At 48.0% G+C, this 115,343-nt stretch carries 110 protein-coding genes and 1 riboswitch (2 of these 111 running past the window's edge); of the genes, 76 read left to right on the plus strand and 34 right to left on the minus strand.

Features of this window, described 5'->3' with window-relative positions; genetic code table 11:
* The 19 genes from MHM89_RS11430 to MHM89_RS11520 form a co-directional block, all read left to right on the plus strand.
* A protein-coding gene (locus MHM89_RS11430) for a phage tail protein (RefSeq protein WP_239408828.1) crosses the window boundary here: on the plus strand, positions 1–372 show its 3' portion. Its footprint begins 72 nt before the window's first position; only the last 372 of its 444 coding nucleotides appear in the window; its start codon lies beyond the left edge, outside the window; it ends in the stop codon at positions 370–372.
* Positions 353–991, plus strand: a complete 639-nt coding sequence (locus MHM89_RS11435) for a phage virion morphogenesis protein (RefSeq protein WP_239408830.1) — start codon at positions 353–355, stop codon at positions 989–991. Before MHM89_RS11430 ends, MHM89_RS11435 begins: the two co-directional genes overlap by 20 nt.
* Before the next feature lie 12 nt (positions 992–1,003).
* Positions 1,004–2,122 (plus strand): DUF2586 domain-containing protein, encoded by a 1,119-nt coding sequence (locus MHM89_RS11440; RefSeq protein WP_239408831.1) that lies wholly within the window; start codon positions 1,004–1,006, stop codon positions 2,120–2,122.
* An 8-nt stretch (positions 2,123–2,130) separates the two neighbouring features.
* Positions 2,131–2,586, plus strand: a complete 456-nt coding sequence (locus tag MHM89_RS11445; RefSeq protein ID WP_138508003.1) for a phage protein — start codon at positions 2,131–2,133, stop codon at positions 2,584–2,586.
* Entirely contained in the window at positions 2,583–3,173 is a 591-nt protein-coding gene (locus MHM89_RS11450) for a hypothetical protein (protein ID WP_239408832.1), read from the plus strand. Before MHM89_RS11445 ends, MHM89_RS11450 begins: the two co-directional genes overlap by 4 nt.
* Positions 3,170–3,466, plus strand: a complete 297-nt coding sequence (locus MHM89_RS11455; RefSeq protein WP_239408834.1) for a putative phage tail assembly chaperone — start codon at positions 3,170–3,172, stop codon at positions 3,464–3,466. Before MHM89_RS11450 ends, MHM89_RS11455 begins: the two co-directional genes overlap by 4 nt.
* 175 nt (positions 3,467–3,641) lie before the next feature.
* Positions 3,642–5,954, plus strand: coding sequence for a phage tail tape measure protein (locus tag MHM89_RS11460; protein WP_239408836.1), 2,313 nt, complete (start codon positions 3,642–3,644; stop codon positions 5,952–5,954).
* The gene (locus tag MHM89_RS11465; RefSeq protein WP_239408837.1) at positions 5,951–6,283 is read left to right on the plus strand and encodes a DUF2590 family protein; all 333 of its coding nucleotides are present in this window, start codon (positions 5,951–5,953) and stop codon (positions 6,281–6,283) included. The genes MHM89_RS11460 and MHM89_RS11465 overlap by 4 nt, the downstream gene beginning before the upstream one ends.
* Complete coding sequence (locus MHM89_RS11470; protein ID WP_239408838.1) at positions 6,273–7,421, plus strand: baseplate J/gp47 family protein; 1,149 nt, start codon at positions 6,273–6,275, stop codon at positions 7,419–7,421. The genes MHM89_RS11465 and MHM89_RS11470 overlap by 11 nt, the downstream gene beginning before the upstream one ends.
* Positions 7,418–7,933 (plus strand): phage tail protein, encoded by a 516-nt coding sequence (locus MHM89_RS11475; protein WP_138547385.1) that lies wholly within the window; start codon positions 7,418–7,420, stop codon positions 7,931–7,933. The genes MHM89_RS11470 and MHM89_RS11475 overlap by 4 nt, the downstream gene beginning before the upstream one ends.
* Entirely contained in the window at positions 7,930–8,742 is an 813-nt protein-coding gene (locus MHM89_RS11480) for a phage tail protein (RefSeq protein WP_239408840.1), read from the plus strand. The genes MHM89_RS11475 and MHM89_RS11480 overlap by 4 nt, the downstream gene beginning before the upstream one ends.
* Positions 8,743–9,603, plus strand: coding sequence for a hypothetical protein (locus MHM89_RS11485; protein ID WP_239408841.1), 861 nt, complete (start codon positions 8,743–8,745; stop codon positions 9,601–9,603).
* Positions 9,600–10,145: a hypothetical protein gene (locus MHM89_RS11490; protein ID WP_239408842.1), complete on the plus strand. Its 546-nt coding sequence runs from the start codon at positions 9,600–9,602 to the stop codon at positions 10,143–10,145. The genes MHM89_RS11485 and MHM89_RS11490 overlap by 4 nt, the downstream gene beginning before the upstream one ends.
* Positions 10,135–10,479, plus strand: a complete 345-nt coding sequence (locus MHM89_RS11495; RefSeq protein ID WP_239408843.1) for a DUF1353 domain-containing protein — start codon at positions 10,135–10,137, stop codon at positions 10,477–10,479. The genes MHM89_RS11490 and MHM89_RS11495 overlap by 11 nt, the downstream gene beginning before the upstream one ends.
* A 37-nt stretch (positions 10,480–10,516) precedes the next feature.
* Positions 10,517–11,164, plus strand: a complete 648-nt coding sequence (locus tag MHM89_RS11500; protein ID WP_239408844.1) for a hypothetical protein — start codon at positions 10,517–10,519, stop codon at positions 11,162–11,164.
* The gene (locus MHM89_RS11505; protein ID WP_239408845.1) at positions 11,161–11,643 is read left to right on the plus strand and encodes a hypothetical protein; all 483 of its coding nucleotides are present in this window, start codon (positions 11,161–11,163) and stop codon (positions 11,641–11,643) included. Before MHM89_RS11500 ends, MHM89_RS11505 begins: the two co-directional genes overlap by 4 nt.
* A 1-nt stretch (position 11,644) precedes the next feature.
* Entirely contained in the window at positions 11,645–12,337 is a 693-nt protein-coding gene (locus tag MHM89_RS11510) for a hypothetical protein (protein WP_239408846.1), read from the plus strand.
* Complete coding sequence (locus MHM89_RS11515; RefSeq protein ID WP_239408847.1) at positions 12,310–13,257, plus strand: hypothetical protein; 948 nt, start codon at positions 12,310–12,312, stop codon at positions 13,255–13,257. Before MHM89_RS11510 ends, MHM89_RS11515 begins: the two co-directional genes overlap by 28 nt.
* Positions 13,258–14,092: 835 nt before the next feature.
* Positions 14,093–14,899, plus strand: coding sequence for a DUF2971 domain-containing protein (locus tag MHM89_RS11520; protein WP_239408849.1), 807 nt, complete (start codon positions 14,093–14,095; stop codon positions 14,897–14,899).
* 442 nt (positions 14,900–15,341) lie between these two features.
* On the opposite strand, the gene MHM89_RS11525 is transcribed toward MHM89_RS11520, so the two are convergent.
* The gene (locus tag MHM89_RS11525) at positions 15,342–16,409 is read right to left on the minus strand and encodes a site-specific integrase (RefSeq protein WP_239408850.1); all 1,068 of its coding nucleotides are present in this window, start codon (positions 16,407–16,409) and stop codon (positions 15,342–15,344) included.
* 107 nt (positions 16,410–16,516) lie between these two features.
* On the opposite strand from MHM89_RS11525, the gene dusA reads away from it, so the two are divergent.
* The 5 genes from dusA (at position 16,517) to MHM89_RS11550 (ending at position 20,260) form a co-directional block, all read left to right on the plus strand.
* Entirely contained in the window at positions 16,517–17,524 is a 1,008-nt protein-coding gene (gene dusA / locus MHM89_RS11530; protein WP_239408851.1) for a tRNA dihydrouridine(20/20a) synthase DusA, read from the plus strand.
* 145 nt (positions 17,525–17,669) lie between these two features.
* Positions 17,670–17,876: a PspC domain-containing protein gene (locus MHM89_RS11535; protein ID WP_239408852.1), complete on the plus strand. Its 207-nt coding sequence runs from the start codon at positions 17,670–17,672 to the stop codon at positions 17,874–17,876.
* A 132-nt stretch (positions 17,877–18,008) separates the two neighbouring features.
* Complete coding sequence (locus tag MHM89_RS11540) at positions 18,009–18,494, plus strand: copper chaperone PCu(A)C (RefSeq protein WP_022945388.1); 486 nt, start codon at positions 18,009–18,011, stop codon at positions 18,492–18,494.
* 8 nt (positions 18,495–18,502) lie between these two features.
* The gene (locus tag MHM89_RS11545; protein ID WP_045979210.1) at positions 18,503–19,489 is read left to right on the plus strand and encodes a DUF2333 family protein; all 987 of its coding nucleotides are present in this window, start codon (positions 18,503–18,505) and stop codon (positions 19,487–19,489) included.
* A 12-nt stretch (positions 19,490–19,501) separates the two neighbouring features.
* Complete coding sequence (locus tag MHM89_RS11550) at positions 19,502–20,260, plus strand: TIGR04219 family outer membrane beta-barrel protein (RefSeq protein ID WP_235419627.1); 759 nt, start codon at positions 19,502–19,504, stop codon at positions 20,258–20,260.
* A 43-nt stretch (positions 20,261–20,303) separates the two neighbouring features.
* Here the strand turns inward: MHM89_RS11550 and MHM89_RS11555 are convergent, their stop codons facing one another.
* Together MHM89_RS11555 and MHM89_RS11560 are read right to left on the minus strand one after the other, a co-directional pair.
* On the minus strand, positions 20,304–21,182 hold the full coding sequence (locus tag MHM89_RS11555; protein WP_045979212.1) for a TIGR03899 family protein: 879 nt from the start codon (positions 21,180–21,182) through the stop codon (positions 20,304–20,306).
* On the minus strand, positions 21,172–21,711 hold the full coding sequence (locus MHM89_RS11560; RefSeq protein WP_162197073.1) for an SRPBCC family protein: 540 nt from the start codon (positions 21,709–21,711) through the stop codon (positions 21,172–21,174). Before MHM89_RS11560 ends, MHM89_RS11555 begins: the two co-directional genes overlap by 11 nt.
* Before the next feature lie 142 nt (positions 21,712–21,853).
* Here MHM89_RS11560 and MHM89_RS11565 point away from each other — a divergent pair, with 142 nt between their 5' ends.
* Positions 21,854–24,046: an EAL domain-containing protein gene (locus MHM89_RS11565; protein WP_239408853.1), complete on the plus strand. Its 2,193-nt coding sequence runs from the start codon at positions 21,854–21,856 to the stop codon at positions 24,044–24,046.
* Between the two features lie 70 nt (positions 24,047–24,116).
* On the opposite strand, the gene MHM89_RS11570 is transcribed toward MHM89_RS11565, so the two are convergent.
* The 3 genes from MHM89_RS11570 to MHM89_RS11580 form a co-directional block, all read right to left on the minus strand.
* Positions 24,117–24,905: an META domain-containing protein gene (locus MHM89_RS11570; protein ID WP_022945394.1), complete on the minus strand. Its 789-nt coding sequence runs from the start codon at positions 24,903–24,905 to the stop codon at positions 24,117–24,119.
* Between the two features lie 90 nt (positions 24,906–24,995).
* Positions 24,996–25,562, minus strand: a complete 567-nt coding sequence (locus MHM89_RS11575) for an alkylphosphonate utilization protein (RefSeq protein ID WP_022945395.1) — start codon at positions 25,560–25,562, stop codon at positions 24,996–24,998.
* Between the two features lie 63 nt (positions 25,563–25,625).
* Positions 25,626–26,324: a transporter substrate-binding domain-containing protein gene (locus tag MHM89_RS11580; protein WP_045979215.1), complete on the minus strand. Its 699-nt coding sequence runs from the start codon at positions 26,322–26,324 to the stop codon at positions 25,626–25,628.
* A 183-nt stretch (positions 26,325–26,507) separates the two neighbouring features.
* Between MHM89_RS11580 and MHM89_RS11585 the strand changes: the two genes are divergently transcribed.
* From MHM89_RS11585 to MHM89_RS11615, 7 genes are all read left to right on the plus strand, one after another.
* The gene (locus MHM89_RS11585) at positions 26,508–27,770 is read left to right on the plus strand and encodes an HDOD domain-containing protein (protein WP_045979216.1); all 1,263 of its coding nucleotides are present in this window, start codon (positions 26,508–26,510) and stop codon (positions 27,768–27,770) included.
* 44 nt (positions 27,771–27,814) lie between these two features.
* Positions 27,815–28,441: a paraquat-inducible protein A gene (locus MHM89_RS11590; RefSeq protein WP_045979217.1), complete on the plus strand. Its 627-nt coding sequence runs from the start codon at positions 27,815–27,817 to the stop codon at positions 28,439–28,441.
* A 23-nt stretch (positions 28,442–28,464) separates the two neighbouring features.
* Complete coding sequence (locus tag MHM89_RS11595; RefSeq protein ID WP_151173436.1) at positions 28,465–28,815, plus strand: hypothetical protein; 351 nt, start codon at positions 28,465–28,467, stop codon at positions 28,813–28,815.
* A 65-nt stretch (positions 28,816–28,880) separates the two neighbouring features.
* The gene (locus tag MHM89_RS11600; RefSeq protein WP_239408854.1) at positions 28,881–30,338 is read left to right on the plus strand and encodes an efflux RND transporter periplasmic adaptor subunit; all 1,458 of its coding nucleotides are present in this window, start codon (positions 28,881–28,883) and stop codon (positions 30,336–30,338) included.
* Entirely contained in the window at positions 30,335–33,454 is a 3,120-nt protein-coding gene (locus MHM89_RS11605; protein WP_151173434.1) for an efflux RND transporter permease subunit, read from the plus strand. The genes MHM89_RS11600 and MHM89_RS11605 overlap by 4 nt, the downstream gene beginning before the upstream one ends.
* Positions 33,451–34,173, plus strand: coding sequence for a glutaredoxin (locus tag MHM89_RS11610; RefSeq protein WP_239408855.1), 723 nt, complete (start codon positions 33,451–33,453; stop codon positions 34,171–34,173). The genes MHM89_RS11605 and MHM89_RS11610 overlap by 4 nt, the downstream gene beginning before the upstream one ends.
* A gap of 108 nt (positions 34,174–34,281) precedes the next feature.
* The gene (locus MHM89_RS11615; RefSeq protein WP_026111172.1) at positions 34,282–34,737 is read left to right on the plus strand and encodes a hypothetical protein; all 456 of its coding nucleotides are present in this window, start codon (positions 34,282–34,284) and stop codon (positions 34,735–34,737) included.
* On the opposite strand, the gene MHM89_RS11620 is transcribed toward MHM89_RS11615, so the two are convergent.
* The 3 genes from MHM89_RS11620 to MHM89_RS11630 form a co-directional block, all read right to left on the minus strand.
* Complete coding sequence (locus MHM89_RS11620) at positions 34,723–36,213, minus strand: exopolyphosphatase (RefSeq protein ID WP_239408856.1); 1,491 nt, start codon at positions 36,211–36,213, stop codon at positions 34,723–34,725. The two genes, MHM89_RS11615 and MHM89_RS11620, sit on opposite strands and share 15 nt — an antisense overlap.
* On the minus strand, positions 36,200–38,275 hold the full coding sequence (ppk1, locus tag MHM89_RS11625; protein WP_138507976.1) for a polyphosphate kinase 1: 2,076 nt from the start codon (positions 38,273–38,275) through the stop codon (positions 36,200–36,202). The genes MHM89_RS11620 and ppk1 overlap by 14 nt, the downstream gene beginning before the upstream one ends.
* A gap of 111 nt (positions 38,276–38,386) precedes the next feature.
* Positions 38,387–38,887: an ACT domain-containing protein gene (locus MHM89_RS11630; protein ID WP_022945406.1), complete on the minus strand. Its 501-nt coding sequence runs from the start codon at positions 38,885–38,887 to the stop codon at positions 38,387–38,389.
* Positions 38,888–39,218: 331 nt separating this feature from the next.
* Between MHM89_RS11630 and MHM89_RS11635 the strand changes: the two genes are divergently transcribed.
* From MHM89_RS11635 to MHM89_RS11665, 7 genes are all read left to right on the plus strand, one after another.
* On the plus strand, positions 39,219–41,450 hold the full coding sequence (locus MHM89_RS11635) for an ABC transporter permease subunit (RefSeq protein WP_239408858.1): 2,232 nt from the start codon (positions 39,219–39,221) through the stop codon (positions 41,448–41,450).
* 16 nt (positions 41,451–41,466) lie between these two features.
* On the plus strand, positions 41,467–43,116 hold the full coding sequence (gene pstA, locus MHM89_RS11640) for a phosphate ABC transporter permease PstA (RefSeq protein ID WP_026111175.1): 1,650 nt from the start codon (positions 41,467–41,469) through the stop codon (positions 43,114–43,116).
* Positions 43,117–43,145: 29 nt separating this feature from the next.
* Positions 43,146–43,970, plus strand: a complete 825-nt coding sequence (pstB, locus tag MHM89_RS11645; protein WP_022945409.1) for a phosphate ABC transporter ATP-binding protein PstB — start codon at positions 43,146–43,148, stop codon at positions 43,968–43,970.
* A gap of 63 nt (positions 43,971–44,033) precedes the next feature.
* A complete protein-coding gene (gene phoU / locus MHM89_RS11650; RefSeq protein ID WP_022945410.1) occupies positions 44,034–44,735 on the plus strand; it encodes a phosphate signaling complex protein PhoU in 702 nt (233 codons plus the stop codon).
* 270 nt (positions 44,736–45,005) lie between these two features.
* Positions 45,006–45,683, plus strand: a complete 678-nt coding sequence (locus MHM89_RS11655) for a TIGR00153 family protein (protein ID WP_239408860.1) — start codon at positions 45,006–45,008, stop codon at positions 45,681–45,683.
* 75 nt (positions 45,684–45,758) lie between these two features.
* Entirely contained in the window at positions 45,759–47,027 is a 1,269-nt protein-coding gene (locus tag MHM89_RS11660; protein ID WP_022945412.1) for an inorganic phosphate transporter, read from the plus strand.
* A gap of 107 nt (positions 47,028–47,134) precedes the next feature.
* Entirely contained in the window at positions 47,135–48,055 is a 921-nt protein-coding gene (locus MHM89_RS11665; RefSeq protein ID WP_022945413.1) for a hydrogen peroxide-inducible genes activator, read from the plus strand.
* 13 nt (positions 48,056–48,068) lie between these two features.
* On the opposite strand, the gene MHM89_RS11670 is transcribed toward MHM89_RS11665, so the two are convergent.
* Both MHM89_RS11670 and MHM89_RS11675 read right to left on the minus strand, forming a co-directional pair.
* Entirely contained in the window at positions 48,069–48,272 is a 204-nt protein-coding gene (locus MHM89_RS11670; protein ID WP_022945414.1) for a hypothetical protein, read from the minus strand.
* Positions 48,273–48,515: 243 nt separating this feature from the next.
* The gene (locus tag MHM89_RS11675; protein ID WP_239408861.1) at positions 48,516–51,017 is read right to left on the minus strand and encodes an EAL domain-containing protein; all 2,502 of its coding nucleotides are present in this window, start codon (positions 51,015–51,017) and stop codon (positions 48,516–48,518) included.
* A 143-nt stretch (positions 51,018–51,160) separates the two neighbouring features.
* Here MHM89_RS11675 and queA point away from each other — a divergent pair, with 143 nt between their 5' ends.
* The 9 genes from queA (at position 51,161) to MHM89_RS11720 (ending at position 61,046) form a co-directional block, all read left to right on the plus strand.
* The gene (gene queA / locus MHM89_RS11680; RefSeq protein ID WP_239408862.1) at positions 51,161–52,201 is read left to right on the plus strand and encodes a tRNA preQ1(34) S-adenosylmethionine ribosyltransferase-isomerase QueA; all 1,041 of its coding nucleotides are present in this window, start codon (positions 51,161–51,163) and stop codon (positions 52,199–52,201) included.
* Positions 52,202–52,359: 158 nt separating this feature from the next.
* Complete coding sequence (gene tgt / locus MHM89_RS11685) at positions 52,360–53,484, plus strand: tRNA guanosine(34) transglycosylase Tgt (protein ID WP_022945417.1); 1,125 nt, start codon at positions 52,360–52,362, stop codon at positions 53,482–53,484.
* A gap of 78 nt (positions 53,485–53,562) precedes the next feature.
* Complete coding sequence (gene yajC, locus MHM89_RS11690; RefSeq protein ID WP_045979227.1) at positions 53,563–53,901, plus strand: preprotein translocase subunit YajC; 339 nt, start codon at positions 53,563–53,565, stop codon at positions 53,899–53,901.
* Between the two features lie 18 nt (positions 53,902–53,919).
* Positions 53,920–55,779 carry a protein translocase subunit SecD gene (secD, locus tag MHM89_RS11695; RefSeq protein ID WP_045979228.1) on the plus strand — a complete coding sequence of 620 codons (1,860 nt, stop codon included), beginning with the start codon at positions 53,920–53,922 and terminating at the stop codon, positions 55,777–55,779.
* Positions 55,780–55,788: 9 nt separating this feature from the next.
* Positions 55,789–56,733 (plus strand): protein translocase subunit SecF, encoded by a 945-nt coding sequence (secF, locus tag MHM89_RS11700; protein ID WP_239408864.1) that lies wholly within the window; start codon positions 55,789–55,791, stop codon positions 56,731–56,733.
* A 119-nt stretch (positions 56,734–56,852) separates the two neighbouring features.
* Positions 56,853–57,371 (plus strand): hypothetical protein, encoded by a 519-nt coding sequence (locus MHM89_RS11705; RefSeq protein ID WP_239408865.1) that lies wholly within the window; start codon positions 56,853–56,855, stop codon positions 57,369–57,371.
* Positions 57,372–57,440: 69 nt separating this feature from the next.
* Positions 57,441–59,255 (plus strand): bifunctional diguanylate cyclase/phosphodiesterase, encoded by a 1,815-nt coding sequence (locus MHM89_RS11710; RefSeq protein WP_239408866.1) that lies wholly within the window; start codon positions 57,441–57,443, stop codon positions 59,253–59,255.
* A gap of 69 nt (positions 59,256–59,324) precedes the next feature.
* On the plus strand, positions 59,325–60,143 hold the full coding sequence (locus MHM89_RS11715) for a transporter substrate-binding domain-containing protein (RefSeq protein ID WP_239408867.1): 819 nt from the start codon (positions 59,325–59,327) through the stop codon (positions 60,141–60,143).
* A 129-nt stretch (positions 60,144–60,272) separates the two neighbouring features.
* Complete coding sequence (locus tag MHM89_RS11720; protein ID WP_239408958.1) at positions 60,273–61,046, plus strand: YggN family protein; 774 nt, start codon at positions 60,273–60,275, stop codon at positions 61,044–61,046.
* Between the two features lie 8 nt (positions 61,047–61,054).
* Here the strand turns inward: MHM89_RS11720 and yacG are convergent, their stop codons facing one another.
* From yacG to trmL, 9 genes are all read right to left on the minus strand, one after another.
* Complete coding sequence (gene yacG, locus MHM89_RS11725; RefSeq protein WP_022945425.1) at positions 61,055–61,294, minus strand: DNA gyrase inhibitor YacG; 240 nt, start codon at positions 61,292–61,294, stop codon at positions 61,055–61,057.
* A 77-nt stretch (positions 61,295–61,371) separates the two neighbouring features.
* The gene (gene pilB / locus MHM89_RS11730) at positions 61,372–63,051 is read right to left on the minus strand and encodes a type IV-A pilus assembly ATPase PilB (RefSeq protein WP_239408868.1); all 1,680 of its coding nucleotides are present in this window, start codon (positions 63,049–63,051) and stop codon (positions 61,372–61,374) included.
* Positions 63,052–63,139: 88 nt separating this feature from the next.
* The gene (gene coaE / locus MHM89_RS11735) at positions 63,140–63,745 is read right to left on the minus strand and encodes a dephospho-CoA kinase (protein WP_239408869.1); all 606 of its coding nucleotides are present in this window, start codon (positions 63,743–63,745) and stop codon (positions 63,140–63,142) included.
* A gap of 7 nt (positions 63,746–63,752) precedes the next feature.
* The gene (locus MHM89_RS11740) at positions 63,753–64,649 is read right to left on the minus strand and encodes an A24 family peptidase (protein ID WP_239408870.1); all 897 of its coding nucleotides are present in this window, start codon (positions 64,647–64,649) and stop codon (positions 63,753–63,755) included.
* Entirely contained in the window at positions 64,650–65,879 is a 1,230-nt protein-coding gene (locus tag MHM89_RS11745) for a type II secretion system F family protein (RefSeq protein WP_152441222.1), read from the minus strand.
* Between the two features lie 79 nt (positions 65,880–65,958).
* Entirely contained in the window at positions 65,959–67,650 is a 1,692-nt protein-coding gene (gene pilB / locus MHM89_RS11750) for a type IV-A pilus assembly ATPase PilB (RefSeq protein WP_239408871.1), read from the minus strand.
* Between the two features lie 62 nt (positions 67,651–67,712).
* Positions 67,713–68,126 carry a pilin gene (locus MHM89_RS11755; protein ID WP_275441819.1) on the minus strand — a complete coding sequence of 138 codons (414 nt, stop codon included), beginning with the start codon at positions 68,124–68,126 and terminating at the stop codon, positions 67,713–67,715.
* A gap of 377 nt (positions 68,127–68,503) precedes the next feature.
* Complete coding sequence (gene nadC, locus MHM89_RS11760) at positions 68,504–69,355, minus strand: carboxylating nicotinate-nucleotide diphosphorylase (RefSeq protein ID WP_239408873.1); 852 nt, start codon at positions 69,353–69,355, stop codon at positions 68,504–68,506.
* Between the two features lie 48 nt (positions 69,356–69,403).
* Complete coding sequence (gene trmL, locus MHM89_RS11765) at positions 69,404–69,868, minus strand: tRNA (uridine(34)/cytosine(34)/5-carboxymethylaminomethyluridine(34)-2'-O)-methyltransferase TrmL (RefSeq protein ID WP_022945433.1); 465 nt, start codon at positions 69,866–69,868, stop codon at positions 69,404–69,406.
* A 90-nt stretch (positions 69,869–69,958) separates the two neighbouring features.
* On the opposite strand from trmL, the gene MHM89_RS11770 reads away from it, so the two are divergent.
* Positions 69,959–70,897, plus strand: coding sequence for a cation diffusion facilitator family transporter (locus MHM89_RS11770; protein ID WP_179954346.1), 939 nt, complete (start codon positions 69,959–69,961; stop codon positions 70,895–70,897).
* A gap of 12 nt (positions 70,898–70,909) precedes the next feature.
* Here the strand turns inward: MHM89_RS11770 and rlmJ are convergent, their stop codons facing one another.
* Positions 70,910–71,749 (minus strand): 23S rRNA (adenine(2030)-N(6))-methyltransferase RlmJ, encoded by an 840-nt coding sequence (gene rlmJ / locus MHM89_RS11775; RefSeq protein ID WP_239408874.1) that lies wholly within the window; start codon positions 71,747–71,749, stop codon positions 70,910–70,912.
* Positions 71,750–71,996: 247 nt separating this feature from the next.
* On the opposite strand from rlmJ, the gene zapB reads away from it, so the two are divergent.
* From zapB to MHM89_RS11790, 3 genes are read left to right on the plus strand one after another with little or no spacing between them, the layout of a single operon-like run.
* On the plus strand, positions 71,997–72,227 hold the full coding sequence (gene zapB / locus MHM89_RS11780) for a cell division protein ZapB (protein WP_045979239.1): 231 nt from the start codon (positions 71,997–71,999) through the stop codon (positions 72,225–72,227).
* Complete coding sequence (locus MHM89_RS11785) at positions 72,227–72,517, plus strand: cell division protein ZapA (protein WP_022945437.1); 291 nt, start codon at positions 72,227–72,229, stop codon at positions 72,515–72,517. Before zapB ends, MHM89_RS11785 begins: the two co-directional genes overlap by 1 nt.
* A 28-nt stretch (positions 72,518–72,545) precedes the next feature.
* On the plus strand, positions 72,546–73,526 hold the full coding sequence (locus MHM89_RS11790; protein WP_239408875.1) for an MBL fold metallo-hydrolase: 981 nt from the start codon (positions 72,546–72,548) through the stop codon (positions 73,524–73,526).
* Between the two features lie 70 nt (positions 73,527–73,596).
* On the opposite strand, the gene MHM89_RS11795 is transcribed toward MHM89_RS11790, so the two are convergent.
* Together MHM89_RS11795 and MHM89_RS11800 are read right to left on the minus strand one after the other, a co-directional pair.
* Positions 73,597–76,359, minus strand: a complete 2,763-nt coding sequence (locus tag MHM89_RS11795) for a prolyl oligopeptidase family serine peptidase (RefSeq protein WP_239408876.1) — start codon at positions 76,357–76,359, stop codon at positions 73,597–73,599.
* 117 nt (positions 76,360–76,476) lie between these two features.
* Positions 76,477–77,619 carry a DUF3103 family protein gene (locus MHM89_RS11800; RefSeq protein WP_239408877.1) on the minus strand — a complete coding sequence of 381 codons (1,143 nt, stop codon included), beginning with the start codon at positions 77,617–77,619 and terminating at the stop codon, positions 76,477–76,479.
* 247 nt (positions 77,620–77,866) lie between these two features.
* Between MHM89_RS11800 and MHM89_RS11805 the strand changes: the two genes are divergently transcribed.
* The 7 genes from MHM89_RS11805 to MHM89_RS11835 all read left to right on the plus strand — a co-directional run bounded on the left by MHM89_RS11805 (position 77,867) and on the right by MHM89_RS11835 (position 84,806).
* Positions 77,867–78,310, plus strand: a complete 444-nt coding sequence (locus MHM89_RS11805) for a YaiI/YqxD family protein (RefSeq protein ID WP_239408878.1) — start codon at positions 77,867–77,869, stop codon at positions 78,308–78,310.
* A gap of 22 nt (positions 78,311–78,332) precedes the next feature.
* Positions 78,333–78,436, plus strand: a riboswitch (TPP riboswitch).
* Positions 78,437–78,552: 116 nt separating this feature from the next.
* Entirely contained in the window at positions 78,553–80,502 is a 1,950-nt protein-coding gene (thiC, locus tag MHM89_RS11810) for a phosphomethylpyrimidine synthase ThiC (protein ID WP_138547053.1), read from the plus strand.
* On the plus strand, positions 80,502–81,509 hold the full coding sequence (locus MHM89_RS11815; RefSeq protein WP_239408879.1) for an FAD-dependent oxidoreductase: 1,008 nt from the start codon (positions 80,502–80,504) through the stop codon (positions 81,507–81,509). Before thiC ends, MHM89_RS11815 begins: the two co-directional genes overlap by 1 nt.
* 15 nt (positions 81,510–81,524) lie before the next feature.
* Complete coding sequence (thiS, locus tag MHM89_RS11820; protein ID WP_239408880.1) at positions 81,525–81,722, plus strand: sulfur carrier protein ThiS; 198 nt, start codon at positions 81,525–81,527, stop codon at positions 81,720–81,722.
* Entirely contained in the window at positions 81,723–82,520 is a 798-nt protein-coding gene (locus MHM89_RS11825) for a thiazole synthase (protein ID WP_138547054.1), read from the plus strand. It begins immediately after the preceding gene.
* Positions 82,517–84,061, plus strand: a complete 1,545-nt coding sequence (gene thiE / locus MHM89_RS11830) for a thiamine phosphate synthase (RefSeq protein WP_239408881.1) — start codon at positions 82,517–82,519, stop codon at positions 84,059–84,061. Before MHM89_RS11825 ends, thiE begins: the two co-directional genes overlap by 4 nt.
* Entirely contained in the window at positions 84,051–84,806 is a 756-nt protein-coding gene (locus MHM89_RS11835) for a HesA/MoeB/ThiF family protein (protein WP_045979249.1), read from the plus strand. The genes thiE and MHM89_RS11835 overlap by 11 nt, the downstream gene beginning before the upstream one ends.
* 44 nt (positions 84,807–84,850) lie before the next feature.
* On the opposite strand, the gene MHM89_RS11840 is transcribed toward MHM89_RS11835, so the two are convergent.
* The gene (locus MHM89_RS11840; RefSeq protein WP_045979250.1) at positions 84,851–85,774 is read right to left on the minus strand and encodes a manganese-dependent inorganic pyrophosphatase; all 924 of its coding nucleotides are present in this window, start codon (positions 85,772–85,774) and stop codon (positions 84,851–84,853) included.
* 128 nt (positions 85,775–85,902) lie between these two features.
* Between MHM89_RS11840 and MHM89_RS11845 the strand changes: the two genes are divergently transcribed.
* Positions 85,903–86,394 carry a hypothetical protein gene (locus tag MHM89_RS11845; RefSeq protein ID WP_022943342.1) on the plus strand — a complete coding sequence of 164 codons (492 nt, stop codon included), beginning with the start codon at positions 85,903–85,905 and terminating at the stop codon, positions 86,392–86,394.
* A gap of 3 nt (positions 86,395–86,397) precedes the next feature.
* Complete coding sequence (mutM, locus tag MHM89_RS11850) at positions 86,398–87,207, plus strand: bifunctional DNA-formamidopyrimidine glycosylase/DNA-(apurinic or apyrimidinic site) lyase (protein ID WP_239408883.1); 810 nt, start codon at positions 86,398–86,400, stop codon at positions 87,205–87,207.
* A 38-nt stretch (positions 87,208–87,245) separates the two neighbouring features.
* Here mutM and MHM89_RS11855 read toward each other — a convergent pair whose 3' ends face one another.
* The 4 genes from MHM89_RS11855 to MHM89_RS11870 form a co-directional block, all read right to left on the minus strand.
* Complete coding sequence (locus MHM89_RS11855) at positions 87,246–87,737, minus strand: DUF3299 domain-containing protein (protein WP_045979252.1); 492 nt, start codon at positions 87,735–87,737, stop codon at positions 87,246–87,248.
* A 7-nt stretch (positions 87,738–87,744) separates the two neighbouring features.
* Positions 87,745–89,040: an ABC transporter permease gene (locus tag MHM89_RS11860; RefSeq protein ID WP_239408884.1), complete on the minus strand. Its 1,296-nt coding sequence runs from the start codon at positions 89,038–89,040 to the stop codon at positions 87,745–87,747.
* Positions 89,037–89,735 (minus strand): ABC transporter ATP-binding protein, encoded by a 699-nt coding sequence (locus MHM89_RS11865; RefSeq protein ID WP_239408885.1) that lies wholly within the window; start codon positions 89,733–89,735, stop codon positions 89,037–89,039. The genes MHM89_RS11860 and MHM89_RS11865 overlap by 4 nt, the downstream gene beginning before the upstream one ends.
* An 83-nt stretch (positions 89,736–89,818) precedes the next feature.
* Positions 89,819–90,853 (minus strand): CDP-glycerol glycerophosphotransferase family protein, encoded by a 1,035-nt coding sequence (locus MHM89_RS11870; RefSeq protein WP_239408886.1) that lies wholly within the window; start codon positions 90,851–90,853, stop codon positions 89,819–89,821.
* A gap of 255 nt (positions 90,854–91,108) precedes the next feature.
* Between MHM89_RS11870 and MHM89_RS11875 the strand changes: the two genes are divergently transcribed.
* The 4 genes from MHM89_RS11875 to MHM89_RS11890 all read left to right on the plus strand — a co-directional run bounded on the left by MHM89_RS11875 (position 91,109) and on the right by MHM89_RS11890 (position 94,680).
* Positions 91,109–92,209: a phosphoribosylaminoimidazolesuccinocarboxamide synthase gene (locus tag MHM89_RS11875; protein WP_022943348.1), complete on the plus strand. Its 1,101-nt coding sequence runs from the start codon at positions 91,109–91,111 to the stop codon at positions 92,207–92,209.
* A gap of 133 nt (positions 92,210–92,342) precedes the next feature.
* Positions 92,343–93,419 (plus strand): CDP-glycerol glycerophosphotransferase family protein, encoded by a 1,077-nt coding sequence (locus tag MHM89_RS11880; RefSeq protein WP_239408887.1) that lies wholly within the window; start codon positions 92,343–92,345, stop codon positions 93,417–93,419.
* Complete coding sequence (locus MHM89_RS11885; protein WP_045979256.1) at positions 93,409–93,813, plus strand: adenylyltransferase/cytidyltransferase family protein; 405 nt, start codon at positions 93,409–93,411, stop codon at positions 93,811–93,813. The genes MHM89_RS11880 and MHM89_RS11885 overlap by 11 nt, the downstream gene beginning before the upstream one ends.
* A 39-nt stretch (positions 93,814–93,852) precedes the next feature.
* Positions 93,853–94,680 carry a rhodanese-like domain-containing protein gene (locus MHM89_RS11890; protein WP_239408889.1) on the plus strand — a complete coding sequence of 276 codons (828 nt, stop codon included), beginning with the start codon at positions 93,853–93,855 and terminating at the stop codon, positions 94,678–94,680.
* 26 nt (positions 94,681–94,706) lie between these two features.
* On the opposite strand, the gene MHM89_RS11895 is transcribed toward MHM89_RS11890, so the two are convergent.
* On the minus strand, positions 94,707–95,675 hold the full coding sequence (locus tag MHM89_RS11895; protein WP_138509352.1) for a class 1 fructose-bisphosphatase: 969 nt from the start codon (positions 95,673–95,675) through the stop codon (positions 94,707–94,709).
* Positions 95,676–95,847: 172 nt separating this feature from the next.
* Here MHM89_RS11895 and MHM89_RS11900 point away from each other — a divergent pair, with 172 nt between their 5' ends.
* The 6 genes from MHM89_RS11900 to MHM89_RS11925 all read left to right on the plus strand — a co-directional run bounded on the left by MHM89_RS11900 (position 95,848) and on the right by MHM89_RS11925 (position 102,686).
* Positions 95,848–98,277, plus strand: coding sequence for a zinc-dependent metalloprotease (locus MHM89_RS11900; protein WP_239408890.1), 2,430 nt, complete (start codon positions 95,848–95,850; stop codon positions 98,275–98,277).
* 77 nt (positions 98,278–98,354) lie between these two features.
* On the plus strand, positions 98,355–99,710 hold the full coding sequence (mpl, locus tag MHM89_RS11905) for a UDP-N-acetylmuramate:L-alanyl-gamma-D-glutamyl-meso-diaminopimelate ligase (RefSeq protein ID WP_239408892.1): 1,356 nt from the start codon (positions 98,355–98,357) through the stop codon (positions 99,708–99,710).
* Positions 99,707–100,330, plus strand: coding sequence for a flavin prenyltransferase UbiX (locus MHM89_RS11910; protein WP_045979261.1), 624 nt, complete (start codon positions 99,707–99,709; stop codon positions 100,328–100,330). The genes mpl and MHM89_RS11910 overlap by 4 nt, the downstream gene beginning before the upstream one ends.
* Positions 100,331–101,254 carry an ABC transporter ATP-binding protein gene (locus tag MHM89_RS11915; RefSeq protein ID WP_022943356.1) on the plus strand — a complete coding sequence of 308 codons (924 nt, stop codon included), beginning with the start codon at positions 100,331–100,333 and terminating at the stop codon, positions 101,252–101,254. It begins immediately after the preceding gene.
* Positions 101,254–102,021, plus strand: a complete 768-nt coding sequence (locus MHM89_RS11920; protein ID WP_022943357.1) for an ABC transporter permease — start codon at positions 101,254–101,256, stop codon at positions 102,019–102,021. Before MHM89_RS11915 ends, MHM89_RS11920 begins: the two co-directional genes overlap by 1 nt.
* Positions 102,021–102,686, plus strand: coding sequence for an SAM-dependent methyltransferase (locus MHM89_RS11925; RefSeq protein WP_045979262.1), 666 nt, complete (start codon positions 102,021–102,023; stop codon positions 102,684–102,686). The genes MHM89_RS11920 and MHM89_RS11925 overlap by 1 nt, the downstream gene beginning before the upstream one ends.
* Positions 102,687–102,700: 14 nt before the next feature.
* On the opposite strand, the gene plsY is transcribed toward MHM89_RS11925, so the two are convergent.
* The gene (gene plsY / locus MHM89_RS11930; protein ID WP_022943359.1) at positions 102,701–103,294 is read right to left on the minus strand and encodes a glycerol-3-phosphate 1-O-acyltransferase PlsY; all 594 of its coding nucleotides are present in this window, start codon (positions 103,292–103,294) and stop codon (positions 102,701–102,703) included.
* Between the two features lie 135 nt (positions 103,295–103,429).
* On the opposite strand from plsY, the gene folB reads away from it, so the two are divergent.
* The 3 genes from folB to MHM89_RS11945 are packed head-to-tail and all read left to right on the plus strand — an operon-like array spanning position 103,430 to position 105,068.
* Positions 103,430–103,783 (plus strand): dihydroneopterin aldolase, encoded by a 354-nt coding sequence (folB, locus tag MHM89_RS11935; RefSeq protein WP_022943360.1) that lies wholly within the window; start codon positions 103,430–103,432, stop codon positions 103,781–103,783.
* A gap of 2 nt (positions 103,784–103,785) precedes the next feature.
* Entirely contained in the window at positions 103,786–104,268 is a 483-nt protein-coding gene (folK, locus tag MHM89_RS11940) for a 2-amino-4-hydroxy-6-hydroxymethyldihydropteridine diphosphokinase (RefSeq protein ID WP_045979263.1), read from the plus strand.
* Positions 104,265–105,068, plus strand: a complete 804-nt coding sequence (locus MHM89_RS11945) for an undecaprenyl-diphosphate phosphatase (RefSeq protein WP_239408893.1) — start codon at positions 104,265–104,267, stop codon at positions 105,066–105,068. Before folK ends, MHM89_RS11945 begins: the two co-directional genes overlap by 4 nt.
* A gap of 19 nt (positions 105,069–105,087) precedes the next feature.
* Here the strand turns inward: MHM89_RS11945 and MHM89_RS11950 are convergent, their stop codons facing one another.
* Complete coding sequence (locus MHM89_RS11950; RefSeq protein WP_239408894.1) at positions 105,088–106,188, minus strand: tRNA nucleotidyltransferase; 1,101 nt, start codon at positions 106,186–106,188, stop codon at positions 105,088–105,090.
* A 158-nt stretch (positions 106,189–106,346) separates the two neighbouring features.
* On the opposite strand from MHM89_RS11950, the gene MHM89_RS11955 reads away from it, so the two are divergent.
* Both MHM89_RS11955 and MHM89_RS11960 read left to right on the plus strand, forming a co-directional pair.
* Positions 106,347–107,264, plus strand: a complete 918-nt coding sequence (locus MHM89_RS11955) for an AAA family ATPase (RefSeq protein WP_138547066.1) — start codon at positions 106,347–106,349, stop codon at positions 107,262–107,264.
* A gap of 11 nt (positions 107,265–107,275) precedes the next feature.
* Positions 107,276–108,289: a general secretion pathway protein GspB gene (locus MHM89_RS11960; protein WP_239408896.1), complete on the plus strand. Its 1,014-nt coding sequence runs from the start codon at positions 107,276–107,278 to the stop codon at positions 108,287–108,289.
* A 46-nt stretch (positions 108,290–108,335) separates the two neighbouring features.
* Here MHM89_RS11960 and MHM89_RS11965 read toward each other — a convergent pair whose 3' ends face one another.
* From MHM89_RS11965 to putA, 3 genes are all read right to left on the minus strand, one after another.
* Positions 108,336–110,402: a catalase gene (locus MHM89_RS11965; protein WP_239408897.1), complete on the minus strand. Its 2,067-nt coding sequence runs from the start codon at positions 110,400–110,402 to the stop codon at positions 108,336–108,338.
* Between the two features lie 196 nt (positions 110,403–110,598).
* On the minus strand, positions 110,599–111,810 hold the full coding sequence (locus tag MHM89_RS11970) for an HD-GYP domain-containing protein (protein ID WP_239408898.1): 1,212 nt from the start codon (positions 111,808–111,810) through the stop codon (positions 110,599–110,601).
* Positions 111,811–111,939: 129 nt separating this feature from the next.
* On the minus strand, positions 111,940–115,343 hold the 3' portion of the coding sequence (putA, locus tag MHM89_RS11975) for a bifunctional proline dehydrogenase/L-glutamate gamma-semialdehyde dehydrogenase PutA (protein WP_151173399.1). 400 nt of this gene lie beyond the right edge of the window; the window shows 3,404 of its 3,804 coding nt (coding positions 401–3,804); its start codon lies beyond the right edge, outside the window; the stop codon is at positions 111,940–111,942.

Consider the following 115,343-nt stretch of genomic DNA (forward strand, 5'->3'; position numbering starts at 1 on the left):
TGGATAGAAGAGGGCACATTCGAGCCTCGCGCGAAAAACGAAGGCACCGGCTATACGATTTTAACCATGGCTTACAAAGCCATCGTGAGCATAGAGCGTTATGCCCACTCGGCGCATTTACTCGCCGCGATGGTCGCGATTTGGATGCAAGAGCAAGGCGAGGAGTTTGACGATTCGATGGTTGGGTTTAGCGCGGATAAAACAGACGACGAGCTCTTTGATATTGAGCTTGAGTTTATGCTCAGTGAAGACGTTCAGATAGTGAGAGACCCTAACGGCCCGCTGACATTTATGGGTGAACAATACCGCATTGAAAGCGCTCCTGTGTGGGTCGCCGAGGACTTTACGTTAGATGCTGACATCGCGAATTAGCCACGACAACCGCGACCAACTGGCGCTTCTTAAGCTGGATGATCGCACTCGTCGGCGTGTTTTTCGAAGCGCCGGGCGAAAAGTGCGCCGCGATTCGAAAGCTCGGCTAAAAGGGCAAAAAGATTTAGAGAATAAGCGGTGGCCAGGGCGCGCTGACGGCACCAAAAAACGCATGTTACGGCGCATTGGCCGCAAGATGATTGTTAAGACAAGCCCGGCGGGGGCGCGGGTGCAGTTTGATTCGCCGCGCACCGCGCGAATTGCCAGCGCTCACCAATATGGAGCTGAGCAGGAACGCACCGCTAGCGAGCAACAACGCATCTATGGCACCCCCGATTATGATGCACCCGCTTCGCGAAAGTTGGCAAAGAAGCTCATAGCTGCGGGCTACAAGATACGGCGTGCTAAAGGCAAGGGATATAAACGGCCGTCGGTGAAGTGGATCACCGAGAACCTGAGCACAGCGAAAGCAGGTTTTATTTTAAAACTGCTGAGCGATGAACCAAGCAAAGAGCGCTGGACATTGAAAACACCCAAGCGCTCGTTCTTAGGGCAATCACGAGACGAGCTCAAAGAACTCAAGAACTTTATGTTAGACGAGGCCATGCGCCTTAGATAAGCGAGGAAAACAATGTCACAAGGTCAGGTATTAGTTACAGCCGATAACTTAGGCCAGGGCGCGACTAACAGCATCGAGCGCAAGCTCTTGTTTATTGGTAAAGCCCCTGAGAATCAACTCAAGGTCGTGAGTATTAATGGGCAAAGCGATTTAGACGCGTTATTGGGTGAGGCAGAGTCTGCACTGAAAACCCAACTGCGTGCCGCGATGCTAAACGCCGATGGTCTGTTTGAGGCCTATACATTGCCATTGGATGATATCACCACGCAATTGATGGCGGTGGACACCGCCATGGTGCAGGGCATTCAAGTTGAAGGCATCGTGTTGTGTGAGCCTCTCGCCGATAAAGCCGCTGTTGAGGCGGTGTTCACCAAACAGCAAGAGGTCGAAAATGCCTATCACCGCTTTCATTTCTTCTTGGGCTGCGTGGCAGGCATTCAAGCGGACACACAAACATGGTCCGACTACACCGCCGCCACAGCGGCCATCACCGATGGTGTGGCTGCTTATACTGTTGGGGTTGTGCCACTACTGCACGGCAATGACCTAGGCGCACTCGCCGGTCGTTTGTGTAAACACGCCGTCACCGTGGCCGATAGCCCAATGCGCACCGCCACCGGCACGATGGTCGGCCTTGGGGCAGCGCCTGTTGATATGGACTCGGTGCCACTGCCCAGTGCAGTAACGGCTGCGCTTGATGATGCGCGCGTGAGCTGCACACAAACTTATCCCGATTATGATGGCGTTTACTTTGGCGATTTGAATTTACTTGATGCTGAGGGCGGCGACTACCAGGTGATAGAGAACCTGCGCGTAGTGAATAAAGCCCGTCGCGCTGTGCGCATCAAAGCCATTAAATTAATTGCCGATCGCAAGCTTAACTCCACGCCTTCATCCATGGCCTGGGCCAAGCGCTACTTAGGTGAGCCGCTGCGCCAGATGGCGAAGCGCACGGTGGTGGCGGGAGTCCCATTCCCGGGCGAAATTAAGCCGCCTCAAGATGATGCCATCACCATCGTATGGCAAAGCAAAACACAAGTGCGCATTTACATGCGGTTGACGCCGTACAACGCGCCAAAACAAATTGTGATCAGTATTGGCCTTGATTTGGCCGATGGCACCGTAGAGTAGGAGCGACCATGAGCCAACATAAACTTTCAGGTAAAGACTTTGATGTGAACGTGGGGGATGCCCTCGTTCATGTGATCAACTGCTCACTCACCATTGATGATGGACGCCAAGTGCGTATGACCAATGGCGTGCCCGACGGCTTTTTAGATGGGCCTTGCACTGCCAAAGGCGAGCTGACAGTCAACCATGAAAACTTCTTGATTATTCAACAAGAGGCGCAAAAGGCAGGCAGCTGGAAAGGCATTGACCCGATTGATATCAGCATGATGGGCGCCGTGGTCAGTGGTGAGAAAAATATTGAATCGTATGGCTGTCTCTTAAAGCTCAGCGATGTGCTCAGTATTGATCCCGAAGGCGCCAAGGCCGATGAAACTAAAATCCCTTTTGAGGTGACTTCATCAGATTTTGTCAAAATCAACGGTATCCCCTATCTGACCGCGAAAGAAGTGGAGAACATCGTATGAAGCCGCTCAGCGCTCAACAGCTCTTAGCAGCGATGCGGGCAAATGGACACCGTGTATTTGAAGGGGAGTTAAACCTAAACATCATTGGCGTGCGCGCCAGTGATGCACAGGCCAATACCTTTAATGACATGATTTATGTGCTTTACCAACGCGGTGGCGCATGGCAGTGCAAAGCCTACCCGGCCACCACTGATCCGGGCACCTATTACCGCGAGCATCCCGCGAATGTGAAAGGCACCGCCGTCCTTGTGCCTGGTCGCTACGGTGGCTGCTGGCAACTTGGACAGCACCAGGGTAAGTACGATGCGTTGGTGCAGCGCGGCGAAATGACGGTGTACCGCGATAACAATTCGGATGCACACATCGATACAGATACCCCGACGGAGTCCGGCTACTTCGGTATCAACTGCCACCGCGCCAACAAGCACACAACGAGCAAACACGTTGGCAAGTGGTCTGCCGGTTGCCAGGTATTAGCGAGCCCCGAGCACTTTAGCCAATTTATGAACCTATGCCGTGACAGTGCTTCACTGTATGGCCCGAGTTTTTCTTACACCCTTTTAACTGAGAGCGAGACGCGCCTGTGAAAAAAGTCATTGTGCTAGAAATTAACGATAAAGAGATCACCTTTAATATCACGTTGACGGCATACAACCAGTACATCAACAGCACCACGCCAAATAACAAAATACAGCCTGCGCATAACTTCTGCATGAATACTGTGGATGACAGCAGCAAATCGGCGCTGCGAGAGCTGATAAAACAGCCAGGCATGCCCTTACACGTGGCCGGTGCGATTGTTGAAGAGTACCAGCCAGATATAGCGATCACGGTAAAAAAATCGAAAGGCGAGCAAGAGACATCAGCGAAAACAGCTTAGATCAGCTGCTCGCCTATCACCAACGGCACTTGCCGGGCAGTGCCGTTGGTGAAGAGAACCTTGCCCGGGCATTGTTCTTAGAGAACGACTATTGGAAAAAAATGGCAGTGGCCGTCAATAACGGCATTGCTTCTGCATTGAGTGAGTAGCGCGTGTGAATAAGTTGGAAAAACTCATGTTTACGATAGGCGTGGTGGATGCGGTCACCGGCCCTGTGAACAAGATGATAGCCAAAGTAGACCAGCTGACACACAAAGTGAAGTCGGGCATGGGTGATATGGCAGCGGGTGCAGCGGGCATGATTGCTGCCGGTGCTATGCTCAGTGCATCACTGGCGCCCTCAATTGACAGTATTGCCGCGCTCGGTGAAGTCCAGTCCTTGGGGGTGGCTGAGCACGCCCTCGAACAACTCAATAGCACGGCACACCGCTTTACGACGCGCTTTGGCGGTGACAGTGCGACCGTGATCCGCTCGGCCTATGACATTCAATCAGCCATTGCAGGGTTAACCGGCGATGAGCTTTCTAGTTTTACCGAGGCATCTGGAGTGCTCGCGGTGGCGACGAAAGCAAACGTGGGCAACATCACCAGTTACCTGGGCACCATGTACGGTATCTTTGAGAACACCGCCAACAAGATGGGCAAGTCCAACTGGGTGAAACAGGTGGCCGGGCAAACCGCTGCGGCGGTGCAAATGTTTAAAACCACCGGCCCCCAAATGGAGCAAGCATTTAGCCGCCTTGGCTCTGCGGCGACGGCCCATGGCGTTGCCATGAACGAACAAATGGCTATCTTAGGTGAGTTGCAAGCCACCATGAGTGGCAGCGAAGCGGCCACCAAATACCAGGCATTCTTAACCGGTATTGGGAAAGCGCAAACAAAGTTAGGGCTGACATTCACAGACAGCCAAGGCCAGTTATTGCCTGTAGTCGATATCATGCAGCGCATTACCGATAAATACGGCGCCCTTGATACGGTCGCTAAAAAAGATCTGATGATGGAGGCGTTCGGCTCAAAGCAAGCCGTGGCCTTTATCGATAACCTCATCCCCAAAACCGCGAAGCTTGCGAATAACATCGATGCGCTGGGCGAGCAAAAGGGCATGGATAAAGCGCTCGAAATGGCAAACACCATTGCCAGCCCCTGGGATAGGTTGGGCGGCTCGATTAACGCGGCGGCTTCGGCTTTGGGGCAGCGCTTGGCGCCGGTCATTGATCCCCTCGTTGATATGCTTGCGAGTGCATTTGCCTACGTGGTGGATTTTTCAGAGCAATTCCCTGTGCTCACCACGGTACTGACAGCAAGTGCCGCTGCCATGCTGGGTCTAGTTGCCATTGGCAGTGCATACACCCTCGTCATGGGATTAAACAAAGTGGCGACGGCTGGGTGGGGTATGACGATGATCACTGTCACCAGTGCCACACGCATGTTCACAGGAGCGCAGTGGCTATTAAATGCCGCACTACTCGCGAACCCGATTGGCATTGTGATTGGCTTAGTCGGCCTGTTGGCGGCGGTCATTTACAAGTATTGGGAGCCTATCAAGGCATTCCTTGGCGGCTTTTGGGAAGGCTTCACCGATGGCTTAGCGCCCGTGTTTTCATCACTGGGTACGCTGCGCACAGCGCTATCACCGCTCTTTAGTATGCTCGGTGCGTTGTTTGATTGGTTTGTGAATTTGTTTGAGCCTGTGAGTAGTACATCTCAGCAATTAGAGGGGGCGGCAACAGCGGGGCAGCTCTTTGGCACGGTTGTCGGCAGTGTGATGAACTTCTTACTCGCGCCCGTTCGTGCGCTCGCATGGGGCGTCACTCGCTTAGGTGAGTTGTTTGGTTGGTTAGCGACGCCTGCAAGCCAGGCATGGGAATCGATGCGTGGTCCACTGAGCGCCATTTGGCAGTTTCTTGGAAAGGTCTTTAGTTATTCGCCGATGGGCTTAGTGCAAAAAGGGTATGGCAAAGCACTTGAGTGGTTAGAGCAAAAACTGGGTGGCCTAAAGGGGGCACTGGCGAAACTGCGTGATTTACTGGGTATCGACAGTGATGTGAGTGTCGCTACCGAGCATACCCAAAAAGACACCACATTTAGCCGCCATTATGGCAGTGATATTGTCACGCGAGCCAATAATGTGGTGCCTTTGCCCGTGCCTGCTAATAACTATGCTGCAGGTCGTGCTAAGCCATTAACCCGGGTCGATGCACTGAGCGCAAACGTAATTGATGCAAACCACCATTTTACCCACTCAGCAAATGACACATCGTTTGATGTCATTGATAAAGCCAAACAGGCGCACACGCAGCCACTGAGTTCGGTGCGCGCGGCAACAACCTTGAACCAAAGCAAGCTCATTCAGCAGTTTGCGACTCAGACTCAACACAGCAGCCAGCAGAGTGAGGATAAACGTGTGTATATCGACCACCTAGAGCTGCGTACAGATCAGCAAATTACCAAGGAAAGCTTGGCCGACCTATGGGAGTTAACCGGGTGAGTACGACGCCAATCTATATCGATTTACTGATAAGCGATGATGACTTACAAACCAATCGCGCGTTAGCAGTTGAGAGTGCCACCGACCGTGTGGTGATAGCGCAGGATATTCGCCATGCGATACGTGAATCAGGCATTGTGCTGCCGCTGGTTGGTATGCGCGACCCTATCATCATTCAGCGTATTTTGACGGACTTAGAGCTTTTAGTTGAGCAAGACACACGCTTGGTTCCTGGCACGATTAATATGGCGATGCCTCACCATGAGCGCATCATTATGTGGGCCAAGACCCGTGATTTCGGTGATTTAGAGGTGCAGTATGGATTATAGAGCGCAGTTCCTAAATGTGCTTAAAGCGCGTGGTGTGCCAGTAAGCGAGCAAGAGCAAAAGGCGCTATGGGAGCAAAGCCTAGTTGGCCAAGGCTTAGCTGTAAAAAACCAGTCGCCACAAAGCCCGTTTTGGCGCGCACAAAAAGCCATTGTTGGGGAGGCGACAAGCAAGCTCACTAATACCTTGGTAGATGTGATCATGCCCAACTCATTCATCCTACTTGCAGAAGATGAGTGGCTCGATCAGCATGGCCGTAGCCGCAATGTGCCGCGTTTACCGGAGCTCAAAGCACAGGGAAACCTCGTGCTTTCACGCGCAGATATCCAAGGCGCCTTAACCATCCCCAAGGGCACACAGGTACAAAGTGAACCCGTAGACGGTCGTGTGTATGTGCTTGAGCTGCTCAATGATATTCAGTTTGAGGATGGGCAGGGCGAGCGCATTGCACTGGCAGAAGCACTGGAAAGTGGCAGCGCTTATAACTTGGTTGCTGGATACTACACACAACTTGTCACACCGATTGAAGGCGTCAGTGTGATTAATCTCGATGACTGGTTAGTGCGGCCCGGGCAAGACATTGAGAGCAATGCAAACTATCGGCTGCGTTGTCGAGATAAGTTCGCCACGCTTGGCAACTACCATGTTGATGCCGTCTATCGCTCAATGATCGCAGAGTTCCCCGGCATGCTGGCTGAGAATATTGTGTTTGAGCACAATGCGCCGCGTGGGCCGGGTACAGCCAATGCCTACGTGTTTTTAGAAATAGGCACGGTGAGCCAAGCACTGCTGGATGAGATTAACAACCATATCAGTGCCGGTAATCATGGCAATGGCGATGACTTGGTGGTCATGGCGCTGCCTGAGCAGCCCCAAGACATACACGTTAAGTACTGGCTACACCCCAACACCGACTCAATTAAATTGAAGTTAGTACGCGCCATTCGTGCGGCCTTTCGTGAAAACGCCATGTTTACTGTGACCAAAGCCATGCCGAACCAACAGTTCAGCTTTAGCTTGTTGGCGAGTGAGCTGCATGCCCTGTTCCCAGAGCTCAAAAGTATCCAGTTTATCAATGATGATATTCAATGCGGCATGTGGCTGCCCAAGATAAATAGTTTGGTGTTGGAGCAGCAATGAGTATGAGCAAACTTCCTGTATGGCTGCGTGGTGAGAATGCCAAAGCGCTTGAGCGCGCAGCGGATGCTTACTGGCAGAGCATTGAAGCTGCGCTGTTTAGTTGGCTTGAGCAAATAGACGAGGAAAAAGCAGCGCTCGAAATACTCGATTTACTTGCCTGGGAGCGTGATATTAACCGCTTGGATGGTGAGCCGGTGACGCTTTACGCACAACGCATTAAGCATGCAGTCGTCAATGCTGAGGATGCAGGTTCAAATACCGGCATGATGCGGATTTTTGAGCGGTTAGGATTTGGGTTTGTGCAAGTCAATGATCGGGTGCCTGGGTTCGACTGGGATATGGTCGAAATTGCCATGTCGGAGACGCAATCAGCAGGCAAGCAGGCACTTATTAAAGAGATCATACGTAGCTACGGACGAACGTGTCGCCGCTACATTCTCAGTGCCTTGAGCGAAACCTACAACATTGAGGCCATCGGCCATATTGAATACGACAAAGAGGTAATGGGATGAGTAAGTTACAAATCACTAATGCGGGTTTGAGCTACAAAGACGCGGTATTCGCCGCAGAGCAGACACAAAATATCAGTCACTTTGTGTTTGCCCATGTACCTGGTTTGGACGAAAACGCCGATATCGATCCGAATACGACGGTGCCTGAGCAGTACGTTGTGCACACACAGCCTGTGCAAGCGGTGACACGTATCGACTCAAATGCTGTGGCATTAAGCACGGTGCTTGGGCATGAAGTGGGGGACTTTGATTACAACTGGTATGGCGCATTAGCCACACTGCAAGACAATAGCCAAGTGCTTGTGGCTGTGGCACAGACCGCGTTGCAAAGTAAACATAAATCCGTGCCTGGGCGAAATGGGAATTACAGCGCAAAGAGTATTATTTGGCGCTCGCAAGGGATCGCAGATGAATTGAATATCACAGTCGCAGCCCTGCCTTGGCAAGTGCAAGAGGGTGAGTTTGTCAGTCAAAATGAGTTTGACGGTCATCGGCATGATAATCGCTACGTGCGCCATAGTTCACTGCCATTTATTAACGCGGATGCGTTGGCGCTTTACCGGCGACACAAACTCACCGATGGGATAGCTAAAACGGCCCCAGCGGTGGCTACATTGGCCGACGGCGATTGGTTTTCAGTGAAGAACTTCGGCGGACTTGAGCCTGTGCTTCATCCCGAAGGTTCAGCAGGAGAGCAATTTAAGCGCGTGTCGGATAACCAGGTGGCGCCCTTTGTTAATGTGCTGAGCTATGACCTGCGTGAGCTGGTGTTCGTGTACAACAAGACAACTAACTTATGGGAGTTTTAAATGGACAGTATAGCGCGTAGCTCCAATTCATACCCTTTTGCTGATCCTATTCCGCTTCACTTTGGTCATTCGAAAGCCGGGATAATGAAGCCGCTGAATGCGTCAACGGGGTACGAGTATATGAATAACCCACTGGCCCCCGGTCGCTATGTCCAATTTAGCGAGCAGTTCGTCAATTACATTGATGATGAAAGCGGTGTTGTGTGGTCCAGTGATGACATAAGTGCAGCGCATGGGTCGCTGATGTTTCATGCCATCTTTTTCTATGAAGAAGGGGGCAATCAGTACGCAATTTTCATGTGTCAGTACTCTTTGAATAGTGATTATCATTTGCTGCGCATCAACTTAGCTGATGGCTCTCAGACACTTGGCCCAACGATGGGCCAATTCCGTCCGCGCAAGTTCTTTTTAAAAAACGGGCAGCTGCACATCAATGGCGCAGGCGGGGGGCCGGGTGGATATACCCATGTGGCTGTTGATTTACCGTCGCTATCTATCAGCACGCCTGCCAGCACCCCTGATGAATTGCAATATGCGACCCTATTTCGAGACGGGCGCGTTGAATTGGAATACATCAAAGCAGGCCAAAGCAGTAACTCGACGCATGCTCTGCGGGTGATAGCGCTGCTAGACGGTGTCACCACCGTCCGTCGAGGGTTCGGAATCCCTCAACCCAGTGCGTACATTCCTTATTGCATGGATAACTTGCATGTGATCAGTCACAACGTGTTGGCTATTTCCGGTGCCTCGCAAACAACCAGTACAGGGTATGCCATCGAATCGCAGAAATATTGGGACTATGCGTCAGTCGATACATGGCTGGCTAATGTCATCGCGTTTTATACAGGGTATCAACTATGAGATTACTCATTCGCCTCGCGCCAGGGAGCGTACAGCCACAACTGCCAGACGAACCTCATTATTTTAGTGAGCAAAGCGTTGTCACGATTGACGGGCACCAATATCTCTATGCCTATTATCACGGCGGCAAATACGTGCATAGTGATTATGATGTGGACGCCTATTTGGCAAGTATGTCACCCAAAGCCATTCCCTACGTATCCATTAAAGAGATTGCCGTAACGGGCGACACGGTAGAGCGTGGGAAAGGCGGTATATGGTGGTTAGCACAGGACTCAACGTTTGAACTTCGTGGTGTCGCCGCGCTTCCTGACTCTGAAATGATCGTCATCATTGAGCGCATCATCGACGGTGAGCAGGTGATTGATGACATTCGTGCACGAGCTGTGATTGCTGATAACACCATTACAGTGAGCGGCCAGTTTTCACAGTCGGGGAACTACATTATATCAGCGTCGCGCTTAAACAAGGGACTGGAAAGTATTGAAGCGCCTTTTCGACTAGCGTTCGAAACAGTGGAGTTTGATGCCTATGTCGCCTAAACACATTCAATTAGCGTTTATCGGCGTGGGCGTGGCTCAGCTACTGCACCCATTACGCACACAGTTTGGCGTTGTGCATCGCGGCTTTGTTACCGATGGCTTTACCTTACCTTGGTATCTACGTTGGTTCCATAATCCTTTTGGGTGCGGATTGGATGCGGCTATTTGGCATGACTTTGCGCTTAAAACAGGGCGTAAGCAGCCTCACAAAGAGTTTTATGTGCTCCTTAGCCAAGCGGGTGTGCCTGCTTATAAGGCTTTTATGATGCGTGTAGCGGTGACTGTTTATCAGAAATTAAGTGATGGTGTGCATGCAATACCCAAACTCTTTTAATAGCGCCAGCACGCGAGCTGTTTTGCAAGGGGCATGCATGAAAGTGCACGCACTTGCGTTGCACAGCTATGAAGTGGCAAAGCAGGACACCAGCGCCAGCGGCGCGATGCAGCTAGCCAAAGCCGTGCGAGATTTGAGCCGCCGCGAGCGGCCAATACAGTGGCATGCATTGGTGCTTTATATCACAGCGCCATCTCCTGCAAGTTTGAACCAAGCCCTTGAAAGTGTGAATACTGCTTGTCCTCTGCCTGTGTTTATCACCGCAGCGCGTTATGCTCGCTCATTGTCAGATTTAACGCGTCATAAAATGACTTTACCCACGGGCCATGAGCAAAGCATCGAGTGGCAAACACTCAGTGATGCGTGCCAGGTTCCTGCGCTAAGTCGCGCGTATCAAGTTGCTTCAACCAAGCTGATAAAAGGTGAGGGCCAAAACAGTGTTGGCAGCATCGATGAGGAATTAGCGGCGCTTGGCGAGCAAAAAGCTGCGCGGGATGCGCGGATAGATTCATGCTCGTTTAACGCGGCCCAACTTGGGCTTCGCACGAAAGCGATCACCGCGACCAGTGCACGCAGTCTGGCCGATACACTTGAGCGTTTGGGAGACAATCACATGCACTGGGCTTTTCAGGTTTATGTGGGGCGCCAACAGGCCATCGCACCACTTGTGGAGTTATTCAATTGATTGCATTAAATGGCGTTAAAGTGCCCGGTAGCAATACTCGGGTGCATGCCAATTTTGATTTGGCGGGAACAAACCAATCAGGGGTCGGCTCCTTTGCTATTACCAGTGAAGAGGGCACCAAACCCAAGGGACTCACGATTAGTACTGTGCTAAGAATGGATGAGCTCGACGCGCTTGAGCAAATCACCCGCTGGGCCGAGGCTGAAAATGATTACGGTGAGCGCCAAGTGTATACAATCACAAATGGGTTAGCGCAGAGCATGAAAATACGCCGTGCTAAGTTTGCGGGCAAGGTCAATGTCAAAGAAGATCAGACGCTCAAAGCGTGGAATATCACTTTTAAACTCGTCGAAGTTAAAAGTGTGGCCGAGAAAAAACAGCAGCAGTTAGACGAAACCAACAAAGGGATCAGCCAAAGCCCAGCTAAAGACGGACATGCACAAACCCTTGTGTTGTTCGAAGCGGCTGAGGGCCAATAGCATGAAGTTACAAACCTTACTCACTATCGGCGGCGAGGTGGTGACGCCTGCACACCATAATGTGGTGCTTTCTTTGCGCTCACCCGGGCGCGCGGTGTTTGTGGTCGCAGAAGACACATTACCAAGCGGCCTTGTAGAATTTCACATTGGTTATCAGGATAAATTAGTGCCGTACTTCTATGGTGTGATCGAGTCGAAGCAACAGCGAGCAGGGCGGTGGTTCATTACCTGCCGAGAGCTTGTCGGTGCCTTGTCTTTTGCGCTGCCTATCGCCAAACGTCACCCGACACTTCGCGATGTGTGCGACGAGATCGAGCGTGCAGGTATCACCATTGAGCTGCCCGATGCGGATTATGCCAATCGGAAGATCCCATGCTTCTATCACAGTGATGACGGTGTGAATGCACTGCGTAAGCTTGGGGCTGCGTTTGGTATCACTGATTATATGTTTCAGCAGCGCACCAATGGCAATGTGTATGTGGGGAGCTGGCATGACAGTGGTTGGCAAGCCGAAGATAAACTCATTACCACCGCCGAGCATATTTTTAAATCCAGCAATGCCAGCAGCGCGACACTGTTTGCGGTGCCTTATCTGCGCCCAGGCATGAAACTCAACCAGCGCTATGTTGGGCAAGTAGAACTTAAAGAAACGGAGCAAAGTATTTTATGGTCCCCGCAGCTGTCCGCCGTTTAATAGAGCGTTTTCATCCTGAGCTGAAGCAGCGTCAACACGTACCGCAATTGGCGCGCATCGAAGCTGTGTATGACTTACCCAACCAAGATGCGCAGATAAGCACGCCGTTTCGTGCTCATCTCGCCGTGGATATCCAGCTGCTAGCCCCCAGTGGCGAGCCAAAAAATACACCTGTTTACGAGCAGGTGCCCCTAGCCGTCAGTGTTGCGGCCAGTGATGCGGGGGTGGAATTGTCTCCGCATGTGGGCATGCAATGCTTGATTCAATTTATTGATGGTAATAACGCCATGCCGGTGATCACTCATCTTCTGCCATTTGGGCAACTTGTGAATGAGCGTAAACGTACTGACGTGTCACTCAAACAAAGTGCCCGTAGCCAGGTTCGTGGCACCAATGGTGATTGGCATATTCATACCGACGGTGAACTAGCACAAAGCGCCGATACCATGAGTATTCAGTCGCGTACGCGTTCGGAGCATTACCACCAAAAGAGTACGAGCATTGATTCGCATGATTCCACGCGCGTTGAAGGTAATCAACTAAATACCATCCTGGGCGCATTAAAAACCACAGTGGGTGAGAAGGCCTTGCTTATTGCATTAGATAACATGCAATTGGGCAGTCAAAAGCAGGTAGATATCAAAGCCCAAGGTAACATGATCCTTGAAACACTAAAGACGCTCCACGCCAAAGCCGCGAACTTAGCAAAGCTAGAAGGACAAACGGTTTGGGTGGGCAATGAATCGGTGAATGTGTTGCAAATATTGCTCGATTTGATTGCCGTGGTAAAAGACACCAATCAAACACTTGCGATGCATACACACGAGGGGGCAGGGAAGTCACAACAATCAGGTCAGTTTACAGGGTACATGAGCCAAGCAACGAATCTAGATAGCCAGCTTAAGCCCATTACTGAGTAGGTCGACTATAGATATCAATGTCTATTATCGAGCAAAGACGTCGGTGTCTATGTGGTACCAGAAGTGATTTGCCAGGTGGCATAGTTACGTTTAACTGTGTTGGCCAAGATAGATATATGTATCTATACATGCCGGTATATTTCCACTCAATTTGCTTCAATAAATGCGACAACTTCACGGCAACTTTTTGTCAGTGAAATAATACTTACGGCAACTTTACGACAACTTTTTAGTCTAGGAATAGGTCTGGAATGTTTCTATATATAGGCTGTATAGCGCGTGTTTAAAGGAAGGAAGTGTTCCCCGGCGTTGCGGCTGCGAATATCAGCCCTTGAACCCTAAGGTCAAAGGCTTAATTACTACCTTTTAAAAAGATAGTGGGTCTCACCCAAACGCCGTACAAACTTACTTTGCAGCTTCTTCTCGATAAACTTTATGTCTGAGGGGGTAATTAAATCTCGAGTCATCACGTCGATAGCACTTTCGCAGTGCGTATGTACGCAGGAAAGGCGACGTTTACCTGTTGGAACTTTTGTATATGTAAATTGCATGAAGGCCTCCTTGCCATACTTTACTCACTAAGTATTGAATAAGAATGGGTAAAAGCAAGGGTCGTGTTCCAACAGGGCGTCTTATAGAGGCTGTTTTGGTGGCTAGCAAACTTTTTATAGCCAATTATTTAAAGCGAAGATCTTACGAAGCGCCTCGTACAAGATTCTTATGAAGCTATGGTTTTCTTTTTTATTGAGCTAATTAATGGTTAGATGCCTCCATTTAAGTTACCTTGCTTAGTACTAAACGATGGTCTTAAGAAGCACAAATTAAGGATGAGCAGATGACACAAAATAAATTGATATACCACTATTGTGGTTCTGAGGCTTTTATGGGAATCGTTAAAAGTCGGCAACTCTGGGCTTCTGACATAACAAAACTAAATGATCCGAGTGAGAAAATGCAAGGTTACGATACTATCCAAAGTTTGGTAAAAAAGTACAGCGATCCTGGTAGTTTTACGTTTTTTAATCAAGCGATTAGTGGGGTTTATGTATGCAGTTTCTCAAAGGTTGACGACCTGTTAAGTCAGTGGAGAGGCTATGCAGATGACGGAGAAGGGTTCAGCCTTGGCTTTGATCGTGACGCTTTAAAGTCGATTGATGCGGAGGCATCTTCACCGAGTTCATCAAGCAATCCCAAAAGAAGGAGTAAAATTGAGCTTAGAGAAGTTTTTTATGATGAAAATGAATTTAGTAACTATTATGACCAATATTTCAACGGAAATTTGAGTGAAAAGCCTATACTGGGTAGATTTGGGGCCGCATCGGACTTAAATGAAGCACAAGGGTTACTAAAGATTCCTTTTTATTCTGAAGAAGAAGAAGTCAGAGCTTATATTACTTACCCCTCAATACATGACATTACAGTGTTAGAAAAAGAATTAGGAAGACAAGTCAGTATACGTAACACCAAGTATGGGCTTTGCTCTTACACTTTCATAACAATTCTAGCTAATTCTAATACTTCTCTGAAGAGGGTTGTCTTGGGCCCAAAAAACAAAAGTACAGAGGTCGATGTAGAAAGACTTCTTCGTATTAATGGGTATAACGACGTGGAGGTCAGTCGTTCAGAAGGTCAATACCGCTGACTGATTCCGTATTATCATTAGGAGCGCTACAGGGCTTCTATTCATGCCAATTGTTAGCACAACCAGTGAGATGGGAATAAAAAGCCGTGGCAAGCGTCCACGGCTTTTTCTATTGGACTTGATTAAGTGTGTTGTAATTAAACCAAGCGAATGAGTTATTGAATTGAAAAATGCGCGATTTAAGAAGCCGCTTAGGCTTGAGTTTTTAAAGGAGAAGTCAATGATAGAAAAATACATTACACTTGCTGATTACGTACGAAGCTCACTGTTCGAAATAGACACATGTCTAACTCTAATTTTGGACGAGTCACGCGGATATGATCTAGAGAAGAAGCAGCTAGACGCTTTGCTGATGCGTATTCATAGAGATATAAAATCCCTATACCAATTACCCGCTTGAAAAATAACTTTATAGTATATTGAGCCCTCATCACAAGAGGGCTTATTTGTCTTTAGCGTGAAGTTTGTGGGGGAACAGTTGAGTATAAACTTGCCAAAGAATGTTCAAGTTTCTATGCCCTGTCACTTGAGCAACTTCTTCTATGCTATACCCATTTTCAAACAGGCGACTGGCGCCTTCTCTGCGTAAATCATGGTAACGCAAATCATCTATACCTAAAGAGTTCCGAACTCGTTGAAACCCTGCGGTCACAGACTTTGAATTGTAGGGGAATATAAAGTCACTATCTCGAGGTTGGCGTAAAACAATATCAAAAGAACCAGCAAGCAATGGCACCACCATATGATTCCCCGCCTTTTTACGAGGATCTTTGCGGTCGCGAACTAGTATGGTCTTATGCTTTTCGTTTAAATCTTCCCAGCGAAGCTTGCACACTTCACCTATTCGCATACATGTTAAAATTGAAAAATCGAGAATATCCACAAAAGGTATGCGCACCTTACCATTAGGCCGGTAAGCCATGCGCTCCTGGAGCCCTTTACGTAATTTTTCTAACTCGTTGTTTGTTGGTCGGCGAGTGCGCTTTTGGCTTTTGCCCACAAGACCCATTTCAATTAATACAGGCACAGCATCTTCAAAAATAGAAACATTGGCATCGATATCCCAAACTGGCCCAGCTTTTTTCATGACGCTACGTAGATATGCAATATCATGATAAATGGTCGCAGGGCCAGCTCCTGCGCTTCTGCGGTTTTGGCAATGTTGAATCAAGTCACTGGTTTTAAGTTGGTTAGACATGACATTTGCCACATCACAATCCATGAGCATTTTAATTACAAACTGCTTAGTGCGGCCGGTGTTATTCCACAGATCATGGTTTTCATAATACATATTTAGCAAGGTACCGAGGGTGACGACTTTCTTTAGGTCGTTCACCAGACTCTCTTCAATAGAGTTGACCTTGTTTTTCCCCCATGTTTCAGCCAGTGCTCGTTTACTGAAAGTTTTATTTTCATTGTGTATAATCCGCCCGCGCTCTTTGTGCCGCACATTACACTTGTAGCTGAATCCAGATTTGAGTTTTCGTTTTTCTATTGTATATGATGCCATGAGGGTGCCTTTTTTAGTCTCCAGTCCTACCGTAATAGGGTGACATGAGGGTGACTGTATATAGAAATTCGAGGTAATTCAAGGTAATTTGGGGCAGTTGAGAGTATATGAAAAACACCACTGAACAAGGTCTTAGGCCAGTAAAATCAAGCGATTCAAGCTTTAGGCGTTTTAGCGTTGCTCCGATGCTGGATTGGACTGATCGCCACTGCCGTAGTTTTCATCGTATTATGAGCAAAGAGGCGGTGCTGTATACCGAGATGATCACCACCGGCGCTATTATCCATGGCAAGGGTGACTATTTGCACTTTAACCAGCATGAGCAGCCAGTGGCGCTGCAATTGGGTGGCTCAAACCCTGACGAGTTGGCTCATTGCGCGAAGTTAGCGGCACAACGAGGCTATGCGGAAATCAACTTAAATGTAGGCTGTCCATCGGACCGCGTGCAAAATGGTCGCTTTGGCGCCTGCTTAATGGCTGAGCCTGAGCTAGTCGCACAGGGGGTGGATGCAATGAAGGCGGTCACTGACGTCCCCGTGACGGTAAAAACCCGTATCGGCATTGATGAGCAAGACAGTTACGAGTTCTTGCTGGCGTTGATAGAGGCGAGTCACAAGGTCGGCTGCGATGATTTTATCATTCATGCCCGCAAGGCGTGGCTGCAAGGTTTGAGCCCGAAGCAAAACCGTGAGGTTCCCCCCCTTGACTACCCGCGTGTGTATCAGCTTAAAAAAGATTTTCCCCACCTTCATATCAGCATCAATGGGGGGATTAAAACCATCGCTGAATGTGAACATCACTTGGCGCATGTTGACGGTGTAATGATTGGCCGAGAAGCATACAGTAACCCTTACTTACTGGCCGAAGTAGATGCCGCATTATATGGCTTAGAGGGTTGCACACTGAGCCGCCACCAAGTGGCAGAAAAAATGCTTAGCTATATTGATGACGAGATGCGCCAAGGCGCGCGCTTTTGGCATATCGCTCGGCATATGTTGGGGTTATTTCAGGGCATGCCAGGTGCCCGTGGTTATCGTCGTCATTTATCTGAAAATGGCCACAAGCAAGATGCCACGGCCGATACTTTAGTCACAGCACTGAGCTTTGTCAGCTAACTTTATTGCTAAATACACTAAAAAATAGCTATTTTGCTAATTACATAAAGATGATTCAAATCAGAACCCTTTATTTTTCAATGTGATGAGTTTTGGCATGTAACTTGATGCTCACTTAGTGAATTAAACTAATAGGAGTATTCCCATGCGAGACTCTAGCTATCAACGCTTTTATCGCGATGCCTTGGATAAGAAGTTGTCGGGTGTGTGTGCCGGGTTTGCGAAACGTCATAACCTACCTGTTTGGCTCACCCGTATAGCGATGGTGATTTTGTTCTTAAATGCCCCAGTGCTGGTGGCAGCTATCTACCTTATTTGTCATTTCGTGTTTGACGAGCACATCGTGGTTTAGCCATATGAACACGTACAACCATGGCTGCAAATAACGCTCTATTTGCGGCTAGTACACTGATTTTATTACAGACACTCAGGCGTCATTAAGCTATATTAGGGTACAGTTAAAGTAACATAACAAGGAAGCGCTATGCTGCGTACAACCCTAGGTACCCTCATCTGTGCAGTGTCGTTACTGCTCAGTTTTCACAGTGCTGCTCATGGCGAACTTATGGTGAGTGAAGCCAAGGTGCGGACCTTCTTACCTGCTAGCGAGAGCTCGGTGGGATACCTTACGTTAATGAACCACAGCGATCATGACCGCGTACTGAAAAAGGTCGAGATCGAGACCCTCGGGCGTGTGGAGATTCATACTCATGAACATAAAAATGGCATGATGCAAATGCGTAAGCTTGAAGAGTTACAGGTTCCTGCGCACCAAACCCTGGTATTTCAACCCGGTGGACTACACTTAATGCTATTTGCGCCAAGTCAGAAACTGGTGGCCGGTGAGCAACTGAAAATGACCCTGTATTTTGCCGATGGCGACCGTGTGTTCACACAGGCACGCATCTATAACTTGCTTGAACAGTCGCAAGACAATAACAGCGATGAACATCAGCACCATCATCACTAGGAGTTATTATGTCTCAGCATAAAGGAAAGATTGCCGCAGCCATTGCTGCATTGTTTTTATTATTTTATCTCATTGCCGTTTATTGGAGCATTGAGCCCGATCGCTTCGATGTCGTAGAACAGGCAAAACAGCAAGCTAGCGAACGAAATGAGCGCTTAGTAACAGGTTATGTGACCACGTCGACGTTGATTAACGTCGCGCAAACATTACTCGACAAACCGGGCGGCTACCTTAGTAACGATATGGCTCCACCCAGCGTATTGATGGACAACATGCCGGCCTGGGAATACGGAGCGCTGGAGATGACCCGTGATTTAGCGTTGTCGATGCGTAAAGACTTTAGCCGTTCACAGTCGCAATCCACGGAGCACCCGTCACTGAAAAAAGCGCAGCCGCAGTTTAATATCAGTAGCACTGCTTGGATGTGGCCCAGTGCCGAAGGTGAGTATCAAAAAGGCATTGATTACCTGATTGCCTACCGCAGTCAAATCGCGGACAGTAACGACAGACAAAGTCAGTTTTATGCCCGTGCGGATAATTTACGTACTTGGGTAAAAGAGGCTGAAAAGCGTTTGGGTAGCCTCAGCCAACGCCTCAGCGCCAGCGTGGGACAAGAGCGTGTTAATACCGATTTGGCTGGCGATCGCGAAGCACATCAAGCGACATATGCACCCATGCAGCAAGAGGTGCGCACCTCTTGGTGGGAAATTGACGATGTATTTTATGAATCTCGGGGAGCTACCTGGGCGTTGCTGCATTTCTTGCACGCTATTGAGCACGATTTTGCCGATGTTTTGGAAAAGAAAAATGCTAAGGTAAGCGTCCAGCAAATTATTCGCGAACTGGAAGCAACACAAGAGCCTGTGTGGAGCCCTATGGTGCTTAACGGCAGTGGCTTTGGCCTTGTAGCTAACCATTCGTTAGTGATGGCAAATTATATTTCTCGTGCTAATGCGGCACTAATTGAGTTAAGCGAGTTACTCGCACAAGGATAAAAAGGGTAGATGATGAAACAATACTTTGTGGCTGCAGGTTTATCGCTTGCAGCGATGGCGCCAATGGCCCATGCCGATACCGTGTTAGGCCTTTATGTGGGGGCCGAAGGTTGGCAGGCTGAGCCAGAAGGTAGCTTTGGCAGCAAAGGCTATGCGCAGCAAGATTTCAACTTCGATGATGAAACCTTCACCAGCTACTACGCAGCATTGGAGCATCCAGTTCCTTTGGTTCCTAACGTCAAGCTACGTTACACCGAGATGGACATCAGTGGCGGAGCACTGCTTAACCAAACCTTTGAATTTGAGGGAGTCGATTTTGCTGTAGGCAGCAACATCATGACCAATGCAGAGCTCAGTCACACCGATTATGTGCTTTACTATGAGATTTTTGATAACGATGCGGTGTCGATTGATTTAGGTTTGAGCGCGAAACAGTTTGACGGCGATATTTATGTTGCCCAGACCGACAACAGTTCGTCTGTGCGCGTTGATTACTCAGGGTTTGTGCCACTAGTGTATGGTCGCGGTGAAGTGGGCTTACCTTTTACTGGCTTGAGCGCATTTGCTGAGGGCAGCTTTTTCGCATTAGATGACAGTACCGTGCATGACTACCAAGTCGGCGTGCAGTGGGAGTTTATAGATAATCTAGCGGTGGATGTGGCTGTACGTGCAGGCTACCGAGCGATGATGATTGAACTTGATGATGTTGATGATATCAATACTGATATTGATGTTTCAGGCCCCTTTGCAGGGCTACAAGTTCACTTTTAAATAGTAAACTTTGAAAAAGCGGCGCAGGCCGCTTTTTTTGTATTTATGACCACTCTAAATCGAAGTCACGCTGCAGTGCTTGCTCTATTGCTTGCTTAAACGTAGGGCTCAATGTGGCACGCAGCAACCGCCTTAATTCATCACCCGTTTGGGTGAATTTGTAGTAGCTCAGAACTAAGTCACTGTTTTTGGCTGTGAGCGTTAATGAGGTATCGTAAAAGCGCAGTTTTAGCTGCTGTTTGGCGCGAAAGTTCGCTGACTCAATTTCTTTGCGATACAGCACAGCGCAATCCATCAAGGTTAATATTTGAGGGTAACTGAGTCCCGCCTTGGCCAAGTTGAGTTGCTCCTTATTGCCTTTGCGCAGTAAGTCGAATAACGACGGGCGTTTGTAATAACCCAATAAAATAATATGAGAATGATCAAAGTCGAGCTGAGCACACAGTGCAGCGGCTTTTTGTATAGCCAGTGCCTCGCGCTGGGTCATTTGCTTTAGGGTTTGCAAGCTCTTGATACTAAAGGTCCCCGGAGCCAGCGTTTCTCCAGCAAGAATTTTTGCCCATAACTGCTGCATGGACGCTGTTGCGGAGTCTTCGGCAAGCGACATAAAGCGCTCAAACCAATCAGGGTCAACATAGCCATCGGTTTTAGTGTCTGGGCAGTATTGCATGGCCTGGGCGAGTATTGACTCTATATTGTGTTGCTGTCTTAGGCGCTTGAGCTCTTCACGTTTGAGGGCTCGCTCTGCAAGAGGCACTCGTTGATCGAATACAAACCCACTGGGGCGAGCCCCTTGGCGGGAATAGCCTCCTTCTTGGGCCGGTACAGGTAAAGAGTTGCGCTGTTTTTTTATTTTAAAACCAACTCGTTGGGCAATAAGTTGCGCCAGTTTGGTTTGCGCAGTGAAGGTTTTACTGCTCATCCTTGTGCTCCAATTCCACCACTGTTTTTAAATTATTTAGGCTATGAGTCATGGTATTAGCGAGGGTATGTTCGGTAAACCAGACCAAATAGGGGCCAATGACGGGTAGAGTGATTTCACCTTGTTGCTGCCATAAGATACGGGTCTGCTCCCCTGAACTGATTAATTGAAACTGGCCATGCGAGAGGTATTCGTTATTGACCAGTAATTGATAGTTGAGAGTAGATGCACTGTCACTGACAATACTTAGCTCCCCTTGGGAGCGTTGCCCTTGCCAGCCTAAATGAGCGCCAACTCCTTGGGCTTGCGCACGAACTTCTAAACGAGCTTGTTGGTCGAATTGGCGTAGCGCTAGCCATTGTTGCCACTGAGTTAAATCCCACAGCCAAGGCTTTATCGCTGCGCTCGGCACATCCAGAGTAATACTGCGCTCAACGCGATAATGTTGCTTGGCGACAAGGCCAATCAGCACCAGTATGAGCGCGAGTAAAACTAGAGTTTTTATTACATTGCGTGCTAGGGTTATCACAGTACCTCTGCGCAGAAACACAAAAAGCATAGTCGAAAGATTAGACTATACTGTTAGAACTTAATTTTCTATCTCCGTAGTTGTGAATATTGCTCATCTAAGTAAGTGAATATTCGATTGTTTACGGTTTCGAAGGAAGGCTATGTCTTCGCCAAGTAGTGATTTTATTTTTCTTAATGAAGAATTTGACGAGGAGCCGGCTAAACCCCAAGAGTTTTGGGATGTGCTCATTGTTGATGACGACTCTGAAATACACTCAGTGACGGAGTTAGCCTTGTCTAACTTTGAGCTCAACGGTAAGGGGTTGCGCTTTCATCACGCTTTTAATGGTACGCAAGCGGTTGATATTTTGCGTGACAATCCGCTTATTTCGGTGGTGTTACTTGATGTTGTTATGGAAAGCGACGATGCCGGGCTAATTGTTGCCAAACGGGTGCGTGAAGAGTTAAAAAATCACGTGGTACGCATTGTGTTGCGTACAGGGCAGCCAGGTTATGCCCCTGAAGAGCAGATCATCCGTCAATATGATATTAATGACTACCGCACTAAAACTGAACTGACCCGCTCGAAGCTTGCCACCACCATGGTAACGGCTTTGCGCTCGCACCAGCAGGTAACGCAATTATCTATGCAAAGTCATGCCCTTTCCCAAGTGCTGCTGGCAAGTGAGCAAATACTGAATTTCAGCCAGTTACTGCCTTTGAGTCGCGCAGCAATTAAACACCTTGCTCATTTTACAGCGGGTCCGCAACAAGGGGTGGTGTGTGGCTTAGATGATGACGGTGTGGAGATTGTCTATGGGGGCACTGGTGAGTATCAAAATGTGCATCACCAACATCTCGAAGAAAGCGCTTTAACGGCCTCTGTAAAAGAGCAGATCAAAGCCAGTTTTAAATTAGCTCAGCACCAGCATAACGAACACTCGGTGAGCTTTTTCTTTCGTGCCAAACAACAGCAGTATGTCATTTGCCTTGAGGGTGAACACATTATTGAGCATGCGCTGATGCAATACATTGACCTACTTTTAACCAATGTGGGGGTAGGCCTCGACAATGTGCTGTTGGTAGATAGGTTACGTAATGTTGCGTTTAAAGACTCACTTACGGGGTTATGTTCACGTAACGGCTTTATCGCCGCTTTGGAGCGCTTACAAAAAAACACAAACGCCCACGATTATTTAGTACTGATTGATATTGCCCGGTTTGCCGACATCAATGAAGGGCTCAGCCACGATATTGGTAATTTACTGTTAGTTGCTGTGGCGCAGCGTTTGCAAGCGCAGCATCAACAGACGCAAGTCGTAGCGCGGCTTGGCGCAGATCTCTTCGCTGTAGTAAGTAATGAGGAGCAACTCCCCTTTGCGCAATTACACCAGTTGTTGCGTGCACCCTTTATCGCGGCTGAGCATCAGCTGCATTTAAATTTTACCTTCGGATTGTGCACTCAGCCTCATTTTGACAGCACTGCGCTGGGCACCTTAAAGCGAGCGTCGATCGCGTTAAGCCATGCTAAAGCCGATATTAGCCATAGTTACTGCTACTTTGATAAACAAATGGAAGAGCAGGTGAGCCATCGCTTGGCGATGATAAGACGCCTACGGGAAGACTTTGCAGATGGCAAACTAGAGGTGTGGTACCAACCGCAAGTAGATTTGGCAACGGCGCAGCCTTATGGTTGTGAGGCACTATTGCGTTGGCCGATAGGGCAAGGTCAGTTTATTTCTCCGGCCGTATTTGTGCCTTTGGCTGAAGACGCGGGGATGATTATAGAGATTGGCCAGTGGGTGCTTGAACAGGCCTGTGCCAAACAGCGAGAGCTAGCCCAGCATGGCGTTGATATGCAAATATCGGTGAATGTCTCGGTGCCACAGTTTAAAGCGTCTGATTATGCTCAGAGCGTTGCGCAAACCTTGGCACGCTTTGCCGTACCCAGTGATAAAATAGAGTTGGAAATCACCGAAAGCGTTGTTATGGACGAGGTTGAGCAGGTTACGCGCACGCTTAATGAGCTCAAAAGTTACGGTATTGACGTGGCGATTGATGATTTTGGCACTGGATTTTGCTCGTTAAGTTACTTACACAAGTTACCCTTTGATCGGCTCAAGATAGACCGAGCTTTTGTTAAAGGGATCCCCGAGCAGGACAACGGTGAAATCGCCGAGCTAGTGGTCTCGTTAGCTAACAGAATGAATTTACGGGTTATTGCAGAGGGCATTGAGACCGAACAACAGCTGCAATTTTTAAAATCCATTGGTTGTCACGAAGGGCAGGGTTATTACTATGCGCAGCCCCTAGATGGCAAAAAACTTGATACTTACTTAAAGTTGAGCAACTAACCTTCACTAGGCTGGCCGCGATTTAGGGCTAACGCTGTGCTAAAACATAAGCGTTAACCCAGTAGCTTCTTTAGTTGAAATAGACAGCTTGAAAGGTGGCTAAGTTGCTCCCTTGCTCGTCACGCAAAACCAGTTTTTCACCCATGATGTCGTAGCTGAACGTGTTCATTAACGCTTCACTCATTGCACTTTCTTGCGCCATCGAGTCCATACACATTTTCTTGGTGCTAGCGACTGCTTTAAAACGCAAGCCGAAATGTTGTCCCTTAACATATTGGCCAGTAAAGTTGTTGCAGCCTAAGTAACCACTTACTTTACCATCATCGTGAAACTGCATATGCGGCTCACGTTCAGTTACTTGTACCTTGTTACCTTTCAAGGTGATGGCTTTCCAATAGGTATTAGTCAGAGACACATCGGGCTTCGCAACTTTTTCCATCATGACTTTGATTGGGCTTTGTGACTGCACGGTGCCAAAGGGATCGTTGTGCTCAGTGGTAATGTAGAGTAGTTCGCCATTACGAGTGACTTTGGCACTCACACTGTAACGCATATTGGCGATTACTTCAGACGAGTCAAAGGTGAGCTCAACGTTATACGGGGGCGCTCCCTCCAAGGGCAGGGTTTTACTTGCCAGTTCTTTTGCGGGTGCGTCCATCAAGGAAACATCGGCTAAGGTAACCTTTAGCTCAGCCCCAGGCGGAAGCAAACTGCGGTCGCGGTACATAACCTGAACCTGCATGGTTTTGCTCTGCACCGCAGGAGCTATATTTTGCTGTTGCGGCTCAACTGAGCTGCTACAAGCGCCAAGTAGAAGTGTGGTCAGAGCCACGGCGGGTAAAGTGACATTCATACTCATTACATAAACTCCTTAAATGCTAACGAAAGTGTAAGAAAATATGCATTAATAGGTACTTAATGTAGTACATCGCCATGACACTGAGGGTTTTTATTTTTTTACATATTGCGTGACAATGACTATGCGCTGTCCGTCTACACGTCCTTCGATGTGTTCAGGGTTAGAGGTCAAGCTGATATTGCGCACGGCGGTGCCACGTTTCGCCACCAAGCTTGAGCCTTTTACATCTAGATCTTTAATAAGTGTCACGGTATCACCTGCATTTAAGCGCACGCCATTGGCGTCGAGGTGAATAACATCTTCTTCTTCAGCAATGGCAGCCTGAGCCCATTGCTGTGTTGGTTCATCCAAATACAGCATATCAAGCATGTCCATGGCCCAGCCGTGCTCGGTACTTAATTGGTTCAACAACCGCCAAGCTACAACTTGTACTGCTGGGATTGGGCTCCACATACTGTCATTTAAACAATGCCAGTGGGTTGCGCTGAGTTGCTCATCACCATTAAGCTGCGCTGCACAGGTGGCACAGACTAAAATAGCTTTATCTGAATGGGCTTCGCCTTCAGGTGGTACCGCATAGACGCTGAGATTATCTTGACTGGCGCATAGTTCGCAGGTGTTATTACTACGCTGCTTGAGGGTCTGTTCAATACTCATAGTTAACTTTTGGTAGGGAGAAATGGCAATTATAACCAAAATAACCTTACAAAAGGTAATGTTTTACAGGTAAAGCGCGATATATCGCTGCTTCAGCTTCTCATAGAAACCTTGGCTTTTTAGCTCCTCAATTGCTTGATTCACTCGAGGCAATAGCGGCTGATGTTCGCGCAGCAAGCGGATATGCATCTGTCCGCTTGAGTGGCGAGCCCCTAAAACGATATCAACACCCAAACGATGAGCCCAATATTTAGCCGGTAAATCGCCGATGATCGCCACATCAATGCGACCTCGATGTAGAGCTAGGATCAACTCTCGTTCGCTATTAAAATCCATACGTTCGAACCTATTATCATCATGATAGTAATACCCTCTTACCGTGCCCACTGTTTGGCGAAAAATGCTGTCGCGTGTTTGGTATTGATGTACTTTAGATGTTAGGGCCACTAGATACTCATCGACAGGAAACAGCGGTGCAGAGAATACAAACTTTTCGTCGTGGCGCTGCGCTTGGGAAAGCCAACTAGGACTGATGACTTCAAAATCCAGTTGCTTTGCTTGAATGGACTGAACGGTGCGTTTAGGAGGCAAGCTCACATGTTGGCTAGCAATCTCTGCTTCGCTCATTACTGCCGCGATGTATTCGCGAACAATGCCTGGGTGCTTTGCGCTTTGCGTAGCATAGGGGTACCAACTTCCACTGGCGTTGACATTATATTTTAACGGCTGGGCACTGACCGATGAAGAAATCAGCAAGGTCATGACACATAAGCAAACTACGTAGAACCGCATTCGTTTTAAGAAATTAAGCTATTTACTAACTAGCATAGTGGTAATTCAACTATTGCGCAGGTGTGAAAAGAAGAAAGTGAAACTTTACAGTGACAACTCACCGATTAAGCGTTATATCAGTAATAGAGCGAAGAGTTTAGCGACAGGTGGTAAATGCAACAATCAGACTCCCAGACCCCTTCACAGCTGGAGGCGCAATATGTCGCCCGGCAAGCGCTTTTCTCAAGCACCGGCGAATTAGTTGCTTATGAACTTCTCTATCGGGATTCGCCACAAAATTGCTTTCCTCAAGGAATGGGAGACTCAAAAGCCACGGGTCGCATGTTTTTCGACCTTATTTTGTTGCAAGGGCTTGAAAAAGTCAGTGCCGGCTTACCTGCTTTTTTAAACTTGGCCACAGACGCATTACTTGAGCAAATCCCCCAGCTACTTCCTAAAGATAACACGGTAATTGAGATTGTTGAGCGCAGCCGAGGTGTCTCTGAACTTGTTCATGTCGTCAGTGCCTTAAAGAAAAAAGGATACCGATTTGCACTGGATGATTATGATCAAGATCCCAAGTGGCAGCCACTGTTAGAGCTGGTGGATTACATTAAAATTGAAATGGAGCCAAAACTTATCAGTACAGTGATGCTGATAAAAAAATTGCGCATGGTGTATCCACAAGCACAAATTATTGTTGAGCGCATTGAGACCCCTGAGCAGGCAAAAGCAGTGGTGGGGGCCGGAGCCGATCTGTTACAGGGGTATTTTTTTGCCAAACCCGCGATGCTGGAATTTAAAAATATTAGCCCTGCCAAGCGTGTGATTATTGAATTACTGCAGTTAACCATGAGTGCTGAAATTGATTTCAAAGAAATCGCCAAACGCATTAGTGTCGATGTTTCGTTGACCGCGCGGATATTAAGAATGGCTAATGGCCTCAGTGGTACGCGCGCCAATATCAGCTCCCTACAACAGGCAGTGACTTACCTTGGTGAGCAAAGTATTCGTCGCTTTATTCGTGTTCTCGCACTGGGAGAACTAGGCGCCCAAAAACCCGCAGAGCTGACTAAGCTGGGGTTAATGCGTGCCCAGCTTATTGCCGAATTAGTGTCGCCGGCAGGCAAGGCGATGGTAGAGCAGGGTTATCTTCTTGGGCTGTTATCTGTACTTGATGCCGTGTTGGATGTGTCGCTGGAAAACTTGGCCAAGGAATTCTCCCTTGATGGGGCGCTCAGCGGTGCCTTACTTAATGCCCAAGGAATGCTGGGCCAAGCTCTTAACTTGGCGTACGCATGCGAACAATGTCAGTGGCCACTCGCCGAGGAAATTTTGCAAACCATTCGCCCAGCCAGTGAACCGCAGGTATTGTATGCAGCGCTGTCACAATCGCGAATTTACTGCGATAAAACCATGGAATTGCTTAGCGACTAGCGACACAGTATGCTGACCTTGAGTTATAAATTTGGAGCGCGTTTGTGGGTCGCATTGTTATCGTATTGTTTTTGCTTGGGTCCTTGGCGCTTCTTGCGGTGGCGGTTACTCAGCCGGCGTTGACTATCGAGGCAAAAATTGAAAAGTCACAACTAGCCAATACCGCAGTGGATGCCTTGGTAGCTGAATCCGACTCGCAGAGTCGGCGTATGCTCAGTATGCTGTCACAAATGTTGGGACTAGATAAGCTCGAGGGGCAAATAGACGCCTACGGCAAAACGCGCAGTATTTGGGGGACGGTGAGTGAACTCTATCACCATGACAACGTGCTGGTCGCAGTATTAGTGGGAGCATTTTCACTGCTTATACCGCTGTTTAAAACCTGCTTACAATTATTAGCAATGCTGATAAACACACGGCAATGGCGTTTAAAGCTACATTGGCTAAGTGCTCTGCTAAGTAAGTGGAGTATGGCCGATGTCTTTGTTTTAGCGCTAATTATTACCTATCTAGGAGGTAATGCTGATGACCACTTTGGGCAGCTTGTGGATATGAACGCGCAACTGCACATTGGTTTTTGGTTGTTTTTCGCGTATTGCCTGATGTCGATTATATCAAGTATACTGATTAACCAAGAGATGCGGCGCGAGCTGCAAACACATAGCAAATAACCTAACCAAGGCTTTCATTCACTATGGCGAAAGTGACGCATTACATCATCACCTTATTGCTGCTAGTTTTAACTAGCACGCCGGTGAGTGCGTCGGTGCAAAGCCAGTGTACTCATATGCAACAGCAAAATGATGCTATGAGTTCGATGATGGCACATCACGCGGTTATGGCCGATAGCCAGCCCAGTCAACATGACTGTTGCGAGCAGGATATGCAGTGCACCTGCCCAGATAGTTTGTGTCATGCCCAAGCTTTTATAGCCAACAGCATGGTTGTTGCAAGTACCGTTGTTGCGACGAAGTCACATCTACAACCGAGTCGTGCCCCCACGCGACTCGCCACCAGCCTATTTAGACCCCCTATTATCGCTTGACCTAGCACCAGTGCGTCCGGCGCACAGCAACATACTGTTGATATCTCTATTTCTAGGTAAGCAAAATGAAACAATTAGTGAAGTATGCACTCGCGATGGGTATTGCGGCTGCAGTTACTTGGGGTGTGACCCAAGTAAGTCACGATGATGCACCCGCATCATCAACCGAAGAACAACAAAGCGCTGAGAAACAGCCGCTCTACTGGGTCGCGCCAATGGACTCCAGCTATCGCCGCGATGGTCCGGGAAAATCTCCTATGGGGATGGATTTGGTGCCGGTCTATGACGAGCCTGAAGATGAGCCGGGCGTCATTGCCATTAGCGCCAGTGTTGAGAACAACCTCGGTGTTCGCAGTGCGCAAGTGTCCAAGCGGCAACTGGTTAACTCGATTACATCGTTTGGCAATATTCGCTACGATGAAGAAGCCATGGTTCATGTGCACCCGCGAGTGGCGGGTTGGGTTGAACAGCTTTATGTTAAATCTGCAGGCGCGAAAGTCAGTCAGGGCCAGCCTTTATATACTTTGTATAGCCCTGATTTAGTCAACGCTCAAAAGGAATTTATTCTTGCCCTTAATAGCCAAGACGAGGTGCTGCGCAGCGCCGCAGTCGCTCGCCTGAAAGCGTTTAAAATTGCCCCCAGCTTTATCGAGGAGCTCACCGAAACACGCAAGGTGCAGCAGAACATCACCTATTATGCGCGACAAGATGGTGTGATTGAGCAGCTTAATGTGCGCGAAGGCTTTTACGTTAAGCCCGAAAATTCATTAATGGATATCGCTGCAACCGACCAAGTATGGGTGATTGTCGATGTCCATGAGCGTCAATTGCCGTATTTAAACGAAGGCGCAGACGCGGTGATGACGCTGGATTACTTACCACAAATGCGCTGGCGTGGCAGCGTTGAATACGTCTACCCTAGCCTTGATACGACGACGCGCACAGCCCAAGTGAGATTGCGCTTTGCCAATCCAAATGGTGCGCTCAAGGCGAATATGTTTGCCAAAGTTGTCATTGATGCCAGCAATAACGCCCCGACCTTGAGTGTGCCCCAGCAAGCGGTAATTAATACCGCGCAAGGACAGCGTGTGGTGCTGGCTCTCGGCGATGGACGCTTTAAATCGGTAGCGGTGCACACCGGTCGCGTGGCCGATTCATGGGTTGAGATTCTCGCCGGCTTAGAGCCAGGCCAAGAAATAGTGACCTCGGGTCAGTTCTTACTGGATTCCGAGTCGAATAAACAAGCTGAGCTGGCGCGCTTAGATAAACGCGATTATGCCCATGCTAGGGTGAACGGTGAAGTAAAAGCCATTAATCACGCTGAGCGTACCCTACGTATCGCGCGAGGTCCGATTGCAAAATGGAATCGCGAAGCGACGACTATGGACTTCAAATTAGATGCCGGGCTGGCCACTGATTTTCTCAGTGAAGGTATGCAAATCCGCTTTCGTTTTGAGATACGCGCAGGGCAATTTGTGATCACCGATATTGAGATCCTAAGCGAGCAGGAAGGTGCATCATGATCGCGGCAATTATTCATTGGTCGATAAAAAACCGAGCCCTAGTGGTTTTAATGACCTTGATGCTCACTGGGGCTGGTTTATATACCTTAAAGAACACCCCGGTTGATGCAATTCCAGATCTGTCCGATGTGCAGGTGATTGTCAAAACCAGCTACCCTGGTCAAGCCCCTCAGGTGGTACAAGATCAGGTCACCTTTCCACTCACCAGCGCCATGATGTCAGTGCCGGGGGCAAAAACCGTGCGCGGTTTTTCGTTCTTTGGCGATTCTTACGTCTACATCATTTTTGATGATGACACCGATATGTACTGGGCCCGCTCACGCGTACAAGAGTATTTGTCACAAGTAGAGGGAGACCTACCGAGCAGCGCTCAGCCGCGTCTGGGTCCCGATGCCACCGGGGTCGGGTGGGTGTACATTTATGCCCTCACTGACACCACAGGCAGCCATGATTTAAGTGAACTGCGCAGTATTCAGGACTGGTTGCTAAAGTACGAACTGCAAGCGGTGCACGGGGTGTCCGAAGTGGCCACGGTCGGTGGCATGGTAAAGCAGTATCAAATTGAGCTCGACCCGCAAAAATTACGCGCCTACGACATTCCTGTGGCGATGGTGGCACGGGCGGTAAAAGATAACAACCAGGCGATTGGCGCCTCTGTGATAGAACAAGCCGAAGCCGAGTATATGGTCACTGCGACCGGTTATATTCAATCTACTGACGCATTAGCGCAAACGCCGTTGGGGATTCAAAACAATGGTGTGCCCTTGCTGCTGCGCGATGTGGCGCGAGTGACGCTGGGGCCGCAAATGCGCCGGGGTATAGCTGAACTTAACGGTCAAGGTGAGGTTGTTGGCGGTATTGTGGTGATGCGCTTTGGTGAGAATGCTCAGCGTACGATTGATGGTGTTAAGGCGCGCCTAGATGAACTGCGTGGCAGCCTGCCCGACGGCGTGGAAATTGTCCCGGTGTACGACCGCTCAAATCTCATCGGCAACGCTATTGATAACTTAGCTGATAAGTTGCTTGAAGAGCTCATCATTGTGGCATTGGTGTGCGCGGCCTTCCTTTTTCACCTGCGCTCTTCGCTGGTGGCGGTGATCACCTTACCGCTGGGTATCTTAGTGGCATTCATCGTCATGTATATGCAGGGAATTAACGCCAATATCATGTCGTTGGGCGGGATTGCTATCGCCATTGGGGCAATGACCGATGGCGCTATTGTGATGATAGAAAACATGCATAAACACATGGAGCGAGAGCCGCTAAACAAGGATAACCGCTGGCGTATTGTTGCGCAGTCGGCGGCCGAAGTGGGGCCGGCGCTATTTTTTAGCTTGCTTATTATCACAGTGAGCTTTTTGCCGGTGTTTATTCTTGAAGCCCAAGAGGGGCGCTTGTTTGCGCCGCTGGCGTTCACCAAAACCTATGCAATGGCGGCCGCTGCCGGCCTTGCTATTACCGTGGTCCCTGTACTTATGGGCTACTTTATTCGTGGCAAGGTAGTCAGTGAGAATAAAAACCCATTAAACCGGCTATTGGTTGCGCTTTATCGGCCGCTGCTCGGTGGCGTATTGCGTTTCCCTAAGATTGCTTTGTTATTAGTGCTGGCAGTGGGTGGGGCAACCTACTACCCACTGAGTAAGCTGGGGAGCGAATTTATGCCGCCTTTGGATGAAGGTGACTTAATGTACATGCCCACCACTTATCCAGGGTTATCAATCGGTAAAGCGCGAGAACTACTGCAACAAACCGATAAATTGATCAGCACCGTGCCAGAGGTGGCATCGGTATTCGGTAAAATAGGCCGCGCTGATACCGCCACAGATCCTGCACCATTGACCATGATTGAAACCTTTATTCAGTTTAAGCCAAAGAGCCAGTGGCGTGAGGGCATGACCATCGATAAGCTTAAGGACGAGTTAGATGCCCTCGTTAAATTTCCTGGGTTAACCAATGCTTGGGTGATGCCGATAAAAACCCGGATCGATATGCTCGCCACCGGTATTAAAACCCCGGTGGGGATCAAAGTGGCGGGGCCAGATTTAAATAAAATTCAAGAAATTGGTCAGGATATTGAGCGTTTATTGAAAGACTTTCCCGGCACCGCCTCGGTATACTCTGAGCGGGTGGCAGGAGGACGCTATTTAGATATTCGTTTTGACCGCGCGCTGCTTGGCCGCTATGGGCTGTCTATGGCGCAAGTGCAAAGCATGATTGCCACTGCGGTAGGGGGGCAAACCCTAACGCAAACTATCGAAGGGCAACAGCGTTACCCCATTAACCTGCGCTTTCCGCAAAGCTACCGTGATTCGCCACAAAGTTTAGGGAGGTTGCCCATTATTACCCCTACTGGCGTGCAATTACAGCTCGATGATGTTGCCGACATTCGCGTCACTTCGGGGCCTGCGGGGATCAAGAGCGAAAACTCGCGCATTAACGGCTGGACGTTTGTCGATATCAATAACGTCGATATGGGCAGCTATGTTAGTGAAGCTAAAGCCTATCTGCAGCAGTCTTTGGAGTTACCTCCTGGCTACTCACTGCGTTTTGCGGGTCAGTATGAATATATGGAGCGGGCGAAAGCCAAGCTCAGTTATGTGGTGCCCTTGACCCTCGCTATTATCGCTATTTTGTTGTTTTTAAACTTTCGCCGTTTTGCTGAGGTCGCCATTATCATGGGCACGGTGCCATTGGCGCTTATCGGTGGGGTGTGGTTGCTTTACCTGATGCAATTCAACCTGTCGGTGGCTGTGGGTGTGGGCTTTATCGCTCTTGCCGGTGTCGCCGTAGAAATTGGCGTGATTATGCTGGTGTATTTAAATCAAGCTTATGATGAGGCCAAGCTCCAGCATGGGCCATTAACACCGGCTCAGTTACGCCAAGCGATTAAAACCGGTGCTGGATTGCGAGTGCGCCCTGTAATGATGACGGTTGCGACCATTATTATTGGGCTGTTACCCGTACTCTATGGCAGCGGTACCGGCAGTGAGGTTATGAGCCGCATTGCCGCACCTATGGTCGGTGGCATGGCAAGTGCATTGTTGCTGACACTGATCGTTATCCCAGCTGTGTATTTCTTATGGCGGGTAAAACACACAAACAAGGAGTCGAGATGAGTAATAATCATATTTATCGCAAACCGAGTTGTCCATTTGGTGAAAAGGCCATTGCGCTCCTTGATAGCCAGAATGTTGACTATGAAGATCATGTTTTTGCCGATAAGGAAGAGGAGCAAGCACTTAAATCTCGCTTCGATGTTGGCACTACACCGCAAATCATCTTGGATGGTGAGCGTATTGGCGGCTTCGATGATTTACAGCAGCACTTTGGTGTACAGAGCGATGAACAAGACGATGAGCAAAGCTATACGCCCGTTATAGCAGTATTTAGCACCGCTTTTACTATCGCTCTTGCGCTAAGCGCCGGGCATATGGGATGGCAATTATCGACCTTAGTGATGAGTTTTATGGGCGCATCACTGTGTTTATTGGCGCTGTTAAAATTGATGGATATAGGCAGTTTTGTTAATGGCTTTAAACAGTATGACCTACTGACCATGAAGCTCCCTGCTTATGGGTACATTTATCCGTTTTTAGAGCTTGCCGCCGGACTGGGGATGCTCAGCGGCTTATGGCCATGGGCGACGGCTGTGATTGCGACTTTTGCTGGTCTTATTGGCGGGATATCGGTATTTAAAGCCGTATATATCGATAAGCGTGACCTCAACTGTGCGTGTGTTGGTGGTAATCAATCCGTCCCTTTAGGGGCCGTCAGCTTTTCTGAAAACGCCATCATGTTGGTAATGGGTCTTTGGATCTTTTACACCCTAGGGTGAAATAATTACCTAACAGTGGATGCCCATTGCATTAAGAAGCCCGTGTGACAACGGGCTTTTTTGTGCATGAAACTTGCTGTGTATAAAACACTATTTAAAGGAGGCTATATGCAAGTTAAAAAGATTAATCATGTACTGGATTGGACAGTGGAATTTCACAACCGACTTGCTGCCAATTTTGAACAGCTCGGCTTAAGCAGCGATAAGCGCTGTGCCATGCTGTTAGATTATCTAAGTGGGTATGAGGGGAAGCTTGCTGCTGACGTTGCCAGTTTTAAAATATTAACCAGCTCTAATGCGTTAAATACTTGGTGCTATGAGTATTTTGCCGAAAATCCAGAGCTGATTGACTTCGAATCATTAAGTGCCGATATGGCCCATGATGAGCAGCAAGTACAAAACTACCTAGCCAAAAAACATCAACAGGTTATCGATCTGTATCAGTACCTTACCGAGCGTGCAGAGATTGAAGATTGTAAAGACGTGCTTTCGCAAATACTGCTCACTGAACAAAATGCGCTACAACAAATGATGCAAAGCGCTAATCGCCTAAAAGACGTGTAAATCTAGCCCTAGCTTTTTCCATTGTTGCTGCTCGGCCTCGAGGTCGGCAGCGAGCAAGGTGTTATCAGACAGCCACTGCTTGCCAAGTTGCAACGTGAGCGCACGACTTTCTGCGCTGATTTTATAGTCAGGCTTTTGCTTGGCTTGGCGCTTTTGATTCATTAAGACAGCAAGGCGAAATAGGGCAATCATGCGCTTCAACGTTAGTGAAGGAAGCGCAATAAACTCAGGCAACGCTTTGAGCTTAATTTTTTTTCTGTAAAAGCGAATAAGACATGCAAGTAACTGCTGTTGCTCTTGGGTAAACCCCGGAAGTTGGCTATTAGCAATAATGTAGGCACTGTGTTTATGTAATCCAGATGAGTTTATGCTTAAGCCGACTTCATGCAGCTGAGCTGCCCATAAAAGCACGGGCAGATCATCCTCATGGTTTAACTGCCAAGGCTGCTCAATATGAGGAAAGAGCCATTGCAAGGTGGCACTGACATTGGCCGCATGTTCACTGTCAACCACATATCGAGTGGAAATATTGGCTATCGTGGCAACACGTATATCTTTGTGCGCGTGCAGCTCTGTGAGCTCGTAAAGAATGCCCTCGCGCAGTGAAAAGTCACAGTAGGTGAGTGCATCAATATCAAAAAACGTCATCACGGCGTAAAGAATCGCTAGGCCACCACAAAAAGTGGGTCGCCGCTCTTCGCTGAGCTCGGCAAATTCCAATCGCTCTATATGGCCTGAGTCGCAGCTCGCTTCAATCAAGGTTGCCAATGCTGATTGGGTAAGTGGCTGGGTTAAGTCACCTTGATGGCACAGGGCGCTGAGCATTTTGGCTGTGCCTGAGGTGGCCAGTACATGTTGCCAACCTAATTGGGTGAAGCTATTCGCGATAGACTCTAACTCTTGCTCGGCTTTAACAATTGCGCGTTTAAAGCGCTTTTTTGAGATACGCCCGTCAGCAAAAAACTGTTGCGAATAGCTCACGCAACCCATGTTTCTGCTGCTCAAACGCAGGTGTTGGTGATGCTCTCCGATGGCCAGCTCGGTACTACCACCACCGATATCAATCACCAAACGCAGCCCCTCGTGGTGTACATGTTGGGCGACGCCTTGATAAATGAGGCGTGCTTCCTCTTGACCAGAAATAACATCGATATGAAATGGAAACACCGAACGAGCACGGCGCATGAAGCTTTTGATATTGCGCGCCCGGCGTAAGGTATAGGTCGCAACCACCTTAACGTTGGCGGCAGGAAAATCGATGAGAGTGCGAGCAAATTGCCGTAAAACGCTGACCGCTCTTTCTATGGCCTCATCACTCAGGCAGTCGTTGTTATCAAGGCCAGCGGCAAGATATACGCGCTGCTTTTCTTTGTGTAACACCTCTAAACGACCATCAACCTCTCTTGCTAGCAACAAGTGAAAGCTGTTGGAGCCTAAATCGACAGCAGCGAAAGTAGTGACATCATTGGTGTGCACGATTGCTTTCCCATTTCTTTAAGTAATCATGAATGGCAATTTGCGAGCGGATTTTTTTCTTGTTCCCTCGACGAACGTAATGATTTCTTTGCTCGGCGTCAATCACACGGGCTTTACTGCGATCGCGCCACTGTAACTCGAGAATATCGATGATTACCTGCTGTAAGCTGCGATTATAAACAGGGACGCCTACTTCTACCCGGTGATCAAGGTTACGTGTCATCAAGTCTGCGGATGAAATAAATACCTGGGTATGCTCAGCGCTGCCAAAGACCATCACCCGAGGATGCTCTAGGAAACGATCTACGATACTAATGATTTTAATATTGTCACTGAACCCCTTGATGCCGGGTACCAAAGAGCACATGCCACGAATGATCAGCCTTATTTTAACCCCTGCCTGGGCCGCGATATACAGCTTATCAATTAACTCTTTATCAACTAAGTTATTGACCTTGATAAAAATGTGACCTTTCTTTCCTAGCGTTACTTGCTCATCAATCAACTCATCGATACGCTCACGCGCATTCACAGGTGAGACCATCAGATGCTTAAACTTAAAGTGTTTGTAGCTGTGCTCGATAAACTTAAATACGTTATCGCACTCTTCACATATCTCGGGATCGCGAGTGAATAAGCTAAAGTCCGTGTATATTTTTGCTGTTTTTTCATGGAAGTTGCCGGTGCCAATATGTGCATATTGCACAATTTGCCCGTGTTCTTTACGATGAATCACGCACAGTTTGGAGTGCACTTTGAGAGAAGGGATGCCAAAGATCACCTTGATCCCAGCTTCGTCCAAGTTCTTTGCCCATTGGATATTATTTTGTTCATCGAAGCGCGCTTTTAATTCCACCATAACGGTTACTTTCTTGCCATTCTTTGCCGCATTCACCAGCGCACCAATTAACCGCGACTGACTGGCAACGCGATAAATATTGACTTTTATATGTAATACGTCGGGGTCGAAAGATGCTTGGCGCACATAGTTCAAAAAGTGATTGAAGGTATGGTAGGGGTAATACAGCAGAATGTCTTGATGGCTAATGGCATCAAATACGCTTGTGAAATGATCAAAAGTGTGTGAGCGAATGGTTGCCAGTGGGCGGTTCTCAAGGTAGCGCCGGCCGACATTGGGAAAGGCTAAAAAGTCGCGAAAGTTGCGATAGCGGCCGCCAGGGATCAGGGCATCATAGCGAGTGATCCCCAAGCGTCGTCTTAGTGCTTTGAGCATCTCTCCGGGCAAGGCACTGTCGTACACTAAACGCACAGGCTCTGAGCGCAACCGCTGTTTTAGACCTTTTGACATTTTATCCAACAGGCCTTCTTCGATTTCATCGTCGAGGTTATATTCAGCATCACGAGTGAGCTTAATGGCGAAACCACGAATGGCGTCAAAGCTAAAAAAGCTGGCAAATACCTGTTCAAGATAATAGAGAATGATGTCATCAAGCAGGACGATAGTTTTGTGGCGGCGGGTTTTTTCCGCAGGTAATTGCACAAAACGTGGTAGTCGGTTGGTCGGCACTTCCAACAATGCATAATGGCTTTTCTCATGACGCATTTCGACAAATAAATAGGTCATGGTGTCGTTGATATGCTCGGAATAGTTTTTGTTTTGATCAAGCAGAATGGGCGACAGGTGCTCTAATACCTCAGATTTAAAATATGCTAACAGCCATTGCTGGTGAAACTCACTGAGCTGCTCGGGTCGGTCAACATGAATATTGTGCTCGTTGAGGGCCACTAAGATATCATCATAGATAACGTTAAAGTCTTGCCCTAGCTTAAGTACTTTGTCCTGAATTTGCTGCATCAGGGCTTCATCTTCATCGAAATTTGCATCTGGAAGTTTGTTCAGCAGGATACGACGCTTTACGTCAGCAACGCGCACTTGAAAAAATTCATCAAGATTGTTGGAAAATATGCCCAGAAAGCGAATGCGTTCAATGATAGGGTTGTTTTTATCTTTTGCCTCTTGCAGTACGCGCTCGTTAAAAGAAAGCCAACTGAGCTCTTTGGGGTAGTAGCTCGCCTGCATAACAATATGTTCCGGTTTCATAATACACTCAGTGTAGAAGAGAGTCTGCGTGAGTGTATTAATTTATTACCGCAGTATGACCAGAAGATGACATAACAGCGCTGTCATCTTCTTAGTAGATACAAGTTGTTTTTAGCTTTCTATATCAACGATAACATCTGGGGTGATTGATTCCAGAGCGTCGATCACGACATCGCGCTGCATTCCCGCTGGCAAGGTAACCGTAGCAACCGCACTGAATAAGGGCGAACCCCAGTTAGGAGCACTTTGTTGCTTCGACGTCAGGTGCGTGATGTTGGCGCCTTTGTGACGGATCACCGCGGCTAATTCTTGCACTATACCAGGTCTATCATTTCCTGTGATCGCAAGGTTTAAACATTCAGGCGTGTCATTGGCGAGTTTATCTCCTGATTCAATACGGATCTCTAAGTGAGGGGATTGTTGTAGTGCGTCTTGAAGCTCTTTCAGGTGCTCTTCAGCGACCTCGACCTGAACAATACCAGCAAACTTACCAGCGAGATGTGAGAGGTTGCTGGCTAGCCAATTGCCGTGATGATCTAAGATGACGGAGGAAAGTTCTTCAACGAGGCCGGGACGATCTTGGCCTAATACGGTCAGTACTAACTGCTGCATAAATAACGGTCTCTTTATTATTGTGGAAATTTAGTCAGCTCATGCGGCTGCCTTTTTCGAGCACAGCCTTAAAATAAGATAGATAAACGTATAATTATTAAAAAGTTAAGGTGGTCTTCACGTGCTCGCTATGAGCAAGTATTGACCCCTTTTCGGGGTTTGTCCAATTCTTCGCAATGGCAATTTGCTATAGGTCATAACCAGATGTAAAAACAGTCTTGGTAGTGTTGGTTGTTTTTTACTCATTTCGTACTAGTTTTTCCGTTATGTAACAAAACTGTCATTTTGATGAAATATAATCCGCGCATCGTAAAGATATAAGGGTGTATTGATGACTTCCAATCCGCAAAACTTAACATTTAGCACGGATAGAAGCCGTCTATTTAAAGACAAGATAGCCCAGTTTGGCATTACCTCTGGCGGGGTAATGGTGCTCGTGGCGCTGTTGCTGATATTTTTCTATCTCCTCTATGTGGTGCAACCTATTTTTGAGTCTGCGCACATCGAAGAGCGTGCAAGCTTTGATGTTGCACAACAGGATGTTGTCGGCTTAGGGCTTGAAGAACAAACCGAAATTGCCTATCTCCTTAAGCGCGACGGGGCGGTGGACTTTTACAACATTCAAGAGCAAGGCTTTGGTCAACAAATGACCGAGCTGAAAACGGCTCTTCCTGCAGACGTGACCAGCTTTGCGTCTAGCGCACCGCACCAAGGTTTATATGCCTATGGGTTAAGCAATGGTGAGGCGGTTATCGTCAAGCCAAGCTTTATGGTGAGCTTCCCTAATAATCAGCGCAAGTTAACTCCACGTTTGACTTACCCATTAGGCGAAAAGCCGCTAGAGGTTGACCCACAAGGTCAGGCCATTACACGTTTTGCGTTCTCGCAAAGTGAAGAAAAAGTGGTGATGGTGGCCCTAACCGCAGACAAGCGAGTGGTATTTAGCGCCTATGTCGGTGAAGAAAACTTCATGACCGGCGAGGTTGAGTGGGTGGCTGAACAAACCGAGCTTAACATCGATGGCCGCATTGATGAGCTGTTGATCTCGCCCGACGGCAGTCGCGTTTTCGTGCGTTCAGCCAACCAAATCTATATCTATAACAGCCGTTATGCCAGCGACGTAGAGCTGACTCAAGTACTTGCTGCCAACGAAGAAAATGCCAACATTATTTCCGCGCAGCTGCTTGCTGGCGCCAATTCACTGATGCTGGCAAACGACAATGGCGAAGTATCGCAGTGGTTTGAGGTGAATACCGATGACGGCAAAGCCTTTAAGAAAATCCGCGCCTTTGAAACTTCAAAGCAAAAAGCCATAGATATTTACACCGAATTTTATCGCCGCACTTTCTTTACTGCCGGTGACAATGGTGAGCTAGGGGTGTATTACACCACCAGTGAAGCGAAACTATGGCAAGGCAAAGTGGCCGATGGCATGATCAAAAACTTTGCCATTGCTCCGCGTTCAAATGCGGCGCTGATCTTGGCTGATAACCAAGTGAAGGTGATAGAAATTGAGAATGAGCACCCGGAGGTAACTTGGTCTGGGTTGTGGCAGGAAGTCTGGTATGAAGGCTACCCTGAGCCTGATTATATTTGGCAATCAACGTCGGCCAGTGATGACTTTGAATCTAAGTTTTCACTGATCCCAATTTCTTTCGGTACTCTTAAAGCGGCGATGTACGCCATGCTATTTGCTGTGCCCATTGCACTTTCTGCTGCTGTGTATACCGCTTACTTTATGTCTAGCGAACTACGCAAAGTGGTGAAGCCCACCGTTGAAATTATGGAAGCCTTACCAACCGTTATTCTCGGTTTCCTTGCTGGTCTTTGGTTAGCGCCTTTGATTGAGGAAAACTTGCCTGCCATAGTCGCGTTGTTGATATTGCTGCCCGTTGCCATTATAAGCACCGCCTTTGCTTGGACAAAACTGCCTGAGCAGATCCGTCATCGCATCCCTGATGGAGCGCACTCAATTATTTTGGTGCCGGTTGTGCTACTGGTTGGCTGGGTCTCCTTTGCTATGAGCGGCAGCGTCGAGAACTGGTTATTTGATGGTAATGCACGTCAGTTTATTACCAATGAATTGGGTATGACTTTCGATCAGCGCAACTCGTTGGTGGTAGGTATTGCCATGGGCTTTGCCGTTATTCCGACCATATTTTCGATTGCCGAAGACGCAGTATTCAGTGTTCCTCGTCACCTTACGCAAGGCTCTCTAGCTCTAGGTGCCACCCAGTGGCAAACCCTAGTACGGGTGGTCTTGCTGACAGCGAGTCCGGGTATTTTCTCGGCGGTTATGATGGGCTTAGGGCGCGCCGTGGGTGAAACCATGATCGTACTCATGGCCACCGGTAATACCCCGATTATGGATTGGAGTATCTTCCAAGGTATGCGTACGTTAGCAGCAAACATTGCCGTAGAGATGCCGGAATCTGAAGTGGGTAGTTCACACTATCGCATTCTATTCTTGGCAGCCTTTGTGCTCTTTATTTTCACCTTCGTGTTTAACACGCTTGCTGAGTTTGTTCGTCAGCGTCTGCGTGAAAAATACAGCTCACTGTAATTAGAGGAGACACGACATGGTAAGACAGTGGTTTAAGTCTGGTTCTCCTTGGATTTGGATGACCGGTGGTGCTGTAAGCATCAGTTTGATTTCTGTAATTGGCTTGTTAGCGCTAATTGCATGGCGTGGCCTAAGCTTTTTCTGGCCATCAGAAGTACACCAGTTTGAAGTGCAAGGCTCTGTACCTCAGCAAACGGTCATTGGTGAAATCTATGATCGCGAGGCGGTGCCTGCTAGTCGAGTACGAGCTTCCGGGGTTGAGTTAAAAAACTATGGCGCCGAAGAGATTACCCGTTACCTAATTAAAACCGGTAACCGTGAGTATGTTGATTTGGATTTCCGTTGGTTATTAGAAACCGACATCCAAAAACAGTCGACGCCGAAAGAGCTCGCAGTGTTTGAACGCTCTAAAAATGGTAACTTCTATGGTTATATTGAGCAGGTCTATGAGCAAGGTGAGCTGGTTCAAGGCGACAAGGTCGCCAAATTAGAAGAGCTGGTCGAGCGCGCGGTTGAGCTTAATGAGCAGGCGCTTGATTTACAAAACGGTGAAATCGGTCACATTAACTATGAACTTGAGCAATTACGTCTACAAGAGCGTGCGTATGAGCTTGATAATGACCTAACACCCGAGCACATGGCTGAGCTTGAAGCCGAGCGTAAACGTTTGCGTGAAGCTTATAAAGGCTATGAGAAAGAGCTCTTTGCGTTGCGTGACGCCGCCAAGCGAGACAAAGTGATCGTGCGAGACATGCGCGGTGAAATGGTGACCTTACCGCTTTATCAAGTGCTTGATTTTTGGCAGCCAAATAACATGGGCTTCTTTGCCAAGCTTGGTCATTACTTTGGTCAGTTGGGCAAGTTCATCGCCGATGACCCGCGTGAAGCGAACACCGAAGGTGGCGTTTTCCCAGCAATATTCGGTACCGTGTTTATGGTGATGCTAATGGCCGTGATCGTGACACCCTTTGGGGTGGTGGCCGCTATCTACTTACACGAATACGCAGCGAAAAATGCGGTGACGAAGATGATCCGTATCGCGGTGATTAACCTCGCAGGTGTACCGTCGATTGTGTACGGGGTATTCGGTCTTGGTTTCTTTGTCTATATGTTAGGTGGCAGTTTAGATCAGCTATTTTACCCTGAAGCGGCGCCTAGCCCCGTGTTTGGTACGCCTGGGGTAATGTGGTCGGCCTTGACCCTGGCGATTTTGACCTTGCCGGTAGTGATTGTGTCCACCGAAGAAGGACTTTCTCGAATCCCGGGTTCAGTGCGTCAAGGCTCACTCGCCCTAGGTGCCACTAAAGCGGAAACATTGTGGCGCATCGTGGTGCCAATGGCGAGCCCAGCGATTATGACCGGCCTTATTCTGGCGGTAGCGCGCGCGGCGGGCGAAGTGGCGCCGTTGATGCTAGTTGGGGTGGTAAAAATGGCTCCGACCTTACCGTTAGATGGTAACTTCCCTTATGTGCACTTAGACCGTAAATTTATGCACTTAGGCTTCCATATTTATGACGTCGGCTTCCAAAGCCCGAACGTAGAGGCTGCGCGACCCTTGGTTTATGCAACCGCGTTTTTACTGGTGACGGTGATTATCACCTTGAACATCACCGCAATTGGTATTCGTAACCACTTGCGTGAAAAGTTCCGCGCCCTAGATAAGTAATGTAAAGAATTGAGATAGGTAACAAAGTTATGATTACAGTTGCACCCCAGGTAAATGCATCAAGCAGCGATAAGCTAGATTTGAATAACCTAACGCCAGAGCAAACAGCATTGCAGATTAAAAATCTCGACCTTTACTATGGCGAGAAGCAAGCGCTGAGTGATGTCAGTATGGATATTCCTAAAGGTCAGGTAACTGCGTTTATCGGCCCATCGGGTTGTGGTAAATCAACATTACTACGTTGTATCAATCGTATGAACGACCTGGTAGATAGCTGCCGTATCGACGGTGAAATTCTGCTTCACGGCGAGAATATCTACAACAAGCGTGTGGATGTGGCAGCGTTGCGCCGTAACGTTGGCATGGTGTTTCAAAGCCCGAATCCATTCCCTAAGTCTATTTATGAGAATGTGGTTTATGGCTTGCGCCTACAAGGCATTAAAGACAAGCGTAAACTCGATGAAGTGGTGGAAAAGTCATTACGTGGCGCGGCATTGTGGGACGAAGTCAAAGATCGTCTACACGACAGTGCATTTGGTCTCTCTGGAGGTCAGCAGCAGCGTTTAGTGATTGCTCGCTCTATCGCCATCGAACCAGAAGTGTTATTGCTGGATGAGCCAACCTCGGCGCTGGATCCCATTTCAACGCTGGTTATTGAAGAGTTGATCAGTGAGCTCAAAAACAAGTTCACCGTAGTGATCGTAACGCACAACATGCAACAGGCGGCGCGGGTATCTGATCAAACGGCATTTATGTATATGGGTGAGCTTATTGAGTATGCCGATACTAATACTCTGTTCACCACCCCTAGTAAGAAGAAAACCGAAGACTACATTACCGGTCGTTACGGTTAATCTCGCGGCATGTTGCAACGCTTGTTGCTATGATTACTAGAGTAGAATTTTGAGAAGGCGATTATGGAACACAATATAAACAAACACATTTCCGGCAAGTTTAATGAAGAGCTAGAGAGTGTGCGTAACCATGTACTGAGCATGGGTGGGTTAGTTGAGCAACAACTAAACAGTGCCCTTGATGCAGTCAGTAAAAACGATGCTGAGTTGGCAAAAAAGGTTAAAGCTAATGACTACCGCGTGAATGCCATGGAAGTGAACATTGACGAGGAGTGCACGCGCATCATCGCTAAACGCCAACCAGCGGCCAGTGATTTACGTTTAGTTGTTGCCATTGCCAAAACTATTGCTGATTTAGAGCGTATTGGTGATGAGGCTGAGCGCATTGCCAAAGTAGCATTAGACTCTTTCACTAAAGATCAGCAAGGGTTGCTCAATAACATTGAAAATATGGGTCGCTTAGTGTCAATCATGTTACATGACGTATTGGATGCGTTTGCCCGTATGGACGCGCAGAAGGCCTTTGAAGTGCACAAAGCGGATGAAAAAGTGGACCGTGAGTATGAAGCACTCACCCGCCAAATCATGACTTATATGATGGAGGATCCGCGTTCAATTCCCAAGGTAATGGACTTAATTTGGTCGGTACGTTCTTTGGAGCGCATTGGCGACCGTTGTCAGAATATTTCCGAATATGTGATTTATTTCGTCAACGGCAAGGATATTCGCCATATCTCCCAAGAAGATATCGCTAAGACACTGTAATTATTTTAGAAAATAAAGATGGGCAAATACGGACATTTGCCCTTTTTTTATGATGTTAAATAATCATTGCCAGTTGAGTGTAAAAGCTTACTGAATAAGGCATGAAATTCGATGCGTTTGAGCTGCACATAGGGTAAAATTGCGCTCGAAAGCATAGTTAAACTAAGTCGTGGAAAATAGCAAAGAAACGAGCCTACAAAACCAATGTAGTCTATGTTTATGACCTATTTATGACGGTTTTATTGCAAACTTAGATTCAAAGGGTCAGTTATGCCTAGTAATGCGTTTTTAGGGGTTTTTGCAAAATCACCTATTAAACCAATTGAAGATCATATTAAAAAAGTGCACAAAGCAAGTGCGCTACTCATTCCCTTTTTTGAGCATGTATTTGAGTCTCAATGGCAAGAAGCGGAAGGGTTACGTCTTAAAATACGCTCCATAGAGCGTGAGGCCGATGATCTTAAACGTGAGATTAGACTTAATCTTCCACGTGGACTGTTCCTTCCAGTTGAGCGCACCGATTTGCTCGAACTGATCACCCACCAAGACAAGATAGCCAATAAAGCTAAAGACATCGCTGGACGCGTTATTGGCCGTGAGATGGCAATCCCAAAAACCATCCAAAGCGACTTCTTACAGTATCTATCACGCTGTGTGGACGCCACCAAGCAAGCATCAAAAGCTATTAATGAGCTAGATGAATTACTTGAAACAGGCTTCCGTGGTCGTGAAGTAACCCTGGTTGAGAAAATGCTCGCCGAACTTGATGCGATTGAGCAAGACACAGACGATATGCAAATTAAGCTACGTCAAGAATTGCGTCGCATTGAAGATACACTAAACCCTGTTGATGTCATGTTCTTGTACAAGATCATCGAGTGGGTGGGCGATTTAGCCGATATTGCTGAGCGCGTTGGTTCGCGTTTAGAAGTATTGCTAGCTCGTTAACATTGCCAAGATCCAGCAAAGACAATATGAACACACTGCTGGCTCAAACAAAGTTAAGACAATAAGGTTATTCTGATGGATATTATTTCGTCCTACGGTACCGTGCTGGTGTTGGTTGCCGCTGCGGTAGGTTTCTTCATGGCTTATGGCATCGGTGCCAATGACGTAGCCAATGCAATGGGTACGTCAGTGGGCTCTAAAGCACTGACCATTAAACAAGCGATTATCATTGCGATGATCTTCGAATTCGCTGGCGCATATTTAGCCGGTGGTGAGGTTACATCGACCATACGTAAAGGCATTATTGACGCCGCTCCGTTTGCTGATATCCCCGAACTGATGGTGTTGGGCATGATTTCAGCATTATTCGCGGCCGGTAGCTGGTTATTAATTGCGTCCTTTTTAGGCTGGCCTGTTTCCACAACACACTCTATTATCGGCGCTATTATTGGTTTTGCTCTCGTTGCTGTAGGTAGCGAAGCGATTCAATGGACCAAGGTTGCGGGGATTGTGGGTAGCTGGGTGGTGACGCCTGCGCTATCAGGCTTCATTGCTTACCTTATCTTTATGAGCGCGCAAAAGCTTATTTTTGATACCAATAACCCACTGGATAATGCTAAACGCTACGTACCTATCTATATGGGTTTGGCTGGTTTTGTCATGTCCTTGGTGACTATCAAAAAAGGCTTAAAGCACATTGGTATCAACCTAGGAACCGTTGAAGGTTATGCCTTGTCGGTAGCTATTGCTGTGCTTATCGGCATTATTGGTATGCTTGCCATTAAACGCCTAAAAATGGACCCTAAAGCCGATAAGGCAATGCAGTTTAACAACGTTGAGAAAGTGTTTGCCGTACTGATGGTACTGACCGCTTGTTGTATGGCTTTTGCACACGGTTCGAACGATGTTGCCAACGCCATAGGCCCACTTGCTGCCGTTGTAAATATCGTTGAAAATAACGGTGAGCTTGCGAAAAAAGCAGCACTTGCATGGTGGATTCTTCCTTTAGGTGGCCTAGGTATCGTCATGGGCCTTGCTATCTTAGGTAAGAAAGTGATTAAAACCATTGGTGAAGGAATTACGCACTTAACGCCAAGCCGAGGCTTTGCAGCCGAGCTTGCAGCCGCATCAACTGTAGTTATTGCCTCTGGTACTGGCTTGCCAATTTCGACCACGCAAACACTAGTCGGTGCCGTTTTGGGTGTGGGTATGGCACGGGGCATTGCCGCACTGAATATGAGTGTGATTAGAAACATTGTGGTTTCTTGGGTAATAACATTGCCTGTTGGTGCTGCTCTTGCTATTGTAATCTTCTACATATTAAGAACAGTATTCGGCGTATAACGTCGTTGTGGGAGTTATCTCCCACAACACATGACAGAACCGTCTTTTAGCTTGAAAAGATCTCAACGCCCTCGGTGTTGGGGTCTTTTTATTTGTGAGCAATAAACATGACCAACCTGCCTAGTATCAAGCAACTACAATATTTAATCGCAGTTCATCAACATCAACATTTTGGTCGCGCAGCTAGCGCCTGTTATATCGGCCAGTCGACTTTGAGTAGCGCGATTCAAAACCTTGAAGAAAATCTCGGCGTGCAACTTATTGAGCGTGAAAATCGCAGTTTAATGTTCACCAGCATTGGCGAAGAAGTGGTAGCGAAGGCCAAGCAAATAATTAACGACACCATGAGTGTGAAAGAGCTGACCCGCAGCCATCTGCACCCGCTTAGCGGTACGCTAACGCTTGGCGTTATTCCGACTATTGCTAGCTTTGTCGCTGCGCCACTTTATTGCTACTGCAAAGAAACGTTTAAAGACTTAGATTTAGTGCTGGTAGAAGACACCAGTGATAACCTACTCGATAAGTTAGAGCATGGCCATATCGATATCGCGCTGCTAGCACTGCCTTATGAAACTGGGCGCTTTCACACGCAGATATTGGCAAAAGACAAGTTCTACCTCGTGAAACACAAAGACTACCCCATTGATGAGTCGGTGGATTACAACGCGCTTCCAGAGCATAGCGTATTCCTCCTTGAACGTGAGCACTGTATGACTGGGCATGCGCTCAGTGCGTGTAATTTGGAGCGAGCGAGTTGCATCAACCCATTCGAAGCCGCGAATTTACACACCTTGCTGTCGATGGTGGAATATAAGTTGGGCGTTACATTTTTACCACAAATGGCGATTAACGCGGGCATACTTGATGCCAAGCCGCTGGTGGCTACCAGCTCTGGCGCTGATGCGCATCGCGATGTTGGTTTAATTTGGCGCAAGACCACAGGAAGAATCGGTGACTTCCGGCTATTCAGCGATAAAGTCGGCGAGTTCCTACGTACTTGTAGCACCGTGGGCAGTGAAGAGCCTTAATGAACCTAGCTGTCTAAGGTGTTGATTTTGGTTTAAACAGGGGCTTTTCTAGTGCCGGTAAAAACAACAAATAGACCCAGACCACAAGGTTAAAATACGGAATAACACCCAGTACTAAAAACAGCCGTACCGGATACCCTTTGCGCTTGGCGTGAAGGTAGCACTGGCTGGCGATGAGCATGTTTATACTCAGCAGTAATGTTACTAAAGCAGTCATGTTGATTTTCCTTAACGAGCCTTGTTGATGTCATTGATAGACAATGTCTTCTAAGCCGATATAACCTCTCCGGCTATGCCACATTCCATTGTTGGGCTTTATGATTTATTTAGTATTTTCAGCAGGTTAATAATTAACTGTACGTGCTTAACCTGCTTCTCTCACAGCGCACTGAATAATTTGAGTATAGCTAAATGAGCGCTCAGAAAAAGCGCTAAATTGTTAAATTTCGTTCGTTATTACTTAGCTAGATGTTTTTGCAGAGATTATTTTTTGATTGTTTTGCAATGACGCTATCGGGGCGGGTTTGGCGATAAAATAGCCTTGGGCGTAATCGACACCAATTTCTTTAAGTAGGTTATAAATTTCTTTATTTTCAACGTATTCCGCTACTGAATGCTTTTTCAGCGAGCGTGAAATATCGTTGATGGCCTTAACCAACGCATAGTCTATGGGGTCATGTTGCATATCGCGCACGAATGAGCCGTCAATTTTGACATGCTGCGCTGGCAAGCGCTTGAGATAGTCAAAGGTACTAAATCCAGTGCCAAAATCATCAATGGAAAAGTCACAGCCAAGCTCGTTAAGCGCGCAGATCATGTCTCGGGTTGCACTCAGGTTATCAATGCTGGCACTTTCGGTAATTTCAAAAATAACGCGCTTGGGATCGACGTGATAATCATTGAGCATGGCGCGAATATGCGGCAACAAACGTTCATCTAAAAACGATTGCGCCGAGAGGTTGATGGCAACACGCTGTAACTGCGGGTTTTCACTGAGATCGCTAATCGCTCGGCGAACTACACATTGGTCCATCAAGTAGCTGTCATTGAGCATTTCAAGGGCTGGGATAAATTGGTTTGGGTAGATAAGCTCGTCGTCAACAACCAGCCTTAATAGGGCTTCATAATAAGCAATACGCGAGCGCTTAATGTCCCACACGGCCTGATAGTGTAACTCGATGTTGTTTTGCTGCAGTGCCGAGCGCACATTGTGACCCCATTCCAAGCCGCTTTGCATCGCATTACTTTGCGAGTCACGAGCATCATAGCAATGCACTAAATTACGGCCCTGGCTTTTGGCAATATACAGTGCGATATCAGCCTGCTTAAGGCATTCGTTAGCATCGTTGTTCTGTGCCGATATTTGTGTAATGCCGATTGAGCAACTAATAGAGTAGAGCTGTTCTTGGCAATGGAACTGGTAGCTATCAATGGCCATACATACCCCTTCAGCCACCATATGAGCGTCTAAAAATGGGGTGTCTTTAAGTAAAATGGCGAACTCATCGCCGCCGATGCGAAAGACTAAATGGCTATCGCCGATATGCTCTTGGAATAAGTTGGCGACCTCTTTAAGAACAACGTCACCTTCTTGGTGTCCCTTACTGTCGTTAATAATTTTGAAGTGGTCAAGGTCGATATAAATCAGTGCGTGCTCATCATTAGCACGGGTTTGGCGACACAACTGAGAGAGTTGTTGGTCAAAATAATAGCGGTTGTGAAGCCCTGTAAGGGTATCGTGTAAAGCTAAGTGTTGTAACTGTAACTCCGCCTGCTTGCGCTCTTCAATATTGTCGATGGAAGCGGTGATCACCGCGCCAGCATTGGCTTCATTAACATGCTGGAAACGGCATTCAAACCAAGCGCTATTGCCTTGTTGTGTAACCAGTTGCACTTCTATCTTGCGCCGCTGCTGCTCACCCTGAGCAACAGCGCTCAATACTTGCTGAAGCCTTGCTTGGTCATGCGCTAACGCGTAGTTGGTAAGCGGCTTGCCAATACTTTGCTTTAAACCATACCCGGTATTTGCTTCCCAGGCTGGGTTAATAAAGCGGATGCAGCCTTGCTCGTCGAGCTCCATAACGATGGTATTAAGATGCATAAGAATGCGTTGGTGCGCTGAATAGAGCTCTTTATAGCGTGATTGACTTTGGCTTAGCTGCGCCACTTTCTTCTCAAACTCGCTGTAGCTGGCTATAAAGTCTTCACGACGCGCGGCGTGGTCACACACTTTCATTAGTAGTGCGTCATTGTAAGGGCGACGAATAAAGTCGGTGACGCCGCTCAGCAATAAACGCTCGGCATAGTCAGCGTCGTGGCTATCTATAATAGTGACAATCGCTTGGCTGGCATTATGAGTGAGAATACTTTGTACCAACTCGTTAGCAGTCTCGGCATTGGCAATACTGGCATCTAGCAATACGATGGCGTAGCGCCCTTGCAAATACGTGCTTAAGGCTTGGCGCACAGAGCTGCATACTTCAACGGCAAAGTTTAACGCTAAGGCCTCACTCATCACTTTTGCTTTGGTGCTATCGGCCTCGAGTAACAGCAGGCCTAAACGACTGCTTTTATCGAGTTGCGTGGACAGAACATTGGCCAGTGTTTGCGGTAGTAAATCTTGGCGCTCAATGGGCACAACCGCATCAATACCATAGCTGCGAGCTGTGGTTTCGGCGATACGTTCACAATAAAAAGGGGGAGTCAGTACAATCGGGGTGTGTTTAGGGGTTTTCAGCAATCCGGAGCGAATCATTCGTGAAAAGCGCCAGCCATCGATGGTGCCTACATCCAGTCCGGTAATTACTAAGCTTACCGCGCGTTCTTTCAGCACCTGCAATGCTTCTTGGGAGTCTGCGAACTCAAGCACAGAGAAAATATCGAGACGCCCCAAAGTACGTTTAATGATGCTGCGCTCAACTGCACTGGCATTGACTATCATGAGGCTCAACGGCGTAGCCATGGTATCGCAACCCAACTGTTTAAGACCTAAATTGAATCCGCTAGATTATAGGTAATTGTCACCCGAGACAAGCGCTATGCGCTTGATTTCAGTCAAGGGGGGAACTAGAATTGGCGCGATTTTCAGCACCCCGGAGAAAACCCATGCGCGTGGCCGATTTTAGTTTTGAGCTACCTGAAGAATTGATTGCTCGATTTCCGCAAAAGGAACGTAGCCAAAGTCGCCTGTTAAAAGTAGAGGGTAACAGCGGTAATACCACCCACCATATTTTCAAGGACATCATTGACTTCATCGAACCTGGTGATCTGTTGGTGTTTAATAACACCAAAGTGATCCCTGCCCGTATGCATGGACAAAAGCGCTCTGGTGGCAAGGTGGAAGTGCTTATAGAAAGAGTGCTTGATGATAAGCGTGTGCTTGCTCACGTGAGAGCCAATAAGTCACCTAAACCGGGAACGGTGATGGTTCTTGAAGGGCAAGCGCAGATGGAAATGATTGGCCGTCAAGGCGAGCTGTTCGAGCTTGAGCTCAAAGGTGATATGTCAGTGTTAGACACCCTTGAGCAGATTGGCCATATGCCTTTGCCTCCGTATATCGACCGCCCTGATACTGATGAAGATAAGCAGCGTTATCAAACCGTGTATGGTGAAAAACCCGGTGCAGTTGCCGCACCAACAGCCGGATTACATTTTGATGAGCCGCTAATGGCAGCGTTAAAGGACAAAGGCGTGGCCATGGCGTTTGTGACCCTACACGTTGGTGCAGGGACGTTTCAGCCGGTGCGGGTAGACAGCGTTCAAGAGCATCATATGCACTCAGAATACATTGATGTACCACAAGATGTTGTTGATGCCATTGCGAAAACTAAAGCCCAAGGTGGGCGCGTTATTGCCGTGGGCACAACCTCGGTGCGCTCTTTGGAATCGGCAGCAAAAATCGGTGGCGGTGAGCTCATTAGTTATGTTGGCGATACCGATATCTTTATCTACCCTGGGTATCAGTTCAATGTCGTCGATGCCATGATCACAAACTTTCACTTACCGGAGTCCACATTAATTATGCTGGTCAGCGCATTCTCTGGGCAGGAGCATATTATGTCGGCCTATCAAGAGGCTATCAAGGAGCGTTATCGTTTCTTTAGTTATGGCGATGCGATGTTTTTAACCCGCCAAGATAAAGACTAAGAAAAAGCCGCAAGAAGCGGCTTTTTTTATTTGTTGCTTTTATTTCTTCGATTCGCCCCAATTCATAGTATTGCTGCGACAAAACAGGTAAAATCGGGCGGTTAATCTGCGCATTTTGCGCTCGAGTTGGACTGTTTTTCCGACCTATTGAGGACCACATGAAATTTGAACTAGATACAACCGACGGCAAAGCCCGCCGTGGGCGCTTAATTTTCGAACGCGGTGTCGTTGAAACCCCCGCATTTATGCCGGTAGGTACCTATGGCACAGTAAAGGGGATGACCCCAGACGAGCTTAAAGATACGGGGGCGCACATTTGCTTGGGAAATACTTTCCACCTCATGCTACGCCCGGGCACCGAGATTATTAAACAACACGGTGACCTCCATGACTTCATGGCATGGGACAAGCCGATTTTGACAGACTCCGGTGGTTTTCAGGTATTCAGTCTCGGCGCTATGCGTAAAATAACGGAAGAAGGCGTCATGTTCCGCTCTCCCGTTAACGGTGAGAAAATAATGCTGAGCCCTGAAAAAGCGATGCAAGTTCAGTGTGATCTAGGCTCTGACATTGTCATGATTTTTGACGAATGTACGCCTTACCCAGCAACGGAGAAGCAAGCAAAAGACTCCATGGAATTATCACTGCGCTGGGCAAAACGTTCAAAACAAGCGCACGGTGATAACCCGTCAGCGCTGTTTGGTATTATCCAAGGTGGTATGTACCCAGAGCTGCGAGCACAATCGCAAGCAGGGCTGGAGGAAATTGATTTTGATGGCTATGCCCTCGGTGGACTCTCTGTAGGTGAGCCTAAAGAAGACATGATCAATATTCTCGACCATTGCGCTTACAAAATGCCAGAGCAAAAGCCGCGTTATTTAATGGGCGTCGGCAAGCCTGAAGATATCGTTGAAGCGGTACGTCGTGGTATTGATATGTTTGACTGCGTGATGCCGACACGAAACGCACGTAATGGTCATTTATTTGTTACCGGTGGGGTGGTTAAAATCCGTAACGCCGTGCACAAGACCGACACCGCGCCGCTGGACAGTGAATGTGATTGCCACACCTGTAAAAACTACTCACGCGCTTATTTGCATCACTTGGATAAGTGTAATGAGATTCTCGGTGCGCGTTTGAACACTATTCATAACTTGCGCTACTACCAACGTTTAATGGAAGGGTTGCGTGAGGCAATTGCCAGCGGCAAGCTTGACGCTTTTGTAGCAGACTTTTATGCTCGCCGTAATACTGCGGTTCCAGAGCTCGCAGAAACAGAATGATTGCGGCCCGCCTTGTGCGGGCTTGCCTGTAATTTACAACACTAAAATTAATAGTTAAGTACTTAAGGGGACTACCTGATGAGTTTATTTATTGCAAACGCACATGCAAGCACAGCGGGCGCCGCACCAGCTGGTGGTGGCTATGAAATGCTAATTATGCTGGCCATTTTCGGTTTGGTTTTTTACTTTCTTATCTATCGCCCGCAAGCTAAGCGAGTAAAAGAGCACAAAAACCTAATGAGCGCTTTAGCCAAAGGTGATGAAGTGCTTACTCAAGGCGGCATGGTTGGTAAGATCACTAAGGTGTCTGAAGATAAAGACTTTGTGCTTATCTCGCTGAACGACCAAACCGAAGTAACAGTGCAGAAGTCTGCGATTAGCGCAGTACTACCCAAAGGCACAATGAAGTCGCTATAAACCAAAAAGGAAAGATACGTGTTAAATAAGTTTCCCTTATGGAAATATTTACTCGTGCTTGTTGTATTGGCAGTCGGGGTGCTTTATGCCACCCCGAACATCTATGGCCGCGATCCGGCCATTCAGGTTACCGGAACAAAGGGAACCGACGCCGATCTCAGTGCGCTAGATACAGTAAATAAAATCCTGACTGATAATAAAATTGAAACCAAGTCGAGCAAACTCGCCGATGGCCAGATCCTGGTCCGCTTCAAAAATGTCGAACAACAACTTAAAGCTCAGGACATTTTGCGCGACAACTTAAGTGAAGATTACATCTCAGCCATCAACATGGCGCCAGCTCAACCACAATGGTTAAAAGCCATTGGTGGTAACCCAATGAAGCTCGGTCTTGACTTAAGTGGTGGTGTGCATTTCACCATGGAAGTTGACATGGTGACGGCGATGGATAATGCCCTAAACCAGATGGAGCAGGATTTCCGCTCAGACTTACGCGAAGAAAAACTGCGTTATCGCACTATCCGCCGCGTAGCGGGGAGCGATGGCGTGCAAGTGGTGATGCGCAGTGAGCAAGACAAAGACGCTGCAGAGCGCTTCTTACAAGACCGCTACCCGGGTTACTTATTTGTTGATGACAGCAACAACGACAATGGCTTTATTGCCTCTATGAGCGAGCAGCGTATTAAAGAGCTGCGTGATTATGCGATCAAGCAAAACGAAACCATTATTCGTAACCGGATTAACCAAATCGGTGTTGCTGAACCTAATGTTCAACGTCAAGGCGCAGAGCGCATTATCGTGCAATTACCCGGTGTACAAGATACCGCGCGTGCAAAAGAAATCTTAGGTGCTACGGCAACCCTAGAGTTTCGTGAGGTTGACCAAGATGCTGACCCTGGGTTGGCGATGCAAGGGCGGACACCGCCTGGTACTGAAATGATCATGAGCCGCGAAGGCCGTCCTGTGGTACTGAAAAAGCGGGTCATTCTGGAAGGTAGCCATATTACCGGTGCACAATCTGGCATGGATGAATATCAGCGTCCACAGGTTAATATTAAGCTGGATTCTAAAGGCGGTGCCAAGATGGATGCCTTTACCAAACGCGCCATAGGTAAGCCAATGGCGACCGTGTTTATTGAATACAAGCCTTCCGGCGAAGTAGACGAAAACGGAAAGCCGCTTCCGCCTATCAAAGTGGAAGAAGTAATTAACGTGGCGACGATTCAAGCACGATTAGGGCGCAGTTTCCGCATTACCGGTTTAGATAACCCAGCTGAAGCACATAACTTGAGCTTGCTGCTGCGTGCAGGTGCCCTTGTTGCACCGATCCAAATCGTAGAAGAGCGCACCGTGGGTCCAAGCTTAGGCCAAGAAAATATTGAAGCGGGTATGACCGCCGTGGTGCTTGGTTTCGCGTTTGTTTTAGCCTTTATGCTGCTTTATTACAAAGGTTTCGGCTTGGTTGCTAACCTAGCCTTGGGGGCTAACTTGGTGATGATTGTCGGAGTGATGTCGATGATCCCAGGTGCTGCGCTGACCTTACCTGGTATTGCTGGTATCGTCTTAACGGTTGGTATGGCGGTGGACGCAAACGTACTTATTTTCGAGCGTATCCGCGAAGAATTGGCTGATGGACGCAGTCCACAGCAGGCCATCCATTTCGGTTACGACAGTGCTTTCAGTACCATTTTTGATGCCAATATTACCACCTTAATCGCAGCGATTATTCTGTTTGCAGTGGGAACCGGACCAATCGCTGGCTTCGCGGTAACCCTGGCAATAGGTATCTTAACTTCAATGTTTACCGCCATTGTTGGTACCCGTGCGGTTATCAACTTAGTTGTTGGTGGTAAGCGCATTGAAAAGCTATCGATATAGGAGCGAAGCATGCAATTATTAAAAGTGAAAGGTACTTTACCATTCATGAAAGCACGCAAAGTAGCGATGGGCTTTTCAATTTTATTGATTATTGCCGCGCTGGTGTCTTTCGTGGTTAAAGGCCTTAATTTTGGGTTAGATTTTACCGGTGGTACAGCTGTAGAAGTGGGCTTTTCACAGCCTGCTGAGCTCTCCCAAGTACGAAAAGTACTCGCAGAGAATGGCTTCGCTGATGCCTCTGTACAGCTGTTTGGCTCCAGTAAAGACGTACTTGTGCGTCTTCCTCCACAAGGAGAGGGAGTGAAAGCTGAGGTCATTGGTAACCAGGTTATGGCAGCCTTAAAACAGGCCGATGCACAGGCGCAGATGCGCCGTATCGAGTTTGTTGGTCCCAGCGTAGGTGAAGATTTGAAAGAGCAGGGTGGCTTAGCGATGCTGACTGCTTTGATCTGTATTTTGCTCTATGTTGCCTTACGTTTTGAGTGGCGTTTTGCCCTAGGTGCGGTATTTGCCTTGTTCCACGATGTTATTTTGACTATGGGCCTGTTTTCACTATTAGGCTTGGAGTTTGATTTAACTATTTTGGCGGCGATTCTTGCGGTCATCGGTTATTCACTTAACGATACTATCGTTGTTTCAGACCGTATCCGTGAGAACTTCCGTAAAGTGCGTATTGACGACACCTTGGAAATTATCGATCTTTCCCTTACACAGACATTGAATCGAACCTTGGTTACTTCAATTACCACTATTTTGGTATTGATAGCCTTGTTCGTGTGGGGTGGCCAAACTATCCATGGTTTCGCTACGGCATTACTCTTTGGTGTATTCATCGGTACTTACTCGTCGGTCTATGTTGCCAGCTCTGTGGCGGTATTCCTTGGAGTTAGTAAAGAGGACTTGATCCCCGTAGAAGTAGAGAAAGAGGGCGCTGATCTCGATCCTATGCCTTAGAGAATAAAGGTCAAAACGTTGAAAATGCCGCTTTAATGCGGCATTTTTTATATATCCAGTTCCCTGGTTGTGACAATGAATGTAGCTCGCTGTCACAGCTGTTATACAGGCCCAGTCTTATGAAGTTGTTTTTACTGGTCTTAGCTTTGCTAACAATAAGTGCTTGCGGTGACAGCGTCGGCAAGCCACAGCCAACTGCTGATTCGAACTCAGCAGCCCGAGTGTACCTAGGCATGAGTGAGCAACTCCTCAGTGAGTTACGCTTGCAAGGACGAGCACCAGAGCTCGAGCATATAAGTACAGCCCTAGCCGTTGCTATGTATGCGCAAATCCCAGAGCTAAGACTGCGCTTTCCCGAGTGTGACGCGTACCTACAAAGCTTATATCAAGGCTTTGATAGCTCCGTGCAATTAACGTATGCAGAGCTGAGTGAGCAATACCGCAATGGCGATGCTTTACCCAACTTTGAGGCACCGATTTGCTATCATATTAAGGAGGCGACAGTTCTTCCGCTGCTAATTAGAGCTATAGTGAGAGAGTCGCAAACTGGCGCAGTTAATACTGTGTCGGCGCGTCGACATGCACTCAAAGCGCAAGCCCATTTCAATATCGTTCAGCAGCAATTGCAGAGAAAGTAGTCAATTCATGACGCTGTCATAATCCCTTGCTAGGCTTTGCCACCATTTTAATATTGGGTGTACAAAGCTGTGAGTGCCGAATTAATAGCAGAATTAGCCGGAATTATTGAAAAGCGTCAAGTTACCTGCGTTTTTCAACCTATTTTTGACTTCTATCAGGAAGCGATAATTGGCTATGAAGCACTCAGTAGGGGGCCTGAAGATAGCTTTTTGCACAGACCCGACGCACTATTTAGCTGTGCTGTAGCCCACCATCGCCTTTCTGAATTAGAGCTACTGTGTCGAGAAACGGCCATAGCTTCATTCGCCGAGCAGCAATTAGCTGGCAAGTTGTTTCTTAATGTCAGCCCCAACACGTTATCGGATCCGGCTCACCCTAAAGGGCAAACCCTGCAGCTACTGCGTGAATACGGCCTCGGTGCGCAGCAAGTAGTCATCGAGCTCACCGAGCAAGATAAAGTGGATAATACCGAGCAGTTACGCAAAGCGGTTGCACATTACCGTCAGCTTGGTTTTCTCATCGCTATTGATGATTTAGGGGCGGGGTATTCAGGGCTTAAACAATGGTCAGAAATACAGCCCGATATTGTCAAAATAGACCGCTACTTTATAGATCATTGCGATCAAAGTCCGGTGAAAAAAGAGTTTTTAAAGTCTATAACGGAGCTAGCAAAAGCCACACATACTCGGGTAGTCGCCGAGGGAATAGAGCGAGAAGAAGAGTTTCAGTTGTTACGAACACTCGAACTACATACGGTACAGGGATATTTATTCGAACGCCCGAGTGCAGAGCCTAGCCAGCAATTTGAGGCGCAACGCTTTCAAAATTTAGGGCACACTCACCATCAGCACTTTGTTGAGCCATCGCTGGCGGTGGGATGGTTAGCGATAGAGCAACAAGCTATCTGCCAATACACTTTGTGTCGAGAGGCGCAGCGTATTTTTGATAACGATAAGGCGCTGTTTTCACTGGTTGTTATTGATCAGTATCACCAGCCCGTTGGCTTGCTATACAAAGAGCAGTTAACAGAAGTGTTTGCTTCACCCTATGGTCATGCTTTATATGACAAAAAGCCGATAGCGTCGTTGATGGACGCCGAGCCACTCGTGGTTGATGAAAATGAACAGCTTGATAGAGTGAGCCGGCAAATTACCGACAATGATTTTGATATCCGTCGCTATATCATCGTTACTCGAGGCGGTAAGTATTTAGGTGTTGTGCATCTGCGGCAAATTCTCAAGCACATGACCGAAGAAAAAGTACGTCATGCTCAGCACGCTAACCCACTGACCATGTTACCCGGCAATATCGCCATTAATGATGCGATTGAGCACCGTTTGCGCAGCAACCGTGCCTTTTCCATTGCTTACTTTGATTTGAACCATTTCAAACAATTCAATGATTTATATGGCTATGCCAGCGGCGATAGCGTGATTAAATTATTGGCCGATATTATCCGCAGTCATTGCCAAGCCGTTCCCTGCTTTATTGGCCATATTGGCGGTGATGACTTTATGGTTGTATTTGATGGTGAGGATGCCAGTGCTACCTGCCAGGCTGTGATTGCTGATTTTGATACTCAGGTTCGGCGCTTTTTTAGCCCTGAGCATATCGCAGCGCAAGGTTATTGGAGCTGTAATCGTGAAGGGCAGCGTCAGTTCGTGCCATTATTGGCTTTGGCCGTGGGGTTAGTCACACCAGATACACGTAGCTGCGATAATAGTCACCAAGTTGCGACATTAGCGACCGATGCAAAAAAAGAGGCTAAACGTCACAAGGGGAGCCACCTCTTTTGCTGCCAGCGACGCGGGCCCGCCGCACCGTTGTTTCGTATACACCCTGAGCCACTGGACTCGCTTTCACCGCTGTCATTACATGAATAAAATCACATTAGTTCTGTGTTGTACTGTGTCAATATGGACGGTAGTTTGAGCGCAGAGCTGAGGAGGTGAATGATGGTTGAGGGGTTATTAACAAGGGCACTGTTGTTTTCTCTTATGCTCTGTGTCCCTGTTTACGCTCAGCAAACAGTTCGTGTTGCCCAAGAGATGCGGCCTCTGTATCCCCGTGATTATTACTTACAAGCGCTATTACAAAGCGCATTAGCAATCAGTGATAAGCCATATACTATCAGTTACGTTGATGTGCATCCGCATCAACAGCGTATTTTGTATATGCTTGATGGTGAGCGCGTCGATGTGCACTGGAGTATGACTAGCCCAGCACGAGAAAAGTTAGCTATTGCGGTTAAGGTACCGCTATTTAAAGGGCTCATTGGTCAGCGAGTACTGCTTGCGCACCCGAAACTGGCAAGGGCACTCAGCGCCGTAGAGTCAGTATCGCAGCTACGCCAGTTCAGCGCTGTGCAAGGTCATGATTGGCCAGATACCAACATACTCGCCGCTAACAATTTACCGGTAAAACCGGTAGCAAATTATCAAACGATGTTTCGCTTAACAGCGCAGCAGCGGGTCGATTATTTTCCTCGCTCCGTGATTGAAGTGGTTGATGAACTAAAAGCCCATCAGCAGATGCAGCTACAAATTGTTGATGATGTTGTGCTTAATTACCCGAGTGCATTTTACTTCTTTGTCTCTAAGAATCGGCCTGAGTTAGCGGCACACCTTCGACAGGGGTTGGATGTGCTTATCCAGCGCGGTGAGTTTGATGCGCTATTTACACGCTACTTCTCAGCCAACCTAGAGACGCTGTCGTTAGCGTCACGCCGACATATTATGCTGGCCAACCCTTTTTACATTGAGTCACCTTAACATGTTGAACAAGCGGTAGTTCCTCGCTGTTTTACTTATGAAGCGCAGGGCTAACAAAAAATTTGCCTATTTGCTTCATGGTCACTCTTTGATAATCTTAGCGCAGCTTATTTGGGAGTTGCTATGTCACTGCGTTGGTTGGGTCTGTCTGTCATGTTATCCATAGTGGGTGTACACAACGTACATGCCCAGACTCATTGTGACGTGGAGCTAACCCATGGGCTTATCATCACTGACGACATTATTCGCATCGTTGATAACAACCAAACCCGTGTGCAAATAAACCAAGACCAGCAGTTGGTTGTTCGCGGGCAGTGGATTGAACTGAACGAGCAAGAGACAGCGGTGCTGCGTCAATATAGCATGATGATCCGCGATACTGTTCCAGAGTTAGTAGACCTCGCCACCGATGGCGTTAACATTGGGCTGAGTGCTATTGAGGATGTGGTCACGGGCCTATCTGACAAAGAGCCGGAAATTCTTAAAACACAGTTACAGTATGTAGAACGAGCGTTACGCGACAAGTTTAAGCGTGGAGACGACTTTTTCTTTATTGCGCCGCAATCGTTATCCAAACTAGATGACTTTTTTGCCCAAGAAGTATCGAAGAAAATTCACACCGCAATCCAAGGCTCTTTGGGAGCCATACTGGTGTCACTGGGCGACGCATTCCAATCTCGAGAGGGAAATATCGAAGAGCGCATTAACGATATGGGTCAGCGCATGGAGATCATCACAGCGGAAATCGATAAGTCGTTACAGAAAAAAGCGCAGCAGCTTGAACAAAAATCTGTTGAATATTGCAGATGTCTGAATGCGCTTGATAAAACAGAATCAAAACTCCAACAGATTGTACCTGAATTGGCTGATTTTGACTTGGTGAATATTAAAACCTCGAGCTAACCCAGCCGTTAGTCTTTAAAAAACGAATCATCATTTTGCGCTAGCATGGCTTCAATTTCTTCTATGAATTCAGCCTTATCGACGCCTTCGCTGTCACCATTCATTGCAGTAGAAATTTTATTGTTTTCACTAGACCACTCGCCCAGATCAATCAGCTGACAACGTTTACTACAAAACGGGCGATAGGGGCTTTGTGCAGACCAGGTCACCTGCTTTTCGCAAGTTGGGCATTTTACAATGGTAGGCATAGTATTAGGGGCTGTGAAACTTTCATGGCGGCAGTGTAACTGAGAGCAGGATGCTTTAAAAGGCCTATAAGTACAACCTACAGCCGCGTAACACGGTTAATCTCAGATAGTGAGGTAATGCCCTCTGCAGCTTTACGTAGCCCCGATTGACGCAATGTCGCACAGCCTGCTTCCTTGGCTGTTTCGGTTATATCTATCGAGCTACCACCGGAAACAATCACTTTGGCAATATCCGCTGAAACTTCTAATACCTCATAAATGCCCACCCGGCCTTTGTACCCGTCAGTACACTGGTCGCAACCTTTTGCTTGATACAATTTTACTTGTGCCACAGAGTTAGCATCAAATCCTTGCTTAATAAGCTCTTCCGTTGGGAGCTGCTCTGGCTCTTTACAGTATTTGCAAAGGCGGCGTGCTAAGCGTTGAGCGATGATCAGCGACACCGAGCTAGCCACGTTGTACGCCGGTACGCCCATGTTTAAAAGTCGTGTGATAGTCTCCGGTGCGGAGTTGGTGTGCAGGGTGGAAAGCACCAAATGTCCGGTCTGTGCGGCTTTGATGGCGACTTCAGCCGTTTCTAAGTCCCTTATTTCGCCTACCATTACTACATCAGGGTCTTGACGTAAGAAGGCGCGAAGAGCGTTAGCGAACGTAAGCTCAGCTTTAGGGTTTATTTGTACTTGATTTATGCCCTTAACGTTAATTTCGACCGGATCTTCGGCTGTAGAGATATTCCGCTCAGGTGTATTTAAAATGCTTAAGCCTGAGTAAAGAGAGACTGTCTTTCCGGAGCCAGTGGGGCCGGTGACAAGAATCATGCCTTGAGGTTGTTGCAGTGCGTGCAGATAAAGTTGCTTTTGCTCTTCCTCATAACCGAGCGCGTCAATTCCTAAAGTGGCATTGGAGGAATCTAGCACCCGCATAACAATTTTTTCCCCCCACATAGTTGGCAACGTACTGACCCGAAAATCAATGCTATTACGCGGCGAAATCGTAAGCTTAATGCGGCCATCTTGGGGTTTGCGCTTTTCCGAAATATCTAGTTTAGACATTACTTTGATGCGGGCTGCAAGGCGAGTGGACAGCGCATAAGGTGGATTGGCCATCTCATGTAACACACCATCAATTCGAAAGCGTATGCGGTAGTCGCCATCATAGGGCTCAAAGTGTAAATCAGAAGCACCTCGGCGTATGGCATCACGGAGAATCTTATTGATGTAGACAATAATTGGGGCGTCGTCATCCTCATTGCCCTGTTCCGGATGATGATTATCATAGTCTTGTTTGGCGAGGTGGCTGAGTTCGTCGCTATCCTCTTGCGATAGCTTCAGTGTGTGGGTGGCATCGAACAGCTGCTCGATGAGGTTATCTATTTGCCGATAATCAGCCAGCACCACTTCACATTGAAGCCCGGTACTAAACTCGTAATTTTCAAAAGCACCGTAGTCAGTAGGATCTGAGGCGGCGAGAAATAGCTTGTTGCCCTTGGTAGAAATGGGCAGCATATGATGACGACGAATTAACTGCTCATTTAGCAAGTGCTTGTCTATGCTTCTGGGATCAAAGGAGCTTAAATCAATATACGGAGTGCGAAAGAGTTCAACACATTGTGCCAACAGTTCTTGATTACTCATATTGCTGCTACGGACTATGGTCTCTGCTGCGCAGCGGCTTTGCTCTTGGTGCGCCTTTACTGTGTCGCTGTCAATACGTCCTAGGGTAATAAATTTACGAATCAAAGGTGAGTTAATATTCATAGGTCACGCAACCAAGTTAATAACAATAATGTATAGCAAGCTCAATGATTTAAGCCATTACAAGCTGTAACATTAAGTGTTATCGATCTTAGCGGGAATGCAAATTGGCGAGGTGCAAATAGTTTTGGTGGTACAGAGATACCTTGGCGCTGAGGTCAGCGATTACCCCAGCATTAGAGATAATATCGTTGGCCTTTGCGACTTTATCTCGGCGTGACATTTGTGCCTTTAAGATAGCGTTTGCCTGCTGCTCAGTGATATTGTCTCGAGCGCAAGTGCGACTTATTTGTACAGTTTCAGGCACATCGATCAATAAGGTGCGCTGACAATACTTATCAAGACTGTTTTCAAAAAGTAGTGGCGCCTCAAGGATTGCATAGACACTTTGTGCCTGTTCCAGTTGGGTGAGCATCTCAGTGCGGATAAGTGGATGCAAAAGCGCATTTAACCACTGCTTTTCGCTTTCGTCTGCAAAAATGATGTCACGTAGCTTAGCGCGATTAAGGCTACCATCATCCAACAACAGCGAACGGCCATGACGGCTAACGATGGCGGCTAATCCGTTAGTGCCTGGCTGTACTACCTGGCGAGCGACAACATCGGCATCGACAACCGTGATGCCGAGCTGCTGAAACAAGGCGCTAACGGTTGATTTACCAGAGCCTATCCCCCCGGTTAGACCAAGCGTCCACATCGTTGTTTTAACCCAAAATAGCGCCGAAATAAGCGCCTTGGATTTGCTCTCCCCAAAGCATGGCTATCCAGCCAGCAATGGCAATATAAGGGCCAAATGGAATCGGGGTTGCCTTATCTTTGCCTTGAATAGAGAGTAAGGTAACACCAATTACGGCACCCACAATGCTAGACAGGAGTATGATCATCAGTAATGCTTGCCAACCTAATAAGGCACCAAATACCGCCAGCAGTTTAAAGTCGCCATAGCCCATCCCTTCTTTACCGGTCAGCAATTTGAACAGCCAATAAACGCTCCATAAGCTAAGGTAGCCTGCGGCAGCGCCAATTAGTGCTGCACTCGGTTCTATGGTGATCCCTGCAACACTTGCTAATAAAGCCAGCCATAACAGCGGTAACGTCAGCTGATCTGGCAACAGCATATGGTCTATGTCTATGAATGTCAGTGCCACCAATACCCAGGTGATAATGATGTAAAGCACGGTTAGTTGAGTGGGGCCAAAGGTAAGCGCGACAACTAAACTTAGAACCGCAGTGATGAGCTCTATAGCTGGATAGCGAATAGAGATAGGCGCCTGGCAGTATGCGCATTGGCCCTTTAAAAATAGCCAACTAAGCAAGGGGATATTGTGCCAAGGCTTGATTTTGTTATTACATTTCGGGCAAGTCGAAGCTGGTTTTAGAAGGTTAAAAGGAGCGGATGCTGATTGGCTTTGTTCACTTTTTGATGCCAATTCATCGGCAAGTAGTAAGCGACACTCTGACTGCCATTGATTTTGCATCATCTTTGGAATGCGGTAAATAACCACATTGAGGAAGCTACCTACAGCTAAGGATACAAAAAGAACCGTGGTTATAAAAAACCACGGCTCGCTTTTCATTAATTCGAGTACTTCTGAAAACATCTAAATAACAGAACCGAGTTGGAAAATAGGTAAATACATAGCAACAATTAGGCCACCGATTAGCACCCCTAGCACTGCCATAATGAGTGGCTCTAATAGACTTGAGAGGCCGTCCACGGCATCATCTACTTCTTGTTCATAAATAGTTGCCACCTTAGCAAGCATATCATCCAGTGAACCAGACTCTTCGCCGATAGCGACCATTTGAATCACCATATCAGGGAATATATTGGAGTTACGCATTGCCCAGTTCATCGGGTTACCAGAGCTGACCTCAGCTTTGATATCTAAAATTGCATCGCGATAAACCGCATTACCAGACGCCCCAGCTGCTGAATCTAGTGCATCCACTAAAGGGACACCTGCAGCAAAAGTGGTTGATAATGTTCGGGCATAACGTGCCACTGCGGCCTTATTCAAGATCATACCTACGATTGGGGTTTTTAGGATGAGCTTATCAACATTGTCTCGCAAATCTTTATTCTTTCGGTGTGCCTGCTTAAACAAGTAGCCACCAACCACCATGGTTAGCACTGCAACCCACCAATACTCCTGCATAAATTCAGAAATTCCGATTACGAATAAGGTAAATGCAGGTAGTTCTGCGCCAAAGCCATTAAAAATATCTTGGAATTGAGGTACTACGAATATAAGCAAAATGGATGTAACTATTATGGCAACGGCTATAACTGCCACCGGATAAAACATCGCCTTTTTAATTTTTGATTTGAGGGCTTCTGCTTTTTCTTTGTATAAAGCGACACGGTCAAATATTCTATCTAACGCGCCTGACTGCTCACCCGATGCAACCAGGTCACAGTAGAGGTCATCAAAGTACTTGGGGTGTTTTTTGAGTGCAGCACTCAGAGGTTGACCCGCTTTTACTTCTTCACCAATTGTTCTTAATAGGTTTTTTAGGCTTTTGTTTTCAGAGCCTTCGGCAATCATGTCTATAGCTTGAACCAAGGAAACACCAGCCAATAGCATGGTTGCTATCTGGCGGGTCAGCATGGCTATGTCTTTCGCTGTTATACGCTTCTCACCAGAAAAGCCCAGTAAAGGTTTGGCTTTTCTTTTCACCTTTGATGGCGTAATACCTTGTTTGCGCAGTTGAGCCTTTACGAGTGCAATACTGGTACCAGTAAGCTCACCTTCAAGTTTTTTGCCTCGAGTACTCACACCCACCCATTGGAACGTGTCCAATTGGTTTGCTTGTTTTTGTTTTGCCATTATTTTCTCACAAGCTCTGTTGATTACTTAATATTAACACAGGGTTTCAGCAAAGGTTACTGCTGTTTGCCTAGGTGTTTTACATGTTGGTTACGCGATTGACTTCTACCAGGCTAGTCACGCCCTGTGCCACTTTTTTTAAGCCTGACTTTCTTAGGTTATTGACACCCTCTTGAGCTGCGACTTCTGCTATCTCTAATGAGTTACCGCCACGCATAATAATTTCGGCGATTTTCGGAGTAATGGGCATCACTTCATAAATACCAACTCGGCCTTTGTAGCCTTCGGTGCAATCATCACAACCTACAGGTTTGTAGACAGTTAAATCGTTTAGCTGCTCTTGTGTAAAGCCTTGCTTTATCAGTTCTTCTTGAGGTAGCTGTTCAGGCTCTTTGCAATGCTTACATAACCGACGGGCTAGCCGCTGGGCGATAATCAAACTCACTGAACTGGCAATGTTGTATGAAGGCACACCCATATTCATTAAACGAGTCAGAGTTTCCGGCGCTGAGTTGGTGTGTAGCGTCGATAGTACTAAGTGGCCTGTTTGCGCTGCTTTTATCGATATTTCAGCTGTTTCTAAGTCTCGAATCTCACCCACCATGACAATATCAGGGTCTTGACGTAAAAACGCCCGTAAAGCATTGGCGAAGGTCATATCAGATTTAGCGCTGATTTGAACCTGGTTAATCCCCTCTAGATTTATTTCAACGGGGTCCTCGGCAGTACTAATATTACGCTCAGTGGTATTAAGAATATTGAGACCGGTATAAAGTGATACGGTTTTACCTGAACCTGTAGGACCGGTAACCAAAATCATACCCTGAGGTTGCGCAAGTGCGTCCAAATAAAGTTGTTTTTGCTCGGGCTCATAGCCAAGCACATCAATGCCGAGCATCGCACTGGAGCTATCAAGAATACGCATTACGATTTTCTCACCCCAAAGGGTGGGAAGGGTACTCACACGGAAATCGATACTTTTTTTGGCGTTTATTTTTAGTTTTATACGGCCATCTTGGGGTTTGCGCTTTTCCGCCAAGTCCATATGCGACATAACCTTGATACGTGCAGCAATACGGCTCTCTAGGTTAACAGGAGGAGAGGCAATTTCATGGAGCACGCCATCGACACGAAAGCGGATGCGGTAGCGTTTTTCATAGGGTTCAAAGTGTAAATCGGAAGCTCCGCGCTTAATCGCATCCATTAAAATTTTATTGATGTAAACAATAATGGGGGCGTCGTCTTCTTTAGAATTTACATCTGTTGCTAAATCTTTCTTATTGCCATCACCAGAGTCAACACCTTCGAGCTCTTCCATATCATTGTCGGTGAGACCGAGCCCTGACGTACTATCGAATAAGCCATCGATCGCTTTTTCTAGATGGTCATAACGAACAACCACCGCCTCTGTTTGCATTCCCGTGTTGAATTCGTAATCTTCGAAAGCGCTAAAATCGGTAGGGTCAGCCGTTGCAATGAATAATGTTTTTCCTTTCGCACCTATTGGCAGCAGCTTGTGCTTTTTAATCAGCTTTTCATTTAACATTCCCTGCTCGGGCAGCATGCTCAAATCAAAGGTGGAAATGTCGTATTGGGAAACATGAAAAATATGGCTGGCTTTTTGCTGCAATTGCTCCGGGGAAATTTTTGCAACGTTGCATATCATCTCTGCGATAGAGCCATATTGGTTTTTGGCTTGTGAGGATATTTGGTCTGGTGATAATAAACCGAGGGCAGATAGCCTTCTAACAAGAGGAGAATTTATATTCATACAATCACTGCAGTAAAAAAACACTCCCACAAGGGGAGTGTTTACAATAGGTTAGCTATATATTAGCGACACTCTAGAGGAAGTAAATCTTTATCTGCAGCAGACGAGGTACAAGTCCACTCACCAGTAGTGTCGTCACGAGTAAGCGTAAGGGTCTCGGTATCGATACCTGGTGAACCCTTCATAGTACCTACGATAGTAGTAGCTGTTGCTGCATGGCTAGCACACGCTTTTGGTTGACCCAGCTGAAGGTCAGGTAGAGTTGGAGTTGCAGCAGCACCTTGCTCAAGCTTCATAATTTCGAATTGCGTTTTACCAGGAATGATTTCTTGATAACACGCTGTCGCTTGACCTTTAGCTGTATAGCCTTGATATGCTGGAAGCGCTACTGCTGCCAAAATACCGATGATCGCAACAACGATCATTAATTCAATCAGGGTGAAACCCTGTTGTTTGTTTTGAGTCATTTTTTCCATGTTCCTCTCCTAAAGGATTGTTGGGCAAAGTTAAGGTAACCAGTGTTGCTAAATCGTTGATTCGGCAATTGGTCGACTAGTTGCTTGTACTACGTGGGGCAACAAGCGCCTAGCAATGTCAAAACCTACAGGTTCAGATATCTTAGGAAGTATAGTCCAATTGTTGAATTCAACTAACTGAGACACCGTTCCTTGAGTGTAGATTTCTTTTATTACAGTTTCGTTGATTTATAACAAAGTATTACTACCTAAGTATAAATCTCATTCTTTAAAACTAGATGCTATCACGGCATTTTGGCTTTGTGTAGCACTTTTTTTAACAACTGCTAACATCTATACCGAATTCAGCTATTCTACTTGAATATTTTGCAAAGTCACTATAGTTGTTGAAAACGCATTGATAAATCAACAGCTTCAATGTGTTTAGTCAAGGCGCCACTGGATACGTAGTCTACACCAACGTTAGCGTACTGTTGCAAAGTTGCCAAAGTGATATTGCCCGACACTTCTAGCTTGGCTGATTTGTTAGTTAGTTTAACGGCTGTATTTACATCCGCTAAAGAAAAGTTATCAAGCATAATAATGTCCGCGCCAGCATTGAGTGCTTGTTGCAACTCATCGAGACTCTCAACTTCAACTTCTACGGGCTTATCCGCGTGATTGTGCTTGGCTTGGGAAACCGCCGCAGCAATACTGCCACAGGCCGCGATATGGTTCTCTTTAATTAAGAATGCATCAAATAAACCGATACGGTGGTTCACTCCGCCGCCACATTTGACTGCGTATTTTTGCAGTGCACGTAAACCTGGAATAGTTTTACGAGTATCTAGTAATTTAGTATTGGAATTGGCCAAGGCTTGGCTATAGGTATAAGCTGCAGTGGCCGTTGCACTTAACGTTTGTACGAAGTTAAGTGCCGTGCGCTCGGCGGTCAAAATAGCCCGGGCGCTGCCTTTGGCGTTAAATAGGCGCTGCTCGGGTAGAACTTTATCCCCATCGGCAACGAAAAAAGTGAGTTCGACACTGGGGTCTACTTGAGCAAAAACTTCTTTTACCAATTCTTGGCCACAAAAAATGGCTTCCTCTCGGGTGATAACATCGGCATTAGCCTGCTGCTGCTCAGGGATCAGCTGTGCGGTAATATCACCTTCACTTGGGCTGAGACCATTTAAGTCTTCATCAAGGGCTAGTTGAACGAGTTGGCGAATCAGTGCTTGGCTTGGTGTCATAATATCTAGTTCTTATATAGCTGGTTAGAGAATGTAGCATCGGTGCGTTTAGCAGGCGCCCTCAAAGTCGAGTTGGCGCCAGGATTCATAAACAAATACCGCAACTGCATTCGATAGGTTCATACTACGGCTGTTTGCTTGCATGGGAATACGTACCCGTTGCTCTGCTGGTAAAGAGGCGATAACTTCGCTAGGCAGCCCACGTGTTTCAGGGCCAAACAGCAGCGCGTCACCTGGTTGATAGGCGACTTCATGATGAAAGCGCGTACCTTTGGTGGTACATGCGTAAATACGTTTTGGGGCACAGGCGTCGATATAAGCTTCTAAGCTCGGATGGCGCTGAACATTAGAGAACTCGTGATAATCCAAGCCTGCCCGTTTAATGCGTTTGTCATCCCACTCAAACCCCAATGGTTCTATTAAGTGTAAGCGGTAGCCGGTGTTGGCACACAAGCGAATAATATTACCGGTATTAGGGGGGATTTCGGGTTGAAATAAAACAATGTCTAACATAAGTCTTCTGAGCTGAGCGCGATACAGTGGCGTGAGTATACCAAAGATGGTTAAAATGACGCATAGATTCGATAACTCTAGGTGCATTTTATGAACAACCAAGGCGCGTCAACCCCAGCAAGAGGTTACAACTTTTGGGTGCGCTTCGCTAACTTGATTACGTTGGCTATGGTTAGTTTGATGATTGCAACTAAAGCGTGGGCGTGGTTGGCATCAGGCTCTGCCGCTATGCTAGGGTCATTGACCGACTCACTGCTTGATATAAGTGCTACCTTAATGAACTTCTTTGTTCTGAGTTATGCCTTAAAACCGGCTGACGACGACCATCGTTTTGGTCATGGTAAAGCGGAAGCCTTGGCTGGTCTCGGTCAAGCCGCTTTTATCAGTGGCAGTGGCTGTTTATTAGCCTTTCATGCCATTGAGCGGTTTATTAACCCTGTCACTGTCAATCATACATTGTTGGGTGTGTGGGTGAGTATTTTTGCTATTTTTTGCACCTTAATCGTTGTCTATGTGCAATATCAATCTATTAAGCGTACCGAGTCGGTCGCGATAAAAGCCGATTCACTGCACTATAAGGGTGATCTATTACTGAACTTAGCAGTATTGCTTGCTCTGATGTTGGCCTACTACGGTATTGCCGGTGCCGATCCATTTTTTGCCATCTTAGTTGCTGCCTACTTGCTTTACAACGCTTGGCAAATAGGCACCGAGAGTGCGGCGCATTTAATGGACAAAGAACTGCCGGATGAAGAAAAAACGCAGATAGTGGCAGTTGCCAAAAGCCACGAGCAAGTTTTAGGTGTGCACGATTTGCGTACTCGCCAAGGCGGCAAAGTACGCTTTGTGCAACTTCATTTAGAACTGGATGACAACATGCCTTTGATCAGGGCACACCAAGTCGCGGACGAGGTAGCGGTACTTATTCAAGAGGCGTTTAGCGAACAAAAGCACCCTGAGTTCGGTGGTGAAGTTGATGTGCTGATTCACCAAGATCCAATTTCAGTGGTCAACAAATCAAGTTGTTAGTGTTGTTTCAGGTTATTCATCAACCAGTTGCTCGCAACGATAAAACCCGTCTTGCTCGCTGAGCACCTTCACTAACTCCGGTAGTACCTGTTGCATCGTTGCTTTTAGCGTGTAAGGCGGGTTGATGGCAATGATCCCTGAGGCGGTCATGCCACGTTCTTCACTATCGCCTTGGGTGGCAAGCTCGAACAATTGAATGTTTCGAATACCAGAGTCAATAAAACGTTGCTCAAGGCGGTCTATGCGAGAGCGATCAACCACGGGGTACCATAACAAATAAGTGCCGGTACTAAAGCGTTGATGTGCTTTTATAAAGGTATCGACTGCTTTTTCGTAGTCACTCTTTACTTCATACGGCGGGTCCATTAACACGCATGCCCGGCGCGAAAGAGGCGGCACCAGTGCCAGCAAGCCTTTAAAGCCGTTTTCATCTTTTACTCGTAACGAGCGCTTACCTGCCATATTTTTTTGCAGTAATTTTAAGTCTTGAGGGTGCAGCTCAAAAAACCAGCCTTTGTCTTGCTTACGTAAGTAGTGTTCAGCCACCTTAGGTGAACCCGGGTAATGACGTAACTGAGCGGACTCGTTCATACCCTTAATCAGGGCTACATAATCCGCAAGCGCATCTACATCACCTTGATACTGCCACAGCTTAGCAATGCCATCATTAAACTCTTGAGTTTTCTGCATATCGGCATTGTCGATGGCGAAAAAACCGGCTCCCGAGTGGGTATCAATATAATCAAAGGGCTTCTCTTTTTTGACCATGTGTTGCAGTGTTTGTGCTAACACTAGGTGCTTCACCACATCGGCGGGGTTGCCAGCATGAAAAGAATGGCGATAACTGAGCATAACGGCTCCTAAAACTGAACTTATAGCCATTTTACTGTATTTGCACCAGATAAACAGAGCTAGATGGGTACTTTGGATGATTGATTAATAAGCAGCTACTATAAACCGTTGCTGAATATTGGGTGATTTAAATGAACCCGCTGTTAATACTGGCAAAATTTACAGGAAATACGCTACACCCCCTAGCATCGCTGGGCAGATTGCTTTACATTTGCAGATTCTAATCAACAGTTTAAAGAGCGCCTTTATGAACCAAGAAACCCTTTCCCAACTCGAACAACTGGTCGATAAATTAATTCAGCGTAATAGTGAATTACAGCAAGAAGTGACCACCTTACGTGAAAACAATACTAAGCTAATGGACGAAAACGAAACCTTGCAGCTAGAAGTGCTAGAAAGCGAAGAAAAGCAGAAAGAAACCAGTAGTACATTAACGAGCCTACTGGAAAAACTGCAGTCGGCTAGCGCGGCGGGTTAATGAGTAACGACGGACACAGCGTCAAGGTCAATTTGCTCGGTAGGGAGCATCAGTTTGCTTGTCCCCCTGGGCAAGAGCAGGCGTTACTTGATGCGGCACAGCACCTCAATGAGAGCGTTGAACATATGCGTCAGCGCTCAGCGGTGCGCAATGATGACAAAGCGTTACTTATGGCAGCACTCAACCTGTGCCATGAGTTATTAGAAGCGAAGTCGCAGCTCACTGAGCAGCAACAAATGCAGAGCCAACTGTGCTCCAAACTGACATCAGCCTTAGAAACAACATCATAAGGCGCATAGTCGCGCCCAAGGGAAGCCTATGCGCCAATTTCTGTTTTTATTATTAGCCCTCACCACCACCGTAAGCCATGCCCAGCAATGGCACAGCATCAGTGCTCATGTCGACTTTATCCAACAACATGAAAAGCTAAAGTACTATGATTCAAATCAGGTGCTTATCCAGGGCGATGAATGTGCCTTATTAATCGATGCGCCAGGGGAGTTTTCGCAAACTGAGCGCTTCATTAGCAAGTTAGACAAGCAGCTAAAAGTGCCACTGTGCTACTTGTTAGTTTCTCACCCTCATGATGACCATTTATTGGGTATGGCACTGTTACAAAGCCATTACCCGGACGCTAAACTTATCGTCCACCAACATCTCAATGATCAGTTTCATCTCGCTCATGCCCAGCTCAACGAACGCTTAGATGGTTTTGCCAAGAGTATTGCTCTAAGCGAGCACCGCATGAATAACTTGCCCGAGCAAGAACAGCTTCCTTGGCAGCAAAAAATAGCAGCAGCGAAAGCGCGTTTAGATAAATGGCAGCATTTAGAGCTGCAATCACCCCAGCTGGCAATAAACAAAAAGACCACATTGGACTTAGGTAATTACGAGCTCAACATATTGCCCTACGCGGCGCATACTGATGCCGACCTGATGGTATATATTGAGCAAGAGGGGCTTCTCGCCGGTGCGGATATGGTCGACATAAAGCCCTACCCTGGGGACGCAAATTTCTCGCAGTGGTTGCGCGCTTTCGATGATTTGGCGGCTCTGGATATCACTCAAGTCCTACCAGGACATGGTGATGCATATAGCAAAGCGAGCTTGAGTATCCCAAAAGCGTGGTTAATAGCCATTGTTGAGCACGTAAATAAACACCCTGAGCAAAATGTAGAAGAGCTAGTCGCAAGCTTTCCAACACACTTTTCACCTAGCGAGCCAGGGTTAGAGCAGCGCGCTTACCGCGTCTTTTTAACCGCAGGGTTGCAGCGCGCCAAAGCCACACAAGGGCAATAGCACACATAAAAAAAGCCAACCCGCTTGGGTTGGCTTATAACGCAAATGTATTTCTGTGTTATAGCGTTAATTATTCCTCAATAAAAGGGACACCTTGCGTCATCCACTGTGGCGCTGGTTCACCTTTTAGGTGATGATTAAAGTACTGCATCATGCGAATAGAAAAGTCCACTTGGTTGGGGAACTGTTTCAGGTGATGTGGCTCGCCATCATATTCAAGGAAAATCACCTCTTTCCCGGCGCGGCGCAATGCTAAATAGTACTGAATCCCTTCTTGCCAAGGCACGGCGCCATCCTCATTGCCAAACATAATCATAATTGGAGTGTTTATTTTATCGGCAAAAAACACCGGTGAGTTGTCAATGTAGGCATCGACATCTTCATACAGTGCCTTACCAATACGGCTTTGCCCCGTTTCATATTGGAATTGACGCGCTAATCCTGATTTTAGGCGGATACCGCTGTATGCCGAGGTCATATTCGATACCGGCGCCCCCGAGACAACTGCTTTAAACATATCGGTTTGCGTTACCATAAAGGCACTTTGGTAGCCGGCCCATGAGTGTCCTTGCAAGCCTATGGCATCTTTTTTGGCAACGCCCATATCAATCAGCTTTTGTGCGGCATTGATCATGGTTTGAGTGGACGAGGGGCCAGGTTTACCAATCTCAAAGCGAATATCAGGCAAGAACACCGCGTAACCGTTCGATGTAAACATCGGGAAGTTAGGGCGATGGTTAAGCTCCATTTTTGGGAAGTCGTAACGTCGCTGGCTCATATAGCGGTAAAAGTAGATAACCACAGGCACTTGCTCACCTTCTACGTAGTCCGCAGGTTTAATTAGCACGCCTTGCAAGTCCTCGCCATCGTAGCCTTTGTAACTAACTAGTTCTGGCTTTTGCCCCCATTTAAACTGACTGATTTGTGGGTTCAGATCGGTTATCTGGCGAGGGTTTGTTAGCTGGGCATCAGCCTGCCAAAAGTCAGGAAACTGGTGATAACTCTGCTTGGTAAAAATGTATTTATCAGCGTGTTTGGCCTTCATTTTTACATCAAAGCGCGCTTCACCAGCCAAAAGTGTACGCACAGTGTTATTTGCTAAATCCAGTGCACCTATGTGGGTCTGCTTATTATTCACATTAAATGCGCGTAGCAGCAGCTGCTCTTGGTCATCAAAACCAAGCTTATCATCGTCAAGGTTAACCACCCGATACTGAACCTGCTTTGCTTGCCCTTGCGTTAAAACTTGGGCTTCGCCACTTTCAACATCAAAGGCCCAAATATCGTATTTAGAATTAATGAGTACCTTCGAGCCGTCTTTATACCAGCCCGCAACACCATAGCCGTCTACCTCGGAGGGGTAATCATGCTTATCATCGGCAAATACTGCATTCACTGCTTTGCTAAGGGGAGTCACTGTATTATTGGCTAAATCTTTTAGCTGCCACCCTTGGTCACTAAAGTACACCGCATGTTGCCCTGTTGGTGACAAACTCGGGCGATGTGGATGGGCTTTGACGATGACTTGTTTACTGCCGTTGAGAACATCAATAGCATAGTAGTCATTATAAAAGCCTTTGTAGGTCATCTCGTGCAAATAGGGCAGGTTAGAGTAACCGATAAGGTGATCTGCTTTTTTGTTTAACCGCACCTGTGGCACTTGCTCATCGGCCAGTTGCACCACCTTCTTGCCATTAAGGTGATATACCGCTTGGTAATGGCGATATTTGTTTTCTTTCTGCCATTGCTGTTTTTCGCGCGGTTTAATTTCTGGGTCTTGGTGGTGCCATACTTCAATATTCGCCTGAGCCACTATGGTGTCGAAGTCGCGCAACGACTGCGCGTCTTGGTACTTTTTCTTGGTCACTTTGGCGTCAAGCTCTGGTCGTGTTGTAAAGTATAGGCGAGCGCCATCTTCCGACCAACTCAGTGTGCCTTTCTTGCCCGCTTGCCATTGACTTGGCAGCGTTTCTAAGGTGTTTTGCTGACCATGCCACAACATCGTACGGTAGTCGCGGCGGCGCGTATCATCATTGACATAATTGCCGACATTAAAGGCCACAAGGTTTTGTACTGGGTGCCATTCGATGGTGCTAACGGTTACCCCAGGCTCATCTATCAGCGAGTCCGTGCGTTGTGAGGCAAAGTCAAAATAGCTGACTTGGTTATTACTGCCATCACTGCTGTGTTGATTGAAGACGATACCTGCACTGCTATGGCTGATGGCATAAGTGAACACTGAGTCAAGGCGTGTCTGCTCGTTGCTGGTTAGATCAACAATGACTAAGTCATAGGTTTTATCTTTTTTATCAGCGCTAATATGCAGCTCATCGCCAGTATCGGCTTTTTCTTTTTCTTTATCAGCATCTTGATCGCTGCTGCTGTGGAGGCGATAGGCGAGCCAGCGACCATCATCAGAGAGTTGATAGTCTTTCACCTGCTCAAAACTTTGCTGGGCACCCGTTTGGGTATTGACCAAGACGAGGTTGTTTTTTAATTTCTTGCGCGCTTTTTTGTCAGTGGTTTCTTTATTCAAGAGAGTGGGGACTTGGGTGAATGCCACCCATTGGCTGTTTTTATTAATCTGTGCCGCTGTACCGCGTGCCACCGTGGCAACAAGTTCATTGTTATCTAGGTTATACACCTGACCTTGAGCGTCGCCGCGATAAGGTTCGGCACTAAAGGCTAGGTACTGACCTTGCTCGCCCAAAACGGTGTGTTGCGGATACTTGAAATCGAAGACATCGTTAAATTGCAACGCCTGCTTAGCGGCTACTGGTGTCGCCAGTGCACCTGCCAGCACAGCAGTTAGAAAAGTAAGTTGAGGTTTCATGACCACGTCCTGTTTGCTTTTTTAGCTATTGTAACGGTAACAGGCGAAGATTCGAGCAAACGCGATAAAGTGGATAGTTTTTGAGATAGGCGCTGCACTAAGCAGCGCCATAGTGTTTTATCTTGGGTCGATAGTAAGTGGTTCCAGCGTGACCCTTGCGTTGTTGCTGGCGCCCGCATAGTTACGGTAAGTTTGCCCCTCACGTAAGGTGTAATACACGTCAACATAGTCGTCATCGTTAGTGAACCATGCATCAGGCATTGCTTGTAAAATCTCATTTGTTAGCTGAGGAATAATGGCATAGCCCTGAGCGTCAGGATTCGGAATTGCGCGCAGTACCGCTGTGGCGACTTCCAATAGCTTACTCGCCAGAGTTTTATAATTGGTATTGTCGTCTTGCTCCATCAATAAGATATCCGCAGCTTGCCAACGGTAGCGATTCCAGTGAATTAACACTTGGTTTGGGTAGTAGTTTTCGCCGTCGTGATCTAAGTAGGGCATATCAACAATGTCTAGCACTGGCTCATCGCGAGACGGGCTCACACCCGTGACAATGGCGTACACTTCAGCGGCGCCTGAAATCCAAGGCTCTTCATCATCATTAACACGGATTTGTTTAAGCACTGTGGTGGATAACGGTTGTTCGTCTTGGGTGCTGTATTTACTTTGTAGCGTCGGTTGTTGGGTTGATGCCAGCACCGAGCGCATTATCGCAAGTCCCTCAGTAAGGGTCTTTTTGGCGTCAAGCTCGACGATGAAAACCGGTGTATCAGGAAGCGTGTAGGCATCGAGTAAATGCAGCTGTCCTTGTTGGTCATACGCTTCTACCACATCCCAGTGTTTGTCATCGCCCTTGGGAGCAAAGGCGACCAGCGCCGGTTCGCCTTGCTGCCAGTCATTAAGCATGTTGCGATGCGCTAGGCGCAGTTGTAATAGGTTGTCGCCCTGTTCAGGTAGGCCCTTTAGCGAACGAATTTGGGCATTATGTTGTTGCAGATCAAACTCGCTTTGAGCGTCTTTAGGCACTAACTTATCGGCACTCACTGCCAAGGAGTAGGCACTTAGTTGTTGTTGTAAGGTCGGTTGTAGCTGTTTTAAATTCTTGGCAATGTTTTTGGCAAGGGCTTTTTTGCTTTGGAATACACTGTGGGCCGCTTGTGCCGGTTGGGTGGCAGCGGTTGTTTGTGAGGCAATACTTGGGTGACTGGTGAAGCTCAGCGTAGAGGCGAGTGCCAAGCTCAGTAGTGATAGTTTTTTCATTTTATGCTCCATGTGTGATCAAGTTTCAAAAAGTACACCTGAGGTAGGGTGTTAACCTTTTTTTAACCTTTTACCTTTTGCAGGGTCAACACATCGGAGCAGTGAAATGCATCCTGCGTGTAAACGGACGTAAATAGTGCGGGGAAAACGCTTCCTTTTTCATCCTTTATACTTATTCTTGCATCACTTCATACCTCCACTGACAAACTTGATATACTGCACACCTATTTAATTAGGAAGAAACGCCATGACTATTTGGGTTGACGCCGATGCGTGTCCCGTCGCTATCCGCGAAATTATCTGCCGCGCTGCGGTACGCACGAAAACCACAGCGGTCTTTGTTGCCAACCAATACCTGCGTTTGCCAGCATCAGATTTCTTGCGTATGCAGCAAGTCATGCCGGGTTTTGATGTGGCTGATAATGAAATCGTACAGCAAGTTCAGGCTGGCGAGTTGGTGATCACCAGCGACATCCCATTAGCGTCGGAAGTAATTGATAAAGGCGCATTAGCGTTGAATACACGGGGTGAGCTGTACACCAAAGAGAATATCAAGTCGCGCCTTAATATGCGTGATTTTATGGATACCTTAAGAAGCTGCGGCATCCAAACCGGTGGCCAAGCCCCTTTGAGTGCCCAAGACAAACAACAATTTGCCAATCACCTTGACCGTTGGCTTGCGCAACAGTGAGTTTGTAAGCTAGACTGCTGGCGAATACTTGTCGGAGTGCCCTAACTGAAGGGCTGAGATCGCAAATGCGGGATCCGTTAACCTGATCAGGCTCACACCTGCGTAGGGAACAAGCTTGCCTCGGCACGCTTGTGCCGTAATGGTACAAACCATGCCCAGCCAAAGCAGCGCTTATGCGCGCGGACCACAGGCTCTATCGCCTCCAGACAAGACCAATACTCAGTAAAATAGTGAGGTGCGTCATGTCACAAAAAACCAAACCAAGCCGTCGTCAAAGCCGTGAAGCGGCGTCTGAATACATCCACAACCTTACGGGGCAGCCTTTCCCCAACTCCAAAAAAGTCTATGTTGAGGGCTCGCAGCCCGGAGTGCGAGTAGGTATGCGGGAAATCGCATTAAGTGATACCTTTGTTGGCGGCAGTGAAGAAGATCCCATCTACGAAAAAAACGACCCTATTCGTGTTTATGACACCTCAGGGCCATACACCGATCCAGATTTTGAGCTCAATGTGCGCAAAGGCCTGCCTAAATTCCGCCAGGCTTGGATTGCAGAGCGTGATGACACCGAGCTATTAGATCATAAAAGCTCGCAGTTTGCTCAGCAGCGTATGGCTGACGAAGGGCTTGACCATATTCGCTTTGAGCATCTACCGCAGGTGCGCCGCGCCAAGGCGGGTAAAAATGTCACGCAAATGCATTACGCTCGCCAAGGGATCGTTACCCCAGAAATGGAGTACATTGCCATTCGCGAGAATATGGGCCGTGCAGAGGTGCGCAAGGAGTTATTAGCTCAGCAGCACCCTGGGCAATCTTTTGGTGCCAGTATCCCCGAATTTATTACCCCTGAGTTTGTCCGAGATGAGGTTGCACGAGGGCGAGCAGTGATCCCTAATAATATCAATCATCCCGAATCTGAGCCGATGATCATCGGGCGTAACTTCTTGGTGAAAGTTAATGCTAACATCGGTAACTCGTCGGTTAGCTCATCCATCGAAGAAGAAGTAGAAAAAACCGTGTGGTCCACCCGCTGGGGGGCCGACACCATTATGGATTTATCAACCGGGCGCTATATTCACGAAACCAGAGAATGGGTGATCCGTAATTCGCCGGTGCCTGTGGGCACAGTGCCGATTTATCAGGCGCTTGAGAAAGTAAATGGCGTGGCCGAAGATCTTACCTGGGAAATCTTCCGTGATACGCTGATTGAACAAGCCGAGCAAGGCATCGATTATTTTACCATCCATGCTGGGGTGCTATTACGTTATGTGCCTATGACCGCAAAGCGGGTCACAGGTATTGTCTCCCGAGGGGGGTCTATTATGGCGAAATGGTGCTTAGCGCATCACCAAGAGAATTTCCTGTACACCCACTTTGAAGACATTTGCGAAATTTTAAAGCAGTACGATATTTGTTTCTCGTTGGGCGATGGGCTGCGTCCAGGGTCGATTGCCGATGCCAATGACGAAGCACAATTCAGTGAACTACGCACCTTAGGCGAGCTTACCAAAATAGCATGGCAGCATGATGTGCAAGTGTTTATCGAAGGGCCGGGTCACGTGCCGATGCATTTAATCAAAGACAATATGGACGAGCAGTTAGCCCATTGCGGCGAGGCGCCGTTTTATACTTTAGGCCCGTTAACCACCGATATTGCCCCAGGCTACGACCACTTCACTTCAGGCATTGGCGCGGCGCAAATCGCTTGGTATGGCTGCGCGATGTTGTGTTATGTCACGCCGAAAGAGCATTTGGGGCTGCCTAACAAAGAAGATGTTAAAGAAGGCTTAATCACCTATAAGATAGCCGCCCACGCAGCCGATTTGGCCAAAGGGCACCCAGGGGCGCAGGAGCGTGACAACGCCTTATCGAAAGCGCGTTTCGAGTTTCGTTGGCTCGATCAATTCAACTTGGGTCTCGACCCGGACCGGGCGCGCGAGTATCACGATGAAACCTTGCCGCAAGAGTCAGGAAAAGTCGCGCATTTTTGCTCGATGTGTGGGCCCAAATTCTGCTCTATGAAAATCACTCAGGAAGTACGTGATTACGCCAAAGATCTGGAGTCTAGAGGCATCGACCCCAATAATCTTGGCGAGGAAATCAGTATTCGCATGGTTGATGTTGAGTCGCAAATGCAGGCGAAATCAGAAGAGTTTAAAGCCTCAGGCAGCGAGCTCTACCATAAGGTATATTAATGGCCCAAAAAATAGCCATTGTTGGCTTTGGTGTGTGCGGCCGGGTGGCCGCACTGCTGCTTGCCAAGCACTATGATATTGAAGTGTTTGAACGCGGTGATGAGCACGGCCACAGTAGTGCTGGGCACGTGGCGGCTGCGATGCTTGCGCCAATGGCCGAATCGGTACTGTGTGAACAAGACCTCGCTGAGGATGGCCTTGCTGCTTTGGCATTATGGCCAAAACTCTTGGCCTTGCTCGATGAACCGGTTCAGTTTCAGCAAGCTGGCAGCATTATTGTTGCCTACCCCCAGGATCAGGGCGCCATGGCGCATTTCCGCAAACAGTTAAAGCCATTGGCGGGCTTTGCTGGGCAAGACATTGACGGTGCTCAGTTGCAGACGCTGGAGCCCGAGCTGGCAGGGCGCTTTGGCAAAGGGCTATACCTGCCATGCGAGGGACAGCTCGATAATCAAGGCTTTTATCAGCACAGCTACCTCAGCCTAAAACGTCGTGGCGTGCGCTTTACCTTTAACGCCGATGTGGACGTTGACGCGCTCGCAGCACAAGACTATCAAGCCGTCATCGATTGTCGCGGCATCGGGGCGAAAACTGCGCACACCCCGTTGCGGGGCGTGCGTGGCGAGGTCGCTAGAGTGCATGCACCGGAAGTACGCTTGAGCCGGCCGGTGCGGCTCATGCATCCGCGTTATCCGATTTATATCGCTCCTAAGCCAGAGTATCGCTATGTCATTGGCGCCACCGAAATTGAATCACAAGATACCCGAGCTATCACGGTGCGCTCTACCTTAGAGCTGTTATCCGCAGCTTACAGTGTCCATAGTGGCTTTGCTGAAGCCACCGTTGAGTCCTTGCGTGCTGGGCTGCGCCCTGCCTATAACGATAACCGTCCACATATTGAGCAAAGGGGCAAGGTGATTAGCATTAATGGCTTATATCGCCATGGCTATATGCTCGCGCCCATTGTCGTTAAGCGGGCATTGGCGCAGTTTAATACCGCCGTATAAAACCAAGGTGAAGATATGCAGATTTATATAAACGAAACGCCTGTTACCGTGCCAGAGCAGGCTGCATTGAGTGAGGCAATCACTGCGTTTGCGGCTAAACCGCCGTTCGCCGCCGCTGTTAATGGCCACTTTGTCGCGCAGCAAGACTATGCCCACACCGCCCTGAAAGAAGGCGATAAAGTGGATATCCTTGCACCCATTCAAGGAGGTTAGATGAGCGACGCTTTTACTATCTATGGTCAGTCTTTCAGCAGTCGGCTGCTGATTGGCTCAGCCTTATACCCATCGCCGCAATGCATGCATCAAGCGATTGCCGCCAGTGGCAGTGAAATCGTCACGGTGTCTCTGCGTCGGCAGAACTCTCACGCTGGAGGAGATGACTTTTGGCAGCTGATCAAAGATACCGGGTTAACGGTGCTGCCCAACACCGCAGGTTGCCACAGTGTGCAAGAGGTGATGACCTTGGCGCAAATGTGTCGTGAGGTTTTCGCCACCGACTGGATAAAGCTCGAACTCATTGGTGATGACTACAACTTGCAGCCAGACCCTATCGCCCTAGTTACTGCTGCTGAGCAATTATTGGCACAGGGTTTTAAGGTGCTTCCTTATTGTACCGATGATCTGGTAGTGTGCCAGCGTTTAGTGAGCGCTGGCTGTGAGGTTATTATGCCTTGGGCTGCGCCCATCGGTACTGGCAAAGGCATATTAAACCCCTATGCATTGCATACTATTCGCGAGCGCTTACCCGATGTTACGCTGATTGTCGATGCCGGGTTAGGGTTGCCTTCTCACGCCTGCCAAGCCATGGAAATGGGCGTGGATGCCGTGCTACTAAACTCGGCCATAGCAGGAGCCAACGACCCTGTGGTGATGGCACAAGCCTTTGCCAATGCGACCGTGGCTGGCAGACAAAGTTATTTAGCAGGGCCCATGGTGGAAAAGTCGACCGCCGTGCCGTCAACGCCGACGTTGGGCATGCCCGCATGGCACACAATGAGTGAGGATATATGAGTGAAGTAGTATGGACTATTGCCGGCTCTGATAGCGGCGGTGGCGCAGGCATTCAAGCCGACTTAAAAGCGATGCACAGCTTTTGTGTGCATGGATGTAGCGCCATTACCGCACTGACAGCACAAAATAGCCTGGGCGTGGAGGCACTAAATCCAGTGACACAGGCGGTACTGGAGTCACAATTGCAAGCCTTAGCCAATGACCTTCGTCCCCAAGCAATCAAGATAGGGATGCTCGCTAATGTGCAGCAAATCCAACTGGTAGCCGAACATTTACGTTACTATCGCGACAACTGGCCATGCCCTCCTTATGTGGTTTATGACCCGGTGGCCATTGCCACAAGTGGTGATAGTCTGATTGAGGAAGACGCTCAAGACGATATTGCCGATGCCATTAAAACCCATTTATTGCCCTTGGTTGATGTAATCACTCCCAACGTCCACGAAACACAAATGCTCACCGGCATATACCTTATTGGCCCCGATGCGTTGCGTGAAGCGGCGAAACGATTGCAGCAGTGGGGGGCAAAAAGTGTGGTAATTAAAGGCGGACATTGGGACTACCCACAAGGGTATTGTGTTGATTATTGCCGTGAAGGGGAACAAGAATATTGGCTTGGCAACGCCACCATCACCACTCCCCATAGCCATGGCACGGGGTGTACGTTGTCATCCGTTATTGCTAGTTGCTTGGCTAAGGGGTATCCGCTTAAAGATGCCTTTATTCTTGGCAAAGCCTATATCAATGCCGGGTTGAAAAACGCACAGCGCTACGGTGAAGGCATAGGCCCGGTAGCGCAAACGCGTTGGCCTAGTGAACTTGCTGATTTTCCGCAAGTGATCGAGCCCGGAAGTTGGCTTGGCGATGAGCTTGATTTTCCATGTGCTGCCGATTTTAACTATGCCGCCGGATTCGCGCCTTGCCCACAGCAACTTGGGCTCTACGCCGTGGTCGACAGTGTTGATTGGTTGCAGCTGTGCTTGGAGCACGGCGTCAAAACCGTGCAACTGCGCATGAAAGACTGCCATGGCGAGCAGTTAGAAGAAGCTATCAAGCAGTCCATTGCCTTGGGGCGTGCCCACGATGCTCAGGTGTTTATCAATGATCACTGGCAGTTAGCGTTAAAGCATGGCGCTTACGGTGTGCATCTGGGGCAACAGGATTTACACAATGCCAACCTGCGCGCTATTCAAGACGCTGGCCTGCGCTTAGGGCTCTCTACTCATGGCTTTTATGAAATGCTACTGGCGCACAATTACCGGCCCAGCTATATCGCCTTGGGCGCGATTTACCCAACCACCACTAAGGATATGACCGGGCAAATTCAGGGCCTGCAGAAGCTGCGTCACTTTGTACCATTGATGCAAGCTCATTACCCCACGGTGGCCATTGGTGGCATAGATTTGACGCGTATCGCTGAGGTGGTCAATACCGGTGTCGGCAGTGTCGCCGTGGTTCGGGCGATAACCGAAGCAGCGCATCCTACACAGGCGATTGCGCAGTTACAGCAAGCAATCAAGGACGGGCGCAGTGAACAGTGACGCGCTCAGTAACAAAGAACGTATCCGTTACGCTCGGCAGTTATTGCTTGATGATGTTGGCGAGGCGGGGCAGTTGCGCCTAAAGCAAGCCACCGTGCTGGTGGTCGGTTGCGGCGGCTTAGGCAGCCCCGCGCTGCTTTACCTTGCCGCCAGCGGCGTGGGTAAAGTGCGGTTTATGGACGATGATGAGGTCGAGCTATCTAACCTCCAGCGGCAAATTTTGTTCAAGCTTAATCATCTCGGGCAAGCTAAAACGAAGGCGGCGAATAAAGTGTTAGCCAGCTTAAATAGCGACATAACTCTAGAGCCACTGTGCCAACGGGCGAGCGCACATACTTTAAGCACGGCGTTGTCGGGGTGTGATTTAGTGCTTGATTGCAGTGATAACTTTGCAACCCGTTATCTGCTCAATAAAACCTGCAAAGAGGCGCAGGTGCCGCTAATTAGCGGCGCTGCGGTGGGACACCAAGGGCACCTTGCGTTGTTCGACTTTGGCGATAGCACCTCTCCCTGTTATGCCTGTCTGTTTCCGCCGCACAGCGATAACCCCACCGCTAATTGCGCCACACTCGGGGTGATTTCGCCCTTGCTGGGCATTGTTGGTGCACAACAGGCCATGCTCGCCATTAACTATTTGCTTAAGGGCAATGGAGCGGCCGTGTTGCACTGTGTTGATGGCGAGACTTTGCGCCATAGGGCAATACAATTGCAGAAAGACCCGCAGTGCCCTTGTTGTGGGCAATAAAAAAGCCAGCGAGGTTGCTGGCTTAACATACTAAAAAGCGGGGATTAACCTGCAAATGCGTCTTGCAGCGGTGGCACTACCTGCTTTTTGCGACTAAGTACGCCGTCTAACCATACCTGAGAGTCAGCCACTTGTTCGCCGTAGGCTCTTTCGATGATGCCTTCGTCAGCAGAAGCGATTAGCATTTGCGAGCCTTCGTTCATGATGTCGGTGAGCAACAACAGCACACTGTGGCGGCTGCCCTCTTCTTTAAGCTTAGCAAGATCAGCATGTAATTCGGCTTTTATGTTGTCAAATACCGCCAGGTCGATAACCTCTAACTGACCAATGCCCACTAGGTTGCCATTCATATTGAAGTCTTTAAAGTCACGCATGACCAAATCACGCACTGGCGTGCCTTCAACGGCTGATTTAACCTTGAACATTTCCATGCCGAGCTCTTTGGCATCGTCAACACCAGCGATCTCTGCAAGAGCCTCAACACACTTGATATCGGCGGTGGTGCAAGTCGGCGACTTGAAAATCACCGTGTCACTTAAAATAGCGCACATCATCAAACCGGCGATATCTTTTGGAATATCGACGCCGTAGAAGTCATACATCATTTTAATGATGGTGTTTGAGCAGCCGACCGGGCGAATCCAACATTCAAGCGGTGTGGATGTGGTTAAATCGCCCAGTTTGTGGTGATCGACCACGCCGACTACAGTCGCCTGGTCAATATCATCAGGGGCTTGAGTTTTCTCGGTGTGGTCAACAATATACACCTCTTCCCCAGCGTAGCTCATTTTCAGTTCTGGCGCTTCGAAGCCAAAACGGTCAAGGATGAACTGGGTTTCCGGTGATACCTCGCCTAAACGCGTAGGGATCGCTTCTTCACCAATTTGATTTTTTAAGTACGCCAGTGCAATTGCACCGCAGATCGAATCAGAATCAGGGATCTTGTGTCCCACTACATACATTGCCATATCGACTCTCCTAAATATTTTGCCGTTATTGTAGCAATAATTTTTAGCTCTGCGGTAGCGGCAAATGGGCTGCTTGGGCACGACTTTTTGGTTACACTGGGAGGATTAATTTCTATAGGGCATAAACCATGGCTGCAATTAAACTTTCGCGCAAAGGGTGGAATAACTTAATTATTTTCGCCATGTTGATTATGATCTTTGTGTTCAATGGGTTACATCATAGGCTTGGTGGCGATGATGAACCTAAAGGGCCGCAACCTTTGTTGCCAGCGCAGAGTTATATTCTTACTTTAGAATATCCCGGCATAAAAATTGAACGTATCGGCACCAGCTGGCGTATGCAACAGGACAGCGATGCGGCGCAACCAAGCGCTGATATTCAAACGCTAGAAGCCAATGTTCGTGCTTGGCAACAACAAAGAGCGCCGTTAGCTGAGCCGCTTGGCGGAGCGCCTCTTTTAGCCGCAACCTTAACGCTTGCAGGAGAGCCAACCCCCTATGTTTATGTGCTCTATAAAGACCAGCAGCACTATCGATTATTTAACAAGCAACAGCAGCGCTGGTATAGCTTAACGACACATCAAGCGCAGCAGCTGTTTATACAATTAGCGAGTAACTAACTTATGCCTGAGCTTCCCGAAGTCGAAGTAAGCCGTTTAGGCATTGCCCCCCACATTGAGGGGCAAACCATTACCCAAGTAAATGTTCATCAACCGCAACTACGTTGGCCGGTGAGCGAACAGGTCTATGCCCTAGCAGGTAACGTCATTACTCAGGTAAGTCGTCGTGCAAAGTATTTGCTGCTGCACTGCGATGAGGGAGCGGTGATTTTACACCTAGGTATGTCCGGGCATTTGCGGGTAGTTGATAGCAACACGGCGTTGAAAAAGCACGACCATATTGAGTTTCAGTTTGCGAACGGCCTGAGTTTGCGCCTAAATGACTCGCGCCGCTTTGGCGCATGTTTGTGGCAGCCACTGGACAGTGTGCACTCGGTATTCCAAAAATTAGGGCCAGAGCCACTGACCGCTGACTTTGATGCGCAGTGGCTGTTTGCGCGCTCTCGTAACAAAAAGCAGCCCATTAAGCAGTTTATTATGGATAACCAGGTGGTGGTTGGGGTCGGTAATATCTATGCCAACGAATCTTTATTCAAAGCCGGGATTCACCCTAAACGCGAAGCTGGGAAAGTCAGCCTTACACGCTACCAAAAGCTCACACCGTTAATAAAGGCGACCCTCGCGGCGGCGATTGAGCAGGGGGGCACGACATTAAAAGATTTCTCCCAAAGCGATGGTAAACCCGGCTACTTTGCGCAGCAATTATTGGTCTATGGCCGTAAAGGGGAGCCTTGTACAAGTTGTGCGACTACGCTGACGGAAATACGTTTAGGCGGGCGCTCAACGGTTTACTGTAAAAAGTGTCAGCGCTGAGGTGGCGGCCAAGGGATGCCCTTGGCCAATTGATTTTGCTATAGCTCGAACGGGGCAACACCGACGCCAGCTATTTTGTAGCCGGTTTTTGCGATTTCACCACTCCAGCTATCAGCCTGCATGACCCCGGTCACCACTATCGCGTCATAGAGGCTATCGATCGGCACACCATTTTTCATGGTCACATGTACAATTTGATTCGGTGGTGGTGGCGGCACATGGATACACGCGCCGAAATAAGGCACTAAGAGAAACTCAGTTATGGACTCGTTGTCGCCCTCCAAAGGCACCACAAAGCCGGGAAGGCTTACGGTTTTGCCATTGTATTTTTGTACCACTGGGGCATCTAAATTTGGCTGCACCCAGTTTTGCTCACTGCCTTCGTGGCTTGATGAACTATTGCGTGTATCGACGGCAACATGACCTTCTGGCACCAGGTCTTCCCAAAAAATCTCCAGGGGCTCATTGGCCATTGCCGAGCCTGTCAACGCGGTGCTCAAAAGCACCAAACTTGCGTAAATAAACTTCATAAATATCCTAGGTTTTAATGCTCATACCATCGTTTAGCGAGTAGAAATAAGCGCGTGCTGCCGGCAGTATACCGACAATCCAGCCAGCGATAATGATACCTGCGACTAAGCTCAGTTCATAGCCTGACAAAGGAGTGATACTCAAGCTAATGCCGGCATGAGCTTGCAGTAAAGACTGACTGGCCCACATGGCCGCGTAAAATAAGCCACACCCCAAGGCGGTACCAATAACGCTGATCAGCACGGCTTCTATACTCATTAAGGAAAAAATATGCCACGGCTTGGCGCCCACAGAACGTAAAATAGCGAGCTCCCGGCGCCGTTGCGACAGGTTTGCCAGCAAGGTGGTAAGCATTCCTAGCAGACTGACACTGACTACCACCAAGGAAAACAACAGCAAGATTTTTTCCACTATGGCAAGCATTTCCCAGAGTTGACTCAGGGTTACGGTGGGCATAATCGCCATTAATGGCTCAGCCTGATATTGGTTGATATTGTGACGTACTTGTAAGCTGTATAGTGGGCTGTCGAAGCCAAGTAAAAAGGCACTAATCTGTTTTGGTGTACCGACTAAATCTTGGTGCGGTACGTGTTTTTGGTCATGTTCGTGGTGTTCGCTTGGGTGAGTTGTATGCTCATCGTGCTCGTGCGAGTCGGGCGCTTGAGCGCTGCCATGCATCAGCTCAATTGCTTTTAACGGCACATGCACCGATTTATCGACTGGGGTGCCGGTCGGCGCCAATATACCAACGATGGTCAGGGGGTTATCATCATGTTGGTGGAAGCTGGTGTTGCCCATGCCATGAGCAACGACAATGTTGTCGCCAAGTTGATAGCCCAATGAGCGAGCAACGTCAGCGCCAAGCACGACATCGTTTACGCCGGCAAAAGCGTGGCCTTGGGCAAAGCGCAAGGGCTGCTTCTTAGCATAGCGAAAGTGCTCAAAATAACTTAAGTCGGTGCCGATTACTGCAAAGCCCTTGTGGGCATCACCGAGCGACAGTGGAATACTCCAAGCAACGCCGCGCTTACTACTAATGGCTTGATAGCTTTGCCAGCTAACGCCATTGTTCATATGGCCAATGCGAAATACTGAAGCTAGCAATAGTTGGATATCGCCGGTACGCGCGCCAACAATCAAGTCGGTGCCCGAGATGGTATTGGCGAAGCTTGATTTGGCATCCACACGCACTCGTTCAATACTTAACAGCATCATAACGCTAATGGCAATGGTTAAGACACTGAGTAACACGCTGGCCTTACGGTTAAATAAGCTTTTGCTGGCGAGTTTTAGCAAAATCATGACGCCACTCCTGCAAGCTGATTAATTTCACTTAGGCTCACCACCTTGGAGAACAGCGGCGCGAGGGACTTTTCATGGCTCACAAACACCACCGTGGCGCCGGTCTTGTCGGTTTGCTGAAACAGCAACTCGATAAACGCCTTGCGGTTGTCCTCATCAAGGGCGGAGGTGGGTTCATCGGCGATGATCACTTCGGGCTCACCGATAACCGCCCGCGCTGCGCCTACGCGTTGCTGCTGACCGATACTCAAGGTATTGACCGCTTGATGATGGTGGCTCGCATCTAAACCGAGCTGAGTAAGCAGGGTGGCTGCCAGTTCGTTCATTGCCATACCGGCGCGTTGCGCTCGTTGGCGGCGAACAGCGGAAAAAGCCAGGGCTAAGGTGACATTGTCGATAGGGCTAAGGTAGGGCAGTAAATTAAAGTTTTGAAAAATATAGCCAAGGTGATCGGCACGAAACTGATCGCGTTTGGCGCTGCTCAGGGCGCTGAGATTGGTATCGGCAATGCGAATGTGCCCGCGTTGCGGAGTTTGGATCCCCGCCAGTAACGACAGTAGCGTTGATTTACCGGTGCCGCTGGGGCCGTGTAAAAAAACATGCTCACCTTTTTTTATGTGCAACGAGTCTATTGCTAGAGTGGGCGTGTGCTTTTCACCATGCCAAGAAAACCATAGCTTTTCTATTTCAATCATTACGTTCAATACCGCTGACTTGCAATTGTTGTTACTGTATCACAGTCATGTTTTAGGGCCAGCGCAATGCGATCAATGGCCCGTTACCAACGCCAATATGCCAATTTTTTACGCATCTTAAACTGGCGCAGCAGGTTAAGGGGCTTGGCCTTTAGCTCAGCGCCGTCACTGATAATTAAATCATTGGTCGCCGCCAATACCCGCTCACTTGAGCAACCATCTTGATAAGGATGCAGTTGCTGGCAGAAAGACTCGATATTAGCCATTAACTCAGGCGGTCGGGTCAGCGCTTGGTCTATTGCCGTTTCAACTTGCGTCGCATCGGTTACATTGAGAAGGTGCGCTGCAGGGGCTTGATTATTAAAAGTAACCACCGGGCGACGCAGCAATAAAAACATTAGCAGAATCGAAGAGGTATCACAGAGCATCACGTCCGCTGCTTGCAACAGGGGAATGACATTGTCGGTTTCAACAAAGCTGAGACTGTCATTTTGCATGGCTTTATATTGCGCCACGATATCGGCACTCATCTTCGGGTGGAACTGCACTAAAATACGGTATTTACCGCTATCGCGGAGCTCTTTTATATGCTCAACCAACACCGGGGCCAGTGACAAGCGCTTGGAAAAGGTTGAACAAATCAACAAAGTCGGGCGCGAGTCAGTGCTTCTATAGGGGTTATTAGGTGTGAGGCTAAACAGTGGGTCGAGCATTGACCAACCCGTTTCACGCACACGAAAAAAGCCATGTTGCTGGGCTAACTGGGTAAAGGGCTCAGTGGTATTTGGGCCTTGAGTACAATACAAATCAAAGCAACCACGAATGGTAAAATGGTCGTTCTTGCCGCGACTATTTAACTTGCCCGCGTCAAAGCCATGAAACACAGCGACCTTCTTACCAGGAAAAAAGGTGGGCATGATATTCGCTGGTGCAAACGCTGCGTGAGGCCGCCACTGACGAATTGCATCAACGGTTAATAACTGAGATTCGTCCGCAGCTAGGAAATCAGGGTTAACTTCATCGCCTTGTAAAAACCACTTTACTTCGCCGCCATGAGCGCGAATAACCTGTTGTAAAGGGCGTAAAATCGCATAGGAGTAATTTTGCGAAATATACATAAGGTATCGCTTGCCCTGAGTGCTGCTCGCTAAGTCCACCGCCGTGCCCCTATAGCAAAAAGATGTTGTTTAGTTTACCGCAATATTAACTTTAAATGACAGGTACAAGGGCTGACCAGTGTCAAGAATAAAAAAGATAGGACAAAAGTCCGCTTTGTTGCGGCGATTATCTTTATCTTCGCTGCCAGCTGAACTATCATAGCGCGCTCACAGCCTCGGTCGGTGTATCGAAATTAGCCCTTGTTTGGAGTAACCATGAGCAACTACAAAGTCTTAGATGTAAACGATGATCTACCTATTCGCACTCAAGGTCCGGTGCACAGCGGCAAAGTGCGTTCCGTTTACTGGTTAACCGAGCAAGACAGTGCTCGCTTAATTGCAGAAAAAGGGTATGCGGTGCCACAGGGGACCGAGTTGGCAATTATGGTTATCTCCGATCGGATCTCGGCGTTTGACTGTATTTGGCAAGGTGAGCAGGGCTTAAACGGCATTCCAGGCAAGGGCATTGCGCTGAATGCAGTGGCTGCGCACTGGTTTAAACAATTTGATGCCGCCGGACTTGCTGGCAACCATATTGTGGATATTCCACACCCATACGTATGGATTGTGCGTAAAGCCAAAACAGTAAAAGTGGAAGCCATTGCTCGTCAATATATCACTGGTAGCATGTGGCGTGACTACGCCAAAGGCATCCGCTCTTTCTGCGGCATCGACCTACCTGAGGGGCTAACCGCGAACCAAAAGTTAGACGAAGTACTGATCACGCCATCGACCAAGGGCATTATTGAGGGGCTAGATGACGTGCCAGCCGTGGATGATGTAAACATCACGCGCAAAAACATCACCGATAACCTAGATGCATTCAACTTTAGCTCAGCAGCTGATGTGGCAAAGTATGAGCACTTATTGGTGCAAGGATTTAATGTTATCAGCGCTGAGCTGGCGAAGTTAGATCAAATCTTTGTCGATACCAAATTCGAATTCGGTTACGTCGAAGACATGCAGGGCAATGAGCAGTTAATCTACATTGATGAGGTGGGTACGCCAGACTCTTCACGTATTTGGGATGGTCCCGCATACCGCGATGGTAAAATCATTGAAAACTCCAAAGAGGGGTTTCGCCAGCTGCTTATCAATAATGTACCCGACAGCGATGTGTTGCTAAATAAAGAGCGCATGGCTGAGCGTGAGCAACTCGCCCAAGACTATAAGTTACCGGTTGAAGTAATGATGCAGGTGTCTGACACTTACGTTGGCATTGCTAGTAAAATCATTGGCGAGCCACTGCAAATTCCTACCGACCCGCGCAGTGAAATTATAGCGGTGCTCAAGGAGCAATATCAGCTTATTGATTAGTCCTATTCGGGTTACGAAGTATGCCGCCACAATGATATTGGCGGCATTTTTATCGGTAGTCAGGGTACAATTAGGCAAACAATTCGGTTTTTTAGTATGATGGGCGAATGTTTTTTCCGCTTTGCACCGTTGTATGAAGGTTTTTTTCGACGTTTTACACCTGTACTACTTGCCTCAATACTTACCTGTTATCGATGAGCTTAATCAACGTGGTGCGCAGACCGTGGTGGTGCTTTATAAGCAAGAAGACGCGGTGCTCAATGCGGCTGCAGAATATGCAATAAGGGCCCATGATTTAAATGCGCATTGGCTGCAAAGTGAATCACAAGCGGTCGCGTTTTATCGTCAATGCGGCGCTGATTGGGTTATATTTGGTAAGGCTTTCGCGGCTATTGCAGAGCTAAATAGCATAGTAAAAACGGCGTTGATGCAGCACGGCATTGGCCCCAAGGCGTGTTACTATGATGCCTCGAACAATGCAACTTTAGTGCGCTTTGTTGAAGGTCAACACCGTTTGACCCGCTTACACACACTCTATCCAGACTCGACGTTTATTGACACTGGATACGCCAAGTTAGACCCATTATTGAGACAACCACAGTATCCGTTACCAAGCCATGAAGATTTTGGCCTTGATGCCAGCAAGCCCACGGTGCTTTACGCTCCTACTTTTTATCCAAGCTCGCTGGAGCGGCTGCCTAAAAACTGGCTGGCAAACCTGACACACTGCAATGTAATTATTAAGCCGCATTACTTTTCGCAAACAAAAGACAAATATCAAAAGCATCAACGCTTATTACAGCGATGGCAGCAGTATGAGCATGTGTATGTGAGTCAACTTGAAGAGTTTAATTTAGTCCCTTTTATGGCACTCGCTGATGTCTTGGTGTCGGATGCGTCGTCGGCTATTTTTGAGTTTTTTGCGTTGGGTAAGCCGGTAGTGTGGTGCAACTTCTACAAGCTCAGATGGTCTTACCGAGGGCCTTTTGCATACCGCTTTAAAGCGCGTTTAGACGATGATATCTCCTACTTTGAGCCGCTGTGCTTTAAAGCAGATAGCCCTTCTGATGTGATAAGTGCCATTGAAGAGGCATTACATCAGCCACAAAAATTTCATAACCAACAAAACCAAACCACGATAGAACGCCTAGCAGGGAGGCTTGACGGCAACAGTGCGAAGAGAATAGTAAGCTACCTATATGACAACTAAAATAATAACGTTCGGTACTTTTGATGTATTTCATGTCGGCCATGTCAATATCCTAGAACGTGCCGCAGCGCTTGGCGATGAACTGATAGTGGGGGTATCTTCCGATGCCCTGAATGTACGGAAAAAAGGCCGCGCTCCGGTCTATGCGCAAGCAGACCGTATGAATATCATTGCCGCGTTAAAGTGTGTATCCGATGTGTTCTTAGAGCAGTCTTTAGAACTCAAGCGCCATTACATTGAAACCTACAATGCGGACATGCTAGTGATGGGCGATGATTGGCAAGGTAAGTTCGATGACCTCAAAGAGGTATGTGAGGTCGTCTATTTACCCCGTACTCCCTCTATCTCTACCACAGAGATAATTGAGGTGGTGCGCCAGCCAGAGTTCTGCTAACGTCAAAGTCCACTTGCAAGCGCAAAAGGTGCTATCGACATGGAACAACAGATATCAGTGGCTGAATTGGCATCAAAGCTAGATGAGCCCAAGTTGATAATTTTCGATGCCGGCATGGTGTTACCGGGTAAGTCGGGTGGTTACTCGCCAGCGGCGGTGATCCGAGGTGCTCGACGATTTGATATAAAATCGGCGTTGGCGGATCACAACAGCCCTTGGCCAAATATGCTATGCAGCGCCGAGCAATTCGAGCATGAAATGCGCGTCGCTGGTGTCAATATCGACTCCGAAGTTGTTGTTTATGACGATCAGGGGTTGTTCAGTGCCGCACGAGCGTGGTGGATGTTCAAAGCTTTTGGCTTTGATAATGTTAAAGTATTACGCGCAGGCCTACCTGCTTGGCGCAGTGCCGAGTTACCGGTGCAGCAAGGTTGGAGTGAGCCTCAAGCCCAAGGTAACTTTGTGGCGCAGCCACGAGCAGGCTACTTTATTGATGCTGAGCAAGTGCTCACGGGTATAGACCAGCGCCACACTTTATTATTGGATGCACGCCCGGCGCCACGCTTTAATGGCACCGCAGAAGAGCCCCGTGAGGGCATGCGCAGCGGACACATTCCGCACTCCGCTAACTTGCCGTATGCGCGGTTAATTAAAGACGGCGCCTTATTAGACGTTGCGGCATTGCAGCAGTGCTTTAATGACTTGGTTGCCCCAGATGTGCAGCAGTTACAATTTAGCTGTGGCTCCGGAATCACCGCTTGCATCTTGGCGCTTGCTGCCTATGAATGCGGCTATCGGAATCTACAAGTGTATGACGGCTCCTGGAGTGAATGGGGCGCCCGCCATGACTTACCAATAGAAAAGTAAAAAAGGCACCCAAGGGTGCCTTTATGTTATTGGTGATAGCTTAAACAGGTTTCTACTTCCTCTTTCGAGCCGAGAATCACCGCGACACGCTGGTGAATTTGCTGCGGCTCTACTTCCATAATCCGCTGCTCGCCCGTACTTGCCAAACCTCCAGCTTGTTCAATCAGCATAGCCATCGGGTTGGCTTCATAAAGGAGGCGCAGTTTATAAGGCTTGTCGGGGTTTTTTGTATCGGCCGGGTAGGTAAACAGGCCGCCACGACAGAGCACGCGATGGACATCGCCGACCATGGCGGCTATCCAGCGCATATTAAAGTTTTTGCCACGTGGGCCGCTCTTACCGGCAAGTAAATCGGCAATGTATTGCTGCATCGGCGCTTGCCAATGCCGTTGGTTAGAGGCATTAATTGCGAATTCTTGGGTCTGTGCTGGCACCGAAGCAAAATCTTGCGTTAGCAAGAAGCTACCGTGGGTTCTATCTAAGGTGAAAAGGCGAGTGCCTTTACCTGTGGTGAGCGCCAGCATCGTTGATGGACCATATAAAACATAACCCGCCGCGACCTGTTGCTCACCTTTTTGTAGGAAAATGGCTGGATCGCTGGCATCGGCTTCTTTAGGTACGCGCATCACCGAGAAAATAGTGCCCACTAGGGAATTAATATCGGTATTAGAAGAACCATCAAGCGGGTCAAAGGCAACAATGTAGTCGGCCTCAGGGTTACCAGCTACGGTCCCTTCTTCCTCTTCAGAGGCGATGGCTTTAACGTAACCTGACTCCAACAAGATATCTTTGAGGAGTTGGTTCGATAACACGTCTAACTTCTTTTGTGTTTCACCTTGAATATTCTCATCTAAGGTGGAGCCAAGTACGCCAGAAAGAGCACCTTGACTGACTCGGAAAGAAATCTCCTTACACGCGGCCAAAATGGTGCGAATAAGGGAGATAAGATCGCGTGGGCAACCGTCTTCTAGCAATACCGGAGGGAGTCTGCGCATGCTGTTTTGTTCCTTAGTCTGTTGGGCCTAAGCGGCTGAAAATGTGAGAGAGTACCGCTCAGAATACGCTGTTTATTTATCGTGTTGCGGTTGTAGATTGGCGCCGAGCGGATATACTCAATGGCGATAATTTCTACACTCTACAAACGATACCAATAACAAAGTGAGAACCATGGTGAAACCGCAGATACTACGAATCGCACTGTTCCTCTTGTTGCTGCCTATGATAACCCAAGCGCACGCAGCAATTAAGTCTATCAGCCAGTTTACGCAAAATATGAGCAAGTATCCTGGTTATTTCACGTTTTACTATGCCAATGATGAAGGCAAACTGTACTTGGAAGTAGATAAACTTAAACAGCCGTTTTTGCTGCAACAAAGCTTACCTTATGGTGTCGGTTCGAACGATATTGGTTTAGATCGCGGTCAGTTGGGCAATACCTACTTGGCGCAGTTTGAGCGTATGGGCAACAAGGTGATGCTACGTGCCCTGAATAGCTATTACCGAGCTTCTAGCAGTAATCAAGCGGAACAGCAAAGCGTGCGCGAAGCGTTTGCCTCAAGCATTCTCCACGGGTTTGAAATTAAAGCGCTCACCGATACTCGGGTGGTGATTGATTATACTCCCTACCTGCTGAGTGATGTACATGGCGTGAGCCGCACTTTAGCGGCGCGTAAGCAAGGTCACTTTAACTTAGACACCTCACGTAGCGCCGTGCACATGCCGCGCAGTAAGTCTTTTGTAAACAATACCGAGCTGGAAGCGGTGCTAACGTTTAGTGGCACTAAGCCTGGTGAATACGTAAAGCAAGTCAGTGCCGACCCTTATGCACTGACGGTGCATATGCATCATTCATTGATTGCATTGCCAGACGACAATTATCAACCGCGCGAGTTTCACCCGCAGTCGGGTTATTGGAGTATCGAGCATAAAGACTATTCGGCGCCACTGGGGGAGAGCATGTATGTACGCTATATCCCGCGCCATCGACTGGAGAAAAAACACCCGAATAAAGCATTAAGTGAAGCTGTTAAGCCGATCGTTTACTACCTTGACCCCGGGGTGCCTGAGCCGGTGCGCACAGCATTACTCGATGGTGCCAAGTGGTGGAACACTGCCTTTGAAAAGGCGGGCTACAAAAATGCCTTCCAAGTGAAAATGCTGCCTGAGCATGCTGATCCCATGGATGTGCGCTATAACGTGATTCAGTGGGTCCATCGCGCCACGAGGGGCTGGTCTTATGGTGGCTCAGTGATTGACCCGCGTACCGGAGAGATTATCAAAGGTCATGTAACCTTGGGATCGCTACGTGTACGCCAAGACATTTTAATAGCCGAAGCCTTGGCTGCCCCCTATAAAAAGGGTGATGAGGTTACCGAGAAGCTACAAGCCATGGCGCTCGATCGCATCCGTCAACTCAGTGCGCATGAAATAGGCCACACACTAGGGATCGCTCATAACTTTGCCGCCTCAAGCCGTGCCCGAGCCTCGGTCATGGATTATCCGCACCCGTTAGTGGCGCTCAATCAGCAAGGTCAGTTAGATACCACCAAGGGCTATGCCAAAGGCATGGGGCTGTGGGATGAACAGGTGATTAAATACGGCTACAGTGATTTTCGTGGCCAGGACGAAGACGAACAGTTGCATGCTATTTTGGCGCAAAATCGTGAATTGGGATTAGAGTTTATCTCTGATCGCGATGCCCGAGCTCAAGGCGGCGCCCACCCGAGCGGTCACCTATGGGATAATGGTGAAGACCCTGCCGCTGAGCTACAACGTGTGATGCAAGTGCGCAAACAGGCACTGGCGCGATTTGGTATCGAGAATGTCAAAGCGGGCACCTCCTTATCGCAGCTGGAGGAAGTGCTAGTGCCCTTGTATCTATTTCACCGCTATCAAGTTGAGGCGGCGGTGAAGTTAGTCGGGGGCGTTGATTACAGTTATGAAGTGCGCAGTGCGCAACCGGTGCAAGGAACCCAGGTTGTTGCTCGAGAGCGCCAACAAAGTGCGTTTCAAGCGCTATTGGCAACTCTCGATGCGCAGCAGTTAGTGTTACCCGAGAGTGTGGTGGCGTTGATCCCACCGAAAGCCTATGGCGAATACCCAACCCGTGAAAGTGTAAAAGGGCGTACCGGGATCACCCTTGATGCCATGGCGCTTCCTGAGGTGGCGGCAAATCATACGTTAGCACTGTTGTTTCACCCTGAACGTCTGAATCGCCTTGCCCAACAAGGAGCCCGTAGCGAGCAATCGTTTGGGCTCGATAACTTACTTGAGCAGTTTGTTGCCCGCATTTTTGATAATGAGCATCCCAGCGCGATGGCGGCGAAAGTGCAACATCGTATTCAGTGGTTGAGTGCTCAGCATTTTGTTAATTTAGTCAGTAGCGACAAAGTGGCGCCTGAAGTACAAGCTCAATTCAAGTACTACTTACGGCAAATTGCCGATGACTATCAACAAGATAAGCTGCTGGGCAGCGTGAGTAGCGGCGAAAGTGCCTTTAAACAACATTTAGCTGATGCCATTAACCAATTCCTAGAGCGCGGTCAGTGGCCGCAAAGCTTTAAACCTTTACCTATGCCGCCGGGTTCACCTATCTAAGTTATTTTGGCATCATATAGAGCCGCTCAGTATGACTAAGGTGCTGAGCGGCTTTCTTTTCGCCAATGGAAAATTCTATGCACATACATATTCTCGGCATTTGCGGCACCTTTATGGGCGGTATCGCCGCTATTGCCAAGGCTTTAGGGCATCAGGTAACCGGCTCTGATGAAAATGTTTACCCGCCCATGAGCACTCAACTGGAGCAGCTGGGGATTGAACTCGTACAGGGCTATGATCCGAGCCAACTTAACCCAGCTCCCGATGTGGTTATCATTGGCAATGCTATGAGTCGCGGCAATCCTTGTGTCGAGTATGTATTAGATAAAGGCTTGCGCTATACCTCCGGCCCTGAGTGGTTAAAGGAGCACCTACTACGCGACAGTTGGGTGCTTGCTGTGGCCGGCACTCATGGTAAAACCACCACGGCGAGTATGTTAGCGTGGATACTGGAGTACGCAGGGCTCAAGCCGGGCTTTCTCATTGGCGGAGTGGTGCAAAACTTTGGCGTGTCGGCACGCCTCGGTGAAACGCCTTTTTTTGTTATTGAGGCGGATGAGTACGATACCGCATTTTTTGATAAGCGCAGCAAGTTTGTCCACTATCTGCCACGTACCTTAGTGTTAAATAACTTAGAGTTTGATCACGCCGATATATTTCCAGACTTAGCGGCAATACAAACTCAGTTTCATCACCTGATGCGCACCTTACCAGGCAGCGGCAAGGTGATTTATCCGCAACAGGATAACGCCTTGGCAGAAGTGATCGACCGAGGCTGTTGGAGCGAATATGAAGTACTGGCCCCACAGCAGTGGCATTATCGTCTGCGTAGCGCCGATGGCAGTGCCTTCGACGTACTTTATCAGGGTGAAGTGCAAGGCTGCGTAAACTGGCAGGCAATTGGCGAGCACAACGTGAATAACGCTTTGATGGCGATCGCTGCCGCGCGTCACGCTGGAGTGGCGGTGGCAACCAGTATTGCTGCACTAGAGCAGTTTCAATCGCCAAAACGGCGGATGGAATTAAAGGGCCAAGTAGCGGGGGTCACCGTTTATGACGATTTTGCCCATCACCCTACCGCAATTGCCACTACCCTGGCCGGGCTTCGTGCTAAGGTAGGCGATGAGCGTATTATTGCAGTGCTGGAGCCGCGCTCGAACACCATGAAAATGGGCGTGCATAAAGACACCCTGATGGCGTCATTGCAGGCAGCTGATAACTGCTTTTTATACCAGCCCCCCGGTCTGGGGTGGTCATTGACAGAGCAAGCTGACAAAGCGGGTGCGCACTGTGAACACGATATTGATGCGCTCGTAGATAACATCATTGCCGAAGCCGCGCCAAACAGCCATATATTGGTTATGAGTAATGGCGGCTTTGGCGGCATTCACCAACGTTTACTTGATGCCTTAGCGAATAAGGAAAAGGTATGAGCCAATTCAAAGAACCAATCACCTTAGCCTTTAGTGGCGCCTCGGGCGCTCCCTATGGTTTGCGTTTGCTCGAAGTGTTACTTCAGCAAGGGCACCAGGTGTTTGTGTTAATTTCCAGTGCGGCGCGGGTGGTGCTGGACACCGAATCGAACATCAAACTCTCTGCGAATGAGCAAAAAGCCACGGCACAGTTGAGCGAGCGCTTTGGCGCCGAATCCGAACAACTGCAGGTGTTTGGCAAAGACAACTGGTTTAGTCCTGTGGCTTCGGGCTCAGCGGCACCGAAAAAAATGGTGGTGTGCCCATGCAGCGCTGGTGCAGTATCCGCCATTGCCGTTGGTGCCTCGGATAATCTCCTTGAGCGCGCTGCGGATGTGGTCATCAAAGAACGCGGACAGTTAATTTTAGTGCCCCGAGAAACGCCTTTTAATGAAATTCATCTTGAGAATATGCTCAAGCTATCGCGCTTAGGAGTCACTATTATGCCGGCGGCGCCGGGCTTTTATCATCAACCGCAGAGTATTGCTGAGTTGGTGGACTTTATGGTGGCGCGGATCCTCGACCACCTCGGAATCGAACAACAATTGACCTCACGTTGGGGTTATGGAGAGCAAAAGTAAATGACAGTGGCATTGAATATTGAAGGACTCACCAAAACCTATAAAAATGGCGTACAAGCAGTGAAAGGGATCGACCTGCAAGTACAGCAAGGCGACTTTTTTGCTTTGTTAGGCCCCAATGGTGCCGGTAAGTCGACCACCATCGGGGTGATTTCATCGTTAGTGAACAAAACCTCAGGTAAAGTCGAAGTATTTGGCCACAACATTGATACTGACTTAGAGGCGGCGAAGTCAGAGTTGGGCTTGGTACCACAAGAGTTCAACTTCAGTCAGTTTGAAACCCTGCAACAAATCCTGGTGAACCAAGCGGGCTATTATGGTGTGCCGCGCGGCGAAGCCCATAAACGTGCAGATAAGTACCTAAAGCAATTAGGCTTGCTGGATAAAAAAGACAAACAAGCACGCAGCCTCTCCGGCGGGATGAAACGCCGATTAATGATTGCACGGGCGTTAATGCACGAGCCCAAGTTGCTTATCTTGGATGAGCCAACGGCCGGGGTTGATATCGAACTACGACGCTCAATGTGGGATTTTTTGCGCGAAATTAACCGCCAAGGGGTGACTATTATCCTAACCACTCATTACCTTGAAGAGGCGGAGTTGCTGTGTAAAAACATCGCTATTATCGACCAAGGCATTATTGTTGAGCACACCACGATTAAAGCATTGCTAGCTAAGTTGGACAAAGAAACCTTTATTCTCGATTTGCAACAACCGGCTAAGCCGGTGAGCTTGCCTGGCTACGAATTCACCCTGAGCGATGAGCACACCGTTGAGGTGGAAGTGGCGAAATCACAAGGTTTGAATGAGGTCTTTAATGCTTTAACCGCACAAGGCAACACGGTATTGAGTATGCGCAATAAGGCTAACCGCCTGGAAGAATTGTTTGTGGGTTTGTTGAATCAAGAGCGAGGACAGTCTTAATGTTGAAGTATGGCGTAGCGCTAAAAAGTATTTGGATTAAAGAGTGTATTCGCTTTTTGCGTATCTGGGTGCAAACCCTTGTGCCTCCCGCGATTACCATGACCCTGTACTTCGTTATCTTTGGCAGTTTAATTGGCTCGCGTATTGGCGAAATGGGCGGCTTTACCTACATGGAGTTTATCGTCCCTGGGCTTATTATGATGTCGGTGATCACCAACTCCTACTCGAATGTGGCCTCTAGTTTTTACTCTACTAAGTTTCAAAAAAGTATTGAAGAGCTGCTGGTGGCCCCTGTACCGAATTACATTATTGTATTGGGGTACATGGGTGGGGGTATGGCTCGTGGCATGCTCGTGGGGTTAATGGTGACCTTAGTGTCGCTGTTTTTTGTCGATATCCAAATTCATAATATATTTGTGATTATCGCCACGGTTATTCTGACCTCAGCAGTATTCGCTCTAGGTGGATTGATTAACGCGGTTTATGCCAATAGTTTCGATGACATCAGTATCATCCCGACCTTTGTGCTCACACCATTGACCTACCTTGGCGGGGTGTTTTATTCCATTACTCTGCTACCTGAGTTTTGGCAGGGAGTGTCGCAAATCAACCCGATCATTTACATGGTTAATGCCTTTAGATTTGGCTTTTTAGGGGTATCGGATGTCAATATTTGGGTATCATTTGCGGTGCTGCTACTGTTTATCACCGCCTTATTTACCTTGGCTCTGACTTTAATTCGCAAAGGTGTGGGGTTACGTCACTGATGGTTGATGCAAGTTCTCGTGCGATTGTTTCGAACCAACCGAGCCTCCATGACAAGCTCGATGATATCGTCACTAAGCACCTTAATGCTGAGTTTAAAAAGCCGATAGCCGCGCACACTCAGCGCGCTTTTGACGAAGTAAACGATAAAGTACAACAAGCCAACGGGCCTATCATTTTGGACTCCTGTTGTGGTGTTGGTGAAAGTACCGCTAATTTAGCTAAAGTGCACCCAGATGCTTTGATTATTGGTGTTGATAAGTCAGCGCATCGTTTGCACAAACACGACGTGCAGTACCGCCAAGATGAGGGAGGAGAGTACCTGCTAGTGCAAGCTGACTTGAATGACTTTTGGCGCTTGGCAAAGCAAGCTCAGTGGCAACCGAGTCATCATTACTTGCTCTATCCGAACCCTTGGCCGAAGGCTAAGCATATCCAACGTCGCTGGCACGGCGCTGCTATTTTTCCGACTATTGTTGCCTTAGGCGGGCGTCTAGAGCTGCGCAGCAATTGGCATATTTATGTTCGTGAGTTTGCCAGAGCATTGCAATTGGCAGGGCACCCAACGGCTGTTGAGCCTTATCATAGCGACAGCGCGATCACGCCGTTTGAGCGCAAGTATTGGGCCAGTGGCCAAAGCAGTTATCGCTTGGTTGTCGACTTATAAATACTAGCCGAGTGTTACTCGGCTTTTTTCTTCTCGCCAACCTTTGGCTCTTCACCTTTGAATAAACGCACCATATTTGCTCGGTGGCGAAAAATAATGACGACGGTTAAAAACGTGACAGGCAAAGTGTATAAGGGTTTTATCAACCAAGTGTATAGTGGCGCTAACGACACGGTTACCAATGCTGCCAACGACGAATAGCGAGTCAGCGCAACGACACTGGCCCAAGTAAGAATAAGCAATCCCCCGAGCGATAAACCTATCGGCAGTAAGGCTCCAAAGGCGGTGGCCACGGCTTTGCCGCCCTTAAAGCCAAAAAAGAGTGGGTAGATGTGCCCTAAACATGCGGCCACGGCAACCAAGCCTAAATAGATAGGATCTATGCCCATAAAGTAAGCGCCCCATACGGGTATGGTGCCTTTTAAAATATCAAAGCACAGCACCATCACCGCAGGCAGTCTGCCGCCTAAACGATAAACATTCGTGGCACCGGGATTTTTTGAGCCCGCTTTTCTTGGGTCTGGCAACGCAAACAGATGACAAATCAGTACTGCCGATGAGACCGAGCCTAGAAGGTAGGCAAAAATGCACATTAACGCCGCTAACACTGTCATCCTTATTTTTTAATTGTACGTTTTGGGCTATTATCGCCGCTCATTGTTTATTTGAGCAGTTTGTCTGGCTCAGGGTACTGAGTTTAACGCCGCGTAGGTATCCGACCAGCTGGCATTGGAGCCGAAGAGATGGATAAAGTCTATATATCGCAACTAAAGGTCGACACCATAATAGGAGTGTACGACTTTGAGAAAGAATGTAAACAGAGCCTGTATTTTGACATCGAAATGGATTGTGATATTGCTGCTGCGGCAGCCAGCGATGACCTATCTCAGACAATAGATTATGCCGAAGTGAGCCGCCGTGTGACCGAGCACTGTATTGCGAAACCGGTCGAGCTGCTGGAAACACTTCTAGAGCAGTTAGCGGCACTCATCCTAGCAGAGTTTGCCACTAATAAGGTGAGTATCAAAGTCAGCAAGCCTGCAGCCGTACCACAAGCACAAACGGTGGGGGTGATGATCACCCGTAGTAAGCACTAGTTATGGCGCGTATTTACATTAGCTTGGGCTCTAATATCAACAAGCACGAAAACTTAAGCAAAGGTTTATCTGCGCTGCGCTATTATTTCGGCGCCTTAGAGCACTCGAGTGTGTTTGAAAGTGAAGCGGTCGGCTTTAATGGCAGTAACTTTTATAACTCGGTTGCCGGCGTCGATACCGATATGACGCTGCATCAAGTATGCGCTTTATTAAAGCAAATTGAACGGGATCATGGCCGTACTCCGGCAGATAAAAAGTTTAGTCCACGCACGTTGGACCTCGACTTACTCTTTTACGACGATGTGATTTGCGATACGCCAGCGCAACTACCGCGAGATGAAATTACTAAAAATGCTTTTGTGCTTTGGCCTTTATTTGAAATAGCCCCGGATTTTTACCACCCCATTGCGCAAGCGACCATCGCTGAGCTTTGGCAGGGTTATGATAAATCTCAACAAAAACTATGGAAGGTAGCTTTCGAATGACCATTCTTGCGATCATCGTTTTAGCCATTATACAGGGCCTCACTGAATTCTTACCTATTTCCAGCTCGGCACACCTTATTTTGCCATCACAGCTTTTAGGCTGGCAGGATCAAGGTTTAGCTTTTGATGTTGCCGTGCATGTCGGCTCGTTGCTGGCGGTGATGATTTATTTTCGTAAAGAGATTGGCGATATTGTTGTTGCTTGGTTTAAATCGTTTGGTTCTCAGGGCGCAAGCGATGACAGTCGTCTTGGCTGGTACATTTTGCTGGCTACCATTCCTGCTGGGTTAGCGGCGCAAGTATTTGAAGACTTGATAGAACAGCACTTACGTGCTGCTATTGTTATTGCCATTACCACCATTTTCTTCGGTCTGGTTTTGTGGTGGGCAGATTTTAAGGCCAAAGAAACTAAGAATATTTATCAGCTGAACTGGAAATCGGCTCTGTTGATTGGTTTGGCGCAAGCTGTTGCGCTGATCCCGGGCACCTCGCGCTCAGGTATTACCATGACCGCCGGCCTGTTTTTGGGCTTAAATAAGCAAAGCGCGGCACGCTTTTCGTTTTTACTCTCAGTGCCGGTTATTGGCGGTATGGGACTGATAAAAACGGTGCAGTTGGCGACAGGCGACAACGCAGTTGATTGGCAGGCACTGACCCTAGGTGCAGGGCTTTCATTTGTCGCCGCCTATGCCTGTATCTTCCTATTTTTAAAATACATTGAGCGCATGGGAATGCTGCCATTTGTTATTTATCGCTTAATCTTAGGGGTTGGGCTACTGGCCTTTTTGCTTTATAGCTAGTGCTACTAGCCCTTTTTATTTAGCTCTCAAGAGCTTCGCGGATAGCCGCTAATCGCCCCTGCTGCAAAGCCGTTTTAATTGCAGCGCCACTGATCCCTTGTTGGATATAGGTTTGGGCACTGACTTGTTGAGCATGGTGCGCGGCTTGGCGTACTTGATGCTGAGCATCAAACTGGCCTAAGGTGTAGGCATCGTAACTTATCAGTAATTGATTGAGGTGTTCTGGGCGGCGCCATAAATCAATGGCATTAAATAGCTCTAGCAGTATCTCAGCATCGTAATGAGCCAGTGTCTGATGGTGTTGGGCCAACAATTGAGCGCTGTGAATAAACTGATTAGGGACGCGAAAATGTTGGAAAAAGGCTGCGCGTTCATCGTGACTGAGCTTACACATGAGTAGTGCGAAATGGGTAGTGGCCGCTAAGCTTTGCTGGCGTGCGTAGTCAATACGCGGGGTTAGCCAAGCGTGCTGTTCAGGCCAGTGAGTGGCGAGTGCAGGGCATAATTCAGTTAAAGCTTGTGCCTGATACAACGCATCAACGAAGCAGTCGATATAGCCGTCTTCCAGAGCCTTATGCCATTCTAACCAAACGCGCTCTGGTGTTAAGCTTGCAAGTTCGCCACTGGCGGCTATCTGTCGCATTAGTGTTAGTGTTTCATCAGCAATCGTGAAGCCCAATTCATAGTAACGAGCGCGAAAGCGTGCGACTCGAAGCACCCGCAGCGGGTCTTCACTAAAGGCGGGGCTGACATGACGTAATATGCGTTGCTCAAGGTCCTTCTGGCCATGATAAGGGTCAATCAGTTGACCTTGAGCATCTTCAGCGATGGCATTGACCGTTAAATCGCGTCGCGCTAAGTCCTGCTCTAGTGTGATGTCTGGCGTAAAGTCGCAAATAAACCCGGTGTACCCTTGTCCCTGCTTACGCTCTATGCGTGCCAGAGCATGCTCATCCTTGGTTTTGGGGTGCAAAAAAACGGGAAAGTCCTTACCTACTTGAGTAAAGCCCAGCGTCTTCATTTGCTCTACCGTTGCACCGACCACAACATAATCGTACTCTTTGACTTTGCGGCCTAATAATTTATCTCGTACTGCGCCGCCGACAAGGTAGGTTTGCATGCCCATTCCGTTATTGTGCTGTTATTAATGGTGATGATTGTATCAGAGTTTTCTCGCTGGCGTTTTTTTGTCATTATAGGCGCGATAATAAAAAACGACTGTGCGCAGCGATTGCTCGGCGCAGTTAACCTGGGCGACAAACTCAAAGGACCTTGTTTGTGTATCAAGACTATTTTGGCTTAAGCGAAAAGCCGTTCTCTATTGCGCCGAATCCAGAATACTTGTATTTGAGTGAACGTCACAAAGAGGCGCTTGCCCATTTAACGCACGGGCTTGGGGAGTCAGGCGGGTTTGTATTGCTGACTGGTGAAGTGGGCACGGGGAAAACCACCGTCACTCGTTGTATGTTAGAGCAAGTGCCAGACTCTACACAGGTTGCGTTTATTCTTAACCCAACCTTATCTGAGCTGGAGTTACTGGCGAGTATTTGTGATGAGTTGGCTATTTCGTATGACTCAGAAAAAGCCACCCTGAAGGTGCTAACGGACTTAATTAAAGCGCGCTTACTGGATAATCACCAGCAAGGGCGTCATACCATGTTGATCATTGATGAAGCGCAACATCTTGCTCCACAAGTGTTAGAGCAATTGCGATTACTGACTAACCTGGAAACAAACCACAAAAAATTGCTGCAAATTATCCTTGTGGGTCAACCCGAGCTGCAAACTCTATTGCGTCGCAATGAATTGCGCCAACTTGCGCAGCGCATTACCGCGCGCTATCACTTATTGCCGTTAGCTTTGACTCAGGTGGATGCATATATAAAACACCGTTTAAAGGTAGCAGGGGGCCGACAAACCTTGTTCGACAAAGGTGCGGTAAAGTACGTGCATCAACTTACAGGGGGGATCCCTAGGCTGATTAACTTGTTGTGTGAACGAGCTTTATTAGGAGCGTATTCGGCGCAGGTGAATCACATTAATAAGCGTATTATTGTGCAAGCTGCGCGTGAAGCCTTGCCTGAAACAGAGCAATCTCTGCCTCGCCAACAAGGTCGGTATTGGCGATTTATTTTCACCCTCGGTGGCATTATGATGCTATTTGCCCTGGGCATTGGCTTATCTTACATCATTTAAGGCAACTATTTATGTCACTGTTATTAGATGCACTCAAACAATCACAAAACCCCGGTGCACAGCTTCCCGGCGAAGGCCTTGAGCAGCAACAGGCGCTGCGTTTTTATCGACGTTTAACTTGGTCTTTGCTGTTAGTTGTTATTGTATTGATTACCTTGGCCATCGGGTATTTTGTCGGTAAGCAATGGCAGTTACATACGCAGCCTCAGGAGCACCCAAGCAAGCAAGCGAAAGCGGCGACTGAATCGCCTGCACAACGCTTAGACGCGACTGAGCAAGCGTCTACTACAGCCTCGGATAGCGAGGCAAATGTGGCAACGTCCCCGGGACAAGTCAATATGCAAGCATTGCAAATGCCAGGGCAAGTGAACCCTTATCAGCAAATGGTTCCTGTGTATGTTATGCCGCAAATGACCCAACCTTATTCAGCACCTGGGGCTTACATGCAATGGGTGCCAACACAGGCTAATACCGCTATGCAAATACAGCCTCACTATCAGGCTAACATGAATATGCAAGCAGCAAACCAAGGGCAATATAGGGTGGTTGGACAGCCCATGACACAGACCCACGCTTACCCACAGTCTAAGCAAATGAATAACGCCTACAACAATGGCTTGAGCAATCAAAATGACAGCGGTGCTGAGCGCACCTATGAGCAACAAAATGATGCTCAATTAGCTGGGGTATCTGATGATTTAAAACGCGCATTTGCCGATGCCGTGGCAGCCACTGAAAATATGGAAACCGATGACTCAGTCACCACCGCAAGTCGCGCCAGCTCAATGGCAGATCCAATAGAGCTATTGCCTGAGACCATACAGAACCGTATTCCTAAACTTGTTTATCAAGCTCATATTTATGCCACAGAGCAAAGCAAACGGTGGATAAAAATCAATGGTTACGAACTGTATGAGGGCGATTCCGTGGGTCGTCTACGGGTCGTAGAAATTACCCCAGAGCAAAGCATTTTGAGCATTGATAACTATGAATTTAGCCTCGAAGCAATGCAAGATTGGCCGTAGCGGTAAGCTATTAAGGGGAAGTGTGTAACACTTCCCCTAGTGGATTTTAGCGCTGCCAAAAACGTAACTGACGTAGCTGCTCGACAAATTGAGTGATATCAGTCGAGCCGAAGTCTATCCAACCCTCGTCTTTGCTTTGTCCAAGGCCAGCAGCAGAGATTAAAGGCGAGACATGCTCGGTATAACCGATAAACTTCATGTGCGCGTGAGCATCACTAATAAAGTCCTTGGCCTCAGCAATATCAGCTAACTTTTCAGCACCTTCTTCGGTAGTTAACACGGCTATTGCGTCATACAGTACAGAAGGCCCGCCGTTGATAACTTGATCAGCCTGTTGATGATGGCCGCAGCTTGATTTTGCGCCTCCGACCTGCGCCGCTATCACTTCATAGCGTGCGCCCTCGTTGTCTAATGCAGTGGTCAGCGCTTTAAAAAGTGTTAAGTCGAAACCATCACTGATTAGAATCCCCAGTTTTCGGCCAGCAAAAGTGTGCGCAGTATTTTTCAAAATACTCAATGCATCTGATGTAGGTAAATCATCTCGAGTGGGCATAGCTGCTTGTGCGGGCTCCGGCATAGTTTGCAGACGTAGACCATCGGCGACCTCATTAGCTAAGGTGGTATCAATATTAAGTAAGTGTGAGACCACGCGTTCACGAATGGCAAGGTGCTCTACTTTAGATAGCTCGAATACCAGAGCATAGTGAATATGAGCTTGCTCTATCGGCGTTTGACTGAGGTAAAACTGCCTTGCTTGACTATAGTGATCGGCAAAGGTCTCTGAACGATAGCGAAGTTTATCGCCGTCTGTATGCTGTGAGGCACTTTTATATCCTGTTGTTGGACACTCTCGAGGGTTATGCTCATGCTCTTGCCAAGAGTTCGGCTCATAGTTTATGCGGCCTTTGGGGTTGTGCATGGCCATATGACCATCTTGGTGAAAGTGAGCCATTGGGCATTTTGGGGCGTTCACTGGGATGTGAGTAAAATTAGGGCCCCCTAAGCGCTTAGTTTGCGTATCTAGGTACGAAAAATTGCGCCCCTGTAACAATGGGTCCGGAGTAAAATCTAATCCCGGGACAATATTTTGTGTACAAAAAGCAACTTGTTCTGTTTCTGCAAAAAAGTTATCAACGGCGCGGTTGAGTACCATGCGGCCAACTATTTGCACCGGCACTTGCTCCTCGGGAATAAGCTTGGTGGCATCGAGCACATCAAACTCGAACTGATCAGCAAACTCTTGGCTGAACACCTGAACCCCTAGCTCCCACTCGGGGTAGTCGCCGTTGGCAATCGATTCCCACATATCACGACGGTGATAGTCGGGATCTGCGCCGTTCAGCTTCAGTGCTTCGTTCCAAACCACTGATTGCATCCCCTGTTTTGGTTTCCAATGAAATTTAACGTAGTTTTCCTCTCCCTCGGCATTGATAAACTTAAAGGTATGCACGCCAAAACCTTCCATAAAGCGCAGTGAACGGGGAATAGCGCGGTCTGACATGGCCCACATAACCATGTGCATGGACTCCGGCGTAAGACTGATAAAATCCCAAAAGTTGTCATGAGCCGTTTGTGCCTGCGGAAACCCTCTGTCCGGCTCTGCCTTGGCGCTATGGATGAGGTCTGGGAATTTCATTGCGTCTTGAATGAAAAATACCGGAATGTTATTTCCCACTAAATCCCAATTACCTTTTTGGGTATAGAATTTAACTGCAAAGCCACGAACATCACGCGCTAAATCAGGTGAGCCTTTATTGCCAGCAACAGTTGAAAAGCGAGCAAAAACTGGGGTCTTCTCACCTTTACGTTGAAATAAGTCAGCACAGGTTAACTGCGAGAGTGACTCATACGTCTCGAAGTAACCGTGCGCACCGTAACCACGAGCATGCACCACTCGTTCAGGGATACGCTCATGATCAAAATGAAATAGTTTCTCACGTAGCACATGATCTTCTAGCAGTCCTGGGCCACGCTTAGCGGCGGTCAGTGAGTTTTGATTATCACTTACCGGGCAGCCTTGAGCTGTGGTCATCGTTGGATGCTTTTCTGATGCTTTTTGGTGAAGCTCACCACCACTGCCTTCATTGCCTTGGTATTTAAATGATTCAGCCATTTGCCATCCTTATTGCTCATTTCAAAAGTAGAGTGAATAATGAGTTGGTAGCAAAATAGGGACCATCACAAAGTCAGCAGGTATTGCTTGGCTTTCAGCGTTGTTTTCGTTTTTAGGAGGGAAGAAAATGGGAACAAGTTGCACAGGGCGCTGTAACTTTTTCAACAATACCGCTCAGCACCCTGTATAGTTCTTTTTAAGGCATCAGCGAGTGCTTGAAAAAACGCATCAGGTCGATGTTGAAAAGCTCAGGTTTAACAGCTGCTTCGAGCTCTTCGTTGGCCCGAGCTCGGGTTAAATCTATATCCTCAACCTGAGTGTAGTGGGCATGTTTAGCGTTGTAGAAGGTTTTGACCTGAGGTTTGAGAGGGTCATTAGGGTTGCTGCGCGACACCACTCCCACCTTATGATTGGTGAGCTTCACCAAGGTGCCTACCGGGTGCACGCCAATGCATTGGATAAAGCGGTTTAATAACTCACCATCAAAGCTATTGGGGACGCCATCTTTGAGAATTTTAAATGCCTGAATTGGGGTCATGCCTTCTTTATAAACGCGCTCGGCGGTTAGCGCATCGTAAACGTCGACTATCGATGCCATACGCACATACTGGCTGATCTCCTCAGCTTTTTTGCCGAAAGGGTAACCAGTGCCGTCAATGCGCTCATGGTGAAACCCGGCAATATCGACGGCAATGCCGGTTAGGCCTGACTGTTCTAAGATTTCTTTACTGAAGCGGGCGTGGTCTTTTATGACCGTGAACTCTTGCTCACTCAAGCGCCCCGGTTTATGTAAAATCTCATCGGGGATTTTTATTTTGCCAATGTCGTGCAGTAAAGCACCAGTGGCTAACTCATGAATGGTGTCAGTATCGAGGCGCAAGTGTTTGGCGAAAATAGTCATCAAGATGGAGACATTAATAGAGTGCTCCATCAAGTAGGCATCTTTTTCCCGTAAACGAGTGAGACAGGCCAGAGCGTCTTGATTGCGAAACACCGAATCCATAAAGCCTTTGGCGACGTCTTTAAAGGGTCCCACATCAATCTTGCGGCCCGCTTTAATATCTTTAAAAGCTTTGCTTTGTAACTGTTTAGCTTCGCTGTATAGGCGTTGTGCTTTGTTAAGTTCGCTTTCAACGCTCACACTGCTCGCCCAAGGATCGCTGCTCTGCGGCTTTGCAGACTCCGTTGAAGTGGGTTTTGGTTGTGCTTCTTTGCTAGGTTTTTTGCGCTGTAGCGTCTTGTCAGGATCGATAATGACTTCCTGCACACCCACTTTTTTTAACTTTTCAATCGCGGTTTGCGTCTTTACCCAGCCCTGATTTTTTATTTTCACAGAGCCTGATTGCTTACTGACCTGAACAACAAACATACCGGGCTTAAGCTGATTGATGGAGATGGTATCGTGCATTGATTTACCGCTTTATGAACTCTTCCTTAAAACATAGCAAAGTTTCCCCTTGCTAGGTAGCAACAATTACTGCTGCAGGCAATAAAAAAGGCGCCGACGGCGCCTTTTTAATCAATAGCTTAGTTATAACTATTCGTCGTCTTCCACGAGCGTCATCAGTGACGTGTTGCCCCCTGATGCGGTGGTATCAATACTGATCGTTTTTTCGGTCAGTAGACGATTAATCAGTGTGTCGTAGTACTCGGCACTGATCACTGGCAGGATAGCGCCTTTACGGCCCGCGAGTTGCTGCGCGAAGTAACCTAAACGCGATGAGCGTGCGGCTACTACGGCACCGGCTAGGTGACGGTGAGCCAAAATTGCCTGTAGCTGATTGGGTTTTGCTACCTGCAACACGCCTTCGGCAACGCCTGTGGCAACGAACTTATCTCTGAATGCTTGCGCTTCTTCATAGAACAGTTCTGAGGCCACAGTGATCACTGTGTTACCGGCCGCTAATGCGGTGATGATAGAGATAGCCCAGAAATTAAAGGACGTACTCTTATCGGCATAACACACGACACAGCCACGAGGTTCGAGGTGCAGGGTGTTTGATTCCCCTGTTGGTCCTGGTAGCTCTTTGTGGCGTTTCATCCGCTTTTCGATACGGTTGATTTGTGCTCTGGCATCGCTCAAGGTCATTGCCAAGTCATCGGCTAGCTCATCGAGGATCTCTACCGTCGCCAACTTCGCCAGTAACTGACGCAATGCCGAAACACGATCATTCAACGCGGTGGCGCGCCAAATCTTCTCATCGCGTAATGAATTACTCATCAGCTCTTCAACTTTCTCGCTGGCGCCGGAGTAATGGTGAAGGTCACGCTCATCAGGTGGCAAATCAGTCATTTGCACGTTATCAGGCGAGGCCTTCTCTTTGACCAAGCGCAATAGGTAGTTAGGGCCACCGGCTTTCGGTCCGGTGCCAGACAGGCCTCGGCCACCAAAAGGTTGCACACCAACGATAGCGCCAATCATATTGCGGTTAACGTATACGTTACCGGCACGAGATTGACGAGCGACATACTGGCAGCGCTCTTCAATTCGAGAGTGCACACCCATGGTCAGGCCATAGCCGGTACCATTGATTTGATCGATCACATCGTCCAACTCACTGGCTTTGTAGCGAACTATATGCACGATAGGGCCAAACACTTCGCGCTTGAGCACCGATAAATCTTTGATTTCATACAGTCGCGGGGCAAAGAAGTACGCGCCGTTCTCGCTGTTATTAGGAATCGCACATTCATAATGCAAGGTCGCATTGCCTTTGAGGTACTCAACATGATCGTTGAGGGTTTTCAGTGCTTTTTCATCAATCACCGGCCCGATGTCGGTAGACAGGTAGGCAGGGTCGCCCACATGCAACTCGGCCAATGCGCCTTTGAGCATCTCAATCATGCCATCGGCAACATCTTCTTGAATAAATAACACGCGCAATGCTGAACAGCGTTGACCTGCACTTTGAAAGCCAGACTTGATGACATCATCAACAACCTGTTCCGGCAGCGCCGTCGAATCGACAATCATACAGTTTTGACCGCCCGTTTCGGCAATCAAGGGCACTTGAATGTCATTACGAGCCGCTAAAGTGCGGGAAATCAGCGTACCTGTTTCTGTGGAACCTGTGAACATCACTGCTTGGATGCGCTCATCAGGAACAATATGTTCACCTACTTCGCTACCGCGAGCAATCACTGGCTGCACCACATGTTGTGGCAAGCCGACGGAATGCATCAGTTCAATGGCGCGCAAAGCGATAAGACTGGTTTGCTCCGCTGGCTTAGCAATCACGGTATTACCAGTAACGATAGCCGCTGCAACTTGGCCAAGGAAAATAGCCAGTGGGAAGTTCCATGGGCTGATGCAGAGGATCACGCCACGTGCCTCGAAACGCTCGTCCTCGGCGAGTTCTTCGGCGCGTGCTGCATAGTAGCGGCAGAAGTCTACGGCTTCACGGACTTCATCGATGCCATCTTGGGTCACTTTCCCGGCTTCTTTTATACACAAGGCAACCAGCTCATCATGGTGGCGCTCAAGGATATCGCCGACACGACGCAATAAGTCTGCGCGCTCTTTTACTGGCGTTGCTGACCAAGAGATAAACTCTTTTTCGGCATTTTCCAATAAGGTCTTCATCTCTTCGCCACTTTGCAAATGCAATTGGCCGATGATTTCCTTATGATTAGCAGGGTTACGCACTGCTAAGTTACCCTCAGCAACCTGATCGTCGCTAATACGATGTTCTTCGAACCAGGTATCAAGGTTTTCTTTTAGCGGCGTGATGGCATTGATATCAGTCAGGTCTAAGCCTTTTGAGTTGGCGCGTTCACTACCATAAAGCTCGATAGGTAATTTGATCTGCTTGTTGTATTTATTACGCAGACCCTGCAGGGTTTCTACCGGATCTGGCAGCAGTGCTTCTACCGGTTGCTTAGTATCAACAATGGCATTTACAAATGACGAGTTGGCGCCGTTTTCAAGCAGGCGACGTACCAAGTAAGCAAGCAAATCTTCATGCTGGCCCACTGGCGCATACACACGACATTGAATCTTTTCTTTGAGTACAATTTGGTCGTAAAGAGATTCACCCATACCGTGTAAGCGCTGGAATTCAAAGCCGTGATGGTCACCTTTAGCGACTTCTAAAATGGTCGCTGCAGTGTAAGCATTGTGAGTGGCAAACTGTGGGAATAGTGCATCACGTGCTTCCATTAGTTTGATAGCACAGGCTTTGTACGACACATCGGTGGTGGCTTTACGGGTGAAGACCGGGAAGTGGTCTAAACCGTCTTGCTGTGTGGTTTTAATCTCGGTGTCCCAGTAAGCGCCTTTAACCAAACGTACCATCAGTTTACGACCTACACGTCGAGCAAGCTCTGTAAGCCACTCACAAACAAAAATAGCGCGTTTTTGATAGGCTTGTACGGCCAGACCAAAACCTTGCCAGTCACCTAAATCAGGATCGCTGTATACCGCTTCAATGACATCAAGAGAAATATCTAGGCGATCGGCTTCTTCGGCGTCAACGGTGAGGCCGATATCGTATTTTTTCGCCAACAGTGCAAGCTCTTTTAGCTTGGGCACAATCTCTGACATGACGCGTTCACGGTGGGTGAACTCGTAGCGTGGATGAATTGCTGATAATTTAACGGAAATGCCGGGGCTTTTTACTGGGCCGCGACCATTGGCCGCTTTACCAATGGCATTAATTGCATTGACGTAGCTGTCGTAGTAGCGATCAGCATCCGCCATAGTGCGGGCGCCTTCGCCTAGCATGTCGTATGAGTAAACATAGCCTTTGCGCTCGGTCTCTTCGGCGCGCTCAATGGCTTCATCAATGGTTTGCCCCATAACGAACTGCTTGCCCATGATCTTCATGGCATAGTTCACTGCTTTACGGATCACCGGTTCGCCAAGGCGGCCCATGGTGCGTTTTAGCAGGCCAAACTGTTCTTCTTTGTTTTTGTCGGTGTAGTTCACCATTTTTCCGGTGA

Origin of the sequence: Pseudoalteromonas sp. CNC9-20 (assembly GCF_022347875.1) — a bacterium.
Lineage (GTDB): Bacteria > Pseudomonadota > Gammaproteobacteria > Enterobacterales > Alteromonadaceae > Pseudoalteromonas > Pseudoalteromonas ruthenica.

Excerpts from the sequence above, each read along its gene's own strand:
- MHM89_RS11435 (WP_239408830.1), top strand. The coding sequence starts at position 353 with ATGCTGACATCGCGAATTAGCCACGACAACCGCGACCAACTGGCGCTT.
- MHM89_RS11440 (WP_239408831.1), top strand. The coding sequence starts at position 1,004 with ATGTCACAAGGTCAGGTATTAGTTACAGCCGATAACTTAGGCCAGGGC.
- MHM89_RS11445 (WP_138508003.1), top strand. The coding sequence starts at position 2,131 with ATGAGCCAACATAAACTTTCAGGTAAAGACTTTGATGTGAACGTGGGG.
- MHM89_RS11450 (WP_239408832.1), top strand. The coding sequence starts at position 2,583 with ATGAAGCCGCTCAGCGCTCAACAGCTCTTAGCAGCGATGCGGGCAAAT.
- MHM89_RS11460 (WP_239408836.1), top strand. The coding sequence starts at position 3,642 with ATGTTTACGATAGGCGTGGTGGATGCGGTCACCGGCCCTGTGAACAAG.
- MHM89_RS11470 (WP_239408838.1), top strand. The coding sequence starts at position 6,273 with ATGGATTATAGAGCGCAGTTCCTAAATGTGCTTAAAGCGCGTGGTGTG.
- MHM89_RS11475 (WP_138547385.1), top strand. The coding sequence starts at position 7,418 with ATGAGTATGAGCAAACTTCCTGTATGGCTGCGTGGTGAGAATGCCAAA.
- MHM89_RS11480 (WP_239408840.1), top strand. The coding sequence starts at position 7,930 with ATGAGTAAGTTACAAATCACTAATGCGGGTTTGAGCTACAAAGACGCG.
- MHM89_RS11485 (WP_239408841.1), top strand. The coding sequence starts at position 8,743 with ATGGACAGTATAGCGCGTAGCTCCAATTCATACCCTTTTGCTGATCCT.
- MHM89_RS11490 (WP_239408842.1), top strand. The coding sequence starts at position 9,600 with ATGAGATTACTCATTCGCCTCGCGCCAGGGAGCGTACAGCCACAACTG.
- MHM89_RS11495 (WP_239408843.1), top strand. The coding sequence starts at position 10,135 with ATGTCGCCTAAACACATTCAATTAGCGTTTATCGGCGTGGGCGTGGCT.
- MHM89_RS11500 (WP_239408844.1), top strand. The coding sequence starts at position 10,517 with ATGAAAGTGCACGCACTTGCGTTGCACAGCTATGAAGTGGCAAAGCAG.
- MHM89_RS11510 (WP_239408846.1), top strand. The coding sequence starts at position 11,645 with ATGAAGTTACAAACCTTACTCACTATCGGCGGCGAGGTGGTGACGCCT.
- MHM89_RS11515 (WP_239408847.1), top strand. The coding sequence starts at position 12,310 with ATGGTCCCCGCAGCTGTCCGCCGTTTAATAGAGCGTTTTCATCCTGAG.
- MHM89_RS11520 (WP_239408849.1), top strand. The coding sequence starts at position 14,093 with ATGACACAAAATAAATTGATATACCACTATTGTGGTTCTGAGGCTTTT.
- MHM89_RS11525 (WP_239408850.1), bottom strand. The coding sequence starts at position 16,409 with ATGGCATCATATACAATAGAAAAACGAAAACTCAAATCTGGATTCAGC.
- dusA (WP_239408851.1), top strand. The coding sequence starts at position 16,517 with ATGAAAAACACCACTGAACAAGGTCTTAGGCCAGTAAAATCAAGCGAT.
- MHM89_RS11535 (WP_239408852.1), top strand. The coding sequence starts at position 17,670 with ATGCGAGACTCTAGCTATCAACGCTTTTATCGCGATGCCTTGGATAAG.
- MHM89_RS11540 (WP_022945388.1), top strand. The coding sequence starts at position 18,009 with ATGCTGCGTACAACCCTAGGTACCCTCATCTGTGCAGTGTCGTTACTG.
- MHM89_RS11545 (WP_045979210.1), top strand. The coding sequence starts at position 18,503 with ATGTCTCAGCATAAAGGAAAGATTGCCGCAGCCATTGCTGCATTGTTT.
- MHM89_RS11550 (WP_235419627.1), top strand. The coding sequence starts at position 19,502 with ATGAAACAATACTTTGTGGCTGCAGGTTTATCGCTTGCAGCGATGGCG.
- MHM89_RS11555 (WP_045979212.1), bottom strand. The coding sequence starts at position 21,182 with ATGAGCAGTAAAACCTTCACTGCGCAAACCAAACTGGCGCAACTTATT.
- MHM89_RS11565 (WP_239408853.1), top strand. The coding sequence starts at position 21,854 with ATGTCTTCGCCAAGTAGTGATTTTATTTTTCTTAATGAAGAATTTGAC.
- MHM89_RS11570 (WP_022945394.1), bottom strand. The coding sequence starts at position 24,905 with ATGAGTATGAATGTCACTTTACCCGCCGTGGCTCTGACCACACTTCTA.
- MHM89_RS11575 (WP_022945395.1), bottom strand. The coding sequence starts at position 25,562 with ATGAGTATTGAACAGACCCTCAAGCAGCGTAGTAATAACACCTGCGAA.
- MHM89_RS11580 (WP_045979215.1), bottom strand. The coding sequence starts at position 26,324 with ATGACCTTGCTGATTTCTTCATCGGTCAGTGCCCAGCCGTTAAAATAT.
- MHM89_RS11585 (WP_045979216.1), top strand. The coding sequence starts at position 26,508 with ATGCAACAATCAGACTCCCAGACCCCTTCACAGCTGGAGGCGCAATAT.
- MHM89_RS11595 (WP_151173436.1), top strand. The coding sequence starts at position 28,465 with ATGGCGAAAGTGACGCATTACATCATCACCTTATTGCTGCTAGTTTTA.
- MHM89_RS11600 (WP_239408854.1), top strand. The coding sequence starts at position 28,881 with ATGAAACAATTAGTGAAGTATGCACTCGCGATGGGTATTGCGGCTGCA.
- MHM89_RS11605 (WP_151173434.1), top strand. The coding sequence starts at position 30,335 with ATGATCGCGGCAATTATTCATTGGTCGATAAAAAACCGAGCCCTAGTG.
- MHM89_RS11610 (WP_239408855.1), top strand. The coding sequence starts at position 33,451 with ATGAGTAATAATCATATTTATCGCAAACCGAGTTGTCCATTTGGTGAA.
- MHM89_RS11615 (WP_026111172.1), top strand. The coding sequence starts at position 34,282 with ATGCAAGTTAAAAAGATTAATCATGTACTGGATTGGACAGTGGAATTT.
- ppk1 (WP_138507976.1), bottom strand. The coding sequence starts at position 38,275 with ATGAAACCGGAACATATTGTTATGCAGGCGAGCTACTACCCCAAAGAG.
- MHM89_RS11630 (WP_022945406.1), bottom strand. The coding sequence starts at position 38,887 with ATGCAGCAGTTAGTACTGACCGTATTAGGCCAAGATCGTCCCGGCCTC.
- MHM89_RS11635 (WP_239408858.1), top strand. The coding sequence starts at position 39,219 with ATGACTTCCAATCCGCAAAACTTAACATTTAGCACGGATAGAAGCCGT.
- pstA (WP_026111175.1), top strand. The coding sequence starts at position 41,467 with ATGGTAAGACAGTGGTTTAAGTCTGGTTCTCCTTGGATTTGGATGACC.
- pstB (WP_022945409.1), top strand. The coding sequence starts at position 43,146 with ATGATTACAGTTGCACCCCAGGTAAATGCATCAAGCAGCGATAAGCTA.
- phoU (WP_022945410.1), top strand. The coding sequence starts at position 44,034 with ATGGAACACAATATAAACAAACACATTTCCGGCAAGTTTAATGAAGAG.
- MHM89_RS11655 (WP_239408860.1), top strand. The coding sequence starts at position 45,006 with ATGCCTAGTAATGCGTTTTTAGGGGTTTTTGCAAAATCACCTATTAAA.
- MHM89_RS11660 (WP_022945412.1), top strand. The coding sequence starts at position 45,759 with ATGGATATTATTTCGTCCTACGGTACCGTGCTGGTGTTGGTTGCCGCT.
- MHM89_RS11665 (WP_022945413.1), top strand. The coding sequence starts at position 47,135 with ATGACCAACCTGCCTAGTATCAAGCAACTACAATATTTAATCGCAGTT.
- MHM89_RS11670 (WP_022945414.1), bottom strand. The coding sequence starts at position 48,272 with ATGACTGCTTTAGTAACATTACTGCTGAGTATAAACATGCTCATCGCC.
- MHM89_RS11675 (WP_239408861.1), bottom strand. The coding sequence starts at position 51,017 with ATGGCTACGCCGTTGAGCCTCATGATAGTCAATGCCAGTGCAGTTGAG.
- queA (WP_239408862.1), top strand. The coding sequence starts at position 51,161 with ATGCGCGTGGCCGATTTTAGTTTTGAGCTACCTGAAGAATTGATTGCT.
- tgt (WP_022945417.1), top strand. The coding sequence starts at position 52,360 with ATGAAATTTGAACTAGATACAACCGACGGCAAAGCCCGCCGTGGGCGC.
- yajC (WP_045979227.1), top strand. The coding sequence starts at position 53,563 with ATGAGTTTATTTATTGCAAACGCACATGCAAGCACAGCGGGCGCCGCA.
- secF (WP_239408864.1), top strand. The coding sequence starts at position 55,789 with ATGCAATTATTAAAAGTGAAAGGTACTTTACCATTCATGAAAGCACGC.
- MHM89_RS11705 (WP_239408865.1), top strand. The coding sequence starts at position 56,853 with ATGAAGTTGTTTTTACTGGTCTTAGCTTTGCTAACAATAAGTGCTTGC.
- MHM89_RS11715 (WP_239408867.1), top strand. The coding sequence starts at position 59,325 with ATGATGGTTGAGGGGTTATTAACAAGGGCACTGTTGTTTTCTCTTATG.
- yacG (WP_022945425.1), bottom strand. The coding sequence starts at position 61,294 with ATGCCTACCATTGTAAAATGCCCAACTTGCGAAAAGCAGGTGACCTGG.
- pilB (WP_239408868.1), bottom strand. The coding sequence starts at position 63,051 with ATGAATATTAACTCACCTTTGATTCGTAAATTTATTACCCTAGGACGT.
- coaE (WP_239408869.1), bottom strand. The coding sequence starts at position 63,745 with ATGTGGACGCTTGGTCTAACCGGGGGGATAGGCTCTGGTAAATCAACC.
- MHM89_RS11740 (WP_239408870.1), bottom strand. The coding sequence starts at position 64,649 with ATGTTTTCAGAAGTACTCGAATTAATGAAAAGCGAGCCGTGGTTTTTT.
- MHM89_RS11745 (WP_152441222.1), bottom strand. The coding sequence starts at position 65,879 with ATGGCAAAACAAAAACAAGCAAACCAATTGGACACGTTCCAATGGGTG.
- pilB (WP_239408871.1), bottom strand. The coding sequence starts at position 67,650 with ATGAATATAAATTCTCCTCTTGTTAGAAGGCTATCTGCCCTCGGTTTA.
- MHM89_RS11755 (WP_275441819.1), bottom strand. The coding sequence starts at position 68,126 with ATGGAAAAAATGACTCAAAACAAACAACAGGGTTTCACCCTGATTGAA.
- nadC (WP_239408873.1), bottom strand. The coding sequence starts at position 69,355 with ATGACACCAAGCCAAGCACTGATTCGCCAACTCGTTCAACTAGCCCTT.
- trmL (WP_022945433.1), bottom strand. The coding sequence starts at position 69,868 with ATGTTAGACATTGTTTTATTTCAACCCGAAATCCCCCCTAATACCGGT.
- MHM89_RS11770 (WP_179954346.1), top strand. The coding sequence starts at position 69,959 with ATGAACAACCAAGGCGCGTCAACCCCAGCAAGAGGTTACAACTTTTGG.
- rlmJ (WP_239408874.1), bottom strand. The coding sequence starts at position 71,749 with ATGCTCAGTTATCGCCATTCTTTTCATGCTGGCAACCCCGCCGATGTG.
- zapB (WP_045979239.1), top strand. The coding sequence starts at position 71,997 with ATGAACCAAGAAACCCTTTCCCAACTCGAACAACTGGTCGATAAATTA.
- MHM89_RS11785 (WP_022945437.1), top strand. The coding sequence starts at position 72,227 with ATGAGTAACGACGGACACAGCGTCAAGGTCAATTTGCTCGGTAGGGAG.
- MHM89_RS11790 (WP_239408875.1), top strand. The coding sequence starts at position 72,546 with ATGCGCCAATTTCTGTTTTTATTATTAGCCCTCACCACCACCGTAAGC.
- MHM89_RS11795 (WP_239408876.1), bottom strand. The coding sequence starts at position 76,359 with ATGAAACCTCAACTTACTTTTCTAACTGCTGTGCTGGCAGGTGCACTG.
- MHM89_RS11800 (WP_239408877.1), bottom strand. The coding sequence starts at position 77,619 with ATGAAAAAACTATCACTACTGAGCTTGGCACTCGCCTCTACGCTGAGC.
- MHM89_RS11805 (WP_239408878.1), top strand. The coding sequence starts at position 77,867 with ATGACTATTTGGGTTGACGCCGATGCGTGTCCCGTCGCTATCCGCGAA.
- thiC (WP_138547053.1), top strand. The coding sequence starts at position 78,553 with ATGTCACAAAAAACCAAACCAAGCCGTCGTCAAAGCCGTGAAGCGGCG.
- MHM89_RS11815 (WP_239408879.1), top strand. The coding sequence starts at position 80,502 with ATGGCCCAAAAAATAGCCATTGTTGGCTTTGGTGTGTGCGGCCGGGTG.
- thiS (WP_239408880.1), top strand. The coding sequence starts at position 81,525 with ATGCAGATTTATATAAACGAAACGCCTGTTACCGTGCCAGAGCAGGCT.
- MHM89_RS11825 (WP_138547054.1), top strand. The coding sequence starts at position 81,723 with ATGAGCGACGCTTTTACTATCTATGGTCAGTCTTTCAGCAGTCGGCTG.
- thiE (WP_239408881.1), top strand. The coding sequence starts at position 82,517 with ATGAGTGAAGTAGTATGGACTATTGCCGGCTCTGATAGCGGCGGTGGC.
- MHM89_RS11840 (WP_045979250.1), bottom strand. The coding sequence starts at position 85,774 with ATGGCAATGTATGTAGTGGGACACAAGATCCCTGATTCTGATTCGATC.
- MHM89_RS11845 (WP_022943342.1), top strand. The coding sequence starts at position 85,903 with ATGGCTGCAATTAAACTTTCGCGCAAAGGGTGGAATAACTTAATTATT.
- mutM (WP_239408883.1), top strand. The coding sequence starts at position 86,398 with ATGCCTGAGCTTCCCGAAGTCGAAGTAAGCCGTTTAGGCATTGCCCCC.
- MHM89_RS11855 (WP_045979252.1), bottom strand. The coding sequence starts at position 87,737 with ATGAAGTTTATTTACGCAAGTTTGGTGCTTTTGAGCACCGCGTTGACA.
- MHM89_RS11860 (WP_239408884.1), bottom strand. The coding sequence starts at position 89,040 with ATGATTTTGCTAAAACTCGCCAGCAAAAGCTTATTTAACCGTAAGGCC.
- MHM89_RS11865 (WP_239408885.1), bottom strand. The coding sequence starts at position 89,735 with ATGATTGAAATAGAAAAGCTATGGTTTTCTTGGCATGGTGAAAAGCAC.
- MHM89_RS11870 (WP_239408886.1), bottom strand. The coding sequence starts at position 90,853 with ATGTATATTTCGCAAAATTACTCCTATGCGATTTTACGCCCTTTACAA.
- MHM89_RS11875 (WP_022943348.1), top strand. The coding sequence starts at position 91,109 with ATGAGCAACTACAAAGTCTTAGATGTAAACGATGATCTACCTATTCGC.
- MHM89_RS11880 (WP_239408887.1), top strand. The coding sequence starts at position 92,343 with ATGAAGGTTTTTTTCGACGTTTTACACCTGTACTACTTGCCTCAATAC.
- MHM89_RS11885 (WP_045979256.1), top strand. The coding sequence starts at position 93,409 with ATGACAACTAAAATAATAACGTTCGGTACTTTTGATGTATTTCATGTC.
- MHM89_RS11890 (WP_239408889.1), top strand. The coding sequence starts at position 93,853 with ATGGAACAACAGATATCAGTGGCTGAATTGGCATCAAAGCTAGATGAG.
- MHM89_RS11895 (WP_138509352.1), bottom strand. The coding sequence starts at position 95,675 with ATGCGCAGACTCCCTCCGGTATTGCTAGAAGACGGTTGCCCACGCGAT.
- MHM89_RS11900 (WP_239408890.1), top strand. The coding sequence starts at position 95,848 with ATGGTGAAACCGCAGATACTACGAATCGCACTGTTCCTCTTGTTGCTG.
- mpl (WP_239408892.1), top strand. The coding sequence starts at position 98,355 with ATGCACATACATATTCTCGGCATTTGCGGCACCTTTATGGGCGGTATC.
- MHM89_RS11910 (WP_045979261.1), top strand. The coding sequence starts at position 99,707 with ATGAGCCAATTCAAAGAACCAATCACCTTAGCCTTTAGTGGCGCCTCG.
- MHM89_RS11915 (WP_022943356.1), top strand. The coding sequence starts at position 100,331 with ATGACAGTGGCATTGAATATTGAAGGACTCACCAAAACCTATAAAAAT.
- MHM89_RS11920 (WP_022943357.1), top strand. The coding sequence starts at position 101,254 with ATGTTGAAGTATGGCGTAGCGCTAAAAAGTATTTGGATTAAAGAGTGT.
- MHM89_RS11925 (WP_045979262.1), top strand. The coding sequence starts at position 102,021 with ATGGTTGATGCAAGTTCTCGTGCGATTGTTTCGAACCAACCGAGCCTC.
- folB (WP_022943360.1), top strand. The coding sequence starts at position 103,430 with ATGGATAAAGTCTATATATCGCAACTAAAGGTCGACACCATAATAGGA.
- folK (WP_045979263.1), top strand. The coding sequence starts at position 103,786 with ATGGCGCGTATTTACATTAGCTTGGGCTCTAATATCAACAAGCACGAA.
- MHM89_RS11945 (WP_239408893.1), top strand. The coding sequence starts at position 104,265 with ATGACCATTCTTGCGATCATCGTTTTAGCCATTATACAGGGCCTCACT.
- MHM89_RS11950 (WP_239408894.1), bottom strand. The coding sequence starts at position 106,188 with ATGCAAACCTACCTTGTCGGCGGCGCAGTACGAGATAAATTATTAGGC.
- MHM89_RS11960 (WP_239408896.1), top strand. The coding sequence starts at position 107,276 with ATGTCACTGTTATTAGATGCACTCAAACAATCACAAAACCCCGGTGCA.
- MHM89_RS11965 (WP_239408897.1), bottom strand. The coding sequence starts at position 110,402 with ATGGCTGAATCATTTAAATACCAAGGCAATGAAGGCAGTGGTGGTGAG.
- MHM89_RS11970 (WP_239408898.1), bottom strand. The coding sequence starts at position 111,810 with ATGCACGATACCATCTCCATCAATCAGCTTAAGCCCGGTATGTTTGTT.